The sequence below is a fragment of the Pelosinus sp. IPA-1 genome (genome assembly GCF_030269905.1).
GTDB lineage: Bacteria > Bacillota > Negativicutes > DSM-13327 > DSM-13327 > Pelosinus.
The window spans coordinates 115,344-230,686 of the sequence record NZ_BSVC01000002.1 but is presented as its reverse complement, the minus strand read 5'-3'; the positions used below and the strand labels follow the sequence as shown (position 1 = coordinate 230,686).

Genomic DNA, 115,343 nt, shown 5'->3' with positions numbered 1-115,343 from the left:
TTGGATATTCGCATTATCTCTCGTGTCGGAAAACGACTTCCCGCATATTGCACCGCATTAGGAAAAGCCTTATTAAGCAACTATGACATTGAAGAAGTAAAAAAATTATATCCCAAGGGCTTAATTCCTTATACAGAGAATACAATTACGGATTTCGATATTCTAAATAATCAATTATTAACAATTAGAAATGAGCATATTGCTAAAGAATACGAAGAAATTACCAAGGGGCTATGTTGCTATGCTGTGCCTTTGGAGTCCAACGGCAATGTAATTGCCGCCCTAAGCGTTAGCGTTCCTAACTTTCGAGCGACTAAAGAAAAATTAAATTTAATAACCGAATTGTTACTGAATGCCCGCAGACAGTTCGGTAATGTTAATTTCAAATAAAAAAAAATCTGTAGGACGGTGGTCCTATCTTGCAATATAAGTACTCGAAGGGATAAAAAAAGAGCATTGTAGTAACTACTCATCCGTAAGTAGTTACCACAATGCTCTTTATCATAATAGCAGACATGTAAATGACACACTTTATCTACTTTTCTCCATAAGGCTGATAATGTTTTGATTTTGACTGAAACTCTTTTAAAGAAACAATTTTTTCGTCGGAACTAAACAAAATAATGGAAACGCCATTAAATTCATCACGCACTCCATCAAACTCACACTCGAAATACCATTCTGCCACGGTGCAGTTCCCCTCATGAATGAAGTGCTTTATTCTCCATTGCAAAACAGTTCCTCTTTTATTCCAATCGTTAAACCATTTTAGAATTTGGTCAATCCCGTGATATTCAGGTCCATAACATTCACTATAAAAAACTTCATTTGTAAATATTTCTTTTAATTGGGCTGATTCTTTAGTAAGCCATAAATTAAAGTACTCTCGAATTTTATCTTCTCTTTTTTTCAAGAATTATCGACTCCTTAATCATGTTGGGCTTTGAAAAAAATCACGTAAAATCGCAGGGACGGTTCTCTTGAGTCATTCCTATCTTATGTTCTATATTTCTATCCTATTTACCATTAAAATGCAAAACTCCTGCAAGTCTAAGCTGCTTGCAGGAGTTTATCGTATGAATTAATCAAATGCTTGCTGATAGTTTCCTAATGTTCTTCTAACAGTCGATAAACTGCATTTTGCTTGATGTGCAATCGATTCTAATGCTACTCCTTCTGTTCTTAACTTAAAAATTAATTCTTTTACATCATGGGAAATAGTTTGTGTTCTGCCAACCTTGCTTTGTTCTTTTTTGGCAATCAAAATATTATTTGCTAACGCCAAGTATTCATGGCTAAATTGATTATTCGCTAATGCTAATCCGACATTCAATAATGGAACTTTACCAGCTTCATATGACATCAGTAAGTCTAGAAATTCTTTATCTGTCATAACAATCACCTCCAGTAAATTTATCTATACGGTATCATATTAATTATTATTATTCAATAATAATTTGTACAATGTTCATAATTATCTATTTTGCAAACTGCTACTTTCACGGACACGGGTTACGCAAACAGAAAAACGATATTCCTCAGAACCATCTCCTTTTATCCTAGAATCTAGTGTATTATATAATAGGGTCTTTTTTAATTGCATTTCTACTTATAGCACATCCAACTTCAGTAATATAATTCTATTGCTGAACACTAATCTTCTACTTAGATTGGAGATTCCTATGAAAGTTAATAAATTTATAGTTTTCCTTATTATTGTTACCTTAATATTGAGTTTTGCCTTAACATCGAACTCTTCCGTAACATCGAGCGCTTCCGTCGTTCAACCCAATAAGATACATCTTACGTGGAAAAATAGCGAAGATGTTGTGGCTTATGAAATGGAGGTAATGACCAAACCTTATAAGCCGAATGATTCAGTACCAGCAAAAGATATCGTCTACCATACAGTAGATATTTTTGCTCCTGGCATTGAATTAGATTTAAATCAGCTTACTATTCAACATATTGATAAAACATACTATAGAGTTAGACCCTTAGATTTAAATAGGAAGCCCCTCGCGATTTTTTCTGAACCTATGCCGTTATCAAGTGGGCAATTAAATCCTACAAAGCCGCAGCCCACAGCTCTTTTTAATACAAATCGACCAGTACCGCTTTACCCGACATATTCTTGGATCCCAGTACTCGGAGCTGAACATTACGTTGTTGAGGTTACTAAGGGTGCTCCTGAAAACCCCAATGGAATTATTCCCTCAATAAAGCGAGTACGTAGTTACATCGTGGATGAAGGGTTTGATTGTTATGACATACATGCTTATGTCGAAGAGGGTACCTATTACTGGAGAGTAATTGCACTTAATCGCTACTATTACCCGATAGGTACTTACTCGGATGCTATTCCTTTTCATGTTTCTGTAAAACATTATACATGGGCAGTTTTTGGTGACAGTATTACTCATGGTGGAGGAGCTGTCTCTAATCCACCTTCAGATATTAGATTTGACTACTCGTCGTACATACCTTATGAAATTAAAAACTTGGGTAAAAGCGGTGACAGTGTTGAATCATTGGTCGAGCGTTTCAATAGTGACGTTTTGCCATTTCAGCCAAAATATCTTTTTATACTGGGGGGTGGTAACAGTATAAGAGGCGGAACGAAGGCTGAGGATGTAATCGAGCAATTCCAAAGGCTAATCAATAAATGTGAGCAAAACAACATAACTCCAATTTTTTTAACTATTCCACCTATCAATCCAGACGGAATTGAACGAGTCTTTAAGAAGCCATCTACTAACGATTGGCAGCACCAAACCGATATTGTAAATACTTTCCTAAAAAAGCAACAATATGTAATTGATATTAACCCTTTATTAAGCGATAATAGAGGCTTTTTGCCAACTATGTATTCACAAGATGGTTTACATCCTGATATCTCAGGTAAAAAGGTAATGGCTGATGCTGTAAATAGATTCCTTCTTACTTTTGATAGAATTTGAAACGTAGCTTAAAACTATATTTGTTGTCATCAATCAGTTTATCAGGCGATACTTCGTTCTTTAATACTCGCATCTTGAAAACGATTTTACTAAGCGGTGATCCTAAGTAGATATAGACGTAACCACCTTTAGCAACATTATTTAATATGAGTCAGGTGACGGTCTAACTCATAGCAAAGAACCCACGAAATTCGTGGGTTCTAATTCATTTCCAGATTTGCTTGGTGGAGCCCTGCCCCTTGACACAAGGGGCGAGGGCAAAATGTTCACTCTCGCCTTTTATGTAGGAAAAATTAAAAGTCTACCGGAAAATTTGCTGAATCAATTTTTCCGTCCCGGCTTTCTTTACAGCATCAATTGATGTCGGTATATTCCTTTCAGCAATGGATTTGTTTAACCTATTTATGATTTCCTGATTCAACTGTTCTGGATAAAAAGTTCCTAATGCCGTCTTTATCGCCAGATTGCTTATTTCAGTTTCCGCAGAACCCTGTTTTACGAAATTGCCGGTCAAGGTCTGGAAAGAGAGACCATACGCCTTACCATTATTAATGCTAAAATTTCCCTGAGTCAGTGCTGAGCTCGAATCGCCGACAGCCCTTCCAACGAAGGAAAGGGGTCCTGAAACATCTTTTGTGGTCATCTGTGAGCTCTGTAGTCCACTGCCTGAAATCGATAAATTATATTTTTCCGAATCGGGATAAATAACACCATTGGCCGAAACAGAACCACCGTTGGTTGTACCAGCAGACGTCAGCAACTCCATCACCTTATTCAGATAATTAAAAGAACCGCTGATACCACTTACAACCATATCACCGAATTCAAGACTGTCCAATGTGAAACTGCCGGCAACAACCGGCGAAAGCACAGGTCCTGTAATGGCCGCATTGGCCGCCAAGTTACCTGAAGCTTTCAGATTCGGCATTATTGCCGCAGGGCTGGCCGAAGGCATCTTAACAGCAAAGTCCAACGTCTGGTTTCCATCAGCATTACTTATCACACGCCCATTGCCTGTAATCGACTGTCCCTTATACAAAGCACTTACATCAGTAAAGGCAATGCTGTTGTCCTGCTTCGTGAAACTACCTCCAGCTTGAGTAACCTCTAATGCGCCTAGAGTATGTAGGCCGGAAAATCGCCCATCCACCGACTGTAATGCTATACTACCATTTGTTCCTTCACCTGCTTTTACAGTCAATTCATCAAGAATTCCAGCTGTAACTTGAATAGGATCATTTGCCGTCGTCAAACCTAATTTTGCAAGATTAACGCCTTTTACTAGTAGAGAAACTGTAGAACTGCCACCAGAACCCCACTGCCCGTCAATGTTTATACTGCTTTCTTCCACTTTACCGCTAATAGCTGTTTTACATACATTTTCTTGGGAAAAATCTATGGTTCCATTTACTGCTTCCATCTTATTCTTAAGTGGTGACAATTCGAAATTAATCGTCCCATTCTGAACCTTTACCAATCCAAAGAAATTTGCCTTCTCATCTTTTTTAGTTTTAATCAAATCATCTACGTTAAATTTTCCATCCCGGTATACCAGCCAAACTTCCGGCTTTTCTATTGTAATACCGGTGACCAGCTGCAGCCCAAGCTGTCCTTTAAACAAGTCGCTCCAATCATAGCTTATCTTTATTCGGTCAAATGCTGCTACCTCCTGACCTGATTTATCAAATGCCTGGACTTTATTGGCCACAACCGCACCCAACATTGATAGATCAATACTTTCAACCAAGACTTTGCCATTAATCTTCTCATTAGCCATTGCCAAAAGATTCTGCTCAGCCGCCTGCCGAACTTTGCCTGCGACAAATTGAAATAACCCTGCACCAATCACTAGCAGTATAACTAAGCTAATTGCCAACAATTTCTTCTTGTCCATTTTTCCAAATTTCGTTTCAGCCAATATTTTCTCTTCCTGCATGACTTCACCCCTGATTTAGTTATAAATTTACTTGAATTATCTAAAGAGATTTCGCCAATATCGAATTTTTCTATTCCCCTCAAGGGGATATTTTTAGAACGTTACATTTTATTACTAAAAAAACATCTATTAATACACTATTTATCATTAAACGGGAATTCCCTGCAAATTTCTTTACGCCAAAATTTATCATTTATTTTGAAAAGATCGCAAGGACGGTTCTTTTGGGTCATTTCTTTGAGAAGCAATCTCCAATATTTCTACTCTATTTACCATTAAAATACGACAAACTCCTGCAAGGCTAGGCGGCTTGCAGGAGTTTTGTCATATATATTGTTTTTTGATCACTATAACTATTGTCTATTGGTTATACTCATTGCATGGTCAGGAGTTCGGCATAGCGATCCGTGACCTTGTAAATCCGCCTATGAAATTCACAGGGACGGTTCTTTTGAGTCACTAATATCGTTTTGCCTCATGTCATAAATATATAATCATAAGCTTTTCTTGGAAAAGCAGTATCTCATATTTTTTTAAGGTGTTGTCTATAATCCTCATAATTTCTCTTTAAAAGATTTGGAGTATCAAGACCATAAGGACAATGAATCTTACAGTTACCACAATTTATACAATCCTCTATTTTTTTCATCTTTGCTTGTCCTTCTTCTGAAAGAAGTCCTTTAGTTGTAGACCTGCGAAGAAGCAGAGACATTCTTGCACAGGTGTTAATCTCTATGCCTGCAGGACATGGCATGCAATATCCACAACCACGACAGAATTCGCCTACAAGCTCTTTTCTTTCATTTTCAATATACTCTCGAATCTCAGTAGTCATTATAGGTGGGTTTTCTATATAAGAAATAAATTCATCAAGCTCATTTTCTCGTTGAATCCCCCAAATAGGTAAAGTGTTGTTAAATTGAGAAAGGTACGCATAAGCCGTATCACTTCTTGTTATAAGCCCACCAGCCAGCGCCTTCATACATATGTAACCCACATTCTTATCTTTGCATAGCTTTACCAAGTCCTCATCTTTTTGATCCGCAATATAGCTAAATGGAAACTGTAAAGTGTCGTAAAGTCCTGAGTCAACCGCTTCTATGGCAACTGGAAGTCTATGATTTGTAATACCAATAAAGCGAATTTTCCCTTGCTTTTTTGCCTCTAACATAGCTTCATAAAGTCCTGTTCCATCATTAGGTTTAGGACAAAAACTTGGATTGTGAAACTGGTAAATATCAATATAATCTGTTTTAAGTAAATTAAGGCTCTTTTCTAAATCACTCCAAAATCCTTGAACTGTAGTAGATGGTGTTTTTGTTGCAATAATTATTTTATCTCTTACATTGCTTAAAGCAAGACCTATTTTATACTCACTATCGGTATAACTTCTTGCTGTATCAAAAAAATTAATACCATTATCATAGGCTTTTCTTAACAGCTTCACTGCTTCATCATTAGATACACGTTGAACTGGAAGAGCACCAAATCCATTTCTATTTACTGTTATTCCTGTTCTCCCCAACGTAACATTTACCATATTATCATCACCTTTCTTATGGTTACGCAAATAAATTAGTTACTTTAAATAATTTATTTGTAACACTCTTACAGAGTAAAGTTTAATTAAAATCCAAATTTTTAGAACTCAAGGGGACGGTCCCTCTGATTCATCCCTATCTTATGTTCTATATTTCTATCCTATTTACCATTAAAATACAAAACTCCTGCAAAGCTAGGCTGCTTTGCAGGAGTTGTCGTATATATTATGTTATTTATAGGTGAATTTTGCGACCCCACTACTGCCTTTGAGACCCACTCATCACCACTACTAACGGGAAAAATCAAGGGGACGGTTTTACTGAATCTTTGCATTTATGGTTAAGTGCATGGACCTTATCAATATTGATGACAAAAGCTATCTGCTGACTTTGCAAAGAAACGTATATGACATCAATGCAAGCGAAGAAACCAAGAAGACAAAATAAGGTTACAGAATGAACTAAGACTTCATAAGATAATAGGAGAGGCACTCACTAATGCTCCATGTGAATATTGCATAGGTTTTACGAATGTATATTTTATAAAGTATTCTTTGATTTATAAGGAGGTCGATGATTACTGCGAATTACACTGCTTATTCTGGTGCTATTTTTCACTGCACCACATTGCTTGTACGAAGATAACTACGAAGCACCCGTGGAGTACGTAGCTCCCATAGAGGAAACCGTAGTTGTGGAGCCAGAGCCTCGATACCGCGAAGTTGTCATGGAAATCTCGTACTACACCGCAAACGATGAAGGTATGAATGGTCATGGAATTACCGCGAGTGGGACTAGGGTAGCCGTAGGGCGCACAGTAGCAATGAGTTCTAGGTATTCCTTGGGAACTAGGATATGCATAGATGGTCATTGGTATGTCAATGAGGACCGAGGTGGTTACATTGTAGGCGATAGGATCGATGTATACGTTGCAGACAAGGAAGAGGCATTGAGACTCGGGAGGCAGAGGAAAACAGTGAAGATCGAGGAAGAATAAAGATGAAAATTCAATGTGGTTGGACTGAAGGATGAACAGGATACAAAGAATACTGCGACGTCTGCATAAAAACTTCTATAATGAGTCAGGTAACGGTTCTTTTAAGAAACATCAGAAGCAGCGGAACCGTCCCACTGCTTCTTCAAAAAAAGTAAGCATTGATGCAGCCTATTGCTATACCGGGAGTATTAAAAGAGGTAGTCTAGCTTAGCGATATGAAATAGGACAATTACAAAAAGTACTCCTACTAATGGAACTAAGGTAAGGTACTGTGAAGACATTTCAATGGGAGACACAAATATATTATAATACTCTAGCGCCCAACTGACTAAAGCCAATAGACCAATGCCGAAAAGACGATACCGAAAGCGCAATCTGAGACCGATGCAAAGCGTAACAACAACCCCTGTAAAAATAAGATAGACATTGTTAAAAACAGGATGATTCTTCTCTAGGGCTGATAACAAATAAATTTCGAATTTAAATACATTAAGTAGTCTCGCTAATACAAAGTTGATTATGATTGGAATGGGAATATACGTTAGGTAGATAGCTAGGAGGCGAAATAATAACGATGGCTTCTTTTCCTGAAGACAATGCCAAAACCATCTGCTTATAGCGTACAGAATGATTAACCCGCTACCAGTGTATATGGATTTCCACCAGTAATGTTCATAGACACCGATCTTAACGTAAAGCCAATCAATGCCTGTAAAAGCGGCAGTAATCCCCAGGATAAAGGGCCAAGAAAGCGAAAGCGCATTTATCACTACTGCTAAAGCTGGGACAATAAATAGATCTGAAATAAAAGCACCAATAGTGCTGTCGGTCTGTGGATCAAGCACGATGCCCGGTATATATCGATAACCATCTGTCAGCATGACCACTACTTCGAACGGGTGAATTATGCCTGTAATCATCAAGTGCAGGACCAATAGTTTCCAGTCTTTTTTGTAGTTTAGTGATATACCTAATAAAATGAGACTTATAACGATAAGTACGTAATACCAATAGGCAAAAGTCAGGCTCCATCACCTCCCGTGCTTTAAAATTTACAGATTTAAATAAATTGTACCCATTTTTAACTGAACAATACCACAGGCCGAGCTTGTTGCCTTTCTATACATAGCCTCAGTATCAGGTAATAGAGCAGAACAGAAATTTTTAAAAACGGTATCCCATATTGCTTTCCTGTGTACCATTAAAATACAAACCTCCTGCAAGGCTAGGCTGCTTTGCAGGAGGTTGTCGTATATATTTGTTTTTTTGACCCGCTCTAACTATTATATATAATCGGATGTCGGGTAAAAACCACTACAACAGTCAACTTACAGCGTCAAGTATATAGTATCTTGTCAACATTCGCCTGCCCTTTACCAATCTTATTAAATAACCGTTGCATAAACTATCCTTTCAATTTCTGACACGTTTAACTGCCGCCCGAGCGGTTTTAAATATTTTTTCTGAAAGTACGCAGTTCCAACATCTTCGATTAGCTTAAGGTTAAATTTCTTGAGAAAACTGGATACATCAGACGGGTCAAGTCCAAAATGCCAAGTAATCCCGTATTTTTCGAGATATTTCACCAGATCGTACGCGCCTTCAATGTCGGAGTTTTTTTCTATCACGCTTTTTAGAATATACGTAAACACCAAGATACTCCCTGGCGAAATTTTTGAAATAAAACGCAGAGTGTTGCCTACGGCTTCTTCAGTAATATACGGTGTAACCCCTTCCCAGATAAAAACGATAGGCTTAGAAAAGTCCAACCCTTTTCCAGCAATAACCTCATCCAGAGTTTGAATATTGAAGTCAATAGGAATGAAAACGACATTTTCCGGCAATGAACCGAGGTAGTTTTTAACTTTTTTCTTTTTGTAGTCCTGGATCGAAGGCATGTCTATTTCGAAAAACTTAATATGGTCGCGACCTGATATCCTATACGGACGTGTATCCAGACCGGCACCCAATATTACAACTTGTTCGATCCCACTTTCGATAGCTGATTGAAGCGAATCGTCAATATATTTAGTTCGACAAATTTGTGAACCATGAATACCCTTGGTTTTGTTGTCACTGAATCTTATTATCCAATCTCTAATTATTTTGAATTGTATCAGGAACTGGACAGGCCAATTAAAAAGATTTTTAATTACAGGATCGGTAAAAAGTCTGATTTCCTTTGGTTGATACTGTTCAATCAACCGTCCTGCCGCTACGCTAAAGGCGGTTTGCCCACTTTTTTTATTCGCCATAGTATAATATATCCTTTCTATTCGTTATTCAGGTTGCTCTGATTGTAATTCCGCTTTTAATTATTGTCATACCGTCGTTAATCCTTTTTAAAAATAGATCCTTGTCGAACCCAACTAAAGAAAACTGCTTCCAGATGAGTCCGTAAATCATTTCTATTACCAAGTCGGAATCAATTCCTGGCTTTATAAGACCGCGTTCTTTGTCACGCTCGATCAGTTTTCTCAATCCTTCGAACGAAGTGGCACGGAGCTTAGCTATGAACTCGCTGTCATCTATCTCCATCAGCTTACCTATCTGGCTATATTCAGGTTTTAACTTGCCCCATTCAAATGTAGCTCAGGTTGTTTGTATACAGATTTCAAAAGCATCCGCATCCGGGTCAATCGTTTCCGCCTGACGGATGATCTCTAGTTTTTCCTTTACTATTTCTTCAAATATATAAAAAAAGAGGTCTTCTTTACCGCTAAAGTACTGATAGAAGCTTCCTCTGGGTATCCCAGCAGCCTTTACAATCTGGTTGATGGATGCCTCGCTAAAATGTCGGGTTGAAAACTCCTGTACGGCAGCATCAAAAATTTTCCGTTTCTTATCATCGCTCAGGTTATAAAAAGTGTCTTTCGGCAAATTATCATCTCCTTTCAAAGACATAATAGCACAACGCGCTCCACATGACAGCCATGTCATATGACAATATTGTCATATGCATTTTATACAAATACTAATCCCAATATTCCTTTTGATAAAACTTTGATGGTAGTTGGTTTATTCATTCCCTTATCAATGCCACACACTCCACGTGTACGGAAAGTCACTTAAAAACACATCAGATTTTCCACAAAAATTTTCAATTGAATTTATTAATTAAATTTGATTAAACTAATCATAATGATATGTAATATGGAGGTTAGTCATGGATGCAAACTACATGCTTTATCAGATAAGGGCGGACATGTGGAATATATTACTTGCCCAGTGGAAAACTGACATAGCCACTCCGAAGTATTGGGGCCTTGTAGCAACCATCATAATAGCTTATATTGTTTGGTATCGGCTTACGGATAAAACACGGCTGGCTTATCTATTATTTTACGGTTCTCTAGTCACTGTTATGACGAGCCTTCTTGACCTTTACGGAACGACAGCAGGACTATGGTATTACAAGGTTCGACTAGCACCATTCTTAACAAGTGTTTTCCTTCGAGACTGGACTTTAGTACCGCTCACCTACATGCTTGTACAACAATATAGTCCTAATTGGCGACAGTTCTTCATCTGGAATACTGTAGGAACATTCTTCCTCACCGTGATCGTTGTACAAATACTTTCTCTACTAGACATCGTACAATTAATGAAATGGACCTACTTAAGTGGTTTTATCACTTCGTATCTGGTGGCAACCCTCTCTCGCCTAGCTTTTCATTTGGTCATACAGGTTCAAAATGCAACCCGCGAAGAAAAGCCGAGTGCTTTGGAAAATACCTTAATGCATCCGGCGTTTAAGCCATTAGACAAAGAAGAAGACGATGACGAATAAATATTGGACGGAGTAGTATCGGATAGGTATGCTTAGAGCATACCTATTACTATTTAATTTACAAACAAATCACAGGGACGGTTCTTTTGAGTCATTCTGGCCTTTATCTCATGTACAGTATTTCTACTCTTCAGGGTTACTTAAGAATACTATTCATTTTCAACTATATCTTTTAGGAATATTTCATATTAATATTATTCATTTTACACATGAAAAGCGAAAGGTATATACTAACCTTATAGCACGGAGGCGAAATAAGATGTATATTTCAAAAATTGTTTTTCAAGTATTTATATTATTAGGTAGTTCCATATTGGGTAATGAGATAACCCAATTATTTCAATTACATATACCTGGTAGCATGGTGGGGATCCTTCTTATATTTCTTTTATTGGAGACTAAGATTATCCGTCTGGAATGGCTAGAAGCAGGCGCTAATATTTTAATCACAGAATTAATCTTATTTTTTATACCATCAGCTGTTGGTGTGATCCAGTATCGGCAAATCATGCTGGACAATGGGGTGCGCTTTGGATTTGTTATTTTTCTTAGCACTGTAACGGTGATGATATGTACAGGATTCTTAGCTGAATTTGTAAATAAAATAGGAAAGGGACGATAAGAATGTTAGCGATTACTAGTTTCATAATTACTATTTTTAGTTACTTAGGAGCAAAGTTCTTATACAAAAAAAATAAGTTAGTATTTTTATCACCATTAGTCACATGCCCCTTAGTTTTAATTACTTTAATACTGTCCTTTCATGTTTCTTATGATGTCTATTATGCGGGTACTCAATGGATTACTCAAATGTTACAGCCAGCTATGGTTGCTTTTGCAGTCCCATTATATAAATATCGAGGATTGTTAATAAAATATGGCTTAGAAATTAGTATTGGGGTTTTGGGTGGCTCTATTACTGCCGTTTTATCTTCTATTATATATGGTAAGTGGTTTCATTTGACCCCTCAGCTTCTTGATAGTTTGGCACCGCGTTCCGTTACCACCCCAATTGCCATGGATATATCGCAAACGATTGGTGGTTTGCCGACTATGACAGCTAGTTTCGTAATCATAACAGGTATTGTCGGACTTATTGCTGGACCTTTTATTTTAAAATGGTTCCCGATACACCACCAGGTCAGTAAGGGTATGTTATTAGGTATGGGCGCACATGGCGCCGGCACGGCACAAGCATATGAAATCGGTTCTATCGAAGGGGCAATAGCCAGTTTGACGATGATTTTTGCCGGACTTATTACAATTATGCTAGCACCTATTTTAGTACCTATGATAATATAAGAGGCAATTTTCAGCAGGGACAGGGGACAAGTTCTCTGTCCCCACTAGATTCGCGGAGACGGTTCTTTTGAGTTGCTCCCATTTTTTCGTATCATCAATATAGAAGCACAATCTTTTCTTTGAAAGCGGTATCTCATATTTCCTGCTTACCAATATATACGACAAGCTCCTGCAAAGCTAGGCTGCTTTGCAGGAGTTTGTCGTATATATTGGTTTTTGATTAGCTCTAACTAGAATTAGCCTGTTTAATCCCCTATATTTGTATTTTTTCAAGAACGGCTTATTAGCTGGCAGATGTAATAAATAGGTTAGCAAATAGGTCAATACGCTGGCCTACTAAGCCTTTAAACAAATCAGATTAACAAATTATGTTAATTTATTTTTAATTAAAAGGCTGTTTGAAGAATGTAAGCATAAATTTTTTGTGTAGAACATCAGATAATAAGGGGTTTGTTTATTACACAAATAAAACAAATCACCCCATCAGATCAATTGGCATGTATTTTGCATATATTACCAATTAGAGATTGTATTTACATTTTGTTATGAAGAAAAAATCTATTACAGAAAATGGCATTATTAATATTATTTTTGAAGGAGGGATGATCTTTAAATTATGAAATTCTGAGATATAAGCAAAATATAAGATTATCGGGGAGGAATAAAAATGAGTACAAAAAAAATAAGCTTTCCTACAGCTTTTACTGTTTTATTTATCGTTTTACTTTTTGCCGCCCTACTTACTTATGTGATACCAGCAGGCTCTTACTCAAAACTAAAATACAATAGTAGTCAAAGTGTTTTTGTTGTGACGAAGCCTGATGCTTCGAAAATAGAATTACCAGGGACTCAAGATACCTTGAATCAGCTTATGATTAAAGTTAATTTAGAAAAATTCAAAGAAGGAAGCATTAGTAAAGCCGTTGCAATCCCAGGAACTTATGAAAGGGTAGAGCAAAATCCCCAAGGTATCGTTGATATTATCCAAGCACCGATTAAAGGCGTATATGGGACTATTGAAATTATTATGTTTTTATTTATAATTGGTGGCTGTATTGGCGTATTAAATAGTAGTGGTGCTTTTGATGCAGGTATTGCCAGTCTGTCACATATTACTAAGGGAAAAGAGTTTTTGTTAATTATTATCGTTACCGTATTGATATCCATAGGCGGAACTACTTTTGGCTTGGCAGAAGAAACAATTGCCTTATACCCGATACTGGTTCCTGTTTTTGTGGCAGCAGGTTATGATGCTATCGTATGCATTGCTACACTTTATATGGGATCTTGTATTGGCACCATGTTTTCTACGGTAAATCCCTTTTCATCTGTTATTGGTTCAAATGCAGCGGGGATAGCTTTCACCCAAGGTTTACCAATGAGAATGACAGGTTTAGTAATTGCTACAATCATTACGATTATGTATATCCTCAGCTATGGTAAAAAAATAAAAGAAGATCCAACCAAGTCCTTAATCTATAGTCAAAAAGAAGAAATTGAAGAGCGCTTCTTAAAGAATTATAAAAACAAAATAATTCCGGAATTTACTGTTAGACGTAAATTAATGTTAATTATCTTCGCTTCTGCCTTTGTGATCATGACCTGGGGAGTTTCCACTCAGGAATGGTGGTTTACTGAAATGAGCACATTGTTTTTGGTGATTGGCATATTGCTGGGCATAGTTTCGGGATCTGGAGAAAAAGAATTTGTTGGTAAATTCATTGCCGGTGCTGCTGATTTAGTCAGTGTCGCATTAGTTGTTGGCGTGGCCAGGTCAATCAATTTGATTATGGAAAGTGGCATGATCTCTGATTCAATTCTTAATTATGCATCCAATGCCGTGCAAGGTATGAGTGCAGGTGTATTTATTATTGTAATGTATTTATTATTTATAATTCTTGGCTTTTTTATTCCATCATCTTCCGGACTTGCAGTATTATCCATACCTATTATAGCCCCACTTGCTGATACTGTAGGCTTAGAAAGAGACACCATCATCAGTGCCTATCAATATGGGCAGGGTTTAATATCATTTATCACGCCGACGGGACTTGTTTTAGCAACCTTAGCAATGGTGAATGTAACCTATGATAAATGGTTAAAATTTATTATGCCGTTAATGTGTTATATTACAATTTTTGCAGGAATTATGTTATTAATTCAAGCAGCATTTTAACAAAAAAATCCTATATAAGTAACAAAAGACCACGCTCATCTGATTTGATGATGTGGTCTTTTGTTAATCGAATATTGAAATTCACGGGGACGATTGTTTTGAGTTGCTCCCAACTATTTATCTCATGTCAAAATATATGAGCATAGATTTTTTTTAAAATAGTATCCTATATTTCTATCCTATTCTACCATTAAAATACAATACTCCTGCAAAGCTAGGCTACTTTGCAGGAGTTTGTATCTCTCAATTTCTTTTTCTCAGCAAAGTAACAGTTTCCCCGCCTATCCCCCAGTTATCAGTATCCACCTCATCTATCACGACAACGGTAGTTTTCGGATTTTTTCCTAGTACATCTACAAGTAGTTGAGTTACTCCCTGAATCAATTGTGCTTTTTGTTCGGGTGTGGCCCCTTCTTTGGTTATTTTTATATTTACATATGGCATTAGACATCATCACCTTTCTTATTAATTTTTAGCGTCATCAACACCAGTAAAGCAATCAGCAAAGTCACAACAGCAAAAAGGCTAGGAGCTAACATATCGAAGTTTTTTTGTAAATACGCTGCTATGATTGGTCCTATAATCTGGCCCAAGGCATATATAGTTGTCAATTCCCCAATAGCCTGTATTTGAGCTTCCGGTTTCATTTGGTATGCCAACGTAATAGATAGACTAGTTATCCCCATAAAGGTTCCACCAAATAGAGCACCTCCAGCCAAGGTACTAACTTGATTGGGAATTATGACTGGCAGAAGTATTCCTAGGGCCTGCATCCCGTAAGCCAGCATAAGGCTGGCTTTTATACTGGTCTTTTTGGCAATTCGTGCCCAAAGATAAGTCGAGGGAGCTGCCGCCAAGCCGATAAGTACCCAGCTTTGGTTCGCTATATGACTGAGTTCAGGCATTGATTTTATCATTTGCACAATAAATGTGGCTGTTATTATATAGCCAATACCCTCTAGTCCGTAACTAGTGAGAAGAACGTACCACTTATAATCCCTTACAAAATCATTTTCACTTCTTATCTGTCCTGAATCCCCAGCTTCAGAGTACGACACTTTCGCTAAAGTGTACCATGCGAGGATTCCAAATACACTTCCACCAAGTGCTAAGCCCAGCCATGTGGTTTTCCAGCCACCTATGCTATCAAATATTGGCACAAATATACCGGTAAACGCAATGCCAATACCAACTCCACTATAAAGATATCCTGCCCAGTCGCTTCGCCCTTGTCCTAATGTAACGCTGGAGGCAACGACAAACAAAATTGCACTCAGAAATCCGGAACCTAGCCTCAGCAAAGTCCAAAGTAAATCATTTAGCGTGAGTGGCATACCAATCAGCAAAATTATACTGGTAACTAATCCTGCCCCTAACCAGGTTCGCAAATGCTTTCTAATCCATTTTTTTCGTGAAATATAGGCGCCAATCAGATAGCCTAGATAGTTTGCAGAAGCCATGACTGCGATATCCCATTCCGTTATGCCAATATCTCTTTGCATCAAAGGAATAATTGGTGTGAATCCAAATCGTGAAATCCCCATGGCTAAGCTCAGGGCACAAATTCCACCTATAAGACTGTAAATATTACGGCAATTTTTCGACTTCGCCACCTCCTAGCCAAAGAATATGGTTTTATGATACTATAAAAGAATCTATTATTAGAAGCGATTAATTTCTATGATAGCAATCGGTTTTGCCTATGGAGGATAATAAAGATGGATTTAGACGACATAAAAGTATTCCGTGAAGTAGCTTTACATGGTTCCATGACCCAAGCAGCGGAAATTTTGGGATACGCACAATCCAGCGTTACTGCCCGCATCCGAAAACTAGAAGCAAAACTGAATGTAAATTTATTTTACCGTAATGCAAAGGGAGTGCAGCTTACTCCCGCCGGTCAGATATTCCTGGAACAGGGATTAAAGATAACCCAACTCATGGAAGAATTATACTACCGCTTGAGCCCAAACATAGTTCCAGGCGGCTTGCTGCGAATTGGTTCTATGGAAACAACAGCTGCTGTTCGCCTTCCTGCACTGCTCAAGAAATACCATTCCCTATATGAAAATGTCGAATTATCACTTCAGACTGGACCTACCGAATACCTAATCAATCAAGTTCTGAATTACGAACTCGACTTCGCCTTTGTCGCAGCGCCTGTCAACCATCCTGAAATCACTGAAATCGAAAGTTTTAGAGAAGAAATGGTCCTGGTTGCCGAGAAAAAAGAAAATATCCAAGATATTTTGGATATTATAAGAAATAGAACGATATTAGTTTTCCGTACTGGCTGCTCTTATCGATCGTTGCTGGAGCGGTATTTATTGGAGAGTAAATCTATACCTTTAAGGCGTTTTGAATTTGGATCTCTGGAGGCCATTATCGGCAGTGTGTCAGCTGGTATCGGAATCTCCTTATTACCTAGGTCTGTTATAGAAGATAAACTTCACTCAGGCGCTCTAACCGCTTATGAGCTGCCATCTCATCTACGAATTTGTACAACAATGCTAATACAGAGAAAAGATGTGATACAAACGGCAGCCATGACTACTTTTGTTAATTTGGTATGTACTGAACACTAGTACTTTAAGAAGCAGGTAAGCCTTTTGTACTACCCCTATCAGCAAAGAGCTAGGTTTGCATAAATTCAGAACTTAAGTGCCTCTTTCATCATATTATGTATTATAAGAAGTGAAGGAGGTGAGTGAATCATATAATGAGACAATACGGACCTCCGACTTCTCCACCACCATCGGTTATTCCCAAAAAACCATCATATTCTTATATCATTGATTGTTTGTACTCATACACGTATATATGGACCAAAAATGGAAGACAATTTTGGTTTTATCCTACACGCGTAGAGTATGGCGAAGTTTCGGGTTATAGATGGACTGGAGCCTCTTGGGCTTTCTATGGATTCGATCCGAGATTGATTGATGAGGTAGCATGTTACCCTGTTCCTACACCCTATCGTTACAGCCAAAGCTGAAGAAAAAACCACTATTAATGAACCGTCATTAATAGTGGTTTTTTAACCTCAATGGCACTCTGCAAAAGCCAACACCGTTCCTATGCATTATCAATCTTTACGCAAATGATTATCCATTGTCATCATAAGGAATCCGCAAAAAGCAGCATTATCAACTTGCAGCGAATCATGGACTTCTTGTTTCATCTGCATGATTTGTTCTCGAAAAGCCTTATAAAATTCAAAGGTTGGGTTAGAATTGTATTTGAGTCCTCTTAATTCAAAGTACTCTATTATCCCTTTCGCTGTAGTCGGTTTTACGAAAACTTCCACACTTGGCCGGTAATATATCGGATAGATTGTTAGCAACGGCCATTTCGCCAACTTGTACTCAGAAAGAAGCCCTGTCATTAACCCAAAGCCAAACGCCTGATCTCCATGTAAAAACTCCTTTAGACCATGAGCTAAATGTTCTTTTTCACTATCACTCAAAACTTTCACTAACTCTCTAAACTTTGGCTTTTCAAAAAGAGAAATCAAAGAGGACTGGCTGACAATCTTCCCCATGGAATCTACGATGTTAGCAGGACTTTCAAATTGCTCAATTGCAAAGTTGTCTTGCGCCATTTTTTTCATTTTTTCTACTTTATGCTTTTTCGTCAATTCGAGCATCCGTGGATTAGAAAATCCACCGGGAAATCGTATGATAAAATTGTTTTCGGCTTCTTTGAGCTTCACTTTATTCACAAACTCATCTCCTCTTTTATAACGATTCACTGGAGACGGCTCTTCCGGGTCACTCCATCTACGCTTGTGATTTTTCTCGTTGAATTCTGCAAATTTCTCCGGAATCACGGGGACGTTGCTTTTTTATCAACTTCATGTCAAAAAGGGACGTCTCCCGTATCATCGAAAAGTCCCCTATGTCATCATAGCAATTAATAGAGCTAATAAGTTGAAATTACTTCTTTTGATCCTTAATTTTGTCTAGAATTCCAGTTTCTTGAACCGCCTTAGTTAATTGTTCGCTATCGTCTAACCATTTTTTTTGCAATTCCTTAGGACCTAAATAACTAATTTCAAGTCCTAATTGCTCTATATTTTTTTTGAATTCAGGATTATTTATCATAGCTTTTAACCCGTCGACTAATTTGCCTTTTACCTCAGGTTGTAAGCCCTTAGGTGCAGCAATTGTATACCAATTATCGTATACAACATCGAACCCCTGCTCTTTAAACGTTGGTACAGTTGTATAAACTGGGTCGGTTAGTCGCTGTTCGCCCGATACTGCCAATGCCTTTAGCATGTCGCTTTTTATATATTCTTTAGTGGATGCTGGATTAATGAAAATAACTTGAACATGTCCGCCCAATAGACTTGCTGTTGCTTCCGCGCCACTTTGAAAAGGAACTTGTTCAAGATGAATATTGGCAATTTTAGCAAATGCTTCTCCAGCAACATGGCCTAAACCCCCTACACCTGTATGGCCATACTTAATTTCTCCTGGATGCTCTCTAGCATACGCAATCAAATCATCAATATTTTGCCATGGCTGATCCTTCTTCACAGCCATTACCATTGATAGACTGACAATTTGCGCAAGAGGTTCTAAGGCAGTTGGATAATGATATTTCGATGGACCATACAGGGGTTGTAATAGTAGTTCAGTTCCCGCAATACCAATAGTATATCCATCAGGCTTAGCACCAGACAATTCATTCCATCCAAGGGTTCCAGATGCTCCAGGTTTATTAATAATAACCAAGGATTGTCCTAAGTAGGCAGGAGCTGATTTTTCCATTAAACGTGCCACTAAATCTGTGCCACCCCCGATACCAAAGGGGACGATAAAAGTAATAGGTTTACTGGGGTATTTGTTGGCTGTAGTAGCTACTGATTTATCTTGCATAGTAGAACAACCGCCTAGCATTATCGATAGGAGGAATAAACAGGCTGTCAGTGAAATCAATATTTTTTTTTGCATTTGATTTGCCTCCCTTTATTCAATAAATCCTGCTAACAATTTACCTTTTTTTCAGCACAGTTGATTTTAGTAAACCACCTAACAACGTTGTAAAATAAGGCAATCACCCCCAATGACAGTATCGTGGCTGAAATAGGGCGGGTAATCATTGCCCAGATGCTGCCGTTGCAAATAATCAATCCTTGCGTTAACCCTCGCTCCAGTCCCGAGCCTAGTACTAAACCGATAAGTAGGGGACTTGGTTCAAATCCTGTCCGACGCAGTAAGAAGCCTAAAATACCGAAGATAACAACCCAGATCAAATCAAACATGCTATTATTGATGGAATAGGCGCCAGTCAAGGTGAGCACGGTTACCATTGGCATGAGAATATGGAGTGGGGTTTTGAGTAATTGTACGAAAATACCAATCAAAGGCAAATTAATAATCAACAGCAGCACATTACCAATATACATACTGGCAATAAGGCCCCAAAATAACGCAGGCTGCTCCGTTATGAGTGCTGGACCAGGGGTGATACCATGAATCATAAAACCACTGAGTAAAATAGCTGTTGCCCCGCAAAAGGGAAGTCCCAAGGATAATAGCGGAATCATTGTAGCTGAAATGGCCGAGTTATTGGCTGCTTCAGGGCCAGCTACGCCTTCAATAGCGCCGTAACCAAATTCATCAGGGTTTTTACTGCATTTTTTTTCCAGTGCATAGGAAAGATAGCTGGATATGGTTGCAGCAGGACCGGGAAGTAAACCGACTAAAAATCCTACAACCCCGCCACGGAACATGGGAGCAATAGAACGCCGCCATTCTTCTCTGGTAGGATATAAGTCTTTAAATTTTACTAATGGTATGTCAGTGGCAGTATTTATTTGCGTCATCGTAGATAAAATCTCTCCGATGCCGAATATCCCCATTGCCAAAATAGATAAATCAAACCCTCTGTCTAGTTCATCGATACCAAAGCTAAAGCGGCTGATGCCTGACATGCTGTCTAGTCCGACGGTACTCAGCATCACACCGATAGCAGCCATTAAGGCGGATTTTAGTGTGGACGTACCAGTTAGCTTAGATAGAAAGATCAATCCTACTAAGGAGATCGCAAAATACTCTGGTGGTCCAAAAGCCAGCGCGGCTTTTGCTAAAGGAGGAGCTAAGAGGGTTAGTCCGACGATGCCGATGGTACCTGCAACAAAAGAGCCGATAGCCGAAACCGATAAGGCTGCTCCCGCCCGCCCCTTTTGTGCCATCGGGTAACCGTCCAGGCAGGTAACCACGGAGGCCGCTTCTCCTGGCACATTTATTAAGATCGATGTAGTGGAGCCGCCATACTTCGAGCCATAATAGATTCCTGCAAACATAATCAGCGCTGCAGTGCTGTCCATACCATAACTGAAAGGCAGCAATAGGGCAATGGTACTGACAGTATCAATCCCTGGCAAGATTCCTACCAGCGTACCGATAATAACGCCAATTATGCACGCCAATAAATTACCTGGAATGACACTGACCCAAAAGCCTTGCAGCAGCATATTGAAGATGTCCAATATTTCACCCCCTTTAAAATTATGGCAATGTAACACTTAAACAGTTGGCAAATATAAGATAAAAAATGGCAGAGCTGCTAAAGGAAACCAAAAGAGGCATAAGCCAACCCGCTGCATCAGCTACCTTTAATAAATAAAATAAGAATATAAAAGTAGCTGCAAAGTACCCGATACTATTTAAAAATGAGACATAAAATAGCAGGCCAATAATGATAAAAATAAATTTTGTCCAATGAACCTTATCTAGTACTACCTTTTTGTTTGACCTCAATTGTTTGTAAAGCAGAATTAATGACAATAGCAAGGTTAAGATTCCAGATAAAATTGGTAGAAAGCCAGATTTAGGCGAGTTTAAGGTACCAAAGGCAAAGTGCTGCGCGAAAAATAAATAGCTGCTGCTGCCAAGTAAAAAGAAGAGCGTTATTATTTTTTCAGCCATATTAGTCACCTCAATTATAAAACTCAAAGGGACGGTTCTTTTGAGTCTCTCCCATCTTCTATCCTATTTACCATCAAATTACAAAAATCCTGCAAGGCTAAGCTGCTTTCTTTCTTACACTCCTCGGCATTATTTTTCACTCCACTATGAACCGTCCTCTCGATACTCGTCTTATTGACACAAATTTTCTTTTATAATACAATTTGAACTTTAATTATTGACATGATATACTTCTTTTAGAATGAAGTCCTATAATCTTTTATAGACTATACGAGGTGGAATGAATATGAAATATTATTATATTAACAACAACTCCCATCCGCAAGCTATTAACGCTGGTTTAACCTGGCTGACAAATCAAAGTATTTATCATATCCCGCATCATGGCATCTTAGCCGGCGTCCAAAAAAGTACGCTGGAAGCCGCCTTGCAAGATACGGAACTAACTCAATTTCAGATTCGGGAATCCATCCTTAACGCTGAATTTAAAATCGGCACCGTCACATTTAAAATTATGACCACTAAGAATAACTTCCCGGTCGATCATACCGGCAGCGTGCTGGCTATTCATCCCAACCCGGTTCTTCTCAATCAAATCGACCAAATGCCTAACCTCACCAATATCCTAATCATTCCCGCCGCACCCGGCGAATGCCAAAGCTGGATCACCGCGCACCAAGCTCAGGAAATTTCCGTATAAAAATATAGTGGCAGGTGTATTTTACACTGCACCTGTCCCTGTACCTTCATATAATAAGCTAGTTATTCTATTGATTCGTATATAAGCGATTCATCGATTTGCTGCTTATTGAACAGTGGTTAAACTAGTCTCAGGCAACAACGTCTTGACAACCTAACGCTCTGACACATTGTCCTAAATGGATAATTATGCTAAAATGGAGAAAAAGTTGTTTGGAGGGTTATACATTATGGGCCACATAATTAAAATTGGTTTAGCCTCACTATTATTCGTCTTCTTCTCAATAACCGCGTTACCTTCAGTTCAAGCTGCATCTCAGGCTACAATGCAAGTAAACGCTGAAATTAGTAACTCTAATTTTTGGGATTACACTTTTATCAAAGAAACTATCCCTAGCAAGCCATCAACTGTTAAGGTTGAATGGAGTTTTGGTAATAATGGTAGTAGTCCCAAAGATGCGACCATTATCTCAGCCGGAAAGACTTCAGGTCAAGTAGCTATCGTATCTGCAAAAGGAGAATTAGTAAACTTTAGTATTTGCGTAAGAAACGCCAAGAATGAGATTTTAGGTAAATGGGGTATGCAAGTTACCAATAAGGGACAAACTGAAAGCGTTACGATTTCACTTCCTGAAACGATAGAACCATTGTTTAACAAGAACTAATAAGGGATGCGCTACTGTTGCATCATCTTTTTATAACATTTAAATCTACGTAATAATGGGAAACTCCGTTAGAAATTCTTATCAGAATTCTTAACGGAGTTCTTCCACATTCACGCCCGTCTACCCACTTAATTTTCTTGCTTGTCTGGCCATTTTTTATACTCCTGTTATCTCTTTTTCTTACCTGTAATATGTTCTACATCAATTCGAATCACTGAGCATTTGTCTTTAAAAGAATCAATTACTTTCAAACTTTTATCATAATGTTCAGGGCTATATTTTCTTACTAATGCCTTTAGCATATCGACTTTCTCCGACTCTTCTACCAGATTAGCCTTTCCAAAAACAATAACACTTTCGTAGTTTGCAGTAAAAGAACTAGGCAATAACTCAGAATATCCAACTACCGTGAAACACACACTATTATTATGAGAAATGTTATCCATTATATGCCCCTCCAAGGCAGAATGCAGATAAACAGCCTCATCTAAAACGATATAATGTAGTGGTAACCCATAGGGATATCCATCTTTATCAATTGTGGAAAGTACTCCATATTCGGCTTGTCCCAAAATCTCCATAGCTTCATCATGAGTTACCTGCTTGTGAGAATCACGAATACTTCTCATCCTTTCACCTCCTATATGATCTAAACGTTGTATCATTTAATGTCTTTTATAAGCTAGAATATTTTAACCTGTAAAACTACTAGATTACCTGAACTCCTGTTAAAAAATCCATGCCCTTCTCCTCGAGGAGATAAGATAATATCTTTTTCTTTAAGAGTAAATTCTTCCCCATCAATCGTTAATACGCCTTCCCCCTCAACAACATAGAAGACCTCATCCATATCTTTATGAGTGTGCTCAGGTGTACTCTGCCCAGGTGCATATAGCAAAAGTCCTGTATCAAGGTTACTGCCTTCATGGTCAAGAGCTTTACGCACGGATTTTTCATCTGAAAAATCTAATAAAGAATTAACATTAATTTTTTTCATTTCAAGCCCTCCTTATTTTAACCATAGTTATACTACATATAAAATTTTAGAATTCCTCCGTAATTTTCGCAATTCCTCTCCTGATAATAGGAGGAACAAATGTCGCAATGGGAATCGCTAAACTGAGAGCAATCATCCACTCTTTTATCCAATGTGTGAGAAAATCCTCCGTCCCGCTATTCACTAACGTTAGAACAGCAGAAATAATAAATGATGTAAAGCCTCCCATAACAAATCCAAATAATATCGTTGTATATTTTATGTTGACCCTCATGATTCCACCCTCTCTTTTTCAGCCACAATGTACTTATTGGCACTACGTATTGCCTATAAGTACATTTGTTACTATAATAAGAGCGAAAGTTACTTTTTGCAATAAGGCACTATTTCGTTCAATACAAACTAGACGGTAAGCATTATTGAATTTACTGGAGGCTGACTATATTGACTACTAAAGTTTGTCCTATCGAAGAAGCTATAAACTTAATAGGACATAAATGGAAAGTGCTTATTATTAGAAATTTACTAACTACAGATAATCAACGCTTTGGCTGCCTTCAGAAAGGAATAAATGGAATCAGTCAAAAAATGCTTACACAGCAACTTCGACAAATGGAACAAGATGGACTTATTTCCCGCAAGGTCTTCGCAGAAGTCCCTCCCAAGGTGGAATATTCTTTAACTGATCTTGGAAGAAGTCTACAACCAATCTTGGAATCGATAAGTACCTGGGGAAAAGGATATTTAGGCATAAAAGGAACTGATTCGAAAGATTTCATTGATGATTAAGTTATTTTCCTTCCTATCCAGTATTTTATTCGCCCTATGAAATAAAATAGCACGTCAATATTCTAGTATGTAAAAAAAGTATCAGCATTACGCTGATACTTTTTTGTATTACAGTGACAAAAGAGGGCGGTTCTTTTGAGTTGCTCCCATATTTATGTCTCATGTCATCAATATAGACAAGACGCGGGGATGGTGGTTCTGTCTTGCAACGTCTTTCAATAATTCCACGCCACCTACTTCCCCTTGTCCTTATGTTAACTACACAAGAGCATGATAGGCTTTAAGAGTGCCTTATCGCCTGGACTAATAAACTGCGTAAGACCGTCCCGATACTTCACTCTGACTTAGCAATTGGCATAAAGTTGGTAGTTGTTTCTGCCATTTCTTTTTACATAATATAAGGCTCTGTCGGATTTTGTTATAAGATCTTTAATCTCTTTACCATCTTTAGGATAAAAAGCGATGCCCATACTGGCAGTAAGATTGAGTTTATACTCTCCTATAATAAATGGCTGTCGAAAACCGTTCAAAATCTTCTCTATGAGTTTGATAGCATCGCCTTCATGGTCGATTTCCCACAACAGTAACACAAACTCATCCCCACCAAATCGTGCAACGGTATCATCTTTTCGCAAAATTCCTCTCATTTTGGCCGCCGCTGCTGCTAATATTTCATCCCCAACATCATGGCCCAAGCTGTCATTAATAGTTTTGAAATTATCAAGATCAAGGGAGATTATTACCATTTTTTTAATATTGCGTTGTGCATTTGACAATGCAATATCAAATCGTTCATAAAATAATGTTCTATTAGGCAAACCAGTAAGAGCATCATGGGTAGCCAGAACTTGTAGTCTCTGCTTCATATGACTCAGTTCAGTAATATCACTTATATTTGATAAGAGACATTTTTCATTGCTGACAATGATGATATTGGTTGAAAAAAGCCCAGTCATCATGTTTCCTGATTTTTTCTTAAATTGGAATTCTTTCCCTTGCACCTTGTTTCCCTGTACTAACTCATTAGCAATAGTTACACGGTCTTGATCCTTGCTCCAAATACACAAATCAAGTATTGTCTTTCCAATGACTTCAGCATATTGGTATCCAAAGATATTCACAAAACCATCATTGACCTCAATAATAGTTCCATCGGATAGCTTCGTAAGCATGATTGCATATGGAGATGAATGAAATGTTGTAGTGAATTTCTCCTCTTGCGCTCTGACTTCTGCAAGCAAACGCTTGTTCACCATTAATATAATACTGATTGTAAGACAGATGCTGAGCAGGGCATATAGAGTGATCGTCAATGAATCTGCAAAACCAAATCTCAAAAAATTATTAGTCTGCAATGGAAAGACAACAAGCAGAACCATTCTAACTAAACTGACCACAGTATAACATCCAAGGACTAAGCCAGTAATACGCGTTATTTGAAACAGTTCAGGAGAAATTTTCCACATCAAAAGGCAACAACCTTGGAAGCTAATAATCCCTATCATGAGTGACACAATAATTTCTCGCATTACCATGTCTGGATCAATTAAACCATAGTAAGTAATCAAGCAAACAAAAGCTGCCAGCAGAATATAATTATGGATATGCCAGCCTTTTTTCCCAGCAAAGCGTTCAAGTCCAATAAAAAAAACTACTGCACCAATTAGAAGTAAAGTATTAGCTAGGACGATAGATATAAAATCTGCTATCTCCCCACGCATAATAATCAAAGCCATTCCAACTACCTGCAAAATCATATTAACTAGCCACAACGATACTCCCGCAAATCGTTGCTGGTATTGATACCATATGATTGCAACACTTCCTGCATTAATAATACTGATAACGAAATGTAATAATATAAGCGTCTTTATATCCAAATTGATAATTACACCTCAACAATCTGATAGATAGGAAACATAATTTAAGCTATGATCACATCAATTATTATAATTCGTCAATTCAGAGTTCCCTTTAATACCACCTCACAAGACGCAGAGCCATTCCTTTTGAATCACTCCCCTCTTTTTATCTCACGTCATAAATATATGATTATAAACTTTTCTTTGAAAACGGTATCCCATATTTCTATCCTATTTAGCATTAAAATACAAAACTCCTGCAAGGCTAGTCTGTTTTACAGGAGTTTATCGTATCTATTGTTTTTTTGATCCACTCTAACTATTGTCTATTCTCTATGCTCATTGCATGGACAGAGGTTCGGCATGGCAATCCGCACCGGTACAAATTCACCATTTTTATTTTTATATCTGCATATTCATCATTTGCGCCAATTACTAATTAATCCAATGCGGTTTAAGATTAATTGGGGGTCTGCATATCTCTCTAGTAGATAAGCAGAATCGCTCCCCAGACCACGTGTATCACAACTCCCTGGTCAGGAAGTCCACTCAAGAAGTTGCCCACCACTACTGCCAATGTAATAAATCCCCTTTACTTCAGAATGTATCAGTACCAAAATTCTATATAGCCATCATACATGTCATAAATGGCTCCGATGATTTCAAGACAATCAGTTAACATGGCTGTCCGAATAAGACGGGATGCTTTTAGCCTGCATATATTCAAATCAACGTTCTCTTTGATAGCATTCTCCAGTAAATCTCCTTGTTGCATTTTCGCTTTTTCCACAGCAGGTTTTATTGTCTCGATAATCAATGCGATGTGACCAGGCTCATCGGAATCTTCCACCGCTGCTCTAACCGCTCCGCAGCCCTCATGTCCCAACACCACGATCAACTTTACGCCAAGATGTTCAATAGCGTACTCTACACTCCCGAGAGCAATATCATCAACCACTTCGCCTGCCGTCCTCACAACAAACAAATCACCAAGCCCTTGGTCAAACACGATCTCTGGAGGTACGCGTGAGTCAGAGCAGCTAACGACCACGGCAAAGGGGTACTGTCCTTCTTCCACCAGTTCTTCTCTTCTCTCTACTCCCACATCAATTACCGCAAAATTCTCTGTTACATACCGTTCGTTCCCGCCAATCAGCCTTCTCAGGGCGTGTTCTGCATTCATCACTCATATACCCATAGAGCTGCAAAGCAGCTGTCTTACCAAAAAAGACACCCCGAACATTACATGACTCCTCCTCTCCACACTAGACGACGAGTACCAGCACCCGATAGTGCTTACATGTATCATTTACTACATAATATGATACCGTTTTAAGGTGGGTTACTTCGGAGTCTAAAAAAATACCCTACTATTAAGCTGATAGTAGGGTATTCTCATTTCAAAGGAATCTAAATTAAGTAGATGAAGGAAGAAACGTATACCACGAATAATTCAGTAATATTTTCCAATAAGTTGAAACCAAAATAAAAGAGCTTCTCATGCCACACGGCTATGAGAAGCTCCTTACATTATATTTCCCTCCCCCTGATTTGTTTCTGAATTGTGTGAATTACAACTCCGCTTCCAAATCACATCTTTGTCTAAATTTACATATTATGATATTGAATATGCCAATTTGAAATGAGGGAACGTGTTTGTATGCATCATAACAAAGAGCTCGGTTGGTTACCATTTATAACGATAATAGGAGATGACAATGGGGATGGATAAATCGAGAATACCATCACATACATCTACAAATAATTCAAGCCCACAAGTGTGGAGCTTTGTTTCAGCCCCCGCCTTACATCCCATGAAGGTAAAAGTAAATGTGAATAAACCAGAAACAGCTTCCGGCTTACTATTCGTTGCGCCATATACTTCGTATGAGGCAACTATGATTGGGCAAACAGGCGCACTGATCATGGATCAGGCTGGTAACCCAGTCTGGTTTAGACCGCTCAATAGTATATATAAACAAAATACGGACTTTAGAGTACAGTCCTACAAAGGAAAACCCGTTCTTACCATGTGGCGAGGAACGATATCAGGAACTCAGTCTGCAAATCCTAATCTTCCAGCAGGGGATCCTGAGCCTGGTGCCTATTTCCAAATCATAAATCAAAATTATAAAGTTATTAAAAAGCTCACTGCCCAAAAGGGGTTCACTGCTGATGTTCATGAGTTTACTATTACAAATCAAAATACTGCTTTGTTTACTGCTGTGAAACAAGTGCCTGCAGATCTAACACCGTATGGGGGTCCAGTAGACGGATATTTTGATAACTACTCTATCCAAGAAGTCGATCTCAAAACAGGCCAGCTTCTGTTCTTTTGGAATGTGCTTGCTCATGTTGATCCGGCCGACTCTATGTTACCCGCGTCATCTGCAACAAGTTCAAATAATATTTGGGACTGTTTCCACGTGAATTCAGTTGAAGAGGGGCCAAACAATACACTCCTAATTAGCATGCGTAACATGTGGGCCATTTATAATATTGACAAAGAAACGGGAAATATAAATTGGCAGCTTGGTGGAAAGAAAAGTAATTTTACTTTTGGTCCAAACGCTACATTTTCTTGGCAACATGATGCGCGTTATAGATCTGGAAATAGGATAAGTATGTTTGATGATTCTTGTTGTGCTTCTTCAAGTTCTCCGCCTGAGGGCCCAGCACATGGTTTAATCCTTCATCTCGATTTCCAAAACATGACTGCAAATGTAGATCGAACATATTACCATGATCCAACGCTATATGTTGCAAGTCAAGGAAATGTTCAAAAACTATCTAATGGAAATCAATTCGTTGGATGGGGACAGGAACCATATCTTTCCGAATTTGAAAATGGTGGTAATACTATAAAAGATCCGTCATTGAATTTTTTATATGATATGCAGTTTCCTAATCAAAATATTTCTTATAGGGCTTTTAAGAATGAATGGATAGGCTTGCCGCTTTATCCACCCAGTATTGCTGTCGCTCTATTATGTGAAGATGCGGTAATTATTTATGCATCATGGAACGGTTCAACTGAAACTGTCGCTTGGCGGGTACTAGCTGGTCCAACACCTGATAGGTTATCAGTAGTGGTAAATTGCACCCCTCGCACCGGATTTGAGACAGATATTTGTATTAATTCAGATGGGCCATATTTTGAGGTAAATGCATTGAATTACTGTGGCGAAGTCATTGGTAGGTCACGGATTGCTCACATGTGTGAATGGCAGTGTTAAAGCCTCAATAACGGCACTTGAAAAATTCCCACTTTCGGCAGAAAATCTCTCCTTGAAGGAGAGATTTTTTTAGTAGTTTGGCTATCTCCTGCATCTTACTCATTGCTTTTCTCCACACAAATTCAGCTTGCGTAACACTCGACCGCAAAAATGTGACAAGGGGGCAGGTTCTCTGTCCCACTAAATCCTATCAATCACACTTTTAGATATTCCCTAATTGCCTTATTGTAACACCTTGCAGGCGTGTCAGGGGACGGGGTTGTCGACAAACAAATTGGCGTTAGCAAATTGGCTGAAAACTGAGATCCTGTAAAAAAGGGAACGGTGTCATTAAATCCGTCCCCTTGACACTAAATTGAAAAATAAATTCCATATTTTCATCCTATTTACCATTAAAATATAAAGCTCCTGCAAGGCTAAAATTCTTACAGGAGTTTGATCGTTATCGATTTTTAAGACAGAATATTACTAAATGGTAAACTGTCTAAATTAATTCTAATATATCCGTCTTGTTTCCTCTTTACCATATTAAGTTTTTACTAGTATCTTTCTCCGCCAAAAACCGTTTTTCCTTGCCATGCTGAATTTCAAGCTACACAAATTTACAGACTAAAAATAAAAACAATATTATGCATTTACGTTTAATAAACTTATGTCATATACTTTATCTAAATTTTCATAAGAATTAGTTGCTTTCTGTTCTTTAGTTGCTTCTGATTTTTTTTCTTGAGCTTCTTTTAAAGCTTGAACTTTTACTTTTAGTTCTTTCCTTTTATTTTCGCGCAATTTTTCCATTTCACTTTTTTTGTCTGTATCGTTTGAATTTGTTGATTTAAGTTCTACCTTACAACTACATCCGCCATTTTCATCTATTGAAAAACTTACACTCGTTACTTCAGAATTGCCATCTAAAGATTTATGGGCATTAATATATTGTGCTGTTGATTGAGCTTGGTCCAATATATCATTTAACTTTTCAGCTACTTCAGGATTACTAGTTGCTTTGCTTATTAATGCAGGCGAAACATTATAAGTTATTTCATTTTCTTTACTTAAATACGAATTACTAATATTAAGATTAATATTAGAGTATTTATTACAAAGGCCTTTAAAATAATCCTCTTTTGAAATTGTTTTATCTTTTGAACTTGTATCACTAACTATAGTTTTATTAGTATTACTTCTAGAGTTATTTGATACTTGTGTATAATAGTATGAATCATAACTATTACCAATTGCTATTGACATATTTTTATCCCTTCCTTATACAAATAAGTGCTTCAAAACCCCTATATAATTATTATCGTATATAAATTTGTATACTTAATACTTTTTATACAATTAATTACAATTTAATGGTCGACTAAGGGGCACCGGGACAGGTTCTCTGTCCCACTAGATCCTATCAATCACATAGCGTGTCAGGAGACAGGGTTGTCGAAAACAAATTGGTCTTAGCAAATTGGCTGAAAACTGAGATTATGTAAGAAGCGAAAGTGTCATGGACAAAACAACCACACCATGCCAGTTTTATCGTATAGCGTTTTGAATTTTTAGCTTTTACAACGAAGTCATAGCAGCACTTTCACTTTTTTTAGGAGTTGCCTTACCTGCCGGTTTGACTTCTTTTGCATTGTCTCGCACATCTTGAGGAATCTCGATAGGATCTACTTGATTATATTTCGAATACGTTATCTGCATATTCAATGTCGATTTTGTTAAAAAGTCTTCGATTTTAGCCCTTTCCTTTGGATCAGCAATATCTAAAAACAATCCTGCCCCTTTTCGAATTGGTTCTGCCAAATCCATATCTATTTCTTTTACCATCTTAGTCGCTTTATCAACTTTAACATTATATTTTATATCGCCAGCAGCTAACAACCCAAGCCGTACTACAGCAACCGCCCTCAACATGTCCCTATCCTGCGTATTATCTAGTTTAACAACTGCACCCATAGCATCACTTATTTGCATACTATCCAAAGTTATTTCCATATATTTATAGGATGGTGTTTCCTTTTTCAGCTTCACCGATTTCATCAACTGCAACATATCCATTCGAGCAGAAACCTTTTCATCCGCTGAAAGTTCTTTGTTCAAAGAAGGATCGATCGGCACAATCTGTTTGATCCATTTTTCGTTACTTAACGAATAAAGCACTAGATTGCCTTGGTTTTGTTCTATATACTGCTTTAGCATCAATGTATTTTCTGTATTCTTTACATCACGATAGCAAATGTTTATATCGTGTTTGTAGCTCAGGGGTTTTTCCTGAACTTCCCCATTGATTGCAACTTCGACTTCCCCCATCGGGGTTTCAGACTTGATTGCTACGTCATAATGCAAGTTGTTTACATCCATCATATTTTTATATACATCGTTCAAATACGCCTTTTCCGGTGGCAGTTTTTCAACGGCAAAAGCAAACGAACTGCTCATCGCCACAAACAACAATCCCCATACTAAAGCAACTCCCCAATTGATCTTTCGCAACAACCTCATCATACAATCAAGCTCCCTTTTTTATAAATTCTGCTGCATCCATGTATTGCCAGTATATAGAACTACAAAGCGGGGGAACTATGGTACCGTCTTAGATGTTCGATAAAATTCTTATAACTCAAGACACAACCACCGTCCCCTGACTCTGAATATCCTATTTACCATTAAAATACAAAACTCCTGCAAAACTAGGCTGTTTTGCAGGAGTTTGTTATATATATTGATTTTTTGTCAGCTCTTTTTCTTCGGAGTCTACCGTATTTTCCACATGAGCGACTTAAAACTCTTCATGCTCTTGCTTTTCCGGTCATTTTGCTAACTTCTATCTTAAGCACTTTTGTTTTTTCAAAAGCATTGTCAATATATCGTAATCCTGCCTCATAAAAATCAGGGCTGTACTTTTTAACCACGCCTATAAGCCCTTTTCGTTTTTCTTCAATATCTTCAACAACAATAATTTTTCCAAATACGATGGCTGACTTGTATTTAGTGGCAAATGCTGCTGGCATTAATTCTACTGAATCAACTACAGTAAAACAAATGCTATCGTTGTTAACTATATTATCTAATCTCTGCCCTTCGAGAGCACAGTGTAAATAAATTACTTCATTTGTATATATAAAATTCATTGGGACCCCATATGGAGTATTATCTGTACTTACAGTTGATAATATTCCAACTTGTGCAGTCTCTAAAAGCATTTTTGTCTCTTCTTCCACCATCGCTCTGTCTTTTCTTCTCATTTCTCTAAACATTTTGTACCTCCAAGTTTTATCTTGATTTATTATTTATATAAAGGTACAATACAATCGGCTTTTACATAAGTTCCAATATCAATATTTTTATAGGAGCCAATTTGAGTTCAGTAGTAAAAGGAGATTTGTCCATGTTATATATTGCTAAAGACATACAGACACCTATTTATGAGCAAATTTATACTTCTTTGATGCAAGAAATTCTTTCTGGCTCTTTAAAATTTGGTGATAAACTTCCTGCCACCAGAAAACTCGCTGCCGAATTATCTGTTGGCCGTAATACGGTTGATAAGGCCTATCAACAACTTGTCGCAGAAGGATATGTAACGGCTATAGTCGGAAGTGGATTTACTATTAATAAAATTGCTTCTGAATTTTATGTTCCCAATCAAGCAGATTTCAGCACTCCTACATACGAACCTAAGACACCTTCTTTTTCTACGCGATATGATTTTGCATATGGTGCAATAGATAATTCAATTTTTCCTCACAAACAGTGGCGAAAAAGTATCAATAATGCTCTTACCCTAATGGAATCCTATTCTTGCATAAATTATCCGAACAGACAAGGCGAAACTTCCTTACGACAAAGTATCTCACACTATTTAAAGCGGTCAAGAGGTGTTTGTTGTAATGCTTCACAAGTTATTATCACCTGTGGTCATCAACATTCAATGGAAATAATAGCAAATATGTTTGAAACTTCAAGCAAACGCTTTGCGATGGAGGATCCAGGATACGATGGAATCCGTATTGTATTTCAAAATCATAAATATCAAGTAGTACCGATTCCAGTAGAAAAAGATGGTGTTTCTATTGAATCAATCGAAGCTTTAAATACAGACCTTTTATATTTAACTCCATCGCACCAATTTCCTACTGGTGTAGTTCTCTCCATTGCTAAACGCCGCAAGTTACTTCAATGGGCATTTAACACAAATAGCTATTTAATTGAAGATGATTATGACAGTGAACTTCGTTACGATACAAACCCAATCCCGTCATTACAATCATTAGATAATCATGATAGAACCATTTATACCGGAACCTTTTCAAAGTCACTTTCACCTTCAATGCGCGTAGCTTATTTAGTGTTGCCGCACTCCTTAGTAGATACATACAAGCACTACTATCATCGCTATAATTCACAGGTCTCTGTTTTGCATCAGACCGCTCTTTCAGATTTCATTTCAAGCGGGAACTATGAAAAGCACATGAATCGTCTGCGCACCTTCTATCGCAAAAGGCAAAATGCTTTGCTAACTGCTTTAGATGAAGTTTTTGGTAATACTACCACCATATCCGGTGAAGGAGCTGGCATGCATATTCTTTTAACGATAAAAAACTCGCTTACACAGGATGAGCTGATAAAGCGAGCTGAAAGTATTGGTATTCGAATATATTCTCCATCAGCAAATTACATGAATCCAACCGATTGTCCACGCTCTCAAATTTTACTTGGATTTGCTACAATTCCAACATGTAAATTTAAAGTTATTTTAGAGGAGTTGTATCATGTTTGGAATAATGATTTTAAAGATTCTTTAACCTTTTGATCAGATGCATGTATCCTTTTAATCGAGGGACAAATAACCTGTCCCCATATCCCTTCTAAGAGAATATTTCCAAACACATTCTCTCATACTAAGGATAGTTTATAAAAGGAGATGAATCTTTTGAAAGACAAATTTACCAGAGGTTTCTTTTCAGGAGTTGCGGGTGGATTAGCCGCGAATGTTGTGAGTTTATTTTTTGGTTTTATAAATTTCACCACTCTTCGTTTTGCGGACTGGACTGGAATTATCATCTTCGGTCATACTCCACCTTTTAGTACGGGAGAAATCTTGTTTTCACTAACAGCAAACATTGGTTTTACCGGTTTTCTAGGAATTGTATTCACCTATTTAATTCCTTTAATCAAAAACACAAATCTTCTTTTTAAAGGATGGGTTTTCTCAACATTTATATGGTTTTTTATTTACTCCGTTACCGCTCTGTTTAAAGTTGAGGGAACTATGCCTTTGCCCCTTAATACAGCAATAGCAAATGTTGCTACTACATCTATATATGGTTTAGTTTTGGCTGCAACTTTGGGAAAGGAAGTTGTAAAAAATGCTACCGAAAGTACAAGAAATAATTTCAGAATAGTTCCAGCAATGAAACCAATTGAAAATAACGACGACGACAATGAATAGAAAACCAGCATAGTACAAAAGGACTGTCTAAGCATTTAGCCTAGCAGTCCTTTCTATTATCTAAAATATGAAACTAGATACGTCGTATGGCCTAAGCAGTAAACTGTCTATAATCAACTCTAAATATTGTATATTATTTACAGTTAAGTTATCTTCATGCCTGACTCTCTATTGTTTTTCATGTAGCTTTATCTTTTTAAGTATATTGTATATGCCAACTTATTTCCAGTAAAACCGACTTCAGCAAAACCTATCGATTTAACTAAATCTAATATAGTTTGCTTTCTTTGGTAATGGGGGTCAAACATAGTTTCCGAAATTGCAAGTATTCCACCTGGCTTTAAAGAGTTATATATTTCCTTGAGAGCAATAAATCGGTTTGGTATCTCACCAAGAACTGCAGCCAAGACTGCCCTATCTGCTTTATAGTCTTTAAGCTTTCCTTCTCCCATTGGAATACTCACAGCAGTAATATTATGAATATTCTCCTTTAGGGCTTTTCTTTTAACTATATCTAGCATCTCTTGTTGAATATCAACTAAAATAATCTTCCCTTTTTCACCAACTGCCTTTGCCAAGGGTATACTTATTCGGCCTGGGCCACATCCGATATCGAGTATCGTCATTCCTTCTTCAACATCAAGCCCGGAAATAATACTTTTTGATTGACTGCTTCTAGCAAAAGGGTTTTCTAGTTCAACTGCCCGGTAAAGCCATGACGGACACGGAACATTTTTCTTCCTGGAGGTAAATTTCCAAGCAAACCAAATGATAAGAAACAAACTAATTATTACGATTGAATATAATAGATACATTCTTTCACCTTCCATAATAGTCATTATGTGAAACGCCATAGCCTACTGAAAAAGTAAACTATGGCTGTTTTCTCTAACTTTTAAAATATATCTTGCTATATTTTTACGTGGGCAAGGGGGCGGTGGGACACCACCTCCGTCCCTTGTCCTATAAATTAAATCATATGTTGTTTTCCCCATTGAAACATGAGTTCCAATATTGGGATTAGTGTTTTTCCTTCTTCAGTCAGCCAATATTCAACTTTGGGAGGAACTTGATTGTATTGTTCTCTATGAATTATTTTGTTGTGTTCCAATTCTTTTAGTTGATGACTTAACGTTTTATGTGCAATTGGTTGTAATGTTTCTTTCAATTTATTATATCTTATTACCTTAGCTTCATATATTTGCCATAATATAATCCATTTCCATTTTCCTTCGAGAATAGACATTGTATAATACATTGGACACTTTTCGTATTTCTCATTAAATTTTTCCACAACAGACTCCCTTACTCACCTTTTGGTTAGTATATAACAAATATGTGCATACTTATCCCATTTCCCATAATGATATATAATGCAATATATAAAGTCAATGTCAAATATATTAATGGAGGGGTAAGCATGAAAATTTTAGCAATTAACGGCAGTCCACGAAAAAACTGGAATACCGCAATCTTACTGAACAAAGCACTGGAGGGAGCAGCCTCACAAGGCGCTGAAACCGAACTTATTAATCTTTATGATCTTAACTATAAAGGGTGTATTAGTTGTTTTGCCTGTAAACTAAAAGACGGAAAAAGTTACGGAAAATGCGCTTTTAAAGACGACCTTACTCCTGTTCTTGAAAAAATTGAAAACGCTGATGCCATTATACTGGGATCGCCTATTTACTTTGGTAATGTTACTGGTGCGATGAGATCGTTTATTGAACGGATGGCATTTCCCTATGTGGTCTATGATGCAAACTATTCATCTCTTTTCAAGAAAAAGATACCGCTAGGTTTTATTTATACCATGAATTTGGACGAGAAAACGATGAAAGAGTGGGGCTACGTTCCTGTTCTCAAGGGAACCGAAAATCAGCTGGGAAGGATTTTCGGAGTTTCTGAAGTGCTATATGTTACAGATACTTATCAGTTTAACGATTATTCCAAGTATATTGTAACGGCGTTTGATGAAGCCCATAAAGCAAAAAGACGGGAAGACGAGTTCCCCAATGACTGTAAAAAATCTTTCGAAATGGGAGTAAGATTCGCAACTGATGGCGCTATCGATTTCAAAACGGAATCGATGGCCTAAGCTTAAAAAAACAGCTTCAATCCTTGCTTAATATACAAGGGTTGAAGTTGTTTTTCGTCCCTCAGTCTCTCTCAAAAAATTACCGTTCCCACGGACACACCAAGAATCTACCCCCTTTACGTAGGAAATATCACCAAACATGCTAGCTTTCTTGTTTGCCCTATGTATTTTATCATTATATACTTTGAAGTAGTTATTTAAACTTACATAAAACTTAAAGTGAGAGGGGAACTATAATGGACGAACAATATTATGAAAAACTATTGAATATAAAAACCTCAGGGGAACAAAAAATATTCAATGATTCATTTCACTATAACAGATATGAACCAACCTCCTACTCTGTATTAGAAATATTATCTAAACAATATAATTTCACAGCAGAAGATACTATCGTTGACTTTGGATGTGGCAAAGGAAGACTCAATTTTTACATAAATCATTTTTTTGACTCCACTGTTACAGGTATAGAAATGAGTAGCTTCTTCTATAAACAAGCGATTGATAATAAAAGAGATTATTTAAAGAAACATAAAAAGAAAATAAATGAAATAAAATTCTTAAATTGCTTTGCAGAAGAATATAAGATAAATCCCTCAGATAATAAATTCTACTTCTTTAACCCTTTTTCTATACAAATATTTATAAAGGTTATAGGAAATATTTTGATTTCTGTAGAAGGCTATGAAAGAACAATAGATATTATATTGTATTATCCATCATATGATTATATCTACTTCCTAGAAAACAATACCCCCTTTGTACTTTTGAATGAAATAACACTACCGGATAATGATCCTCGTCATAGTTTTTTAGTATATAGACTAGACTAAAAAAAACACCCGCATAGTGGGTGTTTTTTTTGTAAGATCGTTCTATTTTTCGAATCGACTTATATTTTCCTTTAATCTGCATTAGCAACAATTAATGATATATCTTCTTTAGAAACTGATTTTTCAATATAAAATGCCATCAGAAGATATAAAGGTATACTGATTGCTATATGAATCAATGTGAAGTTTAGTCCTAATGAAGCAGCTTCAAATACTACTATTGGAAGTTTTGTACTTGACCATACGCCTAGAAAAAAGATTACATTAGACAACTTCGCTCCTTTTTTTAGGAGAAGAACCCCCATTGGAAATGCTACATATAATGGTCCTGCCGCTATAGTTCCAAGGACAAAAGCTATGAGAAGTCCAGTTACCCCTGAACCATGGCCCATATACCTTATCAATGTTTCCTTTGGAATCCAAATATCCATCAGGCCCATAATAATAAAGATCGGAGGAATCAATAAAAGCATTTCCTTTAAATTTGATAGTGTAATATCAAACGCATTTTTACCAATCGTATTATTTACAAAAAAGATTGCTATTTGTACCAAAAGAAATATTATTGCCCATTTATATGCCTTCAATCGTTTCATTTTATATCACCATCCCTATTACAGCAGTAAATACTATACAAATGATAAATGATAAAACAATTCGTTTTACAGCGATATTCTTATTAAAATATTTTATCTCTGCTGGAAGAGAAACAATACCAACGGCCATAATTGTTGAAACCAATGCAGCAACCTGCATATAACCTGCCCCGGCTTTAAGTAAAGTCCCGCCAAGAGGAAATACCACGAAACTTGGAAGTGATACAATCGATCCAATTATTAATGCTATCATTGCACCTAATACACCAGATTCTGATCCAATCAGAGTTGTAATTACATCTTGGTTAAGAACAGCTAAGGTGATTCCTATAAAAAGCATCATTGCAAGCACAACTGGAAGCAATTTCTCGAATGACTTCCACGCAACCTTGATGCTTTTTTTAGTTTTGTTCCTATCTTTAATAAATGAAACTAATAATAAAGTTCCAGCTATTGAATATAAAACGCTTGATACCATTTCGCACCACCTAATCCTAAAAATCTAATCTATCAAACTCGGATAGAAAGTATTCAAGATTTCTTTTTCTTTCTTCGATATCATCTTTATATTCTTTAAGCAGCCTACGTCCTTGTTCTGTTATGGTATAACACTTTCTTGCAGCTCCTGGATTTGCTGTATCCCAGCAAGCTTCAACAGCACTTAATTTCTCCAATTCAGAAAGTGCGCGATAAATAGCAGGCCCATCTGCTTTAATATATGGCATGGACTCATTCATTTTGTTAAGCAACATAGAACCATGTGTGCTCTCTTTGGCTAAAAATAATAATATAAATGCCGGCAAATGACGGCCATAATTTAATTTACTCATAAAAATCACCTCTATTTCACATTAACACTTATATGTTAATAACAGTATAGTATTAAAGACATTATAATGTCAATTGAATTCACACTTTAATTTTATTAACAATATGTATATTTTAAAGGTTTTTTCCATAAAATGGCGTATTAAGACATATTATGTAATATTTCTTAGGGAGATGATGTTTTTATGTTATTTTGGTCCAAAAAAGTTCCTACACCCTCGTCCCTCCCAGCCTCTACTAACCCCATATCATCCAGCAACATAAATATAGACACGCATACCGCGTTGCTTAAGCATAATCAGGAATGTGCAGTGAGCAAAATCCGCAACAAAATTGAGGAAACAGAAATTGCGGCAGACAGTCTGATAGAAATTACAAATAGCATCAATCAATCAGTTGAAGTCCAAATGATTTCCATCGAAAAGGTTGTAGAAGAAATCAGTAATTATTCTGCACTAGCTCAGGAAGTCTGCGCAAGTACGGAGAGCTCAAAGCAAATATCCGGACAGACCTTAAACGTGGCTAACCAAGGACATGATGCTGTTCGCAGTTCTATCCAGGCGATGAGCGCTATTGGACAATCAGTTGTTGACGCCAAAGGTGTCGTTATTACGCTCGAATCAAAAGCTGCTCAGATCAACACACTCCTCGATGTTATTAAAGACATTGCGGGAAACACCAATTTACTTTCTTTAAATGCCTCTATCGAAGCCGCCCGGGCCGGTGAAGCAGGCAGAGGATTTGCGGTAGTGGCCCAAGAAGTCAAACATCTGGCGGAACGAAGCGTTGAATCGGTTGATTATATAAGTAAAACCATTGCTGAAATCAACCAGAGCATTAACAAGACCCTGCAGGCCATGGATGCCATTGCCACTAAAGTGCAGTTGGGTACCCAAATTGCAAGCGATACCGCTCAGGTTTTTAATACCATCATTGAGGCTGTCAATAATAGCGGTGCTGTTTATGAAGAAATAAGTGCTGCTATCGGCAAGCAAACGACAAGTCTTGAAAACGTGATGGGATCGACAGGCAATATGACTACTACTTTTCATCAGCTCATCTCCACCGTGGAAGTAGCGTCCCTCTACACTCAGTTTGTAAAAACCACTTTATCCTCACTGACCGAGGCTTCAACAGGGCTCCAAACAATATCAACACACATGCTTGAGAAGGTGTCCTGCGCTCCATTCGCTGGAGCGGTTTTACGGACAAGCCTACCGAATGAGATTACCACTTTTAATCCACTTATGTCGACAGAATACTTAGGCGGTCACATTCTCTCGAATGCCCATTCAGGACTACTTTCTATCAACGCATCCGGTCATTTGGCTCCTGGTATCGCTAAGAGTTGGCATTTGGAAGGCGACCGAACATGGGTGTTTAACCTTCGTAAGGGGGCCAAGTTTCATAACGGACAGGAAATTACCGCTCAAGATATCAAAAAATGCTATGAACGTCTCCTGCATCCGTCGACCGGATCTCCCAATGCTTGGTGCCTAGAATATGTGGTAGGAGCTGAAGAATACAGTAAGGGCATAGCGAGTACTGTCAGCGGGATCACCGTCCTAAATCGCTACCAACTGAGCATAAGACTGTCCTTTCCTTATAGTGGCTTTCTATTGAACCTAGGGCAATTTTACTGTTCCATTACCGCTATCGACGATAAGAATAATATCATTGGCTGTGGTCCATATGTGCTTAACACCGAAGAAGACATCTGTACACTCAATGCTTTTTCAGATCATTTTAACGGAGAAGCATATATTAAAACGATTCAGGTACAACTCACGAAAGAGAATGTAGCAGAGGACTTCATTGATGGAAAATATGATTTTATATTCATTGATAATAAGTCATTACTTGATAAACTCAAACCAGTGCCGGACATAAAGATATCTACTAACACGATCATGGGTACTTACTACGCTGGCTTTAATCTCACCTCTACATCCCCGTACGTACAAAACTGCGAGGCCAGACAAGCCTTTAACTACGCCATCAATAAACAGCGAATTATCGATGAAATTCTAGGAGGCTTAGGCAGCGAAAGTAAAGGCCCATTCCCTCCCAGCATCGTAAATGACTCCTCCCTCCCAGGATATAGCTACAACCCTTCTCTAGCAAAAAGTTTATTAGCAAAGAGTGGCCTAACAACTGTTCGCCAGAAATTTAGAATTATGTACCGGCAAGATGCGGGGCCTACGGTGTTTAACAAGATTACAGAGTACATCTTGGAAGACCTGACAAGTACCGGAGTAGAATGCGAGCTTATCAATGTGCCAGCTGCCAAATACCTTGATGTAAACCTGATTAAAAGCAGTGCCGATTTGTATATCGCCCGTTGGGTAGCAGACACGGGTGATCCCGATAATTTTCTGCATCCTCTATTTTCCCCCGGCCTGCGTACAAACCGATCCAGCTATAATAGTGAAATAGTAAATAAAAAATTAGCCATGGCTAATCAGATGATACATCCCGCGAAGCGACTTGATATGTATAAAGATATTCAAAAGATGCTCGTACAGGACTGCCCATGGATCTTCCTCTACCATCCCAATATGGCTTACGCTAATAGAAATAATATTTCTGGTATAAAAATGAACCCTTTAGGACTCTTTAAATATGAAGATATCCTCATAGAGAAAACCTAGTCTTCTAAGAAGACTTTACACAAAATCACGGTCACGTGGGAAGCATCAAACTTCGAACGTGACCGTGATTTTCATTATTTTAAGTTCAATCCTTAAGTTCAACTCGCTTAATTTCTCCAACAACAAGCAAATAACAAAAAATAGCAACAAGGCAATGTATAGCAATATAAACTAGCGCACCATCGAATGATCCTGTTATTTTTATAATATAACCAATTGCAATGGGGTAATGATGCTGGTAATTTTAAAGTCTTACATTTTTTTCTCTACATTAATGAAAACGTAAATACCAATTATATCACAATCGTCATTAAACTTTGGTTCGGTAGTAGCTTCTACTATTGTGTATTCTTTATCAGCAATTGAAATCGTAGAACCCTTAAGTGCTTGAATTTCATCATGGTCAGGTAAAGATAGCGACATATCCTCGTCATTAAGTAGTGTTACTCCAGTATCGTTATCACTAACAATGGTAGACGTAGGTATAAATTCCATATAAGAGCATCTCCTTGTAAATTTTTCGAAGGCTGCTACTCTGTTATTGTGCGGTAATAACAATGTCTGTATGCAATCAAAGATTTCCAGTTAAAGAAAAATCAAGGGGACGGTTCTACTGAGTTGTTCCTATCGTTTTCTCTCATGTCATCAATATAGAAACACAATCTTTCCAGTCATTAAATCTTAAACGAATCAAAGAACCATCACCGACTCTTGCAGGGTAATTACCTTGAAAACTTCTTTTGAGCCCAAGAATCCAGCTTTTGAATGTGCTTTTTGCCGATGGTCAATCCGTAGACAATCAGCAACACAATAGTGAGGGTAAACAAATCAATTTCTTCTGTTACAACAAAATTTACTATACCCAAGAGCACTTGCGGAATAACACCCGTAAGTACCAGTATTGTTGATGCTACTTTTAACCAAAACTGCGATTGCATTTTGTATCTTGCATAAAAGATGAAGATTGTTGCAGACCAAGCAAAAAACTCTAGGATGATTAAAATCGCCCATTTGTTTTCCATGATTAAGTTATACATGTAATTCACTCTCCAATTTCCACCAATATGAGCATTCATAGACTTCCTAAAAACTTTTGTACATCTTCCCCTGTCTATGAATACAAAAAAAAGCCTTGAGAAGTGCATAAAGTACTCCCAGGCTTTTATCCTTCCGTGTACACAGCTTGCTGTGCGCTTTCTCTCGGACCAGACTGGCATTGTTGCCACGGAACCCTAGAAAGCTTTTCTCATATTCACTTCACACTAGAATCTACAACCAATTATATCACATTCCATCATTGCAGTTAAAGAGAATCACAGGGACGGTTCTTTTGAGTATTTTCATTCTATCCATCTCAAATACCTCAAATAAAAATACTATTTGTTAAATCAACAAATAGTATTTTATGAGATATAGCCCAATTTTTATTTTGTTATATATAGCATTCTAATGAATCGAATTTGCCAAGTAAGTCTCTACTTCCTTATGGAAAAGACTGCTATTTAAATAAGATTCTACAGCTGTATATAATTCTTCGGATATGCTAACTTCCCCATTAACAAGAGTATTGACGTTACTAGCTAACTCCATTTCCCCATGTTTAACAAATTCTTGGCCAATTTTCTTTAGTTCTTCTGTATTGCCATTTTTTAAATTGCGTACACTATTCATAATAAATTTTTCACAATGTGGTAAATATAAGTACTTATTTAAGTACTCCATTACTTCATCCTGTTCTCTCTTTTCCTGCCAGCAGCAATATGTTGATGTTAAAATGTTCACAATATTGGTTAAGTTATCCATGGTGTATTTCCTCCATTTATTATTGATTATTGCCTCGGTAAATCGCTTAATCTTGTATACTCAAAATGCTACATATTCTAATTCTCAGCTAACACTGATAATGCAGACTAATTGTCATGTTAAAATGAATATTCAGATATTTTTCTAGGCTGATTGTCACGGAAAAATAGATTTACTTTTATGTTACCTCCTATTCTTAAATAGCATGATGTCCATGCCTTATTATTATATTATTTCTACATTTTTCGAAATATTCCTGCTTCTGAAACATATAATTGTTTAATTTTTCGTAAGAGTTAAAAATATACAGCAAAGAACCCGCGAAATTCGCGGGTTTAATTCATTTGAGTCTACTCTGGCTCCTTTGGCAAGACAAAAGAGCCAGATTATCTTATTTCTTACTCCTTATGTTATAAATCTATATCTTTCAGTAGAGGTAATTAAATACAAAATAACTTATTCTAAACTATAGATCTAAATAACCTTGTAAGCTTATAGAAATAACTCACCACACAAACAGAGGCACTATACATAACTTTTATGATATACTCTGTCCCTATGATTCCTCTAGTTGGGTGAAGTCGAGATGAAGCCATGTAAATGAATGACAAAAAATGTCGTAATTGATATAATATAGAAACATAAAGTTGAAGAACTTGAAAGGAATTAATTCATTTAATGATAAATATTACAGCCATGATTAAAACCGTTCCCTTTGGTCTACTAGCACTCACTAGCCTTCTTTTTTCCGAGTTGACGATAGATACTATGCTTAGTACAAACCTCTATAATGCTTCATATGCCTTATTTGTGGTCGGCATGTTGTTTAGCTGGTGGTTTAATCGCAGTCGTGTGTTTTTTGTGTTGATTACATTTGCTTTATGTGACTGGGCTTTGAGTAATACTGCGGCGGAAATCGTTGGACTTCCTGTTTATAAAGCCTCAATCTTTTCGATTGTCAGTATGGTTATTCCAGTTAATATTTTAATCTTCTCTTCGATAAAGGAGCGCGGTATTTTCAATACCTGGGGTTTGTTACGGTTCGGTCTTATTTTTCTCGAACTATTTTTTATTGCTACCGCAGTTATAACAAAAGATAATGATTTACTCAAACTATTCACTCAACGCGTAGTTTCACTGAACTTGCCAATCGTTACGATTCCTCAGCCTGCATTGTTGGCCGCTGGTATTACATTACTATGGCTAATAAAAAAACAGTTAGCTCAGCCCTCTAATCTAAACAATGCTTTCATCACAGTGCTTTTTGCTGCTTTGATAGGATTGCAACTCAAGGCCAATGTAATAGCAGTACCAATTTTCTTTTGTGCTGCCGGCCTCATGCTGCTTACTGCGGTGATTCAGGATTCCTATTCTATGGCCTATCTGGATGAACTAACAGGTTTGCCTGCGCGTCGTGCGCTTAAAGAAGAACTTATGAAGCTGCACGGTGATTACACTGTTGCTATGCTAGATATTGATTTTTTCAAAAAGTTTAATGATACTTATGGGCATGACACAGGAGATGAAGTCTTGCGCTTAGTGGCATCTGTACTCAGAGGAGTGACTGGTGGCGGAAAGGCCTTCCGCTATGGCGGGGAAGAGTTTACCATTATTTTCCCCCGGACTAAAATTGCAGATGCATTGCCCCATCTAGAAGAGCTGCGTGCCGCCGTTGAGAAAACTCCTTTTACTTATCAAAAAAAAGAGCATAAAAAAGGGAAGAAATCCTCTGCTAAAAAGCTTTTTGTAACAATTAGCATCGGAGCTGCTGAACGCAGCGAAAAAAATAAAATAACTGAGAACGTCATGAAAGCCGCCGATACCGCCCTATATCGCGCTAAGAAAAAGGGGCGTAATTGTGTAAGTAAATAAACTTTACTTACATTTTTTATTTTCCCGCCCTTTTATAAGACAAGGGGACAGCTTCCTGTCCCAGTAGATCCTATCAATCACATTTTTTAGATATTCCTGTTATGCTATCTAATTTCATAGGGCATTTATCAAAAAACAAATCATTCGTCATCCCTGCCAAATACTTCTGATCTTTGACATAATTGCATAATATCGCTGCTGTTTTCTTAAGAACGAAGGGCTACTCCTAAAAATCACTAGCGCTTTTTGAAACATTTCTCTAGCTTCTTTTGCGTATCCCGCTTTATGAAAAACAACACCCACTTCATAGTAGATTTTAGGATTTCCATATTCAAATATTTTTTCCATATATGCATTAATTTGCTCTCGATGTTCTTCTTTTTTCAAGCAATACTCTATTAGATATACATAAGGAAATCCGTATTGAATCTTCGGATTCATTTGCAGAGCACTCTCCAGCGCTTCTTTTCCAAGTTCTAATTCCCCCATCCTAATACGTGCTACGCCTAAATAATATTCGATGTCAGGATGTTCTTGTATTAAATCATGGGCTTTTTCCAATTGTTTCCGTCCTTCTTGCATATTTCCGCTTTCTACTTGCAGTGCACCTATTTGATAAAGTATATGGCCTGGAGAAGGACTAAACTCAAGCTCCCTTTTTAGTCTTGCTATTTTTCGCCAGCGACTTAGTGGTTTAATGAAATCCGGTAAAGCACCAATATACCGCCTGTCGATAATGGCATAAACAATTATCATTAATACAAGCGCTGTAAAGGGATTTTCGGAAAATTGCCTAAGAATGACATATAAAAAGAAAAACTTAATGATAACACCTCCAATTACTATTCGATCATTATTTTTACAAAATGCTCAAGGGGACAATTCTTTTGATTCATCCCTCTTCTTCTTGTGTCTCATATATGTTATATGTAATGAGAGGCATTTTGAAAAACATATCCCATATTTCTATCCTATTTACCATTAAAATATAAACTCCTGCAAGACTAGGCTGCTTTGCAGGAGTTTGCCATATACTATTTTGCCATTCTTGCTACTACTCTATGCCACAAGTGTTTCTCTAAGAAACTTCCCTCTACACTTTCTTCTAGGTCCAGAAACATTTTGTATGGAACAGAAAATGACAGCATGTCAGCTTCGACCATGGGACGCACTGTAATATCAGTCAAACCCACTACTGCTCTTGGATTTTCCTTCTGTGCTTCGGCGTAGGGAATAAGAAAAATAGCCTGACACCCTGAGCTAAAAGGTATCATAACATTTTCATTTCCTGGTCTGTAATAATTTGCAAGTACCGTAAGTGCCGATAACTGATCAGTATTAACATAAAACACAATTAACTCGGGTCTTTCCTTAGTAGTGTCAATTTGTGACAAAGGTTTAAAGATGACGTACTGATAGGGAATATCCGTTATTGGCAAACACTCAACAAATTCTCCTCCTAGCTCTGGATTTTTTTTATATCCTTCCCCTTCAAATAGGCCGCTTTTACCAACTGACAAAAAATATTCAATCCCACCTGGATAATTGGGAAATTGACCAAACCCTAATCCTGTTTTACCGCCATTACATACTGTAGTTTTACGTTCAAAAACTGATGTTTTGCCTTTTGCTGCCGCAATAAATAAGGGAATTGTACAGCTCCACTGCCCTTCTTTCCCCTGAAGTGCCCCTTCCGGTTTTTCATTGCTAAGCAAAACAGCTACCGGTTGATAACGTAAGCTCAATTCTTTAACTAACCTGCTTTCCATCTTCTTTACCTCACTTTATTTTTTATTTCATACTGCTATGGGTTTCTAATTTGAGCAAGGAAGATAAATCATGTCAATTTATCATTTTAGTTGTCGCAACAACTAAAATGATAAAAAATAACTATTTAAGATTATCATAAATTTGATTTAGTAGTTTTTTCATTTCTACGACTTTATGTTTTTCTATTCCAATTGTTGCTTCCTCTAATAATTGCATCACTTTGGGAATTAATTCTTCCCTTAGCGCCCAGCCACGATTAGTCAAAAAGATTTGAAAAGCTCTTTTATCTACAGGATGAAGCTTTCGGACAATCAATTCTTTCATTTGCAACTTCTCAAGAATACGGTTAGTATTTGGTTTATCTTTAACAATACTATCTGCCAACTCTTTAGGGGTAACACCTTCTTGTTCCCATAAGCAGTTAAGTACAGCCCATTGCTCTGGCGTAATGTCATATTCTTTGAACCGTCGAAACAATTCATTTTTAAGTTTTGTATTCGTCTTATTTAGGATAAACCCCAATGAATCATCTAATTTAAATTTCATCTATATCACCACCATAGTTGTCTTGACAACTACATTATACTCATAGAGTAATTATCAGTCAATATGTAATTCGATTCCAGAAAAACTTATCTGAGTCATATATCTCCTATATAGCTTACCGTTGGCGTCTAAGGATTGAGTCTCTTTTACAATTTTACATGGTACGAGAGGGGGCGGTCCTCAATTTTCACTAATGGATGGGACAAGGGGACCGCCAACACTGGATTATTCATACGTATACATTCTTAGCTTTTAAATAACCTGGGCTTATGCCTTTCGAGATTCATAACAAACGGCGGCTCCAGCTTCTAACTCGCCCTCAATATATTTGGATACTTCAATATGCACTGGATGAATCAGATATGCATTAAACTCTTCCATAGAAGCAAATTCTGTAATCAATATAATGTCATAGGATGACTTCCCATGACGTATATCTACTTCTACTTTCAAATCACGGAGAAATTCAATTTTCCCTCGCATACTCAGCAGTATGTCTCTCACCTTTGCAATATTTTCATTGTTTCTATCCTTCAGCTTTAAAAGCAAATTATTTATGATCATTCTAAAGCCTCCTATTTAGTATTCGTTGCTGATAATCATTAAGTTTAACAATCAATCGCCCGTCAGTCGGATGCTCAACCTACTAATTTTGCCATCATTGATGATGAAGTGGAAATCAAGAGGGACTGGACTCCCATCGAAGTTTCCAGAAACTTGAGCAGTGAGGACGGTTTCTTTGTCTCGCTCGACGAGGCCAGTTGCCTCTAAGGTGAATTGATATTTTTCAATGCTAGCGTCAGTCCACTTTTTGATGGCATTCGTACCACGAATTTCCTGTCCTTCATCATGGACAATGGCATCATTTGCAAAGCAGGCAATCACTGCATCACTGTTATGATCGTTCTTCGCCTGAACAAATTTCGCAATAAGCTGTGGTAATTTTATCGACATACTTATCCTCTCCTTAGTCGTCTTGCAATTAATGCTGCTATACCTGTACGTTCCTCTGTTACCCATCAGATTGTACGAACCGTTCCCCCATCGATGATATATTCGCAACCAGTAATATACGAAGCTCGATTAGATACCAGAAAGGCTACGAGTTCAGCTACTTCATCGGGACGACCTGGACGTCCAAGTGGAATACCTCCGAGGGAATTCATCATTTCCAGCCGGGCACTGTCATAATCACTGCCCGAATCCTTAGCCAACCTCTCGATAAGTCTCTCTGCAGCCATCGTTTCTATAAAACCAGGTGCAACGGAATTGACCCGCACTCCGTGAGGCGCGACCTGGTTGGCTAATCCTTTGCTGTAATTTGTCAAAGCCGCCTTCGCCGCAGAATAGGCCAAAGTCTCAGTTGCTGGGAAGAGTCGCCTAATGGATGTAATGTGAATGATAACACCTGCACCCTGTTCCAACATTGCAGGCAGCAGTGCTCGATCTAGACGAACAGCTGAGAATAAATTTGTGTTAAAAATCTGTTGCCAGTTGTCATCACTCATTGCCAGAGCTCCCTCAATCGAAACAGACGATCCCCCTACAGTATTGACCAAAATATCTATACCACCAAAACGTTCAAGCACCTCTTTGGAAATCTTCCCTACTCCTTCAGGAGTGCTAACGTCAGCTTGGATAAACAAGTCTGCCACTGGGGTATCATTCGGAATGGATCGAGCCGTAGTTATAACCGTTGCCCCAGCATTCTTAAGACGCTTAACAATCGCTTCGCCAATGCCTTTTGTTCCACCTGTGACCAAGATTCGCTTGCCTTTAAATTCATTTACATTAAATGAGTTATCCATTATCATGTTCCTTCTTTCCTTTTTTCATTGTAGTATCCTACTTCTTTTTCAATTATACACATGATAATAAGACAACTGTATGTCATATTAAGATGGACTACTCATACATTTTTAAAGCTTGTTTCATCTCTTCTGCAATGATTTTCCTAATATGTGCAGGCTTTAATACCTCAACAGAGGAGCCAAATGACATGATGTAGCCATAAACCCATTCATCCTCAGGAAAAGCAATGTCTACGTCAAAACTTCCATCGTCATTTTCTATAATAAACGAATCATCAAAATCATCATAAAGTCGATTCAAAACTTTTGCCTGAAATCGCAGTTTCAACTGAACCAGTGGCTTTGAAAATTCTTTCATTTCTTCTGTTTGCTGCCCTGATAATATCTTTGGCACATATTCTTCTGCCCTTACTTCAAGATTTTTCAACCTAGAAATGCGAAAAGTCCTATGACCTTGACGTTGTCTACAATAGGCAACTAAATACCATGAGTTTCCCTTGAATATAAGTTTTTCAGGTTCTGCTAAACGGCTGCTTCTATGACCATCTGAGTTTACATATTCAAAATGAATGACCTTTCTTTCCAGCATCGCTCTCTTTATATCATTAAATTTATTTTTCTCATTCGGTATGCTTCCCCAATGCGAAAAGTCAATTTCTACCCAGTCGTCATTATTAAGAGTGTTTTTGAACATGGCACCAAATTTTTCAAGTACTATGTCAAGTTCAGGATATTTAGTTGCTTGCAGTGTTTTAACTGCCAAAAGCAAGCTTTCCCTTTCTTTATCGGAAATTAGTGTTTTATTTATAACATAGTTTTCTAAGAGTGATATTCCTCCCCTATTTCCCTTATTCATGTATACAGGTATCCCAGTTGAAGAAAGTATATCAATATCCCTATAAATGGTCCTGGTCGAAACTTCAAAACGATCAGCAAGCTCTTTTGCTGTAATCGTTCCTTTATTGAGTAAGATTATTGTTATTTCAAATAAACGATTTATTTTCATATTCATCACCCAAAATAATTATACCATTTAATAAGACATTTTTATGTCATATTCGAGGAATAATAGGACGGGTTCTCTGTCCCGCTAAATCCTGCCAATCATGCTTTTAGCTTGTTACTATTATCCTTTGTTAATTACCTTAGAATTAAATGATCTATTCCATATAAAACACTTGTTTTATATTATAAGTATACTTATAATATAAATACATAGAATAACTAAAGGAGTGGATCTAAATGGCTGAATTTACGTTTCAGACTAAAATTTATGCAATATCACAGGACATCTGGGAAATGTATACCAATTTAAATAAACGACGTCAATGGGAAACCGACTTGGAATACATATTACTAAATGGAGATTTCGCTACCGGTACTTCTGGTACTATGAAGCTGCAAAATCAACCAGAAATGCCTTATACACTGACTTCCGTTATCCCTCAAAGAGAATATTGGGATAGAACTGAAATTCCTGATACGGGAATTGCGATATGTTTCGGCCATGAATTTACAGACACGGGTGATGGCACGTTGGTAAAAATAAGTGCAAAACTAGAAAAATCGACTGCAATTACGGAGGAAGAGATTCTATTTTTAGCCCAAGTATTTTCAGATACACCACAGGCCGTACTAACAATAAAAAAAATGGTTGAGAATAAAAATGATTAGTTCCAAGTTTAAAAATGATTCCTCGAAAAGTCCGGGTTTTCTGTTCATTAGAGCCTATAATAATTGGTATACCCAAATACAGAAAGCGTTACGCCCTATCAATCTAACCCATCCGCAATTTATCATACTTACAGTTACCGCTTATTTGCAAAATCGCGGTGAAAACCCTACTCAAAAAATGATTGCCGATCACTCAGCAATCGATGTCATGACGACCTCTCAAATACTGAAACTGCTCGAAAAGAAACAATATATTCAACGAAAACAACATCCTACTGATACAAGGGCAAAAATTATCCTGTTACTAGATGCAGGTCAAAAAAAAGTCAATCAGGCATTACCATTAATTGAAAACATTGATGATATATACTTTGGCGTTCTTCAATCGGATGCGACTTGCTTTATGGATTCGTTACAAAAGCTATGTTCATTTCGGTTCGGTGATAATGAGTCCTAAGAGTCACAGGATAGGATTTCTTGAGCACTTCCCTTCTTTTTCTCTCATATTTTTAACTATTCCTAAGTGGATTGACGATACTTCAAATTTATGCCTCTATTACATTATCTGTACCTATGGAAAAAGAAAAGTGTTCGTGCAATTATGTCGTAATATACCATAATATGCTATAATTGTTACAGTATAATTTTTGTAGTATATAAGGAGTGATTATTTTGTTTTTCCTCTTCGGATGGGGCAAAGTTACAAAAAAAGTAGTAGGACCAATGTTTGAAAAAACATGCGGATACTGTAATCGTACACAAACATGGCAATTGTGTAAAAATAGAACATGGTTTACATTATTTTTTATTCCAGTAATTCCGTATAATACCCGCTATTCAATATCTTGTCCGAATTGCGGCAGTTACATAGAAATATCTGATGAACAATTCAATAGCATGAAAGCTGATTTAGATCCTACTGGCAAGACTAGCAATGCTGACGTTATCGATAATATTAAATATGCTGGAAAAAATGCTGTTCAAATAAATTATTTGAAACAGATGGAAGAGTTTAATAACAAAAAATAAGGTAATTAAAATACAAAACTCCTGCAAGGCTATACTGCTTTGCGGGAGTTTGTCGCTATATATTGATTTCTAGTTTTCATAATCATCGGAATCTACAATTGATCATTTTGAAGGACAGAGATACTAGATCATTTCCTCTAGCCATGTAATCAAACCGTTGGTACTTTTAGAGCATTCCCAACAATACCTTCATCATCCAATTCTACCGTAGTTTCAGCTTCATAAACCTTAATACCGACTGGTGAAAGTAGTTTGGTGTCCTTATTTAACGTCCCTTTGACTACTTCGCCTTTTTCATTTAGCACAATTGGTTTTCTGGCCTTAAATTCAACAAACCCTGGGCATGCCGAGTTATTTGTATAGTTTTCAGTTAAAATTTTTGACCAACCTATAGGCCTCAAATAAGAATCATTGGCTAAAGTACACGTTGCTAACATCCCATTTTTATGAAAACTTACTTCGCCTTCAGATACTTGTATATAGGTTGATTGATTTAGGGCGATGCTTTGATTAGAACTATTTAATGTACCTTTACTAACTTCACCCTTATCATTGAATGTAATTTTTGTTCCGCTTTTAAATGTAAGAACTCTATTTGTTGTTGTAGTAGTCGTATTAGAAAAAACATAAAAAGGCATCGGCGTATATCCTGTTGGCTTGAGAGAATCCCGAGATATACCAGTTTCATATGGCAAACTTACATCTGCAGCCAATATGCCCTCAAATACTTCACCATACTCATTAAGCGTAACAGCGGTTCCTTTCTTAAATTTAGGTATGTTATCCCACGTTGTCACTACTACTCCATAAGGCATTATCCTTGTATTCTCATCTAAAGTTTTGGTAATTCGCGCAGCATCAGCACTCTCATTATGACATAAAAACAAAAAGGCCATAATTATTATCCCCGTAAATACCTTTAACGAAAAATTTTTCATTCCAATTACTCCTTGTTTTTATCTTTGTTTTACAATAATATCCACTTTAACTTATACATCAATCTCTATTATTCCTTTATTTCCTTATACTTCCCCCCCTACGAGTAGCAAAATTATCGCTAACCTATACATTCGTAATAGAAGTACAAGTTGGCGATAATTCACATGTAGTTTCAAGGCGCATAGGAAGTACCTTAGATTTTCATTCTGTGCACTTAGGAACGAGGATAATTTAGATAAATTCGCCCCACTGATTTTGATGGAAAACAAGGAATTATCGGATATACTACGGAAGAGTAGTAATGCGGCATGGACTCTGTAGTATTCGTAAGAGTAATTTTATTAACCATTCATTTTGTACCGTTAAAGTAAACTAACATAGTCTTAAATAGATAAATAACATAATAGGAGGAATTGGAATGAAAGCAATGGTAATTCGTGCTTACGGTGGACCTGAGGTTTTTGAAGCAGCTGACGTCAAGCAGCCAGAGGTAAAAGCAGGGTATGTTCTGGTGAAAGTAGCTGCCAGCGGTATCAACCCTATAGAGACAAAAATCCGCTCAGGATTGGTACCAGCTATTACCCCAGCTTTTCCTGCTATATTAAATGCCGACTTTTCTGGCGAAATAGTTGCCCTAGGTGAGAATGTTCTGCATTGGAATGTTGGAGATGAAGTTTTTGGCTGTGCTGGCGGTGTTGGTCAGCTTCAAGGTGCATTAGCTGACTATATGCTAGTCGATGTTAACTTAATTGCAAAAAAGCCCTCAAATATAGACCATGCAACGGCTGCCTTATTTCCCCTCGTCAGTCTAACTGCTTGGGAAGCCCTTAGAGAAAAGGTACAAATTCATGCAGGGGATAAAGTATTAATTCAGGGCGCTGCAGGCGGCGTAGGACATATTGCGCTGCAATTGGCCAAACAACAAGGAGCGTTCGTCTATGGAACGGTACGAAGTCAAAACCAAGCGAATATTATAAAAGAATTAGGTGCTGACGCTGCTATTTTTACCGAATCGGAGTCCGTAGAGGAATATGTAAAGAAATATACCGATGGTAAAGGTTTTGATGTTGTCCTCGACCCAGTAGGCGGAAATAATTTAATCAATAGTTTTAAGGCAGTAAAATACAATGGTTCTGTTTGTACCACAAATGCAAGAGTCAATCTTGATCTCGGTATCATGCATGCTAAGGCGATTAGTCTCCACGCCGTATTCATGCTAATACCAATGGTTTATAATATTGAAAGAGCTCGCCATCATGCCATCTTAAATAATATAAGTCAGATGATTGAAAAGAATCAATTACGTATTAATCGAGATGAAAAACAGTTTCCATTTTATCAAATCGGTGAGGCCCATCAATATATCGAGTCTGGAAAATCACAAGGCAAAATATCTCTTATTCATTCATTTTCCGATAATGTGTAAATAGACATAAGAAATCTTCGATAGTTTACTGGACAGCAAGTAAGAATAATAGAAAAAGAGGTGGCTTTCGCCACCTCTTTTTTACGCCTAAGTCTAGATATATATAACTAACTATCTCTAAATCTCAGCAAACTGCTAAATTAAACTGGCAGTTGCTTAGGCCATGAACATTTTGATATCATCTTCGGGATTGCTGATGCCGCCGATGCCAAATTGCTCTACAAGCACCTTGGCTACATTCGGTGAAAGGAAGGCAGGCAGTGTCGGTCCAAGATGAATATTTTTCACACCAAGGTATAACAGAGCTAGGAGAACGATAACGGCTTTTTGCTCATACCAGGCGATATTGTAGGATATCGGCAATTTATTAATATCATCTAGACCAAAAACCTCTTTAAGTTTCAAGGCTATAAGTGCTAGCGAGTAGGAGTCGTTGCATTGACCAGCATCCAATACACGGGGAATGCCGCCAATATCACCCAGAGGAAGCTTGTTATAACGGTATTTGGCGCAGCCCGCTGTCAGTATAACAGTATCTTGAGGCAATGCTTTTGCAAAATCAGCGTAGTAATCTCTGCTCTTCATGCGGCCGTCGCAACCCGCCATAACAAAGAAGCGTTTGATAGCGCCACTTTTCACTGCATCCACAACCTTATCAGCCAGAGCTAATACCTGGTTGTGAGCGAAACCACCGATTATTTCCCCTTGTTCTAGCCCCTTAGGAGGCGGGCATTTTTTAGCGTGAGCGATAAGAGCCGTAAAGTCTTTCGGCTTACCATTTTTACGCTCACCGATTTCTTTCAAGCCTTCAAAACCGACTACCCCCGTCACATACACGCGGTCTTTATAACTAGCTTTCGGCGGCACTAAGCAGTTCGTCGTCATCAGGATGGGTCCATTGAAGGTTTCAAATTCTTTGTCCTGCAACCACCAGGCATTGCCATAATTACCAGCAAAATTGCCATATTTCTTAAAGGCTGGATAGTAATGCGCCGGCAACATCTCGCCGTGGGTGTATACATCAACGCCCGTCCCTTGGGTTTGTTCTAATAATTCTTCCAAATCTTTTAAATCATGACCGCTGATAAGGATACCAGGGTTGTTTCTCACACCAATATTGACCTTGGTAATCTCCGGGTTGCCATAGGTACTGGTATTGGCTTTATCCAATAAGGCCATAACATCAACACCGTATTTGCCGCATTCCATCACCAAAGCAACCAATTCATCAGCACTCAGCTTATCGTTAATAGTGGCAACTAATGCTTTTTGCATAAAGGCAAAAATAGCATCCTCCATATAGCCTAATGTGTAGGCGTGCTCAGCATAGGCCGCCATTCCTTTTACGCCATAGGTTAGCAACTCGCGTAATGAACGGACATCTTCATTTTCAGTTGCCAAAATTCCGACTGTGGCAGCCTTTTTTTCAAATTCTGGTGCATTGTCAGCAAACCACATAGTGCTGTCATGAGAAGCTTCTACTGCTCCATCCGCTGTGAACCAGCCAGTCAATTTCTGCCAGATGGATTTCGTACTGTCATTTGCAGCTTCTACCTTTACACCAGCTTTTACTAAAGTAGCTTTCACGTTATCTCTTACGATCAGCGCTTGTTTTACGAGCACAACAAAGTGCTCCTTATCGAAGTTAGCATTAGTAATGGTGGCAAATAAGCCTTCCATTATAAACTTATCGGCCTCGGGTGTAGCAATTTTAGCCTGACGAGCTTCGAGTGTATAAACCGAAATCCCTTTTAGTGTATACATGAGCAGGTCTTGTAGATTGGACACATCAGCCGTTTTTCCACAGACACCGCGCATGGTGCAGCCAGTACCTTTAGCTGTTTCTTGACATTGATAACAAAACATTGACATATATTTTATCCCCCTTATATTGCGAAGCGCTATTTAAATCTTCTGATGTTATTCTAGCGAAAACTGTATCACTTGACTGTGAGCGAAATCACATAAGGGAAAACAAATATATATACCATTAAATACAAAGTTCCTGCAAGGCTAGGCTGCTTCAGGAGTTTGTTATATAGACAAAAATGCTAAACTCCTGTAACATTAAGCGGTAAATACAACACACTTTTCAAGGAGTTATTATGCGTAAAAAGACAACTATCCTAGTACTCGTTATCGTCACCATTGCCTTTTATTGCAGCTATACGGTTTATTCTTACGACAATCGTACTGTCAGCAACTTATCAGCCTACTGTAATATTGATTTCCGTGGCGTAATTGATCCTCAAACAAATACTGCTATAGGAGCAACCTTATCTATAGTTGATTTCCGCTATCATTCTGGACCACTGGAAAAGTTCTTCATCATTGATATTGATGGTAAAACATACAAAATCGATAGTATTGAGTTATCCGCCCAGCCGCCGACCTATTCGCAAAAAGATTTTCCCACGGGAAAATCTTTTAAATATACCAATACTTTATTTGTCACCTTCCCCCCACAGGTCCTGAAGGAAATATACCAGGCTAATACTATAAAAATTTTCTTTAAATACACCGACAGCGATTCGGCCATCGAACTGCCATTAAGTGCCGTAGATCTACAATACTGGAAAAATCAATTGCTGTCTTTGTAAGATTACGCTTTGTTGCCTTCCTCCCAGAAAGCAGTATCCAATATTTCTATTAAAAGACAAAACTCCTGCAATGCTAGTGCTTTGCAGGAGTTTTTCGTTATATTGATTGTTAACTCAAACACTACATTTATACCTTATTTTTATTACGTATAGGCAACAAATCCCTAAACACATAAACTAATAGCAAGAAGCCACCTCCAATGGCCCCCCACTTAAACCTAGGGTTCTCTACCATCATATTCAATTGCATGCCTAGCGCAGCCCCAACATACAGAAAGATGGTTAGCCACAGAACCGCGTGCACCATATCGTAGATAAGAAATTTAATAATAGAAATACCGCTAATGCCTGCTACATAGGGAGTAACATTACCGATTGTTGGTAGAAAGCGAGCACCAATAATATAAGCCGGGGCGGACTTTTGTAGAAGTTCCTGTGCCTTTCTAATACGTTCCGGGGTTAGTTGAATATATCTCCCCCATCTTTTTATAAATGGCTCTCCAATACGACGTCCTAGCATAAAGGCTGAAATAGAACCTAGCATATATCCTAGTAAAGATACCAGCCAGGCTATTATCATATCAAACTCTCCTTGCTTTGACAAAAAACCTGCCAAAGCAACTAACACGCTGCCTGGAAATGGTAATCCTATCGCCTCTAGAAAAACTCCAGCAAATACCCCTATCAATCCAAGGCTGCTTAAAATATCAAGAATTCTGTCAAACAATCTATCCCCTCCCAGCCTATTATGGCTGAAAATAGTATTAAATATTTGTCCGACTGACTTGAATTATAAGCTCTGTGGTCATCTTCTCCCTTCAAAAGTCTATTATTGATATTAAAATAATGAATATTTGGCAATCCTGGTAAGCGATTCTTTTACCTTTAGAATGCAAAGCTTCTGCAAGGCTTTATCTACATAAAAACAGAAGTGTCTGCATTTTGTGCACAGGCCCTTCTGTTTGAAATGTATAATGGCAACCGAAGAATTTCTGAGCTTAACCCACTTAGGATATTTCATCAAAGACAGCTTCAATCAATATTTCTCGTAATGAATTCTGCTTGCATCAAACCGATCTTCAAATTTATTATCTGAAGAATATCGAACTCAAAGTATGTTTTTCCCAAATGCTTCGCCTCTCTGTAGTCCGTCGGTTTTGAGAATATCATCTTTATCATGAAGCCCTGGTACAATGATTACGCCGCTATCCTTCCAATTCTGGAATTCAGCAATTATTTTATAGGACGTAACAATACCATCAAACTTAGTTTCATCTTCCACACCTCCGGTGACTAGAAGCGCGCATTCTTTTATCTTTAATGTCCTTTTTCCAATGAGAAAAGAATAGAACTTATCAATAGAGGCTTTCAGCTGTGCCGGAAATGAAAACCAGTACAATGGCGTTGCGAACACAATCATATCAGCTTGCTCCAGAAGCGGTGCAAGCTCACTAAAATCGTCCGGAATCGAACAAGCTGTACCCTTTTTGAAACAAGCCTGACAGTCTATACATCCCTTAATGTTTTTATCGCCGGTTGTATATTTTACAGTCGTGTGTCCTGCCTGCTGGGCACCGGCAATAAATGCATCTGCCAACTTATCGCTATTGCCACCTTTTCTAGGACTACCTGTTAAAACGAGTATATTTTTTGACATTTATAGATTCCTCCTATAAGTTGTTGGTTGTTTTATCTAATTATATATGTTACTCTTTCAATATAAAAGTATGCACCTTTGCGGTAGATACTATATATCAAGGAAGATACTATACTTAAGGAGAGTGTCCATATGGAAAAATGTGAGGAAATTAACTTCGATTGCCCTGTAATATATACTTTGTCTGTGCTCGGTGGTAAATGGAAGTGGTTAATCATTTATATATTATCTGCCCACGGGATTTTAAGATACGGGGAGTTGAGGAGAAAACTCCCAGGTATTACCCACAAAATGCTGAGCCAACAACTTAAAGAATTAGAAACTGATCAATTAATTGATCGCAAAGAATATCACCAAATTCCGCCTAAAGTTGAATACTCGTTAACAAAAAAAGGACAGACACTCGTTCCTATCTTGGACCTCATGTGTGACTGGGGTGAATTGAATTGGCCAAAAGCCAACCTTAGCTTTCCGAAGGAATAGTGCATTTTAAATATGGCAAAAAGATAAAAGAGAGACTCCGCATTTTTACTGTGCTGAGTCTCTCTTTTATCTTTTGACTATAATAGTTTTAGATACTTTTACAACATTCTTCCTGAAAACATATAAATTTTCAAAGATTATAACAGCTCTACTATCGGCTACTAGAAAGCGAATGTGGTATATTCATCTAAAGCCCATTGCATGTTTTACAATTTCCATTTTTTCTCTGGAAGTCAGTTTCTCTAAAAGTTTAAATGCTACACCTGAAGCGGTTTCAGGACAATAGGAGGTAATAATGTTTTTATCCACGACGATAGACTCATTTACCACATCAACATCAAATTCTTTCAACTGCTTTTGACGGTATGCATCCCGCAAATGATAGGTAGTGGCTTTTCTTCCCATTAACACCCCGCTTTTACCTACGGGCAACGCCGCTACGCAAATCGTGGCAATTATTTTGCCTTGTTTATCAAATTCACGAATAAGATTCAAAAATCGTTCATCATAGGCTTCTTCGTAGAATCCAAATTCCTCAAACCCGCCCGGAATTGCCAAAGCATCATAATCATTAACATTTATTTCATCAATTGTTTTATCAACTAAAACTGGAATGTTAAAGGTGCTGGTTACCTCTTTTTGAAAACCACATGTTACAACTGGCACATCAAACCCATAGTCATTTCTCGCCCATCCCATGACATCAACAAAAACGCTGAATTCCATGGTTTCAAATCCTTTCAGCACAAACAATAATGTTTTCATTAAATCTCTCCCATAAATGATAAATTGCCATCTTTAAATATACGATTCCCTCTCTGGGGTCTTCTATAAGCTCTCTTTTATAGCTCCAATTTCACTTAAGAAATTTACAACATGTGGATACCAGTTATCACGAGCATGCACAAATGAACTATGACCATCTGTTCCAGATGCTGGTAATGAAATAAACCTTGCTTGCCCACCATTACCTACATAGACGTTTACCATTGCTTGAGCAAGAGACGGTCCAAAGTAATGATCATTCACTGAATATAGCCATATCGTGGGCACCCTTGAAGTTTTCCCATAATGAGCCATCGAATTAATTAAGTTTTTCTCATCGCGTACTAAGTCTGGGGCATAAGACCCCCTCCCACCAGCGAAATTTACAATCCCAATAACACCATCACTATGTAGCGACCCTGCAGCAATTACAGAATGCCCTCCTGTAGATTGCCCTAATAAAACGATTCTCTTATTGTCGACATACTGCTTAGTTTTCATATATTCAACAGTAGCGCTAATATCTTTTGCCGCTTCTAATCCTGATTTAGTATAATTTCGCGTCCCATCTGCATACACCTTGTTTTCAACATATTGCCCTTCCGAACTACCGAAACCCCGACGTACAACAAATACTACCGTAAATCCTAAGTTAGCAAATGTCTCACACTGATTTTTATATCCAACCGAAGCGTTTGTTTTTGCTCTGTCTTCAGCAAGACGGGGTGTTCCATGGTTAATCACCAGTAGTGGAAACGGCCCTTCTCCGACTGGCTTGTAAATCTTTGCATCTAACAGGAATGTTTCATTCTCTACTGTAAGTGGAATCTTAACTAACTCCGTTTCAAGAGCAGCAGCAAAGACTATTCCTTGAAGACAAATCAGTACAATTAAAACTAGCAATACAATTCTTTTTTTCAACTATATCACTCTCCCTATATAGCGTTACCTTTTTTATCATCTTTGTCCGCATATTACAATAATCCTTCTTTATTTAGTCTACTTATTTTATATCTTATCGTCTACGTGTGTTATTAATCGGATCTAATTACTATATATCTTTGGATAGATGAATTTTTTTTCAAAGTACAGTATTATAAAAGAAAGTTAATTGAACAAGAGGGGGCACTTCCTTGGAGATTTACAATGAACTACTTGCATCGAGTCCAGAACTATCAATCATAGAAATCTTCAAACTCAGTTGGAAAATATTCAAAAAAAATATAGGCCCTATTATAGCAATTTCTTTTGTAATGTCACTACCATATTCAATTTCTCATGGAACGGTAAAAGACTACCATAGTTTTAATTCCCTTAATGTTTTTCTGTTTGTAGTTGGATTTATTTCCCAGATTATAGGATCATGTGCACTGATTCAATTTATTGCAGATATTATATATAATAAAGCCATCAATTGGACAACAATAATGAGCTTCGCGCGTGCAAAATCTTCTACCGCTGCGATAACTTACGCAATATTTATGTTGAGAATCTTGCTTCTTGGTTTACTTTTTGTCATCCCCGGAATCATCTATACTATATTATATATATTTACATTAGAAGCCGTTGTCTTGCGAGACCTTCGAGGGATGAAGGCCCTAAAGTATAGTAAAGAGCTGGTGAAAGGATATTGGTGGCGTGTATTTAGCTCATTACTATTAACTAAGGGCATAGAGATATTATTTGCCTACATATTTAAAACTTATTTTACATCTCTATCTTTTTATTTTCTTTTGGGGCCAGTTTTTAAAGGGTTTGAAGTAGTTTTCACCCTCATGCTATTTTTGCGGCTGGAACAACTAAAAGAGCTCACCCCCGTCGCTATTGAAACTAAATCCTTTACAAAGGATTCTCCTTTGAGTAGAGAAGAATAGGCCAACATCCCTAAAAAAGCCATTAAGTAATAGCCATAACTCACGTAAAGTAAGTTATGGCTATTTTCTTTTAAGTTAAAGTTTATCATTGCCCAATTTTTGCCGAAGGACTTATTAATATCGAAAAAGGATCTAATATAATATTACCGTTCTCCTGCAAGGCTACGCTGCTTTGCAGGACTTTGTCATATCCCTTCGTATTTGGAGTCTACAATGGTTCTTTTTATCTTTTATTTAACAGCAACCACTTAATCTTACTAAACAGTAAACAGAGTTAAACCGTTACTCATATATTTGTAGCATGATTAAACCATGCATTGCTTAACTTTTTAATGGCCGGCTCTATATCCTCTAGAGGTATACCTTTATATGAAAGCATTACTCTAATCTTCCCAGTTTGCGCATAGTTGCTCTTCTCTATGTAATATTGCGAAAGAGAAACTAGGTTTATACCAGAATTTTGGGCAAGACTTATGATTTGCTCTTCCGTTAAATCTGTTTTTATCTCTAAAATAACCCTCATGCCCGCATTACTACTTATTAAGTTAATGTTATCTTTCATATAAGTATGAATAGCATTCGTTATAGCAGTATTCTTATTCTGATAGTGTCTTCTAATTTTACGAATATGACTTTGTAGATAACCTTTTTTCATAAAACGCGCCAATGCAATTTGAATCAGCTTTGAAGTCGTTTGTCCACTCATTTTATATTTTTCTAAATACAAATTTAGCAACCAATAAGGCAATACCATAAAACTTATACGAAGCGTTGGAATGAAAATTTTAGAGAATGAACCTAAGTATATTACTTTGTCATCGTTATCTAAGCTTTTTAATGACGGAATCGGTTTTCCTACAAATCTCATTTCGCTGTCGTAATCATCTTCAATAATAATCCCACTCTTATTTTTGGCCCAATTTAAAAGCTGCACCCTATTTCTTGCCGACATAATTACACCTTTCGGGAATTGATGAGATGGGGTAACGAAAGCAATCTTACATTTACTATCCTCAAGTTGATTTACATCTAACCCACTCTTTAGCACATCAATCGGTTCAACATCAAACTGATTTCTTTCAAAAATATATCGTATATAGTTACTTCCCGGTTCTTCCATACCTATCGTATTAAAATTTTCTCTAAGCATTTGGCAAATTAAATTTAAACAATATTGCGTTCCTGCTCCTACAATAATCTGATCCGGTTGACAGTGTACACCTCTATTTTCATATATGTACTTAGCAATTTCTTGACGTAATTCCAATTCCCCCTGTGGATCACCATAGCTTAAAAGGCTTTCAAATTCCTCGTTTATAATTAAATTAATTATCTTTTTCCAGATGCCTATATTAAAACATGCTTTATCTACATATCTTGGTGCTAAATCATACTTATAATTCTTTATATTATTAGAAATTTCATCTTTTGGTGTTGTGTCATTATAGGATTGTGACACGTTTAGTAAATCAGAATGAATATCAACAACTTTATAACCAACTTTAGGAATACTTTCAATGTATCCTTCAGCATAAAGTTGTTGATAAGCAGCTTCAATGGTATTTTTACTTAAATGAAGATATTTTGATAAATTTCTAAGTGATGGTAAGTTTTCTTTCCCTTTAATATTTCCATTGATAATTTCTTCTTTTATATACTCATACAATTGATAATAGATTGGTTTTTTTATTGTATGATCTATAAATGGAGTAAATGAAAATATTATACTCCCCCCCTTTCTGTACCCTATTATTTAAAGAATCTGTCACTTTTAAATATGACAACTTTTGTTTACACTTTATATGTTAACACAACTTCTAACAATTATTTGATCAAATTATGAAAATAGTTCTATTCAGATCATCTATTTCTTTGACTATATTAAGGAGGGAATTATTATGTATAGTTGTGCTTTATGTTCTATACACGTTTGTAGCAGCGGAGATGTTGATAAAGCTCCCAAAAACTGTCCATGTAATAATGAAAAGATAGAGAAAATAAAAGAATTATATAAACAGAAAGATAACCATACTATTGCACAGGCATCAGCATTAGTGGTAAGCGAAGGTTATTGTGAAAAGACAAGATTAGAGGAAACAATAGATTTTTCCAATAAATGTGGATATAAAAATATCGGTCTAGCATTCTGTATTGGATTGGTTAAAGAAGCTAATATCTTAAGTAAGGTACTTTCTCATAATGGCTTTGTAGTAAATTCAATTATATGTAAAAATGGACATCTGTCTAGAGAACTTATTGATACCAATAATATAAATAAAGTGGCTATGTGCAATCCTATTGGTCAAGCTATGTTTTTAAATGAATCCAAAACAGATCTTAACATCGTTTTAGGCTTATGTGTTGGACATGATTCTTTATTTATAAAATACTCAGAAGCTCCTGTAACTGTTTTTGCAGTGAAAGATAGAGTTTTATGTCATAATCCTTTAGCCGTAATCTATCAGGCCGAATCATATTATAAAGACAAATTATTCCCTGGAAAAATTAACAAGAAGTAATTCAATCTGCATCCTGTGTTTTTTTATATTATTTTTTTAATAATAACCTTATTTAGACTGCTATAATAAGCATTAATAAAGAGCAACAATTCACCTTATACGTGAATTATTGCTCTAATTTCTCCTTACTAGATTAATTTTTCTATAATATTAACAAAATGCTGTAATCAAAGCCCTTAGATTGAAGCTGAAAAGATTTCCACTATGTTCGCTGAAACAGGCGGAATGAAAAATGCACGAAAGTTTATCAAAGTGAAAAACAACCAATGGCGGTTTTTTAAAATCACATACCTCCTTTGAAACAAACTCCTGCAAGGCTTGGCCGCTTTGCAGGAGTTTGTCACATATGTTATTTTTACAGTCCCTAGAATATTAGAATTTGTAACTAAGATTTGTTATAAAATACTGCCGAGCATCTCTACTATTTCCAGCGTAATTTTTCATATCACCATAACTCACATGAAGTATTGCGCCTTTTAATGGAACATAATCTATAGCATACTCAGTACCTTGAATATCATTCATAGCATTGACCTCCATAGCGAAAGTGGCATCCGCTGTACTCCAGTACTCAGGGTCAAATCCATTTCCTGCCTTTTTGTAAGTTACGCCAATATCCCAGGAGCCTACTTTTTTACGGTCAGCCTGTCTAAATGTCACACCGGTCATCCATGCTTTGGTATTGCTAACCTCATTTTTACCATATTCACCAACGACTGCAAGATTTTCTAAACCATTGTACCCAAAGCCAACTGTCCAAGCTTTGTACTCGGCGTTTATATTCTTTCTTTGCTGGACAATGTTTTGAAGATAAGTAGGGCTGGTAGGATCTTTATCAATTACGTAGTCAATTCCACTATTAATATATGTGGAATCCTTTAAGTATGATGCTGTAACGTCCAGATCTTTAGTCAAATTGGTTGTAACATCAGTAAAGAAGTATTTTTTCTTGTCTCCTGCTCGAGCATAACCAACTTGGCCTTTTACCTTGCTGCCAAAATCAAGCTTTGCACCATCCCAGTTGGAATCAGTATCTACCAGCAAACCTTTCCCCAAGGCTAGGGGCATTCTGCCAAACATTACACCAACATCACCCATTTTACCTGTCACATACGACAAATTGATCTTCGTAGTAGAACTTCCACTGTCATCCTTTCCATCATAGGAAGTAATATTATTACTATTAACAAAACGGGTATTAAACTTCCAAGTATCACCTAAATCAACACCAACAACAAATCTTGTCCTAAAGTTTACGTCATCAGAAATGCCTTTCGTATGCTCAAAGCGAAAACGAGTGTCACCAGTTATCGTAACCTTTTCAGGCGCAGCGGCAGCGGTAGGTGCTACCGTCTTAGGAGTGGTCGCAGCAGCATATACTCCCAGATTGGTAAGTTCCCCCTTGAATTCTGCGGCTAATTTATCAATGGTTGCTTTTTGTTCAGCGCTTGCTTTCTCCTCATTGGCTAGTGCTTTACCAACAAAAGTAGCCAATTCATAACGAGTATAGGTTTGACTTTTGCTAAAATTAATGTCTCTATAGCCTTCAAAGACACCCCCTTGTACTAGTTTCCCGATTGCATCATAAGTCCAGTTTGTTGTAGGAACAAGTTCAAAAGGATTCGCGGCAAAAGCTGTTGCTGACATACTCAACAACGATCCTAAGATGAATGATTTCACTAATTTTTTTCTCATAGTACACTCTCCATCTTTTTTGTTAAACGCTTTATGAATACCTTATAAGTTCGTGAGCTACGTTCCTTGGTAAACATCACCCCCTCTAAGTTCTCATGTGCAAGGTCATTTTTTCAAATGACATGCTACAAAATGCCCGTCTCGATCAATCAACTTTGGCTCCTCTTCAGCACAGATTGCCATGGCATGCGGGCAGCGGGTACGGAAGCGACAACCGGAAGGCGGATGAATTGGATTGGGTACATCGCCCTCTAAAGGTACGCGCTTTCTAGCGGCTTCTACTGTTGGATCAGGAATAGGAATCGCAGCGAGTAATGCCTGTGTATAAGGATGTTGTGGTGAACCGTATAACTGCTGGGTCTCAGCAAGTTCCACGATTTTCCCTAAGTACATCACGGCTACTCGTGTACTAATATGCTTGACCATCGCCAAATCATGAGCAATGAATAAGTAGGTAAGCCCAAGCTCCCTCTGCAACTTTTCTAGTAAATTGACTACTTGAGCCTGAATGGAAACATCCAAGGCAGAAATAGGTTCATCGCAAATAATGAGGCTCGGATTGACGGCTAATGCTCTGGCAATGCCGATTCTCTGCCGTTGTCCACCACTGAATTCATGGGGAAAACGGTTGGCGTGTTCTTTGTTGAGCCCTACGAGGCTTAATAACTCCATAATACGAGTATTTCGTTCTATGCCGACAGCAAGCTTATGAATATCCAGCGGCTCGCCAACAATATCTCCTACCGTCATCCGCGGATTCAGAGAAGCGTAGGGATCTTGAAATATCATTTGTATATCACGATATAGAGGCTGATTTTTACCACCAGCAGCAACAGATTTGCCTTTATATAAGACATCTCCTTCTGTTGGCTGATACAGACCAATAATCGTGCGACCTGTAGTAGACTTACCGCAGCCACTTTCCCCGACTAGACCTAAGGTTTCCCCTGCTCTAATACTAAAATTTACATCATCAACTGCTTTTAAACAGCTTGTAGGTTTTCCAAAAAAATCAGTTGCTACCGTGAAATATTTTTTTAAATTGCGAACTTCCAATAATGGCTCTGTTGCCATTATACCGTCACCTCCCGCCTATTTTTAGGTGCACTCTCATGTTGTAACCAGCAACGAGTCATATGGTGTTCATTGATCATACTATCCTCTGGATACATTTCCATACACACCTGCATAACGTGAGGGCAACGGGGAGAAAATGGGCACCCCTTTGGCAAGTCCAATAAATCAGGTGGCTGTCCATGAATAACCGCCAAAGGTTCCTTGGTGCTGACATCTGTCCTTGGTAGAGATTTTAGCAAACCCCATGTATAGGGATGCTGAGGGTTGTGAAACACATCATATACAGAACCACTCTCCGCAATTCTGCCGGCATACATAACAATCACCCGACTGCATAGACTGGCGATAACTCCCAAGTCGTGGGAAATCATAATAACAGATGTATTAAATTTCTGATTAAGACTTTTTATCAAGTCCAGGATTTGTGCTTGAATGGTAACATCTAAGGCAGTCGTTGGCTCGTCGGCAATCAATAGCTTCGGGTTACATGCCAATGCCATGGCAACCATCGCCCTCTGCCTCATGCCACCACTGAACTGATGAGGATAATTTTTAACTCGTTCTTCTGGACAAGGAATGCCTACCACTCTTAGCATCTCTACAGCCTTCACCAGAGCTTCCTTTTTTGACATTTTTTGATGAAGCTCTAGGGATTCAGCAATCTGTCTTCCAATGGTTAAAACGGGATTTAAAGAACTCATAGGATCCTGGAAGATCATACCGATTTCATTACCGCGGATTTTTTCCATTTCCTTATTTGATTTTCGTAATAAATCCACACCATCAAATAGAATACTACCTTCCACAATTCTTCCCGGGGGACTAGGGATTAACCCCATGATTGCATGAGCCGTCACACTCTTGCCGCAACCTGATTCTCCAACAATACCAATCGCTTCCCCAGCATTAACTGAAAAACTAACCTTCTGAACTGCTTTCACCTCACCAGCATAAGTATCAAAGGATACTGCTAAATTTTGTACTTCTAATAATGATTTCATCATTGACCTCCTAACGCCGCATGCGGGGATCTAAGGCATCGCGCAGACCATCCCCGAGAAAGTTAAAGGCAAGCATCGTAATGCTGATCGCCATCGCCGGGAAAAATAGTTGAAAAGGATAGGAACGCAAACTAGTTATTCCCTCAGAAGCCAGTACGCCCCAGCTAGCCATTGGTGCCGAAACGCCAAGTCCAATAAAGCTTAAAAATGCTTCCGTAAAAATAGCCGTTGGTATTGCCAAGGTCATAGTAATAATAATGGGTCCCATAGTATTGGGGATCAAATGCCGAAGCAGTATACGCCAATTACTCGCACCAATTGTCCTAGCTGCCAATACATATTCCTGTTCTTTGAGACCTAGTATTTGACCACGTACAATACGAGCCATCTGTAGCCAATAGGAAATCCCTAAGGCAATAAAAATATTTGTTAGTCCTGGCTTTAACACTACCATCAGCAATATTACATATAGTAAAACAGGAATGCTATATAGAACGTCCACGATATTCATCATATATCTATCAACTTTGCCGCCTGAAAAACCCGCTATGCCACCATACAACACACCAACAGTAAAGTTAAGTAGACTGGCAACAATTCCAATAGACATGGAAATGCGGGCGCCATACAATACGCGAATAAAGAGATCTCGCCCCAAGTTATCCGTACCAAACCAGTGCTCAATACTCGGAGATTGATTTGCTTGTGATAGATCCTGGTCTGAATAAGAAGCTTGAGACAATACAGGTCCAATCGCTGCTATTAGGATGACAAAAACTACAATATATAGCCCTGCCATAGCCATTTTATTTTTTTGTAAACGCATCCAGGCATCCTGCCAATACGTAATACTTGGTCTAGTAATGTCAGCAGCCTGATTATAAATAGCTGGCTTAAATAATTCTAAATTCACCGGCCTGCTACTCCTCCCGCTTTGTGCTCAATTTTATTCGTGGGTCTAACAAAGGATAGATAAGATCTACCAGCATATTTAATCCAACAACCAAAATGCTGTAAAAGACAGTTACGCCTAAAATAACTGTGTAATCACGATTATAGATACTTGTCACAAAATGACGCCCGAGACCTGGAATGGCAAAGATGGTTTCAATTATGAAACTACCTGTCAATATTCCGGCCGCCATAGGCCCAATATAAGTAACAACGGGAATCAAAGCATTTTTTAGCGCATGACGATAGAGAATGATATGCTGAGGCAAGCCTTTGGCTTTCGCAGTCTTAATATAATCCTGCCCCAGCACTTCCAGCATAGAGGAGCGGGTCAGGCGAGCGATAAAAGCCATAGGCATACCAGCCAAAGCAATAGCTGGTAAAACCATATACTCCACTCCCCCCCACATAGCCGCCGGTAATAATTGCAATTTTATTGCAAATACATAAACAAGAGCAGTAGCAATAACAAAACTAGGTACTGATATACCAATTGTAGTAAAAAACATGGTCAGATAATCCTGCCATTTATTTTGCCGCAAAGCAGATATGACCCCTGCCGGTATACCGATAAAGATAGCAATGGCAATACTTGCCGCACCCAACTGTAGAGATACAGGAAAGCTTTCACCAATAATATCATTCACCGTACGACCAGGATATTTAAAGGAAGGTCCTAAATCAAAGTGAGCAAGGTTCACTAAATAGTCGGAATACTGTTTCCATAAAGGATCATTTAATTTATACCGTGCCTCAATATTTTTCATAATGGCATCGGGAATTTTCTTTTCATTGGTAAAAGGCCCCCCAGGAATGGAATGCATTAGGGCAAAGGTAACGGTAATGATCACTAGCACTACGATTATTGAATTAAAAGTACGTTTCAGTGTGTAACTGAACATTCTTTCACTCCTTCTTTATAAGGAAGATGCATACACAATGCGTATACATCTTCGCTACATACACTTAAATCTCATTACTTCTCGAAATAGGCTTCCTTCCAATTAACCACGGAGGTAGCAGATTTGATGGCACCTTTCAAATTTTCCTTAATGCAATATGGATTGCCATAAAAATAGATTGGAATAGACCCCATATCATCTATAAAAATCTTCTCCGCATCACGCATGGCTTGCATACGCACTTTAGAATCACTACTCAATTGCGCCGTTTCAATCAATTTATCATAGGCTATATTACTGTATTTCCCATGGTTATTGCCGCCATTCGTCATGAAATAATCAGCAAAGGTCATTGGATCAGCATAATCTCCAATCCAACCGGCTCGGGCCATATGGAAATTACCACTTTTCCGATTTTGTATGTAAACTTTCCACTCTTGGTTTTGAATTTCAATCGTAATGCCAAGGTTTTTCTTCCACATTTCCTGAATTGTCTCAGCAATAGCTTTGTGGTTATCACTGGTATTATAAATCAAAGTAATGGGAGGTAATCCTTGACCTTCAGGATATCCGGCTTCTGCCAACAGTTTTTTTGCTTCCGCTATATCTGTTTTAAAATAACCGCCTGCTTCTTCTCTGAAATCTTTGCCAGTTACAGAATCCGTAAACCCATAGGGAATCCAGGCATCCGCCGGTTTGTGTATACCTTTTAGCACTGTTTTAGCTAGACTATCGCGATCAATAGCCAAGGCAAGGGCTTTTCGAACCTTGGGATTATCAAAAGGCGCTTTCTTATTGTTAAGTTCATAATAATAAGTGCCCAGATATTTACCTACAGTTAGCTTGTTTTCTTTTTTCAAGCGCTCAGCTTCTGCCATCGGAGGTTCATACACATAATCCAATTGGTTATTCTCAAACATGGATAAAGCTGTCGTATTCGCTTCCAGCAATGCCCATTCTAATTTACTAACTTTTACTTTATCTTTATCCCAATATTGGTCATTTTTTACCATTTCTAATTTACTGTTATGCACCCAGTTAGCTACCTTGAAAGGACCATTGCTAATCAGTGTCTTTACGTCACTAGCCCATTTATCCCCATTGGCTTCCACAGTCTTTTTATTAACAGGATAGAATGAATGATGAGTAGCAAGAGCTAAAAAATAGGCTGTCGGTTTATCTAATACTACTTCCAATGTTTTATCATCGATAGCCTTTATCCCAACTTGGTCAACTGTTCCATTTTTACTGTTATAATTTTCTGCCCCTTTAATAGGAAACAGCATATAGGCATATTCTGCAGCCAACTCTGGACTCAATATCCTCTTCCAAGCATATTCAAAATCATGTGCTGTTAGCGGTTCACCATTGGACCATTTTGCATTGGCTCTGATATGAAAGGTATACTTTAATCCATCGGGTGATACCTCCCATTTATCAGCTGCCGCCGGCGCAGGCATGTCCTTAGCATCTAATACCACTAACCCCTCAAATAATGCCAATTCATAATTTGCTTCAGGTACACCTGTTGATTTTCCAGGATCAAGAATTTCCGGCTCAGACCCCTGCCATATTCTAATTACCTGTTCTTTGCCGCCCGTTGTAGAACTACAACCAGACAATAGTCCTCCTACTGCAAACACAATAACCAATAAAGCAATCCATTTTTTTGACATCATAACCTCTCCTCCTTTTCTTTCTATCCCTCTATTTGTATTAGCGATATGTAAATTTTCTTGAATATTACATATCATCGATTACCTTAGCAAATAAAAAAGCTTAAAGATATTCCTTGTACCTTTAAGCTTCGTTGCTAAAATAAACACTAGCAAATAATACCATATAATTCTTATTTTATCAATATTTTCCAAATTTGTTTCTTGTATACATGTTTATAGTATTTCTAAAAAATATGTCCCCTCAGTGCTACGTAAAGTGTTTGGATTTGGTATGATAAACTGGACACTAAGATAAGAGAAAAAGGTGAGAGTTTATGAGTAGAAGAAGTTATGATCGTCAATTTAAGATGACTGCAGTAAAATTCGTTGTGGAACATGCGATGTCTGGCTCTGAAGTTGCAAAGGAATTATCTATCCATTACAATAGCCTGCATCGTTGGATAAGTGAATATGAAGAATATGGAGAAAGTGCGTTTCCAGGTCATAGAAGCACAATTTATAATTTTCAATATGAAATAAAAAACAAAGAGAATGCATTCCTCTCTTGGATATCTTTCCCCTGCCCAATTTAAAGAGTTAAATTCATAAAAATCACTTAACTCTGTGTCTAGTTTTTCTTGACAATTCCAAGTGAGTTTTTTTTAGATATGTCTACTTTTAAGGGCGCAGTTCAGATGCGTTGGCGCTCTTACTATTAGAAATACAGAGATTCAAAAAGATTCAACTTAGTAATTGCTTTTTATTGGATTTTTACCTTCGCAAGGTACACTAGTCTGGCATAAACCACAGCCTGCCCCTACTGCATAATTTCCGCCATAAGACGCAGCTAATTTTTTTGCTTCTTCTCCGTAAGCATATTTATAACACTTGATTTTATCATGACCTTCTTTAGATATAGCATTAACAGGACAGCGTTTAATGCAAGCTCCACAAATCCCCTTGCTGCATAGCAGGCAATTTTCGGTATGATTTTTAGCTGTTCTAATATCTGGAGTTAGTTTTAATTCCGTTACAACTGAAACCAACTTGATTGCAATTCCTTTTTCTGTAATAAAAGCATCATTTATTGAAAAAGTACCCAGTCCAGCTGCATAAGCTATGTGACGTTCTGACCAATTTGACGTTGGCCCTAGAGCTTTCCCTGAATCCGGTTCGTCAATTTTTTTAAACCATTCAGAATGATAAGGGGATATCGTTCTATATCCTCTTTCATTTAAAAAATTCTCTATATACTTAGTTATTTCCCTGAAATACATTACTTGAAAAGTGCGAAGCAGTGCCCATTCTTTTGATGGCCATTCGGTTTGCATCCCGTTACTTTTTCTAATCTTTTCATTAATCGGTAATACAACACTTATAACTGTTCCCCCATTATAGGTACCTTCGCCAAAAACTAACTCAAACACTTCTCTTGGAGTTAAATGATAATTACCAATTATTTTTTTATACTCTTCAAATAAAGGATCATCTGCAGATGCAAATTTTATAATTGGTTCATCAAACCAATGGTCATTAATTTCCTCAGACCAATTACTTTTACTTTCCAGCACATACTTTTTAATTGCATTTTTGATTACATCTTTCATTGTAATACCTCCATTAATTTTCTCTGTGACATAACTACCCTTATAAGTGTATATGCACCTATTTGTATGCGAGCTAATATCACGTTTAAACTATCTATTATTCTATATTTCAATATATATAAGATTATCCTCGCAGTTTAGCAGAGTCAAGATATCTCACTACTCCGTTTTCTCTTACTCGTAACATGCTACGCTATAATAATAGAATGTAATCAAAATAATTACAAGTAGGTACCTGAAAGTATTATACTTTCTATTTATATACTTAATATAAATGGCCAAACTTCTGCTAATTTTCATTATTATTAGCAGGATTTTAATTATCTTTTTTGACGCATCAAATAATCATTGGTGGGAAATTTGATTATACTATCTAAATAATGATCACAGTTTTCCCCCTTTCATTCCAATCTTACTCTACGGTTCGTTTATTGATAGTATTTTAAATATGCTCTAAACTAGAGTTCGGAGGTGATACTAATGAATTGCGATAAAATTGGTAAGTTAATATATAACCTGCGAAAAGAAAAAGATATGACGCAAAAGCAATTAGCTGATTTAATGAACATCAGCGACAAAGCAATAAGTAAATGGGAACGTGGTCTTGGATGTCCCGATGTATCATTACTTCCAGAACTTTCACAAATACTTGGCGTCAATATTGAAGAAATTCTATCAGGTAAAATTGAATTAAACGAAACAATTGGAGGGAATATGAAAAAGCTTACATTTTATGTCTGCCCCCAGTGTAATAACCTTATGACAGCAACAGGAGATGCCAATATTTCATGTTGCGGCAAAAGAATGGAAGCTTTAGTTGCAGAAAAAGCATCGGAAAGCCATTTGCTAAATATAGAGCCTGTAGAAGACGAACTGTATGTCACATCAGCCCATGAGATGAAAAAAGAGCATTCTATTACTTTTGTTGCTTATGTCACGGGTGATAGAGTGATTATTGTAAAGCAATATCCTGAATGGAATATGCAGTTTCGCTTTCATAAGCAAGGGCACGGCAAACTATATTTCCATTGCTCAAACCACGGGTTATTTTATCAATTAATTTAGTGACGAAGAATTTATACTCACTCAATTCAAAAATGCTGATTTGAAAAAATAAAAAGCTGCTGCTAATAGGTTTAAAAACCTATTTTGCAGCAGCTCTTTATTCTTAATAAGTGCCAACTTAGCTTCTGTACTGCCAATCCAAGGAATCTATTTCTTGCTTTTGATTAGCAAATATACCGGATTTACCAGACCGCTGTTCACGAGGCAAGTGCCTACCAAATCTTTTTGTACCAGAAGATACCGCATATTTACTGTCAGCAGTTGTGTCAAAAAATTCGCTGGATTGCTTTTGTGGTCCTCTTGAGAGACGCTCACTTCTCCCAGTACGTTCTGGATTATACCAGCCACGCCCCTGCATAGCCGTAAAAATAGTGCGAGCGTTATCATGACTACTATCCTGTAATCGTTCAAAAGTATTAGATATCATAGGTGAGGTAGATTCTAACACACCTTGATCATACAGTCTTGATAAATGTTTTTCCGTAATCACCAAATCCAGCAACATATCGCGGTCTGAAAGCCGATTTCTGCTCATTGGTTGAGATTGCCTTGGGTTGTCCATTATCTAGCCTCCCTACTATTGATACAGGAACTCGGAATTACCAAGTTCTTGCTTAATCATATTAGCATTATGACGTTTATTTTTAGCAATACTAAACATCATATTTTTTAATTCATGGTCCGCACATTGGTCAGCATAAACACCATATTTCGCGATACAAAGGTTTTCCAATTCAAGCGCATCTTTCAAGTAAGCGCGTTCCTTTTGAGTAAGACTATTTTGCTGCAACTTAAAACACCTCCCTGTATTCTATCAAATGTAGTTTGAGATAATTAGGAAATAAATATACATTAGAAGGACTACGTAAAATCACAGGAATGGTTCTTTTTGAGTCTTTGAAAAAGTTTCCTAAATTTCTATTCCACTACCACTAAAATACAAAACGCCTGCAATGCTAGGCTGCTTTGCAAGCGTTTGTCGTTACATATTGTTTCCTTGGATATCTGTAATCTTCGAAGAGCTTATTGTATTCACATTAAGTTCAGGTTTATCATCATAAAAATTGCATTTAATTCTAACATTCTAGGCTACTTTACTAGATAACCACCATCAACAGGAATAATCGCTCCACTTACATAGTCACTTGCCGCTGAAGCCAAATAAATTACTGCCCCTTTCATATCATCGCCAGTCCCCCATCGACCTGCAGGAATCCGCTCCGAAATTTGTTGGTATCTTGTCTCATTATTTATGATTGCTTCATTCATGTCTGTTGCCATGTAGCCAGGGGCGATGGCATTGACATTAACACCTCTACCTACCCAATCATTTGACATTTCCTTGGTAAGCTGTGCCACGCCTCCCTTAGCTGCTGAGTAAGCTGGAACTGTTTGCCCGCCAAAGAAGGAGGCCATGGAGGCAACATTAATAATCTTCCCATAGCCCTTCTTAAGCATAATGCGTCCTGCTAATTGGCACATAATAAATACCGAATGTAGATTGATACTCATAACCTCATCCCATTCCTCAATGGGAAAATCCTCTGCACTATGTCTTCGTTGGATGCCTGCCGCGGTCACCAGAATATCCAAATCACCGCCAAGTGCTGCTAGACAATCAGCAAAAGCGCGATGATTGTCTACCCTATCTCTTAAATCTGCTTTTACGCCATAACATTTATAGCCTTTTTCAGCAAATGCCGCTGCTGCTGCAAAGGTTTTATCAGAGGAACCAATAATTGCCACTTCACAACCAGCTTCTAACAGTCCTTCCGCCATTCCATAGCCCAGGCCTCTACTACCTCCTGTTACAATCGCTTTTTTACCTTTGATATTAAACATTTTCATAATAGCACCCCTTCTTTATTCAAATAAAAGAACCATTTTTTTCACTTTAGGATCAGGATTATCCATATAATAAAACATTTTTTCGATTTCACTGAATTTAATAAAGGTTGTCGCAATGCCTTCTAAGTTAAATTCGTGATTAGCAAATTTCTCAATTGTAGGTTCAAACTGATAAGAAGACATTCTTGAACCAATCAAGTCAAGCTCACGCTGATTTAACATGGCTTGTGAAATAGCTTCTGGTGCACTGACAAAACCTAAACTTACAATCCGACCAGCGTTGCGCACAAGACCAACTTCAAATAGAGAAGTCAATGATCCTTGGAAGCAGGCAGAATCAAAGGCAATTGTAACGCCTTTCCCCTTGGTAAATTCCTGCACTCGTTGCACTATATTTTCCTTCTTGCTGTTAATAATATAATCTGCACCATAACCTTTGGCTCGTTCTAGTGTTTCATCGTTAACATCACAACAAATTACTGTGCAGCCTTTTGCTTTGCAGGTTTGCAGAATAATCGAGCCGATTGTTCCTGTACCCAATATAAACACGATATCCTCGGATACTAATCTACCTCTTGCAGTACAGTGTGCGCCGATAGCATATGGTTCAATTAATGCGGCATCTTTAAAAGGAATGGACTCGGGAAATACATACACATCGTCTTCCGGTGCTGTAAAGTATTCTCTAAAACCACCATCTGCGCCGCTACCACGTACCCGCACATTCTCGCATACATTTTCTCTGCCGATTTTACACTGGTAGCATTCGCCACAAGTTATAATCAAGTCAACTACAACTCTGTCCCCCACTTTAACCTTCGTCACTTTTGAACCAACCTTGGCAATTACCCCTGCATTTTCATGACCTGGAATTCTCGGGTAGGTAGAACAGGGATTTGCTCCATGATAAATGTGATGATCAGAACCACATACACCAGCAGCTTTCATTTGTACCAATACTTCATAATCATTGGCTAGTTCCGGAATTGGCACCTCTCTTATTGCATATTCATGGGGTTTTGTAATCACGATTTCTTTCATTGTTCGACACCATCCTTTTCATTTTATATGTGAAGATTCCTATTCTTCAGGAACCACAATACGCTCGACTTTTCCGACAATAAAGATATAAGACAATGCCCCAATCAAGGCCAACGAACTAATAAACACCAATGCTGGTTCGAAATTTCCGCCTTTTGCTAAAATTCCGATAATAATAGGCACAGCAATCGCAGAAAGATTTCCCATAAAATTAAACATCCCGCCAGTAAGACCTATTAGATGAGATGGTGCCAAAGCAGACACAAAAACCCAAGTAATAGACGCCAACCCATTTCCAAAGAATGCTAATGCCATAAACATGATAACGTAGGTTTGATCTTGAACATAGTTAGCACCTACGATAGAAGTCGCTAAGATAAGGCCAGTAACAATAGGTATTTTGCGGGCAAAACCAATGGAATGGCCACGTTTTATAAGATAGTCCGAAATAAATCCTGAAGATAATATACCAACATAAGCCGCTAAAAAGGGTAGAGAAGCCATAAAACCCATTTTTATAAAAGTCATACCGCGATATTGAACTAGATAAGTGGGAAACCAGGTTAAGAAAAACCAAAGAATCGAAGAGAGACAAAACTGGGCAATAAATACACCCCAAATATTGCGGTTTTTCAACACATACTTTAACTGTGACCAACTTGCTTTTCTAACCTTTTCTTTTCCATCCATATCAACTAGACCACCACCCTGGCGGATATAATTAAGTTCAGCTTCATTTGCTTTACTGTCCTTGGGATCACGATAGAAAATATACCAGGCAATGCTGTAGATAACACCAAGAGCCCCTGTAAAGAAAAGCATTCCCCGCCAGCCGAAAGTATTTTGGATATACACTAGCATTGGAGTAAAAAAGGCAATACCTACATACTGTCCTGATGTATAGAAGGCAGTAGAAGTAGCTCGTTCTTGCTCAGGAAACCATGAGGTAACAACTCGGTTATTCGTTGGATAAGAAGGAGCTTCAAAGGTGCCAAGAACTACACGTAAACCAAAAAGTGCGGAAAATCCATTTACCAAAGCTTGAAAACAGGTAGCAATAGACCATCCGCCTAGTAGAACTGCATACAAAATCCGAGGCTTGATACGATCTACAATTAATCCGCCTGGAATTTGCAAAATAGCGTATGACCATCCAAAAGCAGAAAAGATAAGGCCCATTTGTACCGAGTCCAGATTTAAGTCCTTTCCTAACAACGGTGCGGCTAATGAAATATTACTGCGATCCATGTAGTTGATTATAACACCAAGAAAGAGAAGAAAACCGACCATAAAACGTTTTTTAGTAGCTTTTTCTGGTTGCGTTGTCTGTGAAATTACGTTCATCACAAAATACCTCCTTAAATTATATAAATTTTCTTAAAGGTTTCCGTTCTCACGGAGTATTTAGTGTCCCATCAATCATCCTTGTCTGCGTCCATGTTGTCACTGTATTTTCACAGGGGTATTTTGCTGCTTCGGCTTCATTAATATCAACCCCTAAACCCGGCTTATCATTTGCATATACATAACCATTCTTATACTCTGGCATACCAGGAAATACATCGAGCAAAGCTTCCCTTGGTCCTTTTAACTCTTGTATGACAAAATTCGGTGGCTCAGTTCCTGACCACTCCTGCACCCCAAAATTAGGAGCAGCTAAATCAATATGAATATTAGCCGCATGCGCTAATGGTGACATATCACCTGGACCATGCCACGCAGTTCTTACACCAAACTGCTCAGCAAAAATCTGTAATTTTCGGCCTGCCGTAATACCACCAATTTGACTGATATGAACTCGAATATAATCAATTAACCGGTCAGTAATCAAAGTCTTCCATTCATATGGATTGTTAAATAATTCTCCCTGAGCCAGCGGAATTGTAGTCTTAGCCCGAAGTTGCCGTATCCATTCACCCTCTTCTAGTGGAATAGCATCTTCCAAAAAAAACAAGTCATATTGTTCTAGCTCACATGCAAATTTAATGGCCTCAATTGGTTTTAACCGCTCATGTACATCATGACACAAGGCAATATCAAATCCGATTTTACTACGAATACCATCAAATAACTTTAACGTATCCCGCATATATTTTTTGTTGTCAAGGTAAATTCCATCTAATGCACCAATAGGTGAATTAGCAGGCGCCTTGCCATAACCACTGCCACCATAACCGCCACTTTGACAGCGAATATGAGTTATGCCTTGCTCTTTATACTTTTGGATATTCTCGCATAATTCGTTTAAATCTTTGCCATCAGCGTGACGATAAATAGGCACTCCCTCGCGACACTTACCACCAAATAATTGATACAATGGCATATTTGCCATTTTTCCCTTGATATCCCACAGCGCCATATCCACACCAGAGATAGCATTGTTTTCAATCGGTCCATTACGCCAATAGGCATTTTGATGCATCAACTGCCACAATTCTTCGATTTTCTCTGCGCTTTTGCCAACTAGAAGCGGCTTTAAATATTCTTCAATCACGCACTTAACTGCTACATGTCGATAGGCAAAAGTTGCACAGCCTAAACCGTATAATCCATCCTGGTTTGTTTCTACTTTTACGACAATTAGATTGATTCCCTCAGGTGCTGTAAGAATAACTTTAATATCAGTAATTTTAGTATCCATTTTTTCCTCCTTTTAATAGTAACAAAATTCGATTTCAGATGTAAGTCGTTAGTCGTCTGACAAGTAAGAATAAAAAAATATATAAAATATTTCTTTATTCTTACTTTAGACGCTCTATGGCTTGCTGCAAATGCTCTTTCATCAAATTCTTTGCTTTTCTAGCATCCTTATTTTGAATCGCCTTCAACAGTAAAGTATGATAGTAGATTCCATCATTGTAGCCAAACGCTTCATTCATCTGTTTGTGGTTTTTCGCCGTCTGCTGAAAAACATCTTTTAAACAATTTTCCAACAAACGATTACCAGTAGCATGACAAATTTCTTCATGAAAAAGCATGTCTTGCTTAACAAACTCTTCGGATTGATCAATACTATCTTTCATATTTCCCAGATATCTCTTTAGGTTGTTTATCGTTTCATCTGTTGCCTGTTGAGCAGCAATATACGCACATTCAGTCTCAATAATTCTTCTAAATTCTAAAACTTGGATTATATCATCATAGTTAGCTTCATCAATTGCATTTAAGTTACTACCAACTCCCGTAATATTATTCGTCTTTACAAATGTACCTTTTCCTTGAATACTCTGCAAAGCATCTAAGGCAATAAACTGTTGAATTGCTACCCTTACACTTGCTCGGCTTACACCTAGAATTTCCGTTAGATTATTTTCGGAAGGAATTTTTTCTCCAACTGCCCAGGTACCATTCTCAATATTTTTCTTTAAATATTCAATAACTTGTTGTGTAATATTTGCTTTAAGAATTTGCAATTAATAATACCCTCTATTCTCTTCCAACTTGTCAGTTGTTACTCTTCATACAAGTTTTCTTCATTATAAACTAAGATTCTAATTTAATCAATAGAAAACACAGAAAATTGTGACATACTTTTACAGTTCCTTCTATTCTTTTAATTATTAAAATACAACCCCCTGCAAAGCTAGCTTGCTCTGCAGGAGTTTGTCATATATACTCGTTATATTTTTCTGTTATATTTTGGAGTCTTCACTTACTTTGACTTAATTCCCTCAAAAGCATAGTTAACTAAAACTTCTATAACAGATTCATCTAACTTTTCACCTGTAACTAATAATCGATAAAAAAGAGGTCCGTAAATTAGGTCAATGCACAATTCAATATTGAGGTCTTTCTTCAATTCGCCTCGCTGCACGCCTCGTTCTAAAATGCGCCGCGAATCCAATCGTCGCGGATTGAAATATCTTAATCGATATTCCTCAGCCAACTTTAAATCAGCTTGCCCTTCTGCAATTAATTCATTGATTACTTTTCCTTCACGGCTAGTTAAAAATCGAGCTAAATTAGTCGCTTGTATAACGATATCAGTAATCGCTGATCCTGTATCCGGTACTGGAAGCCTTGCCATAGCAGCAGATAAAAAGCCGTCCATTACAACAGCCGCTTTATTAGGCCACCATTTATAAATTGTGGCTTTACTTACCTTGGCTCTTTCTGCAATTTTATCTACAGTTACAGTTCCAAAACCATTTTCAAGTAATAAGTCGTAGGAAGCAGCAAGAATCGCTTTTTCTGTTTCGATATTACGGGGACGCCCTTTTTTCTTCTCCAAGAAAACACCTTCTTTATATATTATACAAGAAATCATCAATAAAACTATACGTACAGTATACTAAATATTTTATCTCAAGAAAAGAAAGTTTTTCTTTACAATACTAAACGTTCAGTTTATAATATGTTTATAGAAACTGAACGTTCAGTTTTAGATAAAATGAAAACTAAGGAAGGGATCACCATATGAATCACGTACAAACGAAAACGAATACAGTCCCAAATTGGGTTACACTTTTATTAGCAATTGCATGCGGGGTTATTGTTGCCAATCTTTATTATGCACAACCTTTAATTGGGCTCATCAGTGTAGATACGAATCTTTCTGCAGCGTCAGCAGGATTAATTGTAACATTAACCCAAGTTGGCTATGTTATTGGTTTATTATTTATTGTTCCACTTAGCGATCTCATTGAAAATCGACGGTTAGTTGTATCTGCATTAGCAGTCGTGATTTGTGCATTAGTCGCAGCATCTTTGGCACATAATGCGCTGTTGTTTCTTGTGACAGCAATGTTTATCGGACTCGGCTCAGTCGCAGCTCAAATATTAGTACCATATGCCGCCCATTTAGCAACGGAAGAGCGGCGAGGCCAAGTGGTAGGAAATATAATGAGTGGACTGTTGCTTGGAATTATGCTTGCCCGGCCTATAGCCAGCTTTATTACTGATCTTTGGGGATGGCAGGCAGTCTTTGCTCTCTCTGCCATCATTACAACTGTATTGACGGTTTTGTTAGCCCTTGTTCTTCCTGAGCGCAAACCTTCGCCTACCATGAATTATGGTGAATTAATTGGTTCTTTGTGGTTACTTTTTAAAACCAAGAGTATTTTGCGTCGTCGAGCCTTCTACCAAGCTTGTTTGTTCGGTGCTTTTAGTCTGTTTTGGACAGTAGTTCCTTTATGGCTAACGAATCATTTTCATTTATCACAACAAGGCATTGCACTCTTTGCATTAGCTGGTGTGTCTGGTGCTATAGCAGCTCCTATTGCAGGAAGGTTAGCTGATAAGGGTTGGACACGAGTATTAACTGGTTCTGCAATCGTAATTGCCGCTGTATCCTTTTTACTTCCCCTTATTGTTCAAGATGACTCAGCAATTGCTTTAGCTATACTAGTCGTTGCAGCTATTATGTTGGATATGGCAGTATCGGGTAATCTCGTTCTCGGTCAGCGGACAATTTATTCTCTAGGAAACGAAATACGCGGACGCTTAAATGGCGTATTCATGGCAGTTTTCTTTATTGGTGGAGCAATTGGTTCTTCCTTAGGCGGCTGGGCATATGCCTCCGGTGGCTGGATGCTTGCTTCTATGTTAGGACTTAGTATGCCAATTGCCGCATTACTTTACTATTTCACTGAAAAAAAATAGAGATACTTTACGGTGCCACGATAAAAATTTTAAAGCTCACGTTTGCCAAATGGCAAGCGTGAGCTTTATTTTATAACTTTTAAATTTCAGCTCGGGAATGATGAAGACAAGCCGCGACCTTACCAATCATTTCTTTTGCAGTAATATTTCCAAGACGACAAGTCGGTTCATTTTTGAATCGGAATTATTATTCCCTCCTGTTGGTAACGTTTATAAATTCTCTTGATGAATTCGTGGCGAACGAGGTGCTGATCCGTTACGGTCTTTACCCGAAGAATAACATTGAAATTAATACTGGCCCCACCGAAACTGCCATACCGGATAAAGGGTTCGAAATTTTTGATGCCTCCCTCAGTTTCTTGGAGAATTTCTTTTGCAACCGCGGCAGTAACTTCTTCTACATGATCCAAATCACTTTCATAACTGACTCCTATAGGGATTGAGATAGAACATTCAGCAAAGGGCTGGGCATAATTGGTGATTATGGCGGAAGCGATTGTTTTGTTGGGTACGACAGCCATGTTCTCAGTAGGGGTTTTTATTGTGGTATTGCGCCAATTCATGTCTACCACATGGCCCTCTTCGCCGCTTGATAGCCTAACGAAGTCACCCATCTTGATTTGTTTGGACACTAGAATGTTGATGCCAGAAAATAAATTCGCCAACGTGTCCTGCAATGCCAAAGCTGTAGCCAAACCGCCAACACCCAAAGCAGTGATCAACGGAGATATCGAAACTCCAAAAGATTCAAGCAAAATCAATATGCCGATGGCATAAACGGTCAAATCGATTGCCGTGACTATGATCGAAGTGGAAGCGAAGTTTTTGGATGTTTTTCCGAGCTTGTGTTTAAGATATCCAGAGCCCAAATGGGCGACCATAAGGGTCACGGACAGAATGGTAATAGAATGGAACAAGCCCTGAACAAAGAGTAGCGGCCTCGGCGGAATTGTTAGGATTTCCATGACAGCGTAAAGGCCAATGAGAATGCCTAGCAAGGTAGGTATTCCCCTAAATGTTTGCTCTAGCAGAGGATAAGAAATTTTTGTTCTGTTTGCAATTATTTTGAGGAGTTTAGAAAATACCAACCGTAGTATGATAATGCCTAACGCTAAACTAATGAAGAAAACTACCAAATGCATTTTGAATCCGCCATTTATAATTCTGTTTCCTATTTCAGTAAAAAATTCGAACATTGTTTCCTCCCATAATATAGAAAATTAACTTTACATAATATATATTATTCGTTAAGTACCCCTTTTTTCCCTGCTATTGTATGGTTTGATTATCCTGGAAATATGAACATAATCAAAATTAGTCCTTAAAAAGATACTTCTTTATTAGAACGTTATGGTGAAAACAGGCACAACTATATATTACAGAGACTCAATCAATTTTATTTCCACAAGAATTATACATGAAAATTATGTCAGATTTATGACAAATAAAGAACTCGCTACCGAAGGAGCGGTTCATAGTAATCGGCATGCCCATTGAATTAATTAAGGATTTATTACTATTACATAATTAATCCAATTTCCAACAAGTCAATTCTGCCCCTCCAAAAATATCCCCCTAAAATATGAACTCCTGCAAAGCTAAGTTGCTTTACAGGAGTAGATCAGATAAACCTGGAGACGGCACAATTCATGAAAGTTCAAAAATCTTTGTTGCTATATTTTGGCAAAATTCAGTGTCATGTTCCACAAATAGAATCGTTGGTGAGTATTCAAGTAGTAATTCTTCTATTTGCATGCGAGAGATCACATCGATAAAATTAAGTGGCTCATCCCAGATAAGCAAATGAGCTTTCTCAGAAAGACTTTTTGCAATCAGCACTTTTTTCTTTTGTCCACCGCTAAAATCAGACATATCCTTTTCAAATTGAACTCTTGAAAAATCAAGTTTTCTTAAAATAGCCTTAAAAAGACTTTCATCAATATTATTCTCTATGGCATAATCGGTTAAGTTACCCCTGAGATGAGAAGTCTCCTGGGAAACATAGGATATTTTAAGTTGACTTGCTTTTCGGAAAGTGCCTGTATAGGTGATGTTCTCTCCACAAATCAGCTTAATAATGCTTGATTTTCCTGAGCCATTTTTACCGTAAAGCGCTACTCTATCCCCTTTTTCAATTGTGAAACTTACGTTCTCACAAGCTGTCTTTTTGCCATAGAATATAGATATATCTACAAGTTCTACAAGGCGGTCTGCATGAAAGTTAAGTTGAGAAATTTTCAATTTCTCAGAGCTTTCAATATTTTTGAGAAGCTTAGATTTGTCATCAATCGCAGATTGTTGTCTTGCTTCGATTGCCTTAGAACGTTTCATCATCTTGGCAGCTTTATGACCGACATACCCTCGATCTATACTTGACCCAGAATTCGTTGTACCTATTTTTGTCTTTTCTACTTTATCCGACCAATCGGATGTACGTTTTGCAGCGGATGACAAGCGTGTAATATCTTTTCGGAGTTTTTCATTTTCTGCTAGTTCAAAATTGTCCTGCCTTTTTTTATTTTCCCACCAAGAAGAAAAATCCCCTTTTTGAATTTCAATATTTGTTTTGTTAATGGAAAGGATATGGTCAACACAGTTATCAAGAAATGCTCTGTCATGGGACACTAAAATAAAACCACGTTTAGAGCTAAGATAGTCGCTGACAATTTTTCTTGCATTCATATCAAGGTGGTTCGTCGGCTCATCAATCAGCAGGAAGCTATTTTCTTTCAGGAACAAAGTAGCAAGCAAAACCTTTGTTTGCTCTCCCTTTGAAAGGGTATCAAATGGACGATATAAAACGTCCTCTGAAACTTGCAGCAGTGAAAGCTCACGCATAACCTTCCAAAGAAGGTAGTCTGGATAGATGTTGTCAATTACATCAATAGTGTTATTTTCCGTGTTAGTTACCTCGAAAGGAAAATATTCGAAGTTCACTTTTGTCGAAATCGTACCACTGTATTCATATTTACCAAGCAACAAGTTGAGAAATGAAGTTTTGCCTCTACCATTTCTGCCTGTGAAGCCTAATTTCCAATCTGTATCGATTTGAAAACTCACGTTTTCAAATATGTTATCATAACTGCCATCATAACCAAAAGTCAGATTTGTAACGCTTATTAAAGACATAATTATCCTCCTGTATATAAAATATAAAGCTGCAAGAAAGTCAATTCTTGCAGCTCATAAATACAGCAAAGCCAAGCCCAATAATTGGGCATGACGAGAATATATTCTTGAGTGAAAAGAATTGTAACTTTCTTGCATTAACATAACAAAACAAGCAGCATTTTACGCTCCATCATTTTATTATGCTGTATAATAGCAAGAAAAATTACATTTCTTCCACTCCAATCACTTTATTTGCGATCATTATATCATAGTGCTTTTCAAAATTCAATAAACATAAACACTTGGGGATAATTACAAGCTTTTCTTTGCGTTCTATTTGAGAGTATCACTCTATCAGCGCTAACTGCATAACATATTGTGTAAAAATTTTATAAAGGAGGGCTGTATTTGGGATTCTATATTAAAGTAGAACCAGGCGTAAGTATTTATGTAGAAGACCTTAACCCTGAGGGCGAGAAAACAATTGTATTTATACACGGTTGGCCGGCAAATCATAAGATGTTTGAATACCAGTTCGATCAACTGCCGAAATGGGGATATCGCTGTATAGGAATTGACTCTCGAGGATTTGGTAATTCCGATAAGCCTTGGAGAGGCTATGACTACGATACGTCAGCAGATGATATTCGATGTGTGGTGGAAGCACTCAATTTGCAAGATTTCACCCTAGGAGGTCATTCCACGGGAGGAGCGATTGCTGTTCGTTACATGGCTCGCCACAAGGGATATGGGGTATCTAAGCTTGCCCTTTTTGCAGCTGCAGCTCCCAGTCTTATTCAGCGTCCATATTTTCCTCATGGTCTAAAAAAAGATGATGTGATTAAAATCATTCAAGGAACTAATAATGACCGTCCAGAAATGTTGCGGGGATTTGGTGACATGTTTTTCTTCCAGCATGTAACTCAGGCCTTCTCAGATTGGTTCTTCCAAATGGGCCTTCAGGCAGCAGGTTGGTCCACCGCAGCAGTTGCTGCCTCTTGGATAAAGGAAGAACTATTTTCCGATCTTGGAGAAATACAAGTTCCCACTTTAATTTTGCATGGTATCCATGACAAAGTTTGTTTATTCCCATTGGCTATTGCACAGAATGAAGGAATTAGAAACTCCAAGCTCGTTCCCTTTAAATACAGCGGCCACGGATTATTCTATGATGAGCGCGATAAATTCAACAAAGAATTGGCACAATTTATTGAGGAATAACGTTCTCAGCAGCTAATACTTAACTCGAACTTAAATCATAAACAACAAACTAAGACCCTCGCTGACTAGCGAGGGTCTTAGTTTGTGATCTAAAAGTGCTCTTTTTGAAATATCACAGGAACGTCAGGCCTTTAGTAAAAAGTGACCTCACCTTTCACAATATCGTACTACAACATCTTTCAAAGCAGCCACTATAATCAAATTTCCTCAATAGTTGCTACCGCAATTACTTTCGTAGCTTTTTGTCGAGTCTGAATAATCAATTCTGCATTAGGTGCATCCGTAGAGTTAATTTTATTTAATGCTTCTTCAACAGAACGCCCCGTAAGTACATGCCGAGTAATAAGACGCTCTTTTGTTGTAGTAAGCGGCGTCTCAATAAACCAGCTTTCATTAAACAAGCCCCCAAGTTCATTCCAAGGGTAAGTATCTAATAGTAAGTAATTACCTTCAACAATTATAATTTTATGTTTACTCTCAATGACTATTGAACGCTCAACTGGATTATGAAGACGTCTATCATAAGATGGACAATATATTTTCTCTTGTTTTTCCGATGCTATTTCCTTTATCAACATTACGAATCTCTGAGAATCAAATGTTTGAGGTATTCCTTTTAGTGGTAGTAAGCCTTTTTCCACTAATCTGTCATTGTGATAATGATACCCATCCATTGGGACCACGATTGCAATCTCTTCTTGTAAGACTTCATTCGTATTTTTCATTAGCAAATTTGCCAACGTGCTTTTTCCTGCGCCTGGAACCCCTGTAATAGCTAGTAAAAATCGTTTTTTTTGACTATTAGCATACGTTTTTATTAGTAGATTTGTTAGCATCGTCAAATCCGCATTATTAATAAATTCCACTCTATGGGCCCCCTCTTAAAATCACGGGCACGCTTCTTTTGAATCGCTCCCATCATACAATCAATTAGTCATAAGCTTTTCTTGAAAACAGCATCTTATGTTTCTATTCTATTTACTATTATAATACAAAATTCCTGCAAAGCTAGGCTACCTTGCTGTGAGAATCACAGGGACGTTTCTTTCGATTGAACTCCAATCTCTTGGTCCATGTATAATGTTTGCGATTATGTCTATTCATTTTTTGGGGAATATTTTACTTAGAGTACTATTTTTGGGGGCTCACTCCATTGTCTCAGAATATTATTCTTTAAACATCATTTATTTCAGAATAATATTCTTCTTATTAAGTTTTATACAGAATTATATTGTTTACATTAGACTATTCCTAGAATTATAATTATCTTGAGGTGAAAATATTGGACAATATAGATAAAAAAATCCTTACTTTACTACAAAATAACGCACGAATCTCGAATGCAGATATAGCTCGCGAAGTGAAGCTTGCTCCTTCAGTTACTTTAACTCGTATCCGCAAACTAGAGGAAAAGGGAGTTATAGCAAGTTATGAAGCTAAGCTAAACCCTCACGAACTCGGCTTGGATATGCTAGCATTTGTCTTAATTAAAGTATCAGGAGACAAAGACATTGAAGGCTTATTAGTTGATATTCCAGGTGTCCAGGAAGTTCATAATGTTGCTGGTGACGATTGTTACCTTATCAAGATCAGGACTCGTAACACAGAATCCCTTAGCTTATTATTAAAAGAAAAAGTCCGCGGAGAGTCAATATCAACAAAGACAATCATTGTTCTAAATACACTAAAAGAAACTACACAACTACTATTTTAATTTAAACTATTATTGAAAATGGAGGTTCTGAAAATGAATATGTCAAATCGTATCTCATATCCAATTGTGTTGGCCTTACTAGCAGTTTATTTTCCCTGGGGCGGAACTTATTTAGCGATGAAATTTGCAGTCGAAACCTTACCTCCGTTTTTATTGGCAGGTATTCGTTTTTTAATTGCTGGCTCTTTAATGTACCTGTGGGAAGCTTCGAGAGGAACGAAAACTCCCGGAAAAATTCATTGGCGCAATGCCACGATAATTGGAGGGTTAATGCTTTTAGGTGGTAATTCCTTAGTCGTTTTCGCTGAACAAATGGTCTCTTCAGGAATTGCAGCGATAATCATTGCTACCGTACCTTTATGGATGACCTTATTGGCTTGGTTATGGCAAGGTGACACAAAACCTAATAGTTATGTGGTATTCGGTTTATTATTGGGATTGTTAGGCCAAATATTACTTGTTAGCAATTCTTTTCAGTCTGTCAGCTACAATCCCTCACAAACTTCTGGATATCTAATCCTAACATTTGCATCATTATTCTGGGCAATAGGTTCTTTATATTCACGTAAAGCACAATTGCCAAAATCTGCGATAATGTCGATAGCCATTCAAAATTTAATGGGTGGATTGCTTTGCCTAATCGTTGGAATCTCATTGGGTGAATTAAGTCAATTACATATTGAGCATGTATCAACGCGTTCGATACTGTCATTAGTGTACTTAATTTTTTTCGGGTCTATTATTGGGTTTAGTGCTTATATCTGGGTTCTTAAGAAAGCGGAGCCAGCTATTGTTTCAACCTACGCTTATGTCAATCCCGTGGTTGCCGTTTTTCTGGGTTGGATATTTGCAAATGAACAATTAAATTCTACAGATGCTATCGCAGCATTTATTATATTAGTATCTGTGCTATTAATTACCAAAAACTCTACCTCCAAAAAGATAGACACTCCTCTTAAAAAGGGGCAAAATACTTGCTCACTTTCGGGACTAGATGGAGACGGAATATAAAAACAGAAAAAAATGGAAATTTCTTTTGGAATTTTTTGAAGATATAAAAAGAAGAAAAAGAGTCTAGAACTACCATCACTAGAGGGTTCTAGACTCTTTTCCGTTTATATGTAATATATCATTCTAAGTTGTTTACAATTTCTTTGAAAAAAATGATCTATATGTCCAACTCATATAGTGACACTGTTCTTCCTTCAATACTGGATGGTGATTCGCCTAAATAATAAGCCCCTAATTTGTCGTAAAAACCTTTGGCATTTGGATCAGAAAAAATTTTAACTTTATTAATATTCATTTCACCACATTTTAGTTTGAGAATATCTACTAACTTTGTCCCGATACCTTTTCCTATGTACTCTGGCAAAATAAAAATATGCTCCAGCCAAAATCCCTTACTAACGAATACCTTACCTGCCCAAAAATCGCTTTTTATTTCTACTAGTGAGAAATAGCCTACAATTCGCCCATTCGCCTCCGCTACGTAAACTCTGTTATTTTTTATATAGGCAGGTGTTATCGTTAATTCATCTTTCCAGTTATCAAAATATTGATCAGGATAATTCCAATGCCTCTTTGATGCAAAAGATATCTGTGTCAAAATCTCGCTATCACTTACCAATGCTTCCCGAATGGCGATTTGCATTAACTCCCTCCCCCAAAATAAAACTGAATCCAATCAATCTATTCGTTGATAATCAAACCAAATAGTTTTGAGAAGCCTACTGCTTGTTGTGGAGAAATGATACACCCTTGCACATCCTCTATGGTAACACCAATCTGTCCAAACTCACAGCTGCTTAAATCAATGCCTGCTAATTTTGTACCCGATAATTGAATCTGTTCTAAACTTGAATTGGAAAAATACACCTTGAGTAGTGTGGATCTATAAAAATCGGCATTGGCTAATGAACTGTTATGAAACTTTACTTGTTTGCAATCTACATTACGAAAGTTAGCATAATCCCCATAGCAGTTATCAAATAACACATTGCGCAATGTTGCTCCCATTAAATTTATTCCTACAATCTTACAATTTCGCATTTCGACTTGATGCATAATGGCTTCACTAAAGTCTACATTTGATAAATCACATTTTTCAAAAATAACATCAGTACATTCCAATCCGCTAAAATCAACTTTTTGGAAAATTACATTCTTAAATATGACCTTATCAAAACACACATGTGCTGCCGTTTCATTTTCAACTATATGATTACTGATTATCCCCATTTCGAAATAGTCTTCATTACAAATTTTTCCATCCGGAAATATAACCTCGCCTAATTCTTCCGGGATATCTGGTGATAAAATCTTAGAGTTTGTTTGTAGCTTTTTAATAGGACTAACCTCCTCAGAGTATTTATAAATTACATCTGTTATTATGACTCACTCTATCTAAATAGCACTATAAATGACATCGAATAGTTGTATTGTCTCATCATTACTTTATTTATCAAACACACGAAAACTCCTGCCAAATTTCACAAAAATCAGGCTCGAGTCTACATCTCCATTAACGGAGCAGAAGAAACGAACCGCCCCCGTATCTTATGTGTAACATCTATAACTATCAATTCATATTATGTTACTAGACACCCCATTATTGGTTAGGAGGCGTATTTTATGGGTCGTAGAAAATCTAAATCCTACATGGACTCCTGCAAATCTATGTCCTGCATGGATTCTTGTAAATCCATGGACTCCTGTAAATCTATGTCCTACATGGATTCTTGTAAATCAATGGACTCCTGTAAATCTATGTCCTGCATGGATTCTTGTGAACCAATGGACTCCTGTAAATCTATGTCTTGTATGGATTCTTGTAAGTCAATGGACTCCTGTAAATCCATGTCCTGCATGGATTCTTGTAAGTCAATGGACTCCTGTAAATCCATGTCCTGCATGGATTCTTGTAAGTCAATGGACTCCTGTAAATCCATGTCCTGCATGGATTCTTGTAAATCAATGGACTCCTGTAAATCCATGTCCTACATGGATTCTTGCCAAACGATGGATTACATGCAATCTATGAAATGTATGAACTGCATGAAAGCAATGAGTTGCATGAACTGTATGGCCATGGCTAGATAAACTACCAGCAAATAGGCAGTGTGCTAATAAGCCCATAGACGATCTCAAAATTCAACTTCATGAGATCGAGCTATGGGCTTATTTTGCCTTGAGAGATTATGGTAATGCCAATCTCGATAATGTTGCCTGATCTATCGAATTTTCAGCATATTGTTCCTTAATCGTTTTGTATACCTTTTCATGTTCGACATACGAGCAGCTTTCGCTATATTCACATTTTTCGCACTGCCAGCACGGAAGATAGTCCAATAAATTGGAAATTCGATCCTCAATACCGAATTCGCTAATTACCCCTTGAACCATAGGCATAGGATAAAATTTACTTAGAAGGCTGACAATATCTCCTTCCTCTATTCCATCGGCAAGGGCGCCAAAATAGTCTCGTACACACTTATAAAATTTGAATAATCCCCCGTCAATCACTCCCGGTTGCATACGCCTTGCAAAGTTAAGAAACCTGTCAAATGCATAATAGGCATTAGTAAAATCGCCTTTCCAATAGTGCAGTGCGCCCAAAAACAAATCTATTTTCACATAATACCAGGGAAGAGGTTTCTTGATTGTCAGATTCAATATATTAGCAATCGAACTGCCGCTATGGTAATTAATTTTGCTAAAAAACTCAATCATCTCATCAGCCTCTATAACCGTTATTTCTGGTAAATTTCTGATATACCCTTTCACTTTGTTGTATTGCACGTATTCATCTGTAGGTTTTAGATCAAAAAATTGTTCAATTTCACTCATACCAGGGACTATGACATGAAAACTGGGAAAACCTAAAAAAGAATTATCACGGACAAAAATTTGATGACCATAACCTTCGATTATATTAAATAAATATTCAAGTAACTGTTTGTTGTTATACGCTTCCACATCAGCAAATTCAGTAAAATCATAACTATACTTTGAAGCAAAAAATCGTGATGAATAGTATCCAGACCCATTTACCAAAATACCCAGTACGTTTTCATGTTCTTCATCCACTGGACTTCTGTAGGAAAACTCTTTCATTCCCATCATATCACGGACTTCCTGTCCCTGTAGCAGCTCTGTCAAAGTCCTTTCAGCCGCGATGGCAAATATGGGGTGAGAACCAAACTTTACAAAATATCTTTGGTCATCTTTGTTGATAAAAATTACACCTACTACAGGAAGCCCTCGCCCGAGGGAGCAGTCTTTCATAATTACATCAAAGTTTCCGCTTTTTTCGATTTCTTGAATCATGCGATAAATGCTGGGGTATCGTTGTATATATTCTAGTGGAATGTTAGGTGGAGTAATTTTGTCAACTAGTATGCGCATGTTGACGTAACGTTCTAATACCTCCGATAGTCCCTGAACCAATGCCTCTTCTGGTGTATTACCAGCACACATTCCATTGGACATATACATTTTTGAAACCATCTTTATTGGTATGTGAGATATATGTCCGCTGCTGATATTAAGATATGGTAAGGCAATAAAGTCTGATGGAACTTTCTCGTAAGAAACTTGCTGCCACTTTCTAAGCACTTCTTGCACATCAATATCCATAGGCATTTTATTAATTTGAATGCTGGACCACTCCTCACCGCTGGTAAGGAAATCATCCATACTAATCCTCTGCTCATCCGGAGCATAATAAAACCCCTGATACCGAAGAGCACCTTCCTTTAAATCATAATTAAGCCGAAAGAATGCCTGATTTTGAAGCCGTTCCATAAATTCTGCGTAAGCACTTGCTAAAGCGTATTCGTATGTTGTACCTTTTCCATTTGTAGCAAGATTTGTGTTCCTAATCGTAACCGTGACGGAGTAGAACCCATCCGCTGAGTTCTTCCATCCAGTTTCAACTGTAAGAATATTTAAGCTCGTTAGTATATTTCGTATCTTAGTTATTGTTTTCAACGGGAACTCATCCTTGTATTTACAAGCACTTAAATTCATAAATTTACACCTCTTCTTGTTACTCACACTCCAGTTTAATTATATTCTTGATCACCCCATGTGGTTCCAATTTAAAATGCAACTTTATCAGGCACATGTAGGAACTTCAATACCATAAATGTAAAAAAGGCTTTAACCCTTATTACACAAGGATTAAACCTTTTCGCTATTACCAATAATATCTTTTCCTCCGATTCATCTTAAATAATCATTAGAAATTAAAACGATAGCCCGCCCCAAGGGTGTTTATAAATTTAACTTAAATATCAATACTACCGGGTCATAAACTTTTTATATTTGCCTTCCAAAATCATGTCAATATGGGGAATATCATCATCTAAATAAACCTCCGATACGGCTTTAAAACCAAAAGAAGCATAAAAATTCTGCAGATAAGCTTGTGCCTGGATTTTAATAACCTTTTCATGCAATTGTGTTTGCATAAAATAAAGCGCTCTTTTAATTAACTCTTGGGCAATACCTTGGTTTCTATATTCTTTTTGAACAAATACTCGCCCAAAAGAAGCTTGGGGATACGCTAACCCACAGGAAAAAATCCTTAAATACGCAACAATTTCTTCCCCTTCTTCTTTAAACAGATGATATGCCACCTGATCTTTTCCATCAAGTTCAGAATAAAAACATTTTTGTTCTATAACAAAAACACTCATTCTTGCTTGTAAAATTTTGTATAATTCATCAATCGAAAGATCCTCAAATCTTTTTAATTTCCAACTCATACAACTACTCCTATTTCCTCACATTGAAAAGTTTTTCTAATATTTCATTTCTTTTTATTTACCATGAGAATACAAAACTCCTGCAAAGCTAATCTTGCAGGAGTTTATCGTTGCACATTGTTTTGGACACTTCTTATTTAGACATACGTTTATAGATTATTTTCATTTAGAAATGTTTCGATATTTTTCAATACTTTTTCGCTGAGGCGGTCAAATGCCTGGCTGGTAAGGCCAGATGACTTGTTCATGCAATTTACATGGGGGCTGGCAAGAAGTCTGCCGGTATCATCCCCAAGAGCGGCTGCAGTATCGCAGAAGAATTCGTTATTACCATACTCAAGCCACTTGATAAGGGCAGAGATATCGTGGGACGGGCCGATGGAAGTGTTGAACATTATTTTGTGATTGCCAAGCCATTCAAATTGTTCATCATGGAATAAGATAACATTTTTATTAAGGCAACTGCAAACAACATCAACTATATTCAACAGTTCTTTCAACGGTCGGTATTTGATATTTTTTGCTTCCTGTTCCGGCCTGCGGGTGCGGCTGAAATAATATAAATCAGCTCCTAGTGCCTGAAGACCGGCAGCAATCAACTGACCGGAAGTTCCGAGTCCAACTATACCGATTTTTAAATCGGTAAGCTCTACCGGCATTTCCTGCCACTGTTTATCACCGAAACCGTGGAGATAGCGGATGAGTTCACTGGCTATGTATTCGACAACGCCCTGGTCACCGTAATCGCGAACGCCGTACACTGTGATACCGCTGGCACGGGCAGTGCGAATATCTACATTGGCGCTTGCTTCGGAATATAGGCTACAACACATTCCGATATAACGGATATTGGGGCAGGCATCAAATACCCTCTTTTCTATACGGCTGGTATAACTGACCAGTACGGCATCAGCATCGCCAATTCGACGGATTATTTCCGCATCGTCCTTTGGAACATCATCAAACAACACTACTTCTTTTGCATAATTATGAAGTTTCTGCTTCGCTGATGGAATCAGATTTACCGGTTCTATGGCAACTAATTTTTTAAACATAATACCTCCTAAAATACAATCGGCGCTACGGCATTTTGCAAAACTTCTATTACACTCCAGGCAGCAATAGCGCTGGTGCGGGAATAGATGTTGAGCTCGGCGCGTACTTCTTCGCCTTTTATTTCAATCTTATATTCATCGCCTTTAAAGCCTGGCACAGCTTTGATATTCATGGTTGTATTTTCTGGACCAGCGCTGGCAAGAGCGGTAGCGATTGCCACGTTCACCTTAGTTGGCAGTATTGCTATTGCTTCCTTGGTTGTGCCGCTGAATACCTGCTTCGCTACTGTGATGTCCATTAATTCATCAGTGAAAAGCGGTGTATTTTTAAACCCAGCCGGTGCTTTCTGTGAGGCGATAGAAGCTGTAATCGGGCTCATCAGCGCGGCTGTACGCAGAATGTCAAAGCCGCCTACGGCACCGCTGGCGATGTATACGCGGCGCTTCTTCTGAGAGGCAGTATTTTTTATGCGCTCGTAAAATTCATTGTCAGCAAAGGCGCCGATTGACAGCACAACGAAGTTTGAGCCGCCGTTCAAGATTGCTTCAGTGTAGTCCTGTACGGCTTTTACTGATGCAGCTTCAGCCGTAAAATCTGGCTTCATCGCCATAAGTTCATCAATATCTGCACAGGCCTTGCAGTCGTGGCGTTCAGCGAATGCTTTTGCAAGACCCCAGTCTCTCCCCAGAACAGCAATGAGTTCATATTCCGGCAAATAGCCATCCTTCAATGAATTAGCTACTATTTCATTAAGATTGCCGCAGCCAATGAGTGCTAATTTAATTTTTCCCATGGTATACCTCTTTTCAAGTTTATTAAAATCACGAGGACGGTCCGCTGGTCTAATCGTTTTTCTTGTCTCGTGCCAACAATATAACAATAAGCTTTTCTTTCAAAAAACAGTCTATATTTCTATTCTATTTACCATTAAAATACAAAACTCCTGCAAGGGCTGCTTTGCAGGAGTTTGTCTTTATCATTGGATGTTTGACACAGCGTTAACAACTGTATCAAGATAGAGTGATGAAATACTCGTTATTATCTAATATTTTAATCGCCAATTAATCACCAACTAATCGCCAGTTAATCGCCAACTTCATTTAATTTGTAGTGGCTGCTACGCCCTTTTCCATAGTTCTTTAAGACACCTTTTTCCATTAAATCTTTAAACGTAACACGCGCAGATTCATCTGATTGTCCCGTTATCTGGCGATAATCTTTGTTGGTGATTTTGCCGTTTTCCTTAACAAAAACAATTACTTTTTTTTGCTGCTCCGTTAATTCTACATCAAGTATCCGTTTTTCTTGAAAGAGACCTTTATGCAAAGTAATTGCAAATCGCGTGGAAGAAGCTTCAAATTCAGGTTCAAGCAATCCCTGATCACGAAAAGCCGTTCGGAGCCGCGTTATGCCAGTACCCCACTTTTCGATAAGATTAGCATAATAAACTACTTGAGCAAGCAAAGGATTTCGTGGTACAGACGGATGTTCATCTTTTTTTAAATCTTCAATCGTCAGCCCTTCTGGTAAGCCACCAGGATTAGTAATAACTACGCGGTCATCAAATACACGAATATGAATGTTTTCCATACTCATATAATCTCTATGTACCAAGGCATTCATCACGGCTTCACGCAAACCATCAATGGGATAATCCCAGATTTCTCGTCGTTGAACCGTTGCTAAACCAGCAGTCTTTTGGATTTCTTTTGGTATCTCATAGCGCACCTGAATATATTGCATCAGTTGTTTCATAACACTGTCAACTTGCTGCCACAAATTACCTTCTACTATTTTATCATCAACCATCGTTACAGCATCTTTAAATCTCCCGATACGTACCAGCGTATTCGGAAAATATAACTGCGGATTTATGGTGAATAAGAAAACTGCTGCCCGGGTTAGCTTACCGTCCACAATTAGCCTTAATTTTTCTAACATATTTCTTGTTTCTTCTTCAGTTGAAATCGAAGGCAGACGATTTCGAGCCAACTTGACAAACGTTTCTATCGCATTATCATCAATATCTGTTTTATATTCATCAATTAAAGAATCCCAAGATGTTCCCAAACGTTCTAGTAAAAAATTCCCCAGATCGCTTGGTAAAATTTCACGAGAGCTATTGCCAACCCGACGATAGTAACGTCCTAAAAACGGCATGGGAATAGGAGCAACTGGCATTTTTATCAAGAGGATTTCGCTATCTTCAGTTGCCGAGATACGTTGAATCTCCTGTGGGTGAATCCTAAGTACATCATGAATTTTACCAACAATTTGCTCTAACTCCCTATCCGATACTTTCCATCTTCCTAACTGATGATCATCTGTCACTCCAACAAGAAGCAATCCACCTCTGGTATTTGCAAATGCGGACAATGCTTTTAAACCACTGTTATCTTCCCACTTCTCTTTGAACTCAATGGTTTCGCTTTCACGCATCTGCAAAAATTCTTGGATATTCTGATTCTCAACCATTTGATAGCTTTCTTGTGACATAATACTCTCCTTTCTTGCTATTAGTATAAGTCCAAATTATACTATCATTCATCACACAGAAAACCTTATCAATGTTTTTTTGCAAAATAGACATTTTTTATTGAGATATACAAAAAGATAGCTCCTACCAGTTAAATAAACTGATAGGAGCTCATTACCGCTACAATGGTAATGGTTTTCAATATACTTCCTTTTACTTCAAGATACTTAAAGTAACTCCTCCAATATTATGGAGGCATCCTTTACTAATCCCCTACATTTACCAATTAATTTATTATTTTTAAAGTAATCCTGGCCTTCGGGTAAACCAAGGTCACAACCTAGTAACTGCTGACAATTTACATCTCCATGCCTTTCCTTAAATCGCTGCGCGAAGTCTTGAACAAGAGCATAAGTTCTTTCTTTTGCGACCTTTTCATCTTCACAGTCGTTTTTGAGTCCCAAGACAATATATGCACCAGTTACGGCTCCACATGTTTGACAAGTACGAGCCATGCCACCACCAAAAGAACGCGCTAAACGTAGTGCAGTTTTTTCGTCAATGCCAAACTGTTTTCCGTATACCGTCAATATTGCCTGAGAACATGAGTAACCTTCCGAGAATTTTCTTACCGCTTCATCAACTAACGAATTTACCATACTCATTCTCCTTACAATCATCTTGTTTTCTCTAATGCCCACAGAATCCAGAAAAATTACAAGGACAGATCCTACTCCTATATTTCTATTTACCATTAAAATACAAAACTCCTGCAAAGCTAGGCTGCTTTGCAGGAGTTTATCGTATATATATTTTTTTGATCAGCTCTTCTTATTCGGAGTATGATATGATTTTCCTCCAGTATTTCGTGATTGATAATCAGGTTAGGATTTTACATCATATGCTGGCGGTTTATTGCAAAAACTTTTTCAACTATCCACCTATGACTGATAGCAATTAATATGTAAATCGGAAAGGAATAATAATACTGCCACTTTAGTACTTTGTACATACCTAAGTACGCTAGGGCAGGTTCAGCAACAAAAGAAAAGAGTGCTGCCATGATAGCCATTGCCATTATATAGGAACGCCACGGGCGAAAATATTGGTAAATTAGCATATAGGTTACTGGTATTACTGCATAGTTTATAGGAACCAATTGGGGGTAAACGGGCAGTAACTTATATGGATAGTACCACAGAATCAAATCAGTCCCTAGGTCATCCATCCATGAGGAGGTCGCAAGAACAAAAGTACCTAGCAAAACAATCGCTGGAAAGCGTTTCTTATCTACAACAAACCACCATAAAATCCAAGGAGTAATGAACAATGTCACAAGGAGCCACCATTGCCAGGTAAATACGGAATCCTGAAGCCACTGTTGCATTCTCATTTCAGTAAAAACAGATTGTGTTTGAATTATTTTGACTGCTGAATCAGGTATGTTTATCATAGCTTATAGTGCCTCCTCATTCCAAAATCTAACTAAACTGGAATCATTCAATACTAGGAAGTAAAAAACCATATCGACAGTTTGACCATAATGATTCATAGTTTTTCACATACCTATTACTTTCTGCCAACTCCAATTGCCAGGTGATTGAATAATACGGTTTCCACGGTTTCAACCTCATCCGGCTTACAGTCCACGATTAGAACGACCTCGGTGTTGCAGCGGAAGCTCTCCTTCAAGCTGTTTTTGTAGAGGAAATATTTTATGATGAATCCCAACGCAATCCCGCCCAAAAAGGACAGCAAACCCCATATTATTGGTCCCCACTTCCACATGAATCCCCACATGACACCCAGCGTCATAAAAATGGTTGCCAAAATAGCGGGCAAGTCAAACATGCTCTGTCCGTCAGCCCGATGGAGTGTATCGAAGAGCCTTCGTTCTTTCACCATCTTATTTAATGGTATAGCGCATATCCGTTTTTTTTCTATCCCTTTTTGTTCTAGATCGGTAATGGCAAGTTCCAGGAAATTAGAGTGTTCAAACGACGCAACGACGTGCATAATCAGCCCTCCTACTTAGGCATGTTATAGTCTGGAGTTTGATACTCCCGAATCAGGTATTGAGCCTGTTCCCGTTCAAACAACCGATTATACTCTACAGCATTAACATAAACATCGTACACGGCAAATCCGAGCAACGAAGGCATATAAATAAACCATTCAGGATCTAGAACCATCTTAGCCTGCTCAAATTCTCCCAAAACGGTAAATTGAGCTGCCTGAAGCAGATGGGAGAAGTAGACCATTGCTATCCACCAGATTAATATAAAAAACCCAGTTGGTATCCGGTGGGTATAAAGATGTCCAAGGCCTGGCGTAAGAGCGGTCCACAAGACACTAACCCAGGGGCTACGTTTTTCTAAAATATTAATTTCGAAAAAGGACATATATGCTGCGTCAATCGGAGAATGATTCCGGTCAGCCAAAATAGATAATTTATTTAAATCAACCGTCAATCGATAACTTGACCAAATGCAAAAAACCCAAACTGGAGCGTACAGGACAAGCCATCTATTGTTCACAACCTCTTTTGCCATATCATAACGACCGGTAAAACTGTATAATATGGCAAGATTAACATTCGCCTGCGTATTGACTAACATCTCCCAGCCAAACATCAAAAAGCCAATTACGTAATTACCGAGGCTTACATGGCCAAACCCCGGAAAGGCGGCAGACCACCAGGCCATTACATATGGGTTTCGTAAATGCACAAAATTAGTGGCTATAGAAGACGCTGCAGCTTTTGGACGGCGCTGCTTTGGCGATTGGGGTATGCCAAACCTCATCCCAGCACCTCCTCCTTCCATCAGAATATGTAAACACTCACTCGGCTTATAATTCCATTTTATTGGCCATTTCATCCAAGTAAATTTGTTCCAGCCCAATAGTAAGACAAAACAGTAAATGAAAGAAGACTCACCAAGTTGATGAGTCTTCTTTTATGAAAGGATATTCGTATTGAGAAACTCCCAGCCACAACCTTGAAAATCCGATCATTTAAATACTATATGAAGTTAAATTTAACTATTTGTTTCCATCATTTCTATAAGCAGCACTTTCATACTCCATAATATCAATCGCATGTGAAACGACTTTTTCACCAAATATCCTTAACACAATGTGTAACGCTGCATCAATACCAGCAGAGATTCCCGCAGAAGTGACGATCTTCCCAGTATCAACATAGCGACTCTTCTGAACGACATTAATAGATAAATCGATTTCAGATAGTTTGTCATAAAAGTAATGATGGGTAGTAGCCTCCAAGCCTTTAAGCAAACCTGCTTTGGCAAGCAACATCGCCCCATTACATACAGAAAAAGTGATTTCTGTATGCCGATTTTGGCTTTCAATCCATTTCGAGATGGTTTTACTAGAAACAAGCTCCGGTCGAATATCTCCCCCAGGTATCACGAGTACATCTGTCTGTGGGCAATCAGAAAAATCGTAATCGGCTTTTACGATCAGTCCATTGCTAGTGCGAATCTCTCCCTTTTGTTCACTCACTGTAAAAACATCAAAATACTGTTGTGGTGCCATAAGATTTGCAGCCGTAAATACTTCATATGGCCCAGCAAAATCCATTAATTCTACACCATTAAATAAGAAAATACCTACCCTTTTAATTAGTCCCATTGTAACCTCCCGAATCTCGTTTTTAACCTCGTGCACGTGATATTTCTATTACAACATGCAAACTGGTCTTAGAAAAGGTCCAGATTTCATTCTCTTAACATAGCCAGTTTTCGAAATGCCTGTAAATCTCATGGATGGCCCTTTTGTATGCAAAAAAATAAGGCCATGATATGCATGGCACAAATTTAAAATCCGTATATTCTCTAATGAAGGGAACTCTAAGTTATTCAGACTATGTCAGTAGCTGCTTGCGGTATTTGATGCGGTTCTAAGGATTTTATAATCGTTTCCTCAATTGTATCTAGCATAGCAAACCTATTTCGATAGAGCTTTCGTTTAGAACATTTAACTTCCTCTAACTTTTTTCGCGGCTCAGTCATAGGGATTTCATAAAAACGCGGATCATCGCATTTTCTCCCTCCTATTTCTTCCCAAAAAACATCTAACGAAGTTTTCAACTTACGATCAATGCGAATATGATTATTAGCATAAAATCCATAATTCGATACTGTATAGATTCGATCAATTCCTATCTGACCGGCAACTACCCGCAATGCCTGAATTATGAAATTTTTAGGCCGAAGTCCGTAAAAATGTTTTGTCAAATCCCGCGCAGTATCTAATCCTCCCCTCGATCCCTGTATAGCGCCGATCCTCAGCCCCATTTCGTCATTTTCGTCTGAAGAAACCCAAAAGATGATCTGATAAATCATTTTTTCTCCAAGCTCAAGTGTAATTCCCATTAACCCTTCTTTGTTATGCCCCTCATTAAATTGCAACTTCAATGATAAAGTTTCATCCCTATAATTATCACGCCATAGCGTAATGCCTTCTCCAATATATAGATGTTGCAACGCCGCTTGCGTAAATTTAGCCTCAAGGAAGACAAAGTGCTTTTTTATTAAAGCCACTCTTTCGGCAAAAATGGATTGGCGATAGAAAATACTGCGTGTTACTTGCTCAAAAATAAAGGGGTTGGCTGCAATGATATCCTGCCGTATGGAATTTAGTTGAAAAAATTGCCTGATGTCCTGCATTTGCTTATGATTGAGTAGCGACCTGGCAATAAATACTGCCATACGCCGATAAGCACTAAACGTATTGTTATCATAGATCTTTGCACCTAACTGAACATAGACTTGCATGGATTGGCCCCCCTTTTTCATTAAATAATCATTACTTTATAAATAGCTTATTAAAATCAATTGGATATTTTTTTATTTGAACCAGTTATAGTATTTTTATGAACGATCCTTTTTGCTAATTCAGTGTAGCAAACTAAACTGAAAATTTGATGAAAGGATACCGTAAAGACTCCCAGGAACGGTTCTTTCGAGTCAGTCCTACCTTTTGTTAAACGTTATCAATCATTATAAACTTTCACAATCTTTACGTAACTTTTTTCTTTCAATTAAAAATATAATAGGCTCCACCAATTGGTGGAGCCTATTATATTTTTACAATACCAGCTTAGATAAAATGGGGAAAATTTGCTAATTTATAAAATCATTATGTCGCAAAAAAATAAAGCCATGATGATAATCATGGCACAAATTCAAAATCGTCTATTTTCTAATGCAGGGAATCCTAAATTATCAGATAGTAAAGTAGCTGGTTTGCGGTATTAGATTGTACCACCAAGTTCCTTTATTCGCTGTTTCGCTTTTTCTACATTAGGATCTTCAGAAGGTGTATAACGTATAAATAAGTTATAAGCCTCTAACGCCTCGGAGTCATGTCCTGATTTTTTACAAATCGTTGCCTTATTAAAATAAGAATCCGCATCTTGTGGATTTAATTCAATGGCTTTCATATAATCCGCTAACGCTAAGTCGGATTTACCTTTATTATCATAAATAACTCCCCGATTAGCATAAGCATCAGCACCCTGTGGATTTAACTCAATGGCCTTGGTATAATCTAGAATCGCTAGGTCATATTCGCCTTTGTTATCATAAATAACGCCTCGGTTAGTATAAGTATCGGCATCTAGCGGATCTAACTCAATTGCTTTTGTATAATCTATAATCGCTAGATCATATTCGCCTTTAATATCATAAATAACCCCACGATTAATGAAAGCATCCGGATCTTGGGGATTTAACTCAATCGCCTTAGTATACGCGAAAATGGCATTATCGTAATCCTCTTTAATATCATAATCATACCCTTTATTAAACCATTGAATAGCAGTCAAAGAATGCTCATCTTCATTCGCAATCATATCAATATACTCCTTTTCCTATACAAAATGTTTACTAAAAGTATATCATCTACACATTGATAGTGCCAGCTTATACCAGTACGAAAATAATATCCCCCTAGCTACATTTAACATACATTATTATTGACTATTCATAGATTTTCACTCGGTAGCAATTTGCTAATTTTAATATTGGTCGATACTTAGCAAAAAACAAATTCCTGCAAGGCTGGGCTGCTTTGCAGGAGTTTGCCGTTATATTATTATTTGTTTATAAGACGATTATTCAATACCAATGTTCTCTACTGCTTTGTAGCCTCTTATCATGGCTTCTTTATTTAGCTCCACAATCTGAGGTTTAGAGGCGAACTTTTTAGCAAAAGCAGTAACAGCCGCTTCCATTGTGGCGGCATTCGTAGCGGCTAGCAGGGCCCCTAAAGCGACCACATTGATCACCTTAGGGCTGCCTAGTTCTGTCGCAATATCATTTATGGGTACATTATAAACATGAATATCAGAACGCTGAACAGGTTTATCAATGAGTGAACTATTAATAATGAGAACGCCCTTGCTCTGTACTGTTTGTTCAAATCGATCAAGAGAGGGTAAATTTAAGACCACTGCGGCCGTCGGTTCAGTAACCATCGGCGCACCTATGGATCTTTCATCAATAATGACGGAGCAATTTGCGGTCCCCCCCCTCATTTCAGGACCATAAGAAGGCATCCAAGACACATGCTTACCTTCCAGCATCCCTGCATAAGTTAACAACTGGCCCATAACCATAACCCCTTGACCGCCAAAGCCTGAAATAATAATTTCGTGTCGCATCTTCTCACCCCTGAACATTTTTATAAACATTGAGCGGAAATTGTGGAATCATATTTTCCTTCAGCCACTTTTTGGCATCTACAGGGGATTTACCCCAGTTAGTTGGACAAGTAGCCAAAACCTCTACCATGGCAAACCCTTCTCCGCGAATTTGTACTTGGAAGGCTGTTTTAATTGCAGTCTTAGCCTTCGCCATATTGGCAGGATCATTGACACAAACACGGGCAATAAACTTTGCCCCATCAAGAGTTGCTAACATTTCAGACAAACGTATAGGCCAACCAGCCGAGGAGCTTTGACGTCCATAAGGACTGGTAGCCGTTACTTGATCTACTAATGTAGTCGGTGCTAATTGACCACCAGTCATGCCATAAATAGCATTATTCACAAATATTGCTGTTATTTTCTCGCCCCGGGCAGCCGCATGGATCATTTCTGCTGTGCCAATGGCTGCAGCATCGCCGTCTCCTTGGTAAGTAAACACGACTTTATCTGGATGTACCCGTTTTATCCCGGTGGCCACTGCTGGCGCACGGCCATGAGCCGCTTGCTGAGTGTCCACATTAAAATAATTATATGCCAAAACCGAACACCCTACTGGTACCACACCGATTGCTGTCTTCTGTATTTCTAATTCATCAATCACTTCAGCTACCAAACGATGGATAATTCCATGCTGGCAACCTGGGCAATAATGAGTTGCTACATCAACTAGAGATTGAGGTCTTGCAAACAACTTCTCCACCATGTTATTTGCCCCCTTTGGTCTCAAATAATTTGAGTATCTGTTGATAAATTTCTTTGGGACTCATTATCATACCACCGGTGCGACCATAAAAATGAACTGGCTTAGCACATTGAATCGCAAGACTTACATCTTCCACCATTTGTCCGGCACTAAGCTCAACCGTTAGAACAGCTGCTGCTCCTCTAACAACCTTCGCTAATGCGTCCTTAGGAAAAGGCCACAAGGTGATAGGTCGGAATAAACCTACTTTGAGCCCCTCGGCTCTAGCCATTTCTACAGCTGTAAATGCAATGCGAGAAGCAATTCCGTAAGCAACAATTATAATCTCAGCATCTTCAGTATGAATTTCTTCCCACCGAGTTTCTTTTTCTTGGAGTATGGCATACTTCTTTTGCAGTCTATTGTTAGCTTGCTCCAGCATTTCTGGTTTCAATTGTAGGGTATTGATGATATTAGGCTTACTCCGTTCACCCATGCCAGTTGTCGCCCAGGGTTTTTCCACAGATAATACAGGCATGTCATGAAAGCTGGCTGGTTCCATCATTTGCCCTAGGGCACCATCGCCTAAGATCATCACTGGATTTAAATATTGGTCTGCCAAGTTAAAAGCATGTATTGTTAATTCAGCCATTTCTTGCACACTGTTAGGAGCGATTACAATTACGTGATAGTCTCCATGGCCACCACCTTTAGTAGCTTGAAAATAATCTGCCTGCCCAGGTTGTATGCCACCTAACCCTGGACCGCCTCTCATAATATTAACAATTACACAAGGCAATTCTGCAGCCGCAATATAGGAAATCCCTTCCTGTTTAAGACTCATTCCAGGACTGGATGAGGAAGTCATGACTCTGCCGCCGGCACCAGCAGCACCATAAACCATATTAATCGCTGCAATTTCGCTTTCTGCCTGTAAAAAAGTACCGCCTACTTCGGGCAAGCGCTTGGCCATATATTCAATTAACTCCGACTGGGGAGTAATCGGGTATCCAAAGTAATATTTGCAGCCCGCAACTACCGCAGCTTCACCAATCGCCTCGTTGCCTTTCATTAATATTTTTTCGGCCATATTTCTCACTCCAATCTACTTGTAAATTTCAATGACTACGTCTGGGCAAGTCTTTGCGCACAATGCACAGCCAATACACTTGAGAGTATCGGGACAGGTGGCTGGCTGGTAGCCCTTACTGTTAAATGTATCAGACATAACAATAATCTTTTGCGGACAAGCATCACGACAAAGTTCACAACCCTTACAGCGTTCTTCTCGAAACACTGGTTTTGGCACAATACATTCCCCCTAATCACTTTTTAGAAATATTTATAAATGCAATTTATTGCTTCTGCGCCATATCCCTAGTCTTTCAGCACCACATATCAATTCTTCGCGAAACCCTGGATGAGCAATGTTAATCAACCGTTCAGCTCTCTCCCAGGTAGATCGTCCTGCTAGATCAGCAATTCCCCACTCCGTTACAAAATAGTGGGCCTGAGTGCGAGGATTTGTCACAATCGAACTCTCTGGTAAACTTGGCAAAACACGCGACCTTACGAGTCCCGTTTTTTTATCTTTAAAGGTGGACGTAAAGCAAATGAAGCTTTTTCCTCCTGATGATAAATAACCCCCAGTTAAAAAATCCAATTGCCCTCCGGTACCGCTAATCTGACGGCTACCAGACGTTTCTGAGGTAACTTGACCAAATATATCAATTTCAACACAATTATTAATTGTTACCAAATTATCAATTTGCGCCATAACATGGGGATCATTGGTGTAATCAATCGGGTAAGAGGAGAGCTTAGGGTTGCCCTTAACCCAGTCATACAGCTCTTTACTACCGGCGCAAAACGAGAACACACCTTGACCCTTATTACTATTTTTTAGTTGATTTGTTATTTTACCAGCCCGACTCATCATCATATAAGCATCGACCAACATCTCTGTATGTAAGCCCAAATTCTTTAAATCGGATCTTGCAATCATTGTCCCCACTGCATTAGGCAGCGCGCCAACCCCTAGTTGAATTGTCGCGCCATCACCTATTTCCCCCATGATATATTGAGCAATCTTCTCATCCGTCTCTGAGGCTTTTATAGGGTTAATAACTGGCAATTCCGGATTATCACCTTCAACGATGTAATCCACTTCACTGATATGGATGGAATTTTCCCGCCCACCTGCAACAATCGGAAGTTTTTCATTGATTTCAAGAATTATGATTTTAGCTTGATCCGTTAGTGCTTTAGTTGCGGAATTTGTCAGGGAAAAATTAAAGTAACCATCTGCGTCCATTGGTGGAACAGTAAACATCGCCACGTCTACTTCCAAACTTTTGCGATAAAACAGTGGCAAGTTACGGTATATCATCGGGATATAATTGCAAAGCCCTTGCGCATTTAACTGCCGCTCATAACCACTAAAATGCCAGCTGTTATAGCAAAAATGTTCTCTGGTAGGATCTAGTTCAACAATTCTTAAAGGACTTAGCATTAATCCGCCCCTAACTTTAACATCCCAAAGTTCAGCCTTACGCTTCGCCAAGGCCTTATCCAATAAGATAGGCTGGGCCAATGCAAAATTGTAATCAACCCAATCGCCAGATTTAACGATCTTTACTGCTTGTTCCGCCGAAACAAGCTTCGTTTTATATTCTTGTGTGGGAACCATGAATTCCCCTCCCATAGGAAACTTATCTATTACTTTGCCTTCAGATAGGTCTTTTTCACTTGACGCATAACCCTTATACGCTCTTCGGCTAGAGTATTAGCAGCTTTATAAGTCGGAACATTATCTCTTTGAGCTATGGCAATAACTTTTTTTACATTTTCATAAATGGTTTCCACTTTTCGGATCGCCCGCTCCCGATTGTATCCACCTTCCAGCAATTCATCACATACGTTTATTACTCCACCGGCATTGATGATAAAATCAGGGGCATAAAGAATTCCTTTTCTTTCTAGAATATCGCCATGTCGCTCTTCTTTTAGCTGATTATTCGCAGCCCCAGCGATAATACAACAATTCAGTCTTGGGATTGTTGTATCATTAATAATAGCCCCTAAGGCACATGGTGAAAAAATATCACAGTTAACATCATAGATTTCTTCTGGCTTAACGGCGGTGGCACTAAAATCTTTTACTACCCGCATTACATTATCTTCGTTAATATCAGTGACATATAGAGTAGCCCCTTCATCATGTAACAGTTTGCAAAGAGCATATCCAACATGACCTAACCCTTGTACTGCGATCACCTTTCTCGCCAGAGAATCACTTCCCCATACAGCATTAGCGCATGCCTTGATGCCTTTCCATGTGCCATAAGCCGTCATCGGTGAAGGATCACCGCTAGAACCGGCAACTGATCCCAATCCTGCCACGTTATGGGTTTCCATACGAATATAATCCATATCTTCAACACAGGTACCAACATCTTCTGCTGTAATATAACGCCCGCCTAACCCCTCAACATATCGTCCGAAGGCTCGGAATAAGGCTTCGCTCTTGTCTTTTTTCGAATCACCGATAATGACTGCTTTTGCACCACCAATATTGAGTCCTGCCGCTGCATTTTTATATGTCATCCCCCGTGCCAGACGCAAGGCGTCCATAATAGCCTCTTCCTCGCTGGCATAATTCCACATTCTCGTGCCGCCCAGTGCCGGGCCAAGAGTCGTATCATGAACACAAATAATAGCCTTTAGTCCAGAAGCTGGATCATGACACATTAGCAATTGTTCATACTCATTTTTTACAAGATATTCAAAAATTTCCATTAATATCCCCCTCTTCATTTGACCAATTCCTAATACTAGTAATTGCAAGAAATATGCCAGTCCTACCATTCAATGTAAATAACATTGAATACAAAAAACACCTGCAAAAATTTGCAGGTGTTGAAGAAATTTGCATTGCATTTGTGCAACTTTTTTCAAAATTAGTTATCCAGAAGCAATGTTATATTTCTTAATTTTATAGTAAAGATTACGCAGGGATATTCCTAATTGTTTAGCAGTATTCTCCCTGCAGCCTTCATTTGCTGATAGTGCCGTCACAACTGCCTCATACTCAGCCCTTTCCAACGTCTCGGCTAGGGTACTGGTATTGACATTTGATATTTTAGCCATGTCACAACTCCCAGCCAAGGGTAGTAACTGTGGCAAATGAGAAAATAGCATGGTACTTTCGCTAAACCGCATGTTAATCATGCCACGGGCTAAAACATTCTCTAGCTCACGAATATTTCCCGGCCAAAGATAGTTGCTTAGAGTCTGTAAGGCATCATTCGATACCATTTGTACATTACGTCCATATTCTTGATTCAGTTTTTTAAGTAAAAAATCTACTAAATGCGGCATCTCATCCAGCCGTTGACGCAATGGCGGAATAGCGATAGGAAAAATATTAAGGCGGTAGTATAAATCTTCCCGAAATAAGCCTTTTTTTACATCAAGGAACAAATCACGATTCGTTGCAGCAATAACACGTATTTGGACGGGAATGGGTTTGGCCCCGCCAACCCGCACAATTTCCTTTTCTTGCAGTACCCTGAGTAGTTTAACTTGCACAGCTAATGAAATTTCTCCGATTTCATCTAGAAGAATGCTGCCACCATCGGCTTCTTCAAATAGGCCTTTTTTACCACCTTTGCGACCACCAGTAAAAGCACCTTCTTCATAGCCAAACAATTCACTTTCCAGCAGTGATTCGGTCAGAGCAGCACAATTGACTCGAACAAAAAGGTTATTTTTACGTTGACTGGCATGGTGAATGGCGTGAGCAAAAAGTTCCTTGCCTGTCCCTGTTTCACCAGTTAACAAGACGGTCACTGGCGTATTAGCGGCCCGCCTAGCTAATTCTATCGTATTTAACATGGCTGATCCCTGGGCCACAATGTCATCAAAGGTATAGCGACTTTGAATTTTTCGGATGAGGCATTTCATCCGTCCCAATTCTTCGTTTAGTTGACGTATTTCAGAAACATCATGCACAACGGCTACACTGCCTTGTAATTCTCCATTTATAATAAGGGGAGCAGCATTGACAATGACCTCTTTGCTTTGGGGTCCTACCTGCAAGGGAACACCACGCACAGGTACTAATGTCTTCATTACCTTAATATGCATACTTTCCCCTTCACAAATATCAATCGTTGGAGATTTCCCCAACACCTCGTCCTTACTCAAACCAACAAGACTTGTATAGGCCGGATTGACTAGAATGATTCTTCCGTCTCGATCCACAACTGAAATAGCATCTTGCGAGGATTCAATAATTGATTCTAGTAGTATTTTCATTTCTTTTATACTAGTAATTTCTCCCGATAAATTGATTATATCGGTAATATCCCGGAAGACAGCTACCGCCCCGATAATTTTATTGTCACTATCACGAACTGGCATACGATTGGTTATGATTCGTAAGTGGCCAATCGTTTGTTGTTGGTTAAGTTCAGAAATACCCGAACTGAGTACTAAAGGTAAACGAGTACCAGGAACGACCTCGCTTACCAACCTTCCTAGCATGTCCTCAGCTTTAACCATCAAAAGCCGTTCGGCAGCACAATTAAACAAGCTAATAATTCCATGCTCGTCCACCGCAATCATGGCGTCATAGGTAGAATTTAAAAATACCTCCAGTTTCCGGTCATGAGGATTCCATGTAACATATTCCTGCTTTTTTTGAGGTGTATACACTGTTCCCTTTTCTCGGCTCATCACTGCGCCCCCCCATATCAAGTCACGCATAGTTTCCTTACTATTTTTATAAAAATAGCTCCTAGAATAATCATATTCTAGGAGCTACATAACTAGAACAAATCCGGTTTTAGCCGATGGAACTTTCAAAACCCTTTAAGAATTAGTCATAAACTAATACTACATTTATCCTAAATAGAAAACCCAGCATTAAAATGCTGGGCTACTTAATTTATTGTTTTGTAGTTTCGCAGGTAATTTTTGCGACTATTTTTATTGGAAGCTTTACTTCTTCTGCTTTTGCCGGGTTCGATACTTCAATTTCCCCATTTATATTCTCGACCATAGTTCCATTTTGAATAAGACCGTTACTCTTATTAATATTGAAACTTCCCACACAATCGCCACTTAAATTTACATTTGACTTTACTCCCATGAACTCTACTCCCTGACTATTAGGCGTAGTAGCTATACTTGCCTGTAGGTCAGCAGATAGCAGCCCATTCTTTTCTCCTAATAGCTTCCATTTACTCGTCATTGTAATAGGATACACCGCTTTTATTTCATAAGTACTTTCCCATGAATCACCAATCTGAATGCTTTTCTCAGGATAGTAACCCATTGAGTTTTTGAGCATTGTTTTGATAGCATCATCGCCAAAGCTCTGAACTACTATTTTTCTAAACGCTTTCTTTTGTTCCTCATTTCCTGGCATGCTATCAGCCATTCCATTTAGGATGTCATTAGCCCCATTTATTTCTAGCAAATGTCCCTTTTTATCTAATTTAACAGTAAAACCCTTCCCAATCATACTGCTATATATGGCACTTAACGGAGTTTGGGGATTATTCTGGCTTGCAGAATCGTACTCCATTTTCTGTCCTGCAGCTTCTGAAGAAACTTTGATGGAATCATACCTATAATATATGGTTGCATTTTTATCCTTATCTACATCTTGCACATCCAAAGAATAATTCATATCTACGACTTGCTTTACTTGTACTTCCCTATTGTTTGCGCGCATATTTGTTTCAATATTATTTACTATATGAACATTGTACTTATCACCTGTATGTACATTAAGATTTAATTCAAAAGCATCTGCAAATCCAGAGACTAGAAACGTCAATAATACCGTACAGAATATTGTTAGCCAATTTTTCAACTTCATTTTTTCCTCCAAAAATATATATTTATTATCCGCAGTCTACTATCCTTGAACTATCTACACGAGTATAAAGAACCTTCACCTAAGTCGTTAAATACGTCTCTACATCAGACTGTTTTTTATTTTTCACACCACTTGGTACATGCCCTGTAGGTACAACCTTCGAAGCATTAAGGCAATATGTATGCTGATCATCAAAAAAGATATGAGGATTAAAACTTTCTAAAATAGCAGCCTTATCTAATCCACCTAAGAAGAATGCTTCATCAACACCAATCCCCCATGCTCGCAATGTTTTTATTGCCCTTTTATGTGCTGGTGCACTACGAGCCGTCACCAATGCTGTTCTTATTGGTTTTTGGCTTTCATTTTTATAGGTTTTTTGTAAATTGTGTAATGCCGCTAAAAACATTTTAAAAGGGCCAGGAGTTAAAGGTACTTCACATTTTTCACTTTCATTCTTTTGAAACTCAATTAACCCCATGTCTTGATATATTTTTTCGGCCTCATCACTAAAAATAACAGCATCACCATCAAAAGCTATTCTAATTTCTTCCAAATCATCATTCCCATCGGAATAAATTCCCTCATAAATCGTAGCACTAGCGTATCCATTTTCCAGTGCAAGCATTACATCCTCTGGATTAGCAGATAAAAATAAATCTGTCTTAAATGCTTGTAGATATTTATAAGGTGATCTCCCTCTAGAAAATGCAGCCCGAGTAATTTTTAAGCCATGTTTTTCAATCGAATTAAATACCCGCAGCCCAGTATTAGGGTCATTCTTAGAAATCAAAATTATTTCTACCATAGTATCCTGGGTTATAGGATTACGAAGCTCTAATAATTTTTTTATCAACGGAAATGCTACGCCACACTGTAGTAATTCATTTTCGTGTTCTATCTGATATTTAGTATACTCTTCCTCTCCTTTTTCTTCAAAAATCTTATTACTTGCAGCTAAATCGAAAAGAGCGCGGGAAGATATACCAATTACCAATTTTCCCTCTAATGTAACAGACACAGCAATCCTCCTTGTTTTTTGTTATAGAATCAAAAGGGGGGGTTCTTGACGAGTCAAACCCATTTTCGTCACATGCATCAATATATATTTATAAACTTCTTTTGAAAAACAATATGTATATTTGTTCCTATTTACCATTAAAATACAAAACTCCTGCAAAGCTAGGCTACTTTACAGGAGTTTGTCGTATATATTTGTTCTTTGATCAGCTCTTCTTATTCGAAATCTACAATGGCTCATTTAGCAAAACAAAAGAGCCTTTCCGTTGTCTTGTGTTGCCATGTCTTAAGATAGCATTTGCTTATAGATCTTTCTAGTTGTTTATAAATCAAGATTAACTATAGTTCTACCTTGGAGTTTCCCTTGTAGAATTAAGTCAATTTTTTTATTTAAATTATCTAAAGATACTTCTTCTACATTTTGTTCTAAGTTATGAGGCTTCCATTCATTAGCTAACAAAGACCAAATCTCTAACCTTAAATCCATAGGACACATTACTGAATCTACTCCATATAGAGTGATCCCCCTTAAAATAAAAGGATAGACAGAGGTTAATAGTTCAGGAGAGGCTACATTTCCGCAACATGTTACACTTCCGCCATAGTTAGTAGATTTCAGCGCAGTTGCTAACATATTTCCACCTACTGTATCGATTACACCAGCCCAATTTCCTTTTAAGAGTATTTTACCAGATTTATCATCTAGTTCTTCTCTGAGAATAATATCTTTGGCTCCTATTTGTAATAACATATCCTTTGCGTCAGGCTTTCCTGTAGCTGCAATGACACTATAACCAAGCTTATGAAGAATACTCACAGCAATACTACCTACGCCACCTGTTGCTCCTGTTACTAAGATGCCACCAGCCGATGGTTTAACACCCCCATGTATCAATTTATAAACAGAGAGAGCAGCAGTAAAGCCAGCGGTACCATATATCATAGTTTCTTTTAGCGAAAGATTCGTGGGTAATTTAACAACCCAATCAGCAGGGACCTGAATATACTGACCATATCCCCCAGATGTATTCATACCTAGATCGTACCCTGTAACGAGCACTTTATCTCCAGCATGGAACTTTTCATTTTTGCTTTCGGCAACAATACCTG

The 115,343-nt window shown here is 37.9% G+C and carries 121 protein-coding genes and 1 riboswitch (2 of these 122 cut by a window edge); of the genes, 33 read left to right on the top strand and 88 right to left on the bottom strand.

The window, feature by feature from the left end:
- Positions 1-390: the 3' portion of an IclR family transcriptional regulator gene (locus QSJ81_RS04790; protein WP_285716279.1), read on the top strand. The gene continues 360 nt to the left of window position 1, outside the view; only the last 390 of its 750 coding nucleotides appear in the window; its start codon lies off the left edge, out of view; its stop codon occupies positions 388-390.
- A gap of 145 nt (positions 391-535) precedes the next feature.
- Here QSJ81_RS04790 and QSJ81_RS04785 read toward each other — a convergent pair whose 3' ends face one another.
- Complete coding sequence (locus QSJ81_RS04785; protein ID WP_285716278.1) at positions 536-913, bottom strand: nuclear transport factor 2 family protein; 378 nt, start codon at positions 911-913, stop codon at positions 536-538.
- A gap of 168 nt (positions 914-1,081) precedes the next feature.
- The gene (locus QSJ81_RS04780; RefSeq protein ID WP_285716277.1) at positions 1,082-1,393 is read right to left on the bottom strand and encodes a hypothetical protein; all 312 of its coding nucleotides are present in this window, start codon (positions 1,391-1,393) and stop codon (positions 1,082-1,084) included.
- 289 nt (positions 1,394-1,682) lie between these two features.
- Between QSJ81_RS04780 and QSJ81_RS04775 the strand changes: the two genes are divergently transcribed.
- A complete protein-coding gene (locus QSJ81_RS04775; protein ID WP_285716276.1) occupies positions 1,683-2,960 on the top strand; it encodes an SGNH/GDSL hydrolase family protein in 1,278 nt (425 codons plus the stop codon).
- Between the two features lie 301 nt (positions 2,961-3,261).
- Here the strand turns inward: QSJ81_RS04775 and QSJ81_RS04770 are convergent, their stop codons facing one another.
- Both QSJ81_RS04770 and QSJ81_RS04765 read right to left on the bottom strand, forming a co-directional pair.
- On the bottom strand, positions 3,262-4,896 hold the full coding sequence (locus tag QSJ81_RS04770; RefSeq protein WP_285716275.1) for an AsmA family protein: 1,635 nt from the start codon (positions 4,894-4,896) through the stop codon (positions 3,262-3,264).
- Positions 4,897-5,419: 523 nt separating this feature from the next.
- A complete protein-coding gene (locus QSJ81_RS04765; RefSeq protein WP_285716274.1) occupies positions 5,420-6,436 on the bottom strand; it encodes an aldo/keto reductase in 1,017 nt (338 codons plus the stop codon).
- A gap of 764 nt (positions 6,437-7,200) precedes the next feature.
- On the opposite strand from QSJ81_RS04765, the gene QSJ81_RS04760 reads away from it, so the two are divergent.
- Entirely contained in the window at positions 7,201-7,434 is a 234-nt protein-coding gene (locus QSJ81_RS04760) for a 3D domain-containing protein (protein WP_285716273.1), read from the top strand.
- 188 nt (positions 7,435-7,622) lie between these two features.
- Here QSJ81_RS04760 and QSJ81_RS04755 read toward each other — a convergent pair whose 3' ends face one another.
- The 5 genes from QSJ81_RS04755 to QSJ81_RS04735 form a co-directional block, all read right to left on the bottom strand.
- Entirely contained in the window at positions 7,623-8,354 is a 732-nt protein-coding gene (locus QSJ81_RS04755) for a hypothetical protein (protein ID WP_285716272.1), read from the bottom strand.
- A gap of 132 nt (positions 8,355-8,486) precedes the next feature.
- Complete coding sequence (locus QSJ81_RS04750; RefSeq protein ID WP_285716271.1) at positions 8,487-8,636, bottom strand: hypothetical protein; 150 nt, start codon at positions 8,634-8,636, stop codon at positions 8,487-8,489.
- A 183-nt stretch (positions 8,637-8,819) separates the two neighbouring features.
- On the bottom strand, positions 8,820-9,689 hold the full coding sequence (locus QSJ81_RS04745) for a class I SAM-dependent methyltransferase (RefSeq protein ID WP_285716270.1): 870 nt from the start codon (positions 9,687-9,689) through the stop codon (positions 8,820-8,822).
- Between the two features lie 28 nt (positions 9,690-9,717).
- The gene (locus QSJ81_RS04740) at positions 9,718-9,972 is read right to left on the bottom strand and encodes a TetR-like C-terminal domain-containing protein (protein WP_285716269.1); all 255 of its coding nucleotides are present in this window, start codon (positions 9,970-9,972) and stop codon (positions 9,718-9,720) included.
- Between the two features lie 54 nt (positions 9,973-10,026).
- Positions 10,027-10,314, bottom strand: coding sequence for a TetR/AcrR family transcriptional regulator (locus QSJ81_RS04735; RefSeq protein ID WP_285716268.1), 288 nt, complete (start codon positions 10,312-10,314; stop codon positions 10,027-10,029).
- A 286-nt stretch (positions 10,315-10,600) separates the two neighbouring features.
- Between QSJ81_RS04735 and QSJ81_RS04730 the strand changes: the two genes are divergently transcribed.
- The 4 genes from QSJ81_RS04730 to QSJ81_RS04715 all read left to right on the top strand — a co-directional run bounded on the left by QSJ81_RS04730 (position 10,601) and on the right by QSJ81_RS04715 (position 14,702).
- Complete coding sequence (locus QSJ81_RS04730) at positions 10,601-11,224, top strand: CBO0543 family protein (RefSeq protein ID WP_285716267.1); 624 nt, start codon at positions 10,601-10,603, stop codon at positions 11,222-11,224.
- A gap of 259 nt (positions 11,225-11,483) precedes the next feature.
- On the top strand, positions 11,484-11,846 hold the full coding sequence (locus QSJ81_RS04725) for a CidA/LrgA family protein (RefSeq protein WP_285716266.1): 363 nt from the start codon (positions 11,484-11,486) through the stop codon (positions 11,844-11,846).
- A 2-nt stretch (positions 11,847-11,848) separates the two neighbouring features.
- Positions 11,849-12,526 carry an LrgB family protein gene (locus QSJ81_RS04720; protein ID WP_285716265.1) on the top strand — a complete coding sequence of 226 codons (678 nt, stop codon included), beginning with the start codon at positions 11,849-11,851 and terminating at the stop codon, positions 12,524-12,526.
- A 667-nt stretch (positions 12,527-13,193) separates the two neighbouring features.
- A complete protein-coding gene (locus QSJ81_RS04715; RefSeq protein WP_285716264.1) occupies positions 13,194-14,702 on the top strand; it encodes a YfcC family protein in 1,509 nt (502 codons plus the stop codon).
- Between the two features lie 243 nt (positions 14,703-14,945).
- On the opposite strand, the gene QSJ81_RS04710 is transcribed toward QSJ81_RS04715, so the two are convergent.
- Both QSJ81_RS04710 and QSJ81_RS04705 read right to left on the bottom strand, forming a co-directional pair.
- Positions 14,946-15,146, bottom strand: coding sequence for a tautomerase family protein (locus QSJ81_RS04710; RefSeq protein ID WP_285716263.1), 201 nt, complete (start codon positions 15,144-15,146; stop codon positions 14,946-14,948).
- Complete coding sequence (locus QSJ81_RS04705) at positions 15,146-16,315, bottom strand: YbfB/YjiJ family MFS transporter (RefSeq protein ID WP_352230863.1); 1,170 nt, start codon at positions 16,313-16,315, stop codon at positions 15,146-15,148. Before QSJ81_RS04705 ends, QSJ81_RS04710 begins: the two co-directional genes overlap by 1 nt.
- A 105-nt stretch (positions 16,316-16,420) precedes the next feature.
- On the opposite strand from QSJ81_RS04705, the gene QSJ81_RS04700 reads away from it, so the two are divergent.
- Complete coding sequence (locus QSJ81_RS04700; RefSeq protein ID WP_285716261.1) at positions 16,421-17,287, top strand: LysR family transcriptional regulator; 867 nt, start codon at positions 16,421-16,423, stop codon at positions 17,285-17,287.
- Positions 17,288-17,787: 500 nt separating this feature from the next.
- Here QSJ81_RS04700 and QSJ81_RS04695 read toward each other — a convergent pair whose 3' ends face one another.
- The 4 genes from QSJ81_RS04695 to QSJ81_RS04680 all read right to left on the bottom strand — a co-directional run bounded on the left by QSJ81_RS04695 (position 17,788) and on the right by QSJ81_RS04680 (position 21,640).
- On the bottom strand, positions 17,788-18,423 hold the full coding sequence (locus QSJ81_RS04695; protein WP_285716260.1) for a hypothetical protein: 636 nt from the start codon (positions 18,421-18,423) through the stop codon (positions 17,788-17,790).
- A gap of 214 nt (positions 18,424-18,637) precedes the next feature.
- Entirely contained in the window at positions 18,638-19,585 is a 948-nt protein-coding gene (locus QSJ81_RS04690; RefSeq protein WP_285716659.1) for a tripartite tricarboxylate transporter substrate binding protein, read from the bottom strand.
- A gap of 107 nt (positions 19,586-19,692) precedes the next feature.
- Positions 19,693-21,201, bottom strand: coding sequence for a tripartite tricarboxylate transporter permease (locus QSJ81_RS04685; RefSeq protein ID WP_285716259.1), 1,509 nt, complete (start codon positions 21,199-21,201; stop codon positions 19,693-19,695).
- Between the two features lie 19 nt (positions 21,202-21,220).
- On the bottom strand, positions 21,221-21,640 hold the full coding sequence (locus QSJ81_RS04680) for a tripartite tricarboxylate transporter TctB family protein (RefSeq protein WP_285716258.1): 420 nt from the start codon (positions 21,638-21,640) through the stop codon (positions 21,221-21,223).
- Between the two features lie 286 nt (positions 21,641-21,926).
- Between QSJ81_RS04680 and QSJ81_RS04675 the strand changes: the two genes are divergently transcribed.
- Both QSJ81_RS04675 and QSJ81_RS04670 read left to right on the top strand, forming a co-directional pair.
- Positions 21,927-22,340, top strand: a complete 414-nt coding sequence (locus tag QSJ81_RS04675) for a hypothetical protein (RefSeq protein ID WP_285716257.1) — start codon at positions 21,927-21,929, stop codon at positions 22,338-22,340.
- A 229-nt stretch (positions 22,341-22,569) separates the two neighbouring features.
- The gene (locus QSJ81_RS04670) at positions 22,570-23,004 is read left to right on the top strand and encodes a hypothetical protein (RefSeq protein WP_285716256.1); all 435 of its coding nucleotides are present in this window, start codon (positions 22,570-22,572) and stop codon (positions 23,002-23,004) included.
- A gap of 167 nt (positions 23,005-23,171) precedes the next feature.
- Here QSJ81_RS04670 and QSJ81_RS04665 read toward each other — a convergent pair whose 3' ends face one another.
- From QSJ81_RS04665 to QSJ81_RS04655, 3 genes are read right to left on the bottom strand one after another with little or no spacing between them, the layout of a single operon-like run.
- The gene (locus tag QSJ81_RS04665) at positions 23,172-23,633 is read right to left on the bottom strand and encodes a pyridoxamine 5'-phosphate oxidase family protein (protein WP_285716255.1); all 462 of its coding nucleotides are present in this window, start codon (positions 23,631-23,633) and stop codon (positions 23,172-23,174) included.
- Between the two features lie 53 nt (positions 23,634-23,686).
- Entirely contained in the window at positions 23,687-24,001 is a 315-nt protein-coding gene (locus tag QSJ81_RS04660) for a cupin domain-containing protein (RefSeq protein ID WP_285716254.1), read from the bottom strand.
- Between the two features lie 46 nt (positions 24,002-24,047).
- Positions 24,048-24,275 (bottom strand): DUF2798 domain-containing protein, encoded by a 228-nt coding sequence (locus tag QSJ81_RS04655; RefSeq protein ID WP_285716253.1) that lies wholly within the window; start codon positions 24,273-24,275, stop codon positions 24,048-24,050.
- A gap of 170 nt (positions 24,276-24,445) precedes the next feature.
- Here QSJ81_RS04655 and QSJ81_RS04650 point away from each other — a divergent pair, with 170 nt between their 5' ends.
- Entirely contained in the window at positions 24,446-24,790 is a 345-nt protein-coding gene (locus tag QSJ81_RS04650; protein ID WP_285716252.1) for a winged helix-turn-helix transcriptional regulator, read from the top strand.
- A gap of 344 nt (positions 24,791-25,134) precedes the next feature.
- Here the strand turns inward: QSJ81_RS04650 and QSJ81_RS04645 are convergent, their stop codons facing one another.
- Positions 25,135-26,670, bottom strand: a complete 1,536-nt coding sequence (locus QSJ81_RS04645; protein ID WP_285716251.1) for a sensor domain-containing protein — start codon at positions 26,668-26,670, stop codon at positions 25,135-25,137.
- A 589-nt stretch (positions 26,671-27,259) separates the two neighbouring features.
- Complete coding sequence (locus QSJ81_RS04640; RefSeq protein ID WP_285716250.1) at positions 27,260-27,835, bottom strand: carbonic anhydrase; 576 nt, start codon at positions 27,833-27,835, stop codon at positions 27,260-27,262.
- 535 nt (positions 27,836-28,370) lie between these two features.
- Between QSJ81_RS04640 and QSJ81_RS04635 the strand changes: the two genes are divergently transcribed.
- Complete coding sequence (locus QSJ81_RS04635; protein WP_285716249.1) at positions 28,371-29,888, top strand: arylsulfotransferase family protein; 1,518 nt, start codon at positions 28,371-28,373, stop codon at positions 29,886-29,888.
- A 627-nt stretch (positions 29,889-30,515) separates the two neighbouring features.
- On the opposite strand, the gene QSJ81_RS04630 is transcribed toward QSJ81_RS04635, so the two are convergent.
- From QSJ81_RS04630 to QSJ81_RS04620, 3 genes are all read right to left on the bottom strand, one after another.
- Positions 30,516-31,136 carry a DUF6033 family protein gene (locus tag QSJ81_RS04630; RefSeq protein ID WP_285716248.1) on the bottom strand — a complete coding sequence of 207 codons (621 nt, stop codon included), beginning with the start codon at positions 31,134-31,136 and terminating at the stop codon, positions 30,516-30,518.
- Positions 31,137-31,448: 312 nt separating this feature from the next.
- A complete protein-coding gene (locus tag QSJ81_RS04625; protein ID WP_285716247.1) occupies positions 31,449-32,393 on the bottom strand; it encodes a DUF6612 family protein in 945 nt (314 codons plus the stop codon).
- Positions 32,394-32,677: 284 nt separating this feature from the next.
- Positions 32,678-33,145: a pyridoxamine 5'-phosphate oxidase family protein gene (locus tag QSJ81_RS04620; protein WP_285716246.1), complete on the bottom strand. Its 468-nt coding sequence runs from the start codon at positions 33,143-33,145 to the stop codon at positions 32,678-32,680.
- Between the two features lie 131 nt (positions 33,146-33,276).
- Here QSJ81_RS04620 and pdxR (QSJ81_RS04615) point away from each other — a divergent pair, with 131 nt between their 5' ends.
- The gene (pdxR, locus tag QSJ81_RS04615) at positions 33,277-34,701 is read left to right on the top strand and encodes a MocR-like pyridoxine biosynthesis transcription factor PdxR (protein ID WP_285716245.1); all 1,425 of its coding nucleotides are present in this window, start codon (positions 33,277-33,279) and stop codon (positions 34,699-34,701) included.
- Positions 34,702-34,812: 111 nt separating this feature from the next.
- Positions 34,813-35,340: a hypothetical protein gene (locus tag QSJ81_RS04610; RefSeq protein WP_285716244.1), complete on the top strand. Its 528-nt coding sequence runs from the start codon at positions 34,813-34,815 to the stop codon at positions 35,338-35,340.
- Positions 35,341-35,528: 188 nt separating this feature from the next.
- Here the strand turns inward: QSJ81_RS04610 and QSJ81_RS04605 are convergent, their stop codons facing one another.
- Positions 35,529-36,179 (bottom strand): class I SAM-dependent methyltransferase, encoded by a 651-nt coding sequence (locus QSJ81_RS04605; RefSeq protein ID WP_285716243.1) that lies wholly within the window; start codon positions 36,177-36,179, stop codon positions 35,529-35,531.
- Between the two features lie 131 nt (positions 36,180-36,310).
- Complete coding sequence (locus tag QSJ81_RS04600; protein ID WP_502929636.1) at positions 36,311-36,634, bottom strand: winged helix-turn-helix transcriptional regulator; 324 nt, start codon at positions 36,632-36,634, stop codon at positions 36,311-36,313.
- A gap of 126 nt (positions 36,635-36,760) precedes the next feature.
- Here QSJ81_RS04600 and QSJ81_RS04595 point away from each other — a divergent pair, with 126 nt between their 5' ends.
- A complete protein-coding gene (locus tag QSJ81_RS04595; RefSeq protein ID WP_285716242.1) occupies positions 36,761-37,438 on the top strand; it encodes a flavodoxin family protein in 678 nt (225 codons plus the stop codon).
- A 236-nt stretch (positions 37,439-37,674) separates the two neighbouring features.
- Positions 37,675-38,271 carry a methyltransferase gene (locus QSJ81_RS04590; RefSeq protein ID WP_285716241.1) on the top strand — a complete coding sequence of 199 codons (597 nt, stop codon included), beginning with the start codon at positions 37,675-37,677 and terminating at the stop codon, positions 38,269-38,271.
- A 71-nt stretch (positions 38,272-38,342) separates the two neighbouring features.
- Here QSJ81_RS04590 and QSJ81_RS04585 read toward each other — a convergent pair whose 3' ends face one another.
- From QSJ81_RS04585 to QSJ81_RS04575, 3 genes are read right to left on the bottom strand one after another with little or no spacing between them, the layout of a single operon-like run.
- Positions 38,343-38,867, bottom strand: coding sequence for a permease (locus tag QSJ81_RS04585; RefSeq protein WP_285716240.1), 525 nt, complete (start codon positions 38,865-38,867; stop codon positions 38,343-38,345).
- A 1-nt stretch (position 38,868) separates the two neighbouring features.
- A complete protein-coding gene (locus QSJ81_RS04580; RefSeq protein WP_285716239.1) occupies positions 38,869-39,345 on the bottom strand; it encodes a permease in 477 nt (158 codons plus the stop codon).
- 16 nt (positions 39,346-39,361) lie between these two features.
- Positions 39,362-39,697 (bottom strand): PadR family transcriptional regulator, encoded by a 336-nt coding sequence (locus tag QSJ81_RS04575; RefSeq protein ID WP_285716238.1) that lies wholly within the window; start codon positions 39,695-39,697, stop codon positions 39,362-39,364.
- A gap of 183 nt (positions 39,698-39,880) precedes the next feature.
- Between QSJ81_RS04575 and QSJ81_RS04570 the strand changes: the two genes are divergently transcribed.
- The gene (locus QSJ81_RS04570) at positions 39,881-42,346 is read left to right on the top strand and encodes an ABC transporter substrate-binding protein (protein ID WP_285716237.1); all 2,466 of its coding nucleotides are present in this window, start codon (positions 39,881-39,883) and stop codon (positions 42,344-42,346) included.
- A gap of 252 nt (positions 42,347-42,598) precedes the next feature.
- On the opposite strand, the gene QSJ81_RS04565 is transcribed toward QSJ81_RS04570, so the two are convergent.
- From QSJ81_RS04565 to QSJ81_RS04555, 3 genes are all read right to left on the bottom strand, one after another.
- Positions 42,599-42,841 carry a hypothetical protein gene (locus tag QSJ81_RS04565; protein WP_285716236.1) on the bottom strand — a complete coding sequence of 81 codons (243 nt, stop codon included), beginning with the start codon at positions 42,839-42,841 and terminating at the stop codon, positions 42,599-42,601.
- A 227-nt stretch (positions 42,842-43,068) separates the two neighbouring features.
- Positions 43,069-43,383: a hypothetical protein gene (locus tag QSJ81_RS04560; protein ID WP_285716235.1), complete on the bottom strand. Its 315-nt coding sequence runs from the start codon at positions 43,381-43,383 to the stop codon at positions 43,069-43,071.
- A 112-nt stretch (positions 43,384-43,495) separates the two neighbouring features.
- A riboswitch (guanidine-I (ykkC/yxkD leader) is annotated at positions 43,496-43,593 on the bottom strand.
- A 199-nt stretch (positions 43,594-43,792) separates the two neighbouring features.
- On the bottom strand, positions 43,793-44,149 hold the full coding sequence (locus QSJ81_RS04555) for a hypothetical protein (RefSeq protein ID WP_285716234.1): 357 nt from the start codon (positions 44,147-44,149) through the stop codon (positions 43,793-43,795).
- Between the two features lie 678 nt (positions 44,150-44,827).
- On the opposite strand from QSJ81_RS04555, the gene QSJ81_RS04550 reads away from it, so the two are divergent.
- Positions 44,828-46,021: a GGDEF domain-containing protein gene (locus QSJ81_RS04550; RefSeq protein ID WP_285716233.1), complete on the top strand. Its 1,194-nt coding sequence runs from the start codon at positions 44,828-44,830 to the stop codon at positions 46,019-46,021.
- A gap of 147 nt (positions 46,022-46,168) precedes the next feature.
- Here the strand turns inward: QSJ81_RS04550 and QSJ81_RS04545 are convergent, their stop codons facing one another.
- The 7 genes from QSJ81_RS04545 to QSJ81_RS04515 all read right to left on the bottom strand — a co-directional run bounded on the left by QSJ81_RS04545 (position 46,169) and on the right by QSJ81_RS04515 (position 51,154).
- Positions 46,169-46,777, bottom strand: a complete 609-nt coding sequence (locus tag QSJ81_RS04545) for a tetratricopeptide repeat protein (protein WP_285716232.1) — start codon at positions 46,775-46,777, stop codon at positions 46,169-46,171.
- Positions 46,778-47,055: 278 nt separating this feature from the next.
- Positions 47,056-47,790 carry a DUF169 domain-containing protein gene (locus tag QSJ81_RS04540; protein ID WP_285716231.1) on the bottom strand — a complete coding sequence of 245 codons (735 nt, stop codon included), beginning with the start codon at positions 47,788-47,790 and terminating at the stop codon, positions 47,056-47,058.
- A gap of 121 nt (positions 47,791-47,911) precedes the next feature.
- The gene (locus QSJ81_RS04535) at positions 47,912-48,337 is read right to left on the bottom strand and encodes a MarR family winged helix-turn-helix transcriptional regulator (protein ID WP_285716230.1); all 426 of its coding nucleotides are present in this window, start codon (positions 48,335-48,337) and stop codon (positions 47,912-47,914) included.
- 267 nt (positions 48,338-48,604) lie between these two features.
- Entirely contained in the window at positions 48,605-48,901 is a 297-nt protein-coding gene (locus tag QSJ81_RS04530; RefSeq protein ID WP_285716229.1) for a Dabb family protein, read from the bottom strand.
- Between the two features lie 51 nt (positions 48,902-48,952).
- On the bottom strand, positions 48,953-49,291 hold the full coding sequence (locus QSJ81_RS04525; protein WP_285716228.1) for a nuclear transport factor 2 family protein: 339 nt from the start codon (positions 49,289-49,291) through the stop codon (positions 48,953-48,955).
- A gap of 65 nt (positions 49,292-49,356) precedes the next feature.
- Positions 49,357-50,145, bottom strand: a complete 789-nt coding sequence (locus QSJ81_RS04520; RefSeq protein ID WP_285716227.1) for an SDR family oxidoreductase — start codon at positions 50,143-50,145, stop codon at positions 49,357-49,359.
- Between the two features lie 97 nt (positions 50,146-50,242).
- The gene (locus QSJ81_RS04515; RefSeq protein ID WP_285716226.1) at positions 50,243-51,154 is read right to left on the bottom strand and encodes a helix-turn-helix transcriptional regulator; all 912 of its coding nucleotides are present in this window, start codon (positions 51,152-51,154) and stop codon (positions 50,243-50,245) included.
- Between the two features lie 236 nt (positions 51,155-51,390).
- Here QSJ81_RS04515 and QSJ81_RS04510 point away from each other — a divergent pair, with 236 nt between their 5' ends.
- The 3 genes from QSJ81_RS04510 (at position 51,391) to QSJ81_RS04500 (ending at position 52,851) form a co-directional block, all read left to right on the top strand.
- Positions 51,391-51,822 (top strand): SRPBCC family protein, encoded by a 432-nt coding sequence (locus tag QSJ81_RS04510; RefSeq protein WP_285716225.1) that lies wholly within the window; start codon positions 51,391-51,393, stop codon positions 51,820-51,822.
- A complete protein-coding gene (locus tag QSJ81_RS04505) occupies positions 51,815-52,279 on the top strand; it encodes a MarR family winged helix-turn-helix transcriptional regulator (protein ID WP_285716224.1) in 465 nt (154 codons plus the stop codon). Before QSJ81_RS04510 ends, QSJ81_RS04505 begins: the two co-directional genes overlap by 8 nt.
- A gap of 215 nt (positions 52,280-52,494) precedes the next feature.
- Complete coding sequence (locus QSJ81_RS04500; RefSeq protein WP_285716223.1) at positions 52,495-52,851, top strand: zinc-ribbon domain-containing protein; 357 nt, start codon at positions 52,495-52,497, stop codon at positions 52,849-52,851.
- A gap of 149 nt (positions 52,852-53,000) precedes the next feature.
- On the opposite strand, the gene QSJ81_RS04495 is transcribed toward QSJ81_RS04500, so the two are convergent.
- Complete coding sequence (locus QSJ81_RS04495) at positions 53,001-53,789, bottom strand: hypothetical protein (RefSeq protein ID WP_285716222.1); 789 nt, start codon at positions 53,787-53,789, stop codon at positions 53,001-53,003.
- Positions 53,790-54,208: 419 nt separating this feature from the next.
- On the opposite strand from QSJ81_RS04495, the gene QSJ81_RS04490 reads away from it, so the two are divergent.
- Positions 54,209-55,216, top strand: coding sequence for a zinc-dependent alcohol dehydrogenase family protein (locus QSJ81_RS04490; protein WP_285716221.1), 1,008 nt, complete (start codon positions 54,209-54,211; stop codon positions 55,214-55,216).
- 156 nt (positions 55,217-55,372) lie between these two features.
- Here QSJ81_RS04490 and hcp read toward each other — a convergent pair whose 3' ends face one another.
- Positions 55,373-57,088: a hydroxylamine reductase gene (gene hcp, locus QSJ81_RS04485; RefSeq protein ID WP_285716220.1), complete on the bottom strand. Its 1,716-nt coding sequence runs from the start codon at positions 57,086-57,088 to the stop codon at positions 55,373-55,375.
- Between the two features lie 233 nt (positions 57,089-57,321).
- Here hcp and QSJ81_RS04480 point away from each other — a divergent pair, with 233 nt between their 5' ends.
- Complete coding sequence (locus QSJ81_RS04480; protein WP_285716219.1) at positions 57,322-57,816, top strand: hypothetical protein; 495 nt, start codon at positions 57,322-57,324, stop codon at positions 57,814-57,816.
- Between the two features lie 127 nt (positions 57,817-57,943).
- Here the strand turns inward: QSJ81_RS04480 and QSJ81_RS04475 are convergent, their stop codons facing one another.
- Together QSJ81_RS04475 and QSJ81_RS04470 are read right to left on the bottom strand one after the other, a co-directional pair.
- Complete coding sequence (locus QSJ81_RS04475; protein WP_285716218.1) at positions 57,944-58,543, bottom strand: DedA family protein; 600 nt, start codon at positions 58,541-58,543, stop codon at positions 57,944-57,946.
- A gap of 381 nt (positions 58,544-58,924) precedes the next feature.
- Complete coding sequence (locus QSJ81_RS04470; RefSeq protein WP_285716217.1) at positions 58,925-59,473, bottom strand: flavodoxin family protein; 549 nt, start codon at positions 59,471-59,473, stop codon at positions 58,925-58,927.
- Between the two features lie 132 nt (positions 59,474-59,605).
- On the opposite strand from QSJ81_RS04470, the gene QSJ81_RS04465 reads away from it, so the two are divergent.
- Entirely contained in the window at positions 59,606-59,956 is a 351-nt protein-coding gene (locus QSJ81_RS04465) for a winged helix-turn-helix transcriptional regulator (RefSeq protein ID WP_285716216.1), read from the top strand.
- Between the two features lie 183 nt (positions 59,957-60,139).
- Here QSJ81_RS04465 and QSJ81_RS04460 read toward each other — a convergent pair whose 3' ends face one another.
- On the bottom strand, positions 60,140-60,721 hold the full coding sequence (locus QSJ81_RS04460; protein ID WP_285716215.1) for a DJ-1/PfpI family protein: 582 nt from the start codon (positions 60,719-60,721) through the stop codon (positions 60,140-60,142).
- 63 nt (positions 60,722-60,784) lie between these two features.
- Positions 60,785-61,642, bottom strand: coding sequence for an alpha/beta hydrolase family protein (locus QSJ81_RS04455; protein WP_285716214.1), 858 nt, complete (start codon positions 61,640-61,642; stop codon positions 60,785-60,787).
- A 212-nt stretch (positions 61,643-61,854) separates the two neighbouring features.
- On the opposite strand from QSJ81_RS04455, the gene QSJ81_RS04450 reads away from it, so the two are divergent.
- The gene (locus QSJ81_RS04450) at positions 61,855-62,595 is read left to right on the top strand and encodes a DUF7847 domain-containing protein (RefSeq protein ID WP_285716213.1); all 741 of its coding nucleotides are present in this window, start codon (positions 61,855-61,857) and stop codon (positions 62,593-62,595) included.
- A gap of 286 nt (positions 62,596-62,881) precedes the next feature.
- Here the strand turns inward: QSJ81_RS04450 and pdxR (QSJ81_RS04445) are convergent, their stop codons facing one another.
- On the bottom strand, positions 62,882-64,273 hold the full coding sequence (pdxR, locus tag QSJ81_RS04445) for a MocR-like pyridoxine biosynthesis transcription factor PdxR (RefSeq protein ID WP_502929639.1): 1,392 nt from the start codon (positions 64,271-64,273) through the stop codon (positions 62,882-62,884).
- A gap of 220 nt (positions 64,274-64,493) precedes the next feature.
- Between pdxR (QSJ81_RS04445) and QSJ81_RS04440 the strand changes: the two genes are divergently transcribed.
- On the top strand, positions 64,494-65,114 hold the full coding sequence (locus QSJ81_RS04440; RefSeq protein WP_285716211.1) for a DUF1847 domain-containing protein: 621 nt from the start codon (positions 64,494-64,496) through the stop codon (positions 65,112-65,114).
- Between the two features lie 372 nt (positions 65,115-65,486).
- Here QSJ81_RS04440 and QSJ81_RS04435 read toward each other — a convergent pair whose 3' ends face one another.
- From QSJ81_RS04435 to QSJ81_RS04410, 6 genes are all read right to left on the bottom strand, one after another.
- Positions 65,487-66,809 carry a hypothetical protein gene (locus QSJ81_RS04435; protein WP_285716210.1) on the bottom strand — a complete coding sequence of 441 codons (1,323 nt, stop codon included), beginning with the start codon at positions 66,807-66,809 and terminating at the stop codon, positions 65,487-65,489.
- Positions 66,810-66,914: 105 nt separating this feature from the next.
- Entirely contained in the window at positions 66,915-67,883 is a 969-nt protein-coding gene (locus QSJ81_RS04430) for an ABC transporter ATP-binding protein (RefSeq protein WP_285716209.1), read from the bottom strand.
- A complete protein-coding gene (locus QSJ81_RS04425) occupies positions 67,883-68,890 on the bottom strand; it encodes an ABC transporter ATP-binding protein (RefSeq protein ID WP_502929635.1) in 1,008 nt (335 codons plus the stop codon). The genes QSJ81_RS04430 and QSJ81_RS04425 overlap by 1 nt, the downstream gene beginning before the upstream one ends.
- Positions 68,891-68,897: 7 nt before the next feature.
- Positions 68,898-69,800, bottom strand: a complete 903-nt coding sequence (locus QSJ81_RS04420) for an ABC transporter permease (RefSeq protein WP_285716208.1) — start codon at positions 69,798-69,800, stop codon at positions 68,898-68,900.
- Positions 69,801-69,807: 7 nt separating this feature from the next.
- Positions 69,808-70,740, bottom strand: coding sequence for an ABC transporter permease (locus tag QSJ81_RS04415; protein ID WP_285716207.1), 933 nt, complete (start codon positions 70,738-70,740; stop codon positions 69,808-69,810).
- Positions 70,741-70,814: 74 nt separating this feature from the next.
- The gene (locus QSJ81_RS04410; protein ID WP_285716206.1) at positions 70,815-72,419 is read right to left on the bottom strand and encodes a peptide ABC transporter substrate-binding protein; all 1,605 of its coding nucleotides are present in this window, start codon (positions 72,417-72,419) and stop codon (positions 70,815-70,817) included.
- Between the two features lie 314 nt (positions 72,420-72,733).
- Between QSJ81_RS04410 and QSJ81_RS04405 the strand changes: the two genes are divergently transcribed.
- A complete protein-coding gene (locus tag QSJ81_RS04405) occupies positions 72,734-72,991 on the top strand; it encodes a transposase (protein WP_285716205.1) in 258 nt (85 codons plus the stop codon).
- A 153-nt stretch (positions 72,992-73,144) separates the two neighbouring features.
- Here QSJ81_RS04405 and QSJ81_RS04400 read toward each other — a convergent pair whose 3' ends face one another.
- Positions 73,145-74,005 (bottom strand): epoxyqueuosine reductase, encoded by an 861-nt coding sequence (locus QSJ81_RS04400; protein WP_285716204.1) that lies wholly within the window; start codon positions 74,003-74,005, stop codon positions 73,145-73,147.
- Between the two features lie 480 nt (positions 74,006-74,485).
- On the opposite strand from QSJ81_RS04400, the gene QSJ81_RS04395 reads away from it, so the two are divergent.
- Positions 74,486-75,070 (top strand): helix-turn-helix domain-containing protein, encoded by a 585-nt coding sequence (locus tag QSJ81_RS04395; protein WP_285716203.1) that lies wholly within the window; start codon positions 74,486-74,488, stop codon positions 75,068-75,070.
- A 118-nt stretch (positions 75,071-75,188) separates the two neighbouring features.
- Here the strand turns inward: QSJ81_RS04395 and QSJ81_RS04390 are convergent, their stop codons facing one another.
- The 8 genes from QSJ81_RS04390 to QSJ81_RS04355 form a co-directional block, all read right to left on the bottom strand.
- Complete coding sequence (locus QSJ81_RS04390; RefSeq protein ID WP_285716202.1) at positions 75,189-75,632, bottom strand: spore coat protein; 444 nt, start codon at positions 75,630-75,632, stop codon at positions 75,189-75,191.
- Between the two features lie 15 nt (positions 75,633-75,647).
- Positions 75,648-75,860 carry a hypothetical protein gene (locus QSJ81_RS04385; protein WP_285716201.1) on the bottom strand — a complete coding sequence of 71 codons (213 nt, stop codon included), beginning with the start codon at positions 75,858-75,860 and terminating at the stop codon, positions 75,648-75,650.
- A 299-nt stretch (positions 75,861-76,159) separates the two neighbouring features.
- Positions 76,160-76,918 carry an SDR family oxidoreductase gene (locus QSJ81_RS04380; protein WP_285716200.1) on the bottom strand — a complete coding sequence of 253 codons (759 nt, stop codon included), beginning with the start codon at positions 76,916-76,918 and terminating at the stop codon, positions 76,160-76,162.
- Between the two features lie 15 nt (positions 76,919-76,933).
- Entirely contained in the window at positions 76,934-77,959 is a 1,026-nt protein-coding gene (locus tag QSJ81_RS04375) for an alcohol dehydrogenase catalytic domain-containing protein (protein WP_285716199.1), read from the bottom strand.
- Positions 77,960-77,998: 39 nt separating this feature from the next.
- Positions 77,999-79,303 carry an MFS transporter gene (locus tag QSJ81_RS04370; protein ID WP_285716656.1) on the bottom strand — a complete coding sequence of 435 codons (1,305 nt, stop codon included), beginning with the start codon at positions 79,301-79,303 and terminating at the stop codon, positions 77,999-78,001.
- A gap of 49 nt (positions 79,304-79,352) precedes the next feature.
- Positions 79,353-80,600 carry an enolase C-terminal domain-like protein gene (locus QSJ81_RS04365; RefSeq protein ID WP_285716198.1) on the bottom strand — a complete coding sequence of 416 codons (1,248 nt, stop codon included), beginning with the start codon at positions 80,598-80,600 and terminating at the stop codon, positions 79,353-79,355.
- A 100-nt stretch (positions 80,601-80,700) separates the two neighbouring features.
- Positions 80,701-81,372 carry a FadR/GntR family transcriptional regulator gene (locus QSJ81_RS04360; RefSeq protein WP_285716197.1) on the bottom strand — a complete coding sequence of 224 codons (672 nt, stop codon included), beginning with the start codon at positions 81,370-81,372 and terminating at the stop codon, positions 80,701-80,703.
- Between the two features lie 239 nt (positions 81,373-81,611).
- On the bottom strand, positions 81,612-82,190 hold the full coding sequence (locus QSJ81_RS04355; RefSeq protein WP_285716196.1) for a TetR/AcrR family transcriptional regulator: 579 nt from the start codon (positions 82,188-82,190) through the stop codon (positions 81,612-81,614).
- A gap of 185 nt (positions 82,191-82,375) precedes the next feature.
- Between QSJ81_RS04355 and QSJ81_RS04350 the strand changes: the two genes are divergently transcribed.
- Positions 82,376-83,560 carry an MFS transporter gene (locus QSJ81_RS04350; protein WP_285716195.1) on the top strand — a complete coding sequence of 395 codons (1,185 nt, stop codon included), beginning with the start codon at positions 82,376-82,378 and terminating at the stop codon, positions 83,558-83,560.
- Positions 83,561-83,727: 167 nt separating this feature from the next.
- On the opposite strand, the gene QSJ81_RS04345 is transcribed toward QSJ81_RS04350, so the two are convergent.
- Both QSJ81_RS04345 and QSJ81_RS04340 read right to left on the bottom strand, forming a co-directional pair.
- Entirely contained in the window at positions 83,728-84,756 is a 1,029-nt protein-coding gene (locus QSJ81_RS04345; protein ID WP_285716194.1) for a mechanosensitive ion channel family protein, read from the bottom strand.
- 451 nt (positions 84,757-85,207) lie between these two features.
- A complete protein-coding gene (locus QSJ81_RS04340) occupies positions 85,208-86,689 on the bottom strand; it encodes an Lsa family ABC-F type ribosomal protection protein (RefSeq protein ID WP_285716193.1) in 1,482 nt (493 codons plus the stop codon).
- A 390-nt stretch (positions 86,690-87,079) separates the two neighbouring features.
- On the opposite strand from QSJ81_RS04340, the gene QSJ81_RS04335 reads away from it, so the two are divergent.
- The gene (locus tag QSJ81_RS04335) at positions 87,080-87,892 is read left to right on the top strand and encodes an alpha/beta fold hydrolase (RefSeq protein WP_285716192.1); all 813 of its coding nucleotides are present in this window, start codon (positions 87,080-87,082) and stop codon (positions 87,890-87,892) included.
- A gap of 197 nt (positions 87,893-88,089) precedes the next feature.
- Here the strand turns inward: QSJ81_RS04335 and QSJ81_RS04330 are convergent, their stop codons facing one another.
- Positions 88,090-88,758, bottom strand: a complete 669-nt coding sequence (locus tag QSJ81_RS04330) for a nucleoside/nucleotide kinase family protein (protein WP_285716191.1) — start codon at positions 88,756-88,758, stop codon at positions 88,090-88,092.
- A 416-nt stretch (positions 88,759-89,174) separates the two neighbouring features.
- Between QSJ81_RS04330 and QSJ81_RS04325 the strand changes: the two genes are divergently transcribed.
- Together QSJ81_RS04325 and QSJ81_RS04320 are read left to right on the top strand one after the other, a co-directional pair.
- Entirely contained in the window at positions 89,175-89,606 is a 432-nt protein-coding gene (locus QSJ81_RS04325) for an Lrp/AsnC family transcriptional regulator (RefSeq protein WP_285716190.1), read from the top strand.
- 33 nt (positions 89,607-89,639) lie between these two features.
- Positions 89,640-90,617: an EamA family transporter gene (locus QSJ81_RS04320; RefSeq protein ID WP_285716189.1), complete on the top strand. Its 978-nt coding sequence runs from the start codon at positions 89,640-89,642 to the stop codon at positions 90,615-90,617.
- A gap of 157 nt (positions 90,618-90,774) precedes the next feature.
- Here QSJ81_RS04320 and QSJ81_RS04315 read toward each other — a convergent pair whose 3' ends face one another.
- The 14 genes from QSJ81_RS04315 to QSJ81_RS04250 all read right to left on the bottom strand — a co-directional run bounded on the left by QSJ81_RS04315 (position 90,775) and on the right by QSJ81_RS04250 (position 103,708).
- The gene (locus QSJ81_RS04315; RefSeq protein WP_285716188.1) at positions 90,775-91,260 is read right to left on the bottom strand and encodes a GNAT family N-acetyltransferase; all 486 of its coding nucleotides are present in this window, start codon (positions 91,258-91,260) and stop codon (positions 90,775-90,777) included.
- 38 nt (positions 91,261-91,298) lie between these two features.
- A complete protein-coding gene (locus tag QSJ81_RS04310) occupies positions 91,299-91,847 on the bottom strand; it encodes a pentapeptide repeat-containing protein (RefSeq protein WP_285716187.1) in 549 nt (182 codons plus the stop codon).
- A 488-nt stretch (positions 91,848-92,335) separates the two neighbouring features.
- Positions 92,336-92,602, bottom strand: coding sequence for a hypothetical protein (locus QSJ81_RS04305; RefSeq protein WP_285716186.1), 267 nt, complete (start codon positions 92,600-92,602; stop codon positions 92,336-92,338).
- A gap of 202 nt (positions 92,603-92,804) precedes the next feature.
- Positions 92,805-94,598, bottom strand: a complete 1,794-nt coding sequence (locus QSJ81_RS04300) for a YcaO-like family protein (RefSeq protein ID WP_285716185.1) — start codon at positions 94,596-94,598, stop codon at positions 92,805-92,807.
- Between the two features lie 311 nt (positions 94,599-94,909).
- Positions 94,910-95,377: a GNAT family N-acetyltransferase gene (locus tag QSJ81_RS04295; protein ID WP_285716184.1), complete on the bottom strand. Its 468-nt coding sequence runs from the start codon at positions 95,375-95,377 to the stop codon at positions 94,910-94,912.
- 149 nt (positions 95,378-95,526) lie between these two features.
- Positions 95,527-96,432, bottom strand: coding sequence for a D-isomer specific 2-hydroxyacid dehydrogenase family protein (locus QSJ81_RS04290; protein ID WP_285716183.1), 906 nt, complete (start codon positions 96,430-96,432; stop codon positions 95,527-95,529).
- A gap of 8 nt (positions 96,433-96,440) precedes the next feature.
- Positions 96,441-97,226 carry an aspartate dehydrogenase domain-containing protein gene (locus tag QSJ81_RS04285; protein ID WP_285716182.1) on the bottom strand — a complete coding sequence of 262 codons (786 nt, stop codon included), beginning with the start codon at positions 97,224-97,226 and terminating at the stop codon, positions 96,441-96,443.
- Between the two features lie 290 nt (positions 97,227-97,516).
- A complete protein-coding gene (locus QSJ81_RS04280; protein ID WP_285716181.1) occupies positions 97,517-98,929 on the bottom strand; it encodes an ATP-binding protein in 1,413 nt (470 codons plus the stop codon).
- A gap of 207 nt (positions 98,930-99,136) precedes the next feature.
- Entirely contained in the window at positions 99,137-99,568 is a 432-nt protein-coding gene (locus tag QSJ81_RS04275; RefSeq protein WP_285716180.1) for a C-GCAxxG-C-C family protein, read from the bottom strand.
- 233 nt (positions 99,569-99,801) lie between these two features.
- On the bottom strand, positions 99,802-100,362 hold the full coding sequence (locus QSJ81_RS04270; protein ID WP_285716179.1) for a CBO0543 family protein: 561 nt from the start codon (positions 100,360-100,362) through the stop codon (positions 99,802-99,804).
- Positions 100,363-100,478: 116 nt separating this feature from the next.
- The gene (locus QSJ81_RS04265) at positions 100,479-100,925 is read right to left on the bottom strand and encodes a hypothetical protein (protein WP_285716178.1); all 447 of its coding nucleotides are present in this window, start codon (positions 100,923-100,925) and stop codon (positions 100,479-100,481) included.
- 11 nt (positions 100,926-100,936) lie between these two features.
- A complete protein-coding gene (locus tag QSJ81_RS04260) occupies positions 100,937-101,713 on the bottom strand; it encodes a hypothetical protein (protein ID WP_285716177.1) in 777 nt (258 codons plus the stop codon).
- Positions 101,714-101,951: 238 nt separating this feature from the next.
- A complete protein-coding gene (locus tag QSJ81_RS04255; protein WP_285716176.1) occupies positions 101,952-102,563 on the bottom strand; it encodes a DJ-1/PfpI family protein in 612 nt (203 codons plus the stop codon).
- 227 nt (positions 102,564-102,790) lie between these two features.
- Positions 102,791-103,708 carry a VirK/YbjX family protein gene (locus QSJ81_RS04250; RefSeq protein ID WP_285716175.1) on the bottom strand — a complete coding sequence of 306 codons (918 nt, stop codon included), beginning with the start codon at positions 103,706-103,708 and terminating at the stop codon, positions 102,791-102,793.
- 345 nt (positions 103,709-104,053) lie between these two features.
- Between QSJ81_RS04250 and QSJ81_RS04245 the strand changes: the two genes are divergently transcribed.
- Positions 104,054-104,191, top strand: coding sequence for a hypothetical protein (locus QSJ81_RS04245; RefSeq protein ID WP_285716174.1), 138 nt, complete (start codon positions 104,054-104,056; stop codon positions 104,189-104,191).
- On the opposite strand, the gene QSJ81_RS04240 is transcribed toward QSJ81_RS04245, so the two are convergent.
- From QSJ81_RS04240 to QSJ81_RS04190, 11 genes are all read right to left on the bottom strand, one after another.
- Positions 104,188-104,787, bottom strand: coding sequence for a tetratricopeptide repeat protein (locus QSJ81_RS04240; RefSeq protein ID WP_285716173.1), 600 nt, complete (start codon positions 104,785-104,787; stop codon positions 104,188-104,190). The two genes, QSJ81_RS04245 and QSJ81_RS04240, sit on opposite strands and share 4 nt — an antisense overlap.
- A gap of 261 nt (positions 104,788-105,048) precedes the next feature.
- Positions 105,049-105,597 (bottom strand): 2-oxoacid:ferredoxin oxidoreductase subunit gamma family protein, encoded by a 549-nt coding sequence (locus QSJ81_RS04235; RefSeq protein WP_285716172.1) that lies wholly within the window; start codon positions 105,595-105,597, stop codon positions 105,049-105,051.
- A 4-nt stretch (positions 105,598-105,601) separates the two neighbouring features.
- A complete protein-coding gene (locus QSJ81_RS04230) occupies positions 105,602-106,345 on the bottom strand; it encodes a thiamine pyrophosphate-dependent enzyme (protein WP_285716171.1) in 744 nt (247 codons plus the stop codon).
- A 1-nt stretch (position 106,346) separates the two neighbouring features.
- Positions 106,347-107,414 (bottom strand): 3-methyl-2-oxobutanoate dehydrogenase subunit VorB, encoded by a 1,068-nt coding sequence (locus tag QSJ81_RS04225; RefSeq protein WP_285716170.1) that lies wholly within the window; start codon positions 107,412-107,414, stop codon positions 106,347-106,349.
- Positions 107,415-107,429: 15 nt separating this feature from the next.
- Positions 107,430-107,633 (bottom strand): 4Fe-4S binding protein, encoded by a 204-nt coding sequence (locus tag QSJ81_RS04220; RefSeq protein WP_285716169.1) that lies wholly within the window; start codon positions 107,631-107,633, stop codon positions 107,430-107,432.
- 33 nt (positions 107,634-107,666) lie between these two features.
- Positions 107,667-109,013 carry an acetyl-CoA hydrolase/transferase family protein gene (locus QSJ81_RS04215; RefSeq protein ID WP_285716168.1) on the bottom strand — a complete coding sequence of 449 codons (1,347 nt, stop codon included), beginning with the start codon at positions 109,011-109,013 and terminating at the stop codon, positions 107,667-107,669.
- A 29-nt stretch (positions 109,014-109,042) separates the two neighbouring features.
- Positions 109,043-110,122: a Glu/Leu/Phe/Val family dehydrogenase gene (locus QSJ81_RS04210; protein WP_285716167.1), complete on the bottom strand. Its 1,080-nt coding sequence runs from the start codon at positions 110,120-110,122 to the stop codon at positions 109,043-109,045.
- A gap of 165 nt (positions 110,123-110,287) precedes the next feature.
- Positions 110,288-112,063, bottom strand: coding sequence for a sigma-54 interaction domain-containing protein (locus QSJ81_RS04205; RefSeq protein WP_285716166.1), 1,776 nt, complete (start codon positions 112,061-112,063; stop codon positions 110,288-110,290).
- Positions 112,064-112,274: 211 nt separating this feature from the next.
- Positions 112,275-113,213: a DUF6263 family protein gene (locus QSJ81_RS04200; protein ID WP_285716165.1), complete on the bottom strand. Its 939-nt coding sequence runs from the start codon at positions 113,211-113,213 to the stop codon at positions 112,275-112,277.
- Between the two features lie 79 nt (positions 113,214-113,292).
- The gene (locus tag QSJ81_RS04195) at positions 113,293-114,234 is read right to left on the bottom strand and encodes a 5'-nucleotidase (RefSeq protein ID WP_285716164.1); all 942 of its coding nucleotides are present in this window, start codon (positions 114,232-114,234) and stop codon (positions 113,293-113,295) included.
- A gap of 321 nt (positions 114,235-114,555) precedes the next feature.
- Positions 114,556-115,343 carry the 3' portion of a YhdH/YhfP family quinone oxidoreductase gene (locus QSJ81_RS04190; protein ID WP_285716163.1) on the bottom strand. It continues 214 nt past the right edge of the window, so 788 of the gene's 1,002 nt are visible here — the last part of the coding sequence; its start codon lies beyond the right edge, outside the window — the gene reads right to left on this strand; its stop codon occupies positions 114,556-114,558.

Coding starts and splice junctions, on each gene's coding strand:
- QSJ81_RS04560 (WP_285716235.1), bottom strand. CDS start 43,383: ATGTATAACTTAATCATGGAAAACAAATGGGCGATTTTAATCATCCTA.
- QSJ81_RS04465 (WP_285716216.1), top strand. CDS start 59,606: ATGGAAAAATGTGAGGAAATTAACTTCGATTGCCCTGTAATATATACT.
- QSJ81_RS04775 (WP_285716276.1), top strand. CDS start 1,683: ATGAAAGTTAATAAATTTATAGTTTTCCTTATTATTGTTACCTTAATA.
- QSJ81_RS04295 (WP_285716184.1), bottom strand. CDS start 95,377: ATGAGTTGGAAATTAAAAAGATTTGAGGATCTTTCGATTGATGAATTA.
- QSJ81_RS04665 (WP_285716255.1), bottom strand. CDS start 23,633: ATGAGAAGTATTCGTGATTCTCACAAGCAGGTAACTCATGATGAAGCT.
- QSJ81_RS04640 (WP_285716250.1), bottom strand. CDS start 27,835: ATGAATGCAGAACACGCCCTGAGAAGGCTGATTGGCGGGAACGAACGG.
- QSJ81_RS04575 (WP_285716238.1), bottom strand. CDS start 39,697: ATGAGTAAATTAAATTATGGCCGTCATTTGCCGGCATTTATATTATTA.
- QSJ81_RS04655 (WP_285716253.1), bottom strand. CDS start 24,275: ATGAGGGTCAACATAAAATATACAACGATATTATTTGGATTTGTTATG.
- QSJ81_RS04315 (WP_285716188.1), bottom strand. CDS start 91,260: ATGCAAATCGCCATTCGGGAAGCATTGGTAAGTGATAGCGAGATTTTG.
- QSJ81_RS04275 (WP_285716180.1), bottom strand. CDS start 99,568: ATGGTAAATTCGTTAGTTGATGAAGCGGTAAGAAAATTCTCGGAAGGT.
- QSJ81_RS04720 (WP_285716265.1), top strand. CDS start 11,849: ATGTTAGCGATTACTAGTTTCATAATTACTATTTTTAGTTACTTAGGA.
- QSJ81_RS04230 (WP_285716171.1), bottom strand. CDS start 106,345: ATGGTGGAGAAGTTGTTTGCAAGACCTCAATCTCTAGTTGATGTAGCA.
- QSJ81_RS04505 (WP_285716224.1), top strand. CDS start 51,815: ATGATTAGTTCCAAGTTTAAAAATGATTCCTCGAAAAGTCCGGGTTTT.
- QSJ81_RS04570 (WP_285716237.1), top strand. CDS start 39,881: ATGTTATTTTGGTCCAAAAAAGTTCCTACACCCTCGTCCCTCCCAGCC.
- QSJ81_RS04480 (WP_285716219.1), top strand. CDS start 57,322: ATGCGTAAAAAGACAACTATCCTAGTACTCGTTATCGTCACCATTGCC.
- hcp (WP_285716220.1), bottom strand. CDS start 57,088: ATGTCAATGTTTTGTTATCAATGTCAAGAAACAGCTAAAGGTACTGGC.
- QSJ81_RS04425 (WP_502929635.1), bottom strand. CDS start 68,890: ATGATGAAATCATTATTAGAAGTACAAAATTTAGCAGTATCCTTTGAT.
- QSJ81_RS04235 (WP_285716172.1), bottom strand. CDS start 105,597: ATGCGACACGAAATTATTATTTCAGGCTTTGGCGGTCAAGGGGTTATG.
- QSJ81_RS04610 (WP_285716244.1), top strand. CDS start 34,813: ATGAATCTTTTGAAAGACAAATTTACCAGAGGTTTCTTTTCAGGAGTT.
- QSJ81_RS04405 (WP_285716205.1), top strand. CDS start 72,734: ATGAGTAGAAGAAGTTATGATCGTCAATTTAAGATGACTGCAGTAAAA.
- QSJ81_RS04510 (WP_285716225.1), top strand. CDS start 51,391: ATGGCTGAATTTACGTTTCAGACTAAAATTTATGCAATATCACAGGAC.
- QSJ81_RS04495 (WP_285716222.1), bottom strand. CDS start 53,789: ATGAAAAATTTTTCGTTAAAGGTATTTACGGGGATAATAATTATGGCC.
- QSJ81_RS04390 (WP_285716202.1), bottom strand. CDS start 75,632: ATGGACAACCCAAGGCAATCTCAACCAATGAGCAGAAATCGGCTTTCA.
- QSJ81_RS04415 (WP_285716207.1), bottom strand. CDS start 70,740: ATGTTCAGTTACACACTGAAACGTACTTTTAATTCAATAATCGTAGTG.
- QSJ81_RS04240 (WP_285716173.1), bottom strand. CDS start 104,787: ATGATTGCGAATGAAGATGAGCATTCTTTGACTGCTATTCAATGGTTT.
- QSJ81_RS04690 (WP_285716659.1), bottom strand. CDS start 19,585: ATGCAAGATAAATCAGTAGCTACTACAGCCAACAAATACCCCAGTAAA.
- QSJ81_RS04725 (WP_285716266.1), top strand. CDS start 11,484: ATGTATATTTCAAAAATTGTTTTTCAAGTATTTATATTATTAGGTAGT.
- QSJ81_RS04350 (WP_285716195.1), top strand. CDS start 82,376: ATGAATCACGTACAAACGAAAACGAATACAGTCCCAAATTGGGTTACA.
- QSJ81_RS04550 (WP_285716233.1), top strand. CDS start 44,828: ATGATAAATATTACAGCCATGATTAAAACCGTTCCCTTTGGTCTACTA.
- QSJ81_RS04340 (WP_285716193.1), bottom strand. CDS start 86,689: ATGTCTTTAATAAGCGTTACAAATCTGACTTTTGGTTATGATGGCAGT.
- QSJ81_RS04430 (WP_285716209.1), bottom strand. CDS start 67,883: ATGGCAACAGAGCCATTATTGGAAGTTCGCAATTTAAAAAAATATTTC.
- QSJ81_RS04625 (WP_285716247.1), bottom strand. CDS start 32,393: ATGATGAGGTTGTTGCGAAAGATCAATTGGGGAGTTGCTTTAGTATGG.
- QSJ81_RS04605 (WP_285716243.1), bottom strand. CDS start 36,179: ATGACTATTATGGAAGGTGAAAGAATGTATCTATTATATTCAATCGTA.
- QSJ81_RS04635 (WP_285716249.1), top strand. CDS start 28,371: ATGGGGATGGATAAATCGAGAATACCATCACATACATCTACAAATAAT.
- QSJ81_RS04710 (WP_285716263.1), bottom strand. CDS start 15,146: ATGCCATATGTAAATATAAAAATAACCAAAGAAGGGGCCACACCCGAA.
- QSJ81_RS04520 (WP_285716227.1), bottom strand. CDS start 50,145: ATGGATAACTCATTTAATGTAAATGAATTTAAAGGCAAGCGAATCTTG.
- QSJ81_RS04765 (WP_285716274.1), bottom strand. CDS start 6,436: ATGGTAAATGTTACGTTGGGGAGAACAGGAATAACAGTAAATAGAAAT.
- QSJ81_RS04280 (WP_285716181.1), bottom strand. CDS start 98,929: ATGTCACAAGAAAGCTATCAAATGGTTGAGAATCAGAATATCCAAGAA.
- QSJ81_RS04740 (WP_285716269.1), bottom strand. CDS start 9,972: ATGGAGATAGATGACAGCGAGTTCATAGCTAAGCTCCGTGCCACTTCG.
- QSJ81_RS04345 (WP_285716194.1), bottom strand. CDS start 84,756: ATGTTCGAATTTTTTACTGAAATAGGAAACAGAATTATAAATGGCGGA.
- QSJ81_RS04595 (WP_285716242.1), top strand. CDS start 36,761: ATGAAAATTTTAGCAATTAACGGCAGTCCACGAAAAAACTGGAATACC.
- QSJ81_RS04555 (WP_285716234.1), bottom strand. CDS start 44,149: ATGGATAACTTAACCAATATTGTGAACATTTTAACATCAACATATTGC.
- QSJ81_RS04490 (WP_285716221.1), top strand. CDS start 54,209: ATGAAAGCAATGGTAATTCGTGCTTACGGTGGACCTGAGGTTTTTGAA.
- QSJ81_RS04290 (WP_285716183.1), bottom strand. CDS start 96,432: ATGTTTAAAAAATTAGTTGCCATAGAACCGGTAAATCTGATTCCATCA.
- QSJ81_RS04435 (WP_285716210.1), bottom strand. CDS start 66,809: ATGAGAAAAAAATTAGTGAAATCATTCATCTTAGGATCGTTGTTGAGT.
- QSJ81_RS04305 (WP_285716186.1), bottom strand. CDS start 92,602: ATGGATTTACAGGAGTCCATTGATTTACAAGAATCCATGCAGGACATG.
- QSJ81_RS04565 (WP_285716236.1), bottom strand. CDS start 42,841: ATGGAATTTATACCTACGTCTACCATTGTTAGTGATAACGATACTGGA.
- QSJ81_RS04580 (WP_285716239.1), bottom strand. CDS start 39,345: ATGGTATCAAGCGTTTTATATTCAATAGCTGGAACTTTATTATTAGTT.
- QSJ81_RS04380 (WP_285716200.1), bottom strand. CDS start 76,918: ATGAAAATGTTTAATATCAAAGGTAAAAAAGCGATTGTAACAGGAGGT.
- QSJ81_RS04310 (WP_285716187.1), bottom strand. CDS start 91,847: ATGGGGATAATCAGTAATCATATAGTTGAAAATGAAACGGCAGCACAT.
- QSJ81_RS04680 (WP_285716258.1), bottom strand. CDS start 21,640: ATGGCTGAAAAAATAATAACGCTCTTCTTTTTACTTGGCAGCAGCAGC.
- QSJ81_RS04400 (WP_285716204.1), bottom strand. CDS start 74,005: ATGAAAGATGTAATCAAAAATGCAATTAAAAAGTATGTGCTGGAAAGT.
- QSJ81_RS04370 (WP_285716656.1), bottom strand. CDS start 79,303: ATGAACGTAATTTCACAGACAACGCAACCAGAAAAAGCTACTAAAAAA.
- QSJ81_RS04460 (WP_285716215.1), bottom strand. CDS start 60,721: ATGAAAACATTATTGTTTGTGCTGAAAGGATTTGAAACCATGGAATTC.
- QSJ81_RS04200 (WP_285716165.1), bottom strand. CDS start 113,213: ATGAAGTTGAAAAATTGGCTAACAATATTCTGTACGGTATTATTGACG.
- QSJ81_RS04545 (WP_285716232.1), bottom strand. CDS start 46,777: ATGATAATTGTTTATGCCATTATCGACAGGCGGTATATTGGTGCTTTA.
- QSJ81_RS04590 (WP_285716241.1), top strand. CDS start 37,675: ATGGACGAACAATATTATGAAAAACTATTGAATATAAAAACCTCAGGG.
- QSJ81_RS04265 (WP_285716178.1), bottom strand. CDS start 100,925: ATGCACGTCGTTGCGTCGTTTGAACACTCTAATTTCCTGGAACTTGCC.
- QSJ81_RS04285 (WP_285716182.1), bottom strand. CDS start 97,226: ATGGGAAAAATTAAATTAGCACTCATTGGCTGCGGCAATCTTAATGAA.
- QSJ81_RS04250 (WP_285716175.1), bottom strand. CDS start 103,708: ATGCAAGTCTATGTTCAGTTAGGTGCAAAGATCTATGATAACAATACG.
- QSJ81_RS04755 (WP_285716272.1), bottom strand. CDS start 8,354: ATGATTACAGGCATAATTCACCCGTTCGAAGTAGTGGTCATGCTGACA.
- QSJ81_RS04365 (WP_285716198.1), bottom strand. CDS start 80,600: ATGGATACTAAAATTACTGATATTAAAGTTATTCTTACAGCACCTGAG.
- QSJ81_RS04745 (WP_285716270.1), bottom strand. CDS start 9,689: ATGGCGAATAAAAAAAGTGGGCAAACCGCCTTTAGCGTAGCGGCAGGA.
- QSJ81_RS04660 (WP_285716254.1), bottom strand. CDS start 24,001: ATGAAAAAAATTAATGTTAATTCTTTATTAGATTTTTCAGATGAAAAA.
- QSJ81_RS04205 (WP_285716166.1), bottom strand. CDS start 112,063: ATGAGCCGAGAAAAGGGAACAGTGTATACACCTCAAAAAAAGCAGGAA.
- QSJ81_RS04620 (WP_285716246.1), bottom strand. CDS start 33,145: ATGTTTAGAGAAATGAGAAGAAAAGACAGAGCGATGGTGGAAGAAGAG.
- QSJ81_RS04260 (WP_285716177.1), bottom strand. CDS start 101,713: ATGAGGTTTGGCATACCCCAATCGCCAAAGCAGCGCCGTCCAAAAGCT.
- QSJ81_RS04440 (WP_285716211.1), top strand. CDS start 64,494: ATGTATAGTTGTGCTTTATGTTCTATACACGTTTGTAGCAGCGGAGAT.
- QSJ81_RS04470 (WP_285716217.1), bottom strand. CDS start 59,473: ATGTCAAAAAATATACTCGTTTTAACAGGTAGTCCTAGAAAAGGTGGC.
- QSJ81_RS04395 (WP_285716203.1), top strand. CDS start 74,486: ATGAATTGCGATAAAATTGGTAAGTTAATATATAACCTGCGAAAAGAA.
- QSJ81_RS04270 (WP_285716179.1), bottom strand. CDS start 100,362: ATGATAAACATACCTGATTCAGCAGTCAAAATAATTCAAACACAATCT.
- QSJ81_RS04760 (WP_285716273.1), top strand. CDS start 7,201: ATGAATGGTCATGGAATTACCGCGAGTGGGACTAGGGTAGCCGTAGGG.
- QSJ81_RS04320 (WP_285716189.1), top strand. CDS start 89,640: ATGAATATGTCAAATCGTATCTCATATCCAATTGTGTTGGCCTTACTA.
- QSJ81_RS04750 (WP_285716271.1), bottom strand. CDS start 8,636: ATGGTACACAGGAAAGCAATATGGGATACCGTTTTTAAAAATTTCTGT.
- QSJ81_RS04700 (WP_285716261.1), top strand. CDS start 16,421: ATGGATTTAGACGACATAAAAGTATTCCGTGAAGTAGCTTTACATGGT.
- QSJ81_RS04630 (WP_285716248.1), bottom strand. CDS start 31,136: ATGTCAATAGCAATTGGTAATAGTTATGATTCATACTATTATACACAA.
- QSJ81_RS04540 (WP_285716231.1), bottom strand. CDS start 47,790: ATGGAAAGCAGGTTAGTTAAAGAATTGAGCTTACGTTATCAACCGGTA.
- QSJ81_RS04715 (WP_285716264.1), top strand. CDS start 13,194: ATGAGTACAAAAAAAATAAGCTTTCCTACAGCTTTTACTGTTTTATTT.
- QSJ81_RS04210 (WP_285716167.1), bottom strand. CDS start 110,122: ATGGAAATTTTTGAATATCTTGTAAAAAATGAGTATGAACAATTGCTA.
- QSJ81_RS04780 (WP_285716277.1), bottom strand. CDS start 1,393: ATGACAGATAAAGAATTTCTAGACTTACTGATGTCATATGAAGCTGGT.
- QSJ81_RS04225 (WP_285716170.1), bottom strand. CDS start 107,414: ATGGCCGAAAAAATATTAATGAAAGGCAACGAGGCGATTGGTGAAGCT.
- QSJ81_RS04410 (WP_285716206.1), bottom strand. CDS start 72,419: ATGATGTCAAAAAAATGGATTGCTTTATTGGTTATTGTGTTTGCAGTA.
- QSJ81_RS04375 (WP_285716199.1), bottom strand. CDS start 77,959: ATGAAAGAAATCGTGATTACAAAACCCCATGAATATGCAATAAGAGAG.
- QSJ81_RS04770 (WP_285716275.1), bottom strand. CDS start 4,896: ATGCAGGAAGAGAAAATATTGGCTGAAACGAAATTTGGAAAAATGGAC.
- QSJ81_RS04215 (WP_285716168.1), bottom strand. CDS start 109,013: ATGGTTCCCACACAAGAATATAAAACGAAGCTTGTTTCGGCGGAACAA.
- QSJ81_RS04535 (WP_285716230.1), bottom strand. CDS start 48,337: ATGAAATTTAAATTAGATGATTCATTGGGGTTTATCCTAAATAAGACG.
- QSJ81_RS04530 (WP_285716229.1), bottom strand. CDS start 48,901: ATGATCATAAATAATTTGCTTTTAAAGCTGAAGGATAGAAACAATGAA.
- QSJ81_RS04585 (WP_285716240.1), bottom strand. CDS start 38,867: ATGAAACGATTGAAGGCATATAAATGGGCAATAATATTTCTTTTGGTA.
- QSJ81_RS04670 (WP_285716256.1), top strand. CDS start 22,570: ATGGGCCACATAATTAAAATTGGTTTAGCCTCACTATTATTCGTCTTC.
- QSJ81_RS04730 (WP_285716267.1), top strand. CDS start 10,601: ATGGATGCAAACTACATGCTTTATCAGATAAGGGCGGACATGTGGAAT.
- QSJ81_RS04675 (WP_285716257.1), top strand. CDS start 21,927: ATGAAATATTATTATATTAACAACAACTCCCATCCGCAAGCTATTAAC.
- pdxR (WP_285716245.1), top strand. CDS start 33,277: ATGTTATATATTGCTAAAGACATACAGACACCTATTTATGAGCAAATT.
- QSJ81_RS04255 (WP_285716176.1), bottom strand. CDS start 102,563: ATGGGACTAATTAAAAGGGTAGGTATTTTCTTATTTAATGGTGTAGAA.
- QSJ81_RS04515 (WP_285716226.1), bottom strand. CDS start 51,154: ATGAAAATAAATCGTTTATTTGAAATAACAATAATCTTACTCAATAAA.
- QSJ81_RS04525 (WP_285716228.1), bottom strand. CDS start 49,291: ATGTCGATAAAATTACCACAGCTTATTGCGAAATTTGTTCAGGCGAAG.